109 protein-coding genes and 3 pseudogenes (2 of these 112 running past the window's edge) are annotated in these 110,439 nt (G+C 71.4%); 34 read left to right on the top strand and 78 right to left on the bottom strand.

The features are described from left to right. Positions 1-60: the end of a rhodanese-like domain-containing protein gene (locus tag ACZ5NH_RS01400; protein WP_468772311.1), read on the top strand. 522 nt of this gene lie to the left of the window's left edge; only the last 60 of its 582 coding nucleotides appear in the window; the start codon falls outside the window, past its left edge; it ends in the stop codon at positions 58-60. 44 nt (positions 61-104) lie between these two features. Here the strand turns inward: ACZ5NH_RS01400 and ACZ5NH_RS01395 are convergent, their stop codons facing one another. Together ACZ5NH_RS01395 and ACZ5NH_RS01390 are read right to left on the bottom strand one after the other, a co-directional pair. Further along, positions 105-398: a hypothetical protein gene (locus ACZ5NH_RS01395; protein WP_388629953.1), complete on the bottom strand. Its 294-nt coding sequence runs from the start codon at positions 396-398 to the stop codon at positions 105-107. Positions 399-517: 119 nt separating this feature from the next. Beyond that, a complete protein-coding gene (locus tag ACZ5NH_RS01390; RefSeq protein ID WP_388629951.1) occupies positions 518-706 on the bottom strand; it encodes a hypothetical protein in 189 nt (62 codons plus the stop codon). Between the two features lie 257 nt (positions 707-963). Between ACZ5NH_RS01390 and ACZ5NH_RS01385 the strand changes: the two genes are divergently transcribed. Then, on the top strand, positions 964-1,407 hold the full coding sequence (locus ACZ5NH_RS01385) for a universal stress protein (RefSeq protein ID WP_468772310.1): 444 nt from the start codon (positions 964-966) through the stop codon (positions 1,405-1,407). A gap of 123 nt (positions 1,408-1,530) precedes the next feature. Here ACZ5NH_RS01385 and ACZ5NH_RS01380 read toward each other — a convergent pair whose 3' ends face one another. Beyond that, positions 1,531-2,412 (bottom strand): universal stress protein, encoded by an 882-nt coding sequence (locus tag ACZ5NH_RS01380; protein ID WP_468772308.1) that lies wholly within the window; start codon positions 2,410-2,412, stop codon positions 1,531-1,533. Between the two features lie 261 nt (positions 2,413-2,673). Between ACZ5NH_RS01380 and ACZ5NH_RS01375 the strand changes: the two genes are divergently transcribed. Then, entirely contained in the window at positions 2,674-3,078 is a 405-nt protein-coding gene (locus ACZ5NH_RS01375) for an Hsp20/alpha crystallin family protein (protein WP_388629942.1), read from the top strand. 97 nt (positions 3,079-3,175) lie between these two features. Here the strand turns inward: ACZ5NH_RS01375 and ACZ5NH_RS01370 are convergent, their stop codons facing one another. Next, positions 3,176-3,877, bottom strand: coding sequence for a response regulator (locus ACZ5NH_RS01370; RefSeq protein ID WP_451556923.1), 702 nt, complete (start codon positions 3,875-3,877; stop codon positions 3,176-3,178). Between the two features lie 79 nt (positions 3,878-3,956). Further along, a complete protein-coding gene (locus ACZ5NH_RS01365) occupies positions 3,957-4,631 on the bottom strand; it encodes a CBS domain-containing protein (protein WP_468772663.1) in 675 nt (224 codons plus the stop codon). A gap of 249 nt (positions 4,632-4,880) precedes the next feature. Between ACZ5NH_RS01365 and ACZ5NH_RS01360 the strand changes: the two genes are divergently transcribed. After that, positions 4,881-5,786, top strand: coding sequence for a universal stress protein (locus tag ACZ5NH_RS01360; protein WP_468772306.1), 906 nt, complete (start codon positions 4,881-4,883; stop codon positions 5,784-5,786). Between the two features lie 24 nt (positions 5,787-5,810). Continuing rightward, positions 5,811-6,662, top strand: coding sequence for a universal stress protein (locus ACZ5NH_RS01355; RefSeq protein WP_468772661.1), 852 nt, complete (start codon positions 5,811-5,813; stop codon positions 6,660-6,662). A gap of 114 nt (positions 6,663-6,776) precedes the next feature. Here the strand turns inward: ACZ5NH_RS01355 and ACZ5NH_RS01350 are convergent, their stop codons facing one another. Together ACZ5NH_RS01350 and ACZ5NH_RS01345 are read right to left on the bottom strand one after the other, a co-directional pair. Beyond that, complete coding sequence (locus ACZ5NH_RS01350) at positions 6,777-7,349, bottom strand: Rv1733c family protein (RefSeq protein ID WP_468772305.1); 573 nt, start codon at positions 7,347-7,349, stop codon at positions 6,777-6,779. Positions 7,350-7,357: 8 nt separating this feature from the next. Further along, positions 7,358-7,747: an STAS domain-containing protein gene (locus tag ACZ5NH_RS01345; RefSeq protein ID WP_468772304.1), complete on the bottom strand. Its 390-nt coding sequence runs from the start codon at positions 7,745-7,747 to the stop codon at positions 7,358-7,360. Positions 7,748-7,999: 252 nt separating this feature from the next. On the opposite strand from ACZ5NH_RS01345, the gene ACZ5NH_RS01340 reads away from it, so the two are divergent. From ACZ5NH_RS01340 to ACZ5NH_RS01330, 3 genes are all read left to right on the top strand, one after another. Continuing rightward, the gene (locus ACZ5NH_RS01340) at positions 8,000-9,070 is read left to right on the top strand and encodes a zinc-dependent alcohol dehydrogenase family protein (protein WP_468772302.1); all 1,071 of its coding nucleotides are present in this window, start codon (positions 8,000-8,002) and stop codon (positions 9,068-9,070) included. Positions 9,071-9,217: 147 nt separating this feature from the next. After that, on the top strand, positions 9,218-10,936 hold the full coding sequence (locus ACZ5NH_RS01335; RefSeq protein WP_468772301.1) for a sensor histidine kinase: 1,719 nt from the start codon (positions 9,218-9,220) through the stop codon (positions 10,934-10,936). 147 nt (positions 10,937-11,083) lie between these two features. Then, the gene (locus ACZ5NH_RS01330) at positions 11,084-11,785 is read left to right on the top strand and encodes a CBS domain-containing protein (protein WP_468772299.1); all 702 of its coding nucleotides are present in this window, start codon (positions 11,084-11,086) and stop codon (positions 11,783-11,785) included. Positions 11,786-11,819: 34 nt separating this feature from the next. Here ACZ5NH_RS01330 and ACZ5NH_RS01325 read toward each other — a convergent pair whose 3' ends face one another. From ACZ5NH_RS01325 to ACZ5NH_RS01295, 7 genes and pseudogenes are all read right to left on the bottom strand, one after another. Continuing rightward, positions 11,820-12,473 carry a CBS domain-containing protein gene (locus ACZ5NH_RS01325; protein WP_468772297.1) on the bottom strand — a complete coding sequence of 218 codons (654 nt, stop codon included), beginning with the start codon at positions 12,471-12,473 and terminating at the stop codon, positions 11,820-11,822. Positions 12,474-12,497: 24 nt separating this feature from the next. Continuing rightward, positions 12,498-12,950: a Crp/Fnr family transcriptional regulator gene (locus ACZ5NH_RS01320; protein ID WP_468772295.1), complete on the bottom strand. Its 453-nt coding sequence runs from the start codon at positions 12,948-12,950 to the stop codon at positions 12,498-12,500. A gap of 133 nt (positions 12,951-13,083) precedes the next feature. Then, positions 13,084-13,596: a DUF2231 domain-containing protein gene (locus ACZ5NH_RS01315; protein WP_451555688.1), complete on the bottom strand. Its 513-nt coding sequence runs from the start codon at positions 13,594-13,596 to the stop codon at positions 13,084-13,086. A gap of 94 nt (positions 13,597-13,690) precedes the next feature. Then, complete coding sequence (locus ACZ5NH_RS01310; protein ID WP_468772660.1) at positions 13,691-14,176, bottom strand: glycosyltransferase; 486 nt, start codon at positions 14,174-14,176, stop codon at positions 13,691-13,693. Between the two features lie 22 nt (positions 14,177-14,198). After that, positions 14,199-15,581 (bottom strand): L-serine ammonia-lyase, encoded by a 1,383-nt coding sequence (locus tag ACZ5NH_RS01305; protein WP_468772293.1) that lies wholly within the window; start codon positions 15,579-15,581, stop codon positions 14,199-14,201. Between the two features lie 91 nt (positions 15,582-15,672). Continuing rightward, positions 15,673-16,854, bottom strand: a complete 1,182-nt coding sequence (locus ACZ5NH_RS01300; protein WP_468772291.1) for an NAD(P)/FAD-dependent oxidoreductase — start codon at positions 16,852-16,854, stop codon at positions 15,673-15,675. Positions 16,855-17,060: 206 nt separating this feature from the next. After that, positions 17,061-17,252 (bottom strand): annotated as a pseudogene (locus ACZ5NH_RS01295) (SRPBCC family protein); the annotation flags it as partial. Between the two features lie 282 nt (positions 17,253-17,534). Between ACZ5NH_RS01295 and ACZ5NH_RS01290 the strand changes: the two are divergent. The 3 genes from ACZ5NH_RS01290 (at position 17,535) to ACZ5NH_RS01280 (ending at position 19,904) form a co-directional block, all read left to right on the top strand. Then, positions 17,535-17,981 (top strand): IclR family transcriptional regulator domain-containing protein, encoded by a 447-nt coding sequence (locus tag ACZ5NH_RS01290; RefSeq protein WP_468772289.1) that lies wholly within the window; start codon positions 17,535-17,537, stop codon positions 17,979-17,981. A 128-nt stretch (positions 17,982-18,109) separates the two neighbouring features. Continuing rightward, entirely contained in the window at positions 18,110-18,982 is an 873-nt protein-coding gene (purU, locus tag ACZ5NH_RS01285; RefSeq protein ID WP_388629905.1) for a formyltetrahydrofolate deformylase, read from the top strand. 124 nt (positions 18,983-19,106) lie between these two features. Then, positions 19,107-19,904, top strand: a complete 798-nt coding sequence (locus ACZ5NH_RS01280) for an IclR family transcriptional regulator (protein ID WP_468772287.1) — start codon at positions 19,107-19,109, stop codon at positions 19,902-19,904. 31 nt (positions 19,905-19,935) lie between these two features. Here ACZ5NH_RS01280 and folP read toward each other — a convergent pair whose 3' ends face one another. From folP to betA, 14 genes are all read right to left on the bottom strand, one after another. Next, positions 19,936-20,775: a dihydropteroate synthase gene (gene folP / locus ACZ5NH_RS01275; protein ID WP_468772286.1), complete on the bottom strand. Its 840-nt coding sequence runs from the start codon at positions 20,773-20,775 to the stop codon at positions 19,936-19,938. A 154-nt stretch (positions 20,776-20,929) separates the two neighbouring features. Then, on the bottom strand, positions 20,930-21,307 hold the full coding sequence (locus ACZ5NH_RS01270) for a bifunctional 3-phenylpropionate/cinnamic acid dioxygenase ferredoxin subunit (protein WP_468772284.1): 378 nt from the start codon (positions 21,305-21,307) through the stop codon (positions 20,930-20,932). Positions 21,308-21,507: 200 nt separating this feature from the next. After that, positions 21,508-22,110, bottom strand: coding sequence for a sarcosine oxidase subunit gamma (locus ACZ5NH_RS01265; protein ID WP_468772282.1), 603 nt, complete (start codon positions 22,108-22,110; stop codon positions 21,508-21,510). Then, the gene (locus ACZ5NH_RS01260) at positions 22,103-25,339 is read right to left on the bottom strand and encodes a sarcosine oxidase subunit delta family protein (protein WP_468772281.1); all 3,237 of its coding nucleotides are present in this window, start codon (positions 25,337-25,339) and stop codon (positions 22,103-22,105) included. Before ACZ5NH_RS01260 ends, ACZ5NH_RS01265 begins: the two co-directional genes overlap by 8 nt. Before the next feature lie 11 nt (positions 25,340-25,350). Then, positions 25,351-26,583, bottom strand: coding sequence for a sarcosine oxidase subunit beta family protein (locus ACZ5NH_RS01255; protein ID WP_468772279.1), 1,233 nt, complete (start codon positions 26,581-26,583; stop codon positions 25,351-25,353). After that, positions 26,580-27,863 carry a serine hydroxymethyltransferase gene (glyA, locus tag ACZ5NH_RS01250; RefSeq protein WP_468772277.1) on the bottom strand — a complete coding sequence of 428 codons (1,284 nt, stop codon included), beginning with the start codon at positions 27,861-27,863 and terminating at the stop codon, positions 26,580-26,582. Before glyA ends, ACZ5NH_RS01255 begins: the two co-directional genes overlap by 4 nt. Next, positions 27,860-28,720, bottom strand: a complete 861-nt coding sequence (locus tag ACZ5NH_RS01245; RefSeq protein WP_468772276.1) for a bifunctional methylenetetrahydrofolate dehydrogenase/methenyltetrahydrofolate cyclohydrolase — start codon at positions 28,718-28,720, stop codon at positions 27,860-27,862. The genes glyA and ACZ5NH_RS01245 overlap by 4 nt, the downstream gene beginning before the upstream one ends. A gap of 22 nt (positions 28,721-28,742) precedes the next feature. Then, entirely contained in the window at positions 28,743-31,181 is a 2,439-nt protein-coding gene (locus ACZ5NH_RS01240) for a GcvT family protein (RefSeq protein ID WP_468772274.1), read from the bottom strand. A gap of 207 nt (positions 31,182-31,388) precedes the next feature. Continuing rightward, positions 31,389-32,354 (bottom strand): ABC transporter substrate-binding protein, encoded by a 966-nt coding sequence (locus tag ACZ5NH_RS01235; protein ID WP_388629879.1) that lies wholly within the window; start codon positions 32,352-32,354, stop codon positions 31,389-31,391. Between the two features lie 13 nt (positions 32,355-32,367). Then, on the bottom strand, positions 32,368-34,344 hold the full coding sequence (locus tag ACZ5NH_RS01230) for an ABC transporter permease (RefSeq protein ID WP_468772272.1): 1,977 nt from the start codon (positions 34,342-34,344) through the stop codon (positions 32,368-32,370). Then, entirely contained in the window at positions 34,344-35,447 is a 1,104-nt protein-coding gene (locus ACZ5NH_RS01225) for a quaternary amine ABC transporter ATP-binding protein (protein WP_388629873.1), read from the bottom strand. The genes ACZ5NH_RS01230 and ACZ5NH_RS01225 overlap by 1 nt, the downstream gene beginning before the upstream one ends. Positions 35,448-35,466: 19 nt before the next feature. Beyond that, the gene (locus ACZ5NH_RS01220) at positions 35,467-36,936 is read right to left on the bottom strand and encodes an aldehyde dehydrogenase family protein (protein ID WP_468772270.1); all 1,470 of its coding nucleotides are present in this window, start codon (positions 36,934-36,936) and stop codon (positions 35,467-35,469) included. A gap of 139 nt (positions 36,937-37,075) precedes the next feature. Continuing rightward, entirely contained in the window at positions 37,076-37,912 is an 837-nt protein-coding gene (locus ACZ5NH_RS01215; protein WP_468772268.1) for a methylenetetrahydrofolate reductase, read from the bottom strand. Between the two features lie 3 nt (positions 37,913-37,915). After that, a complete protein-coding gene (betA, locus tag ACZ5NH_RS01210; protein WP_468772266.1) occupies positions 37,916-39,586 on the bottom strand; it encodes a choline dehydrogenase in 1,671 nt (556 codons plus the stop codon). A gap of 150 nt (positions 39,587-39,736) precedes the next feature. Between betA and ACZ5NH_RS01205 the strand changes: the two genes are divergently transcribed. Beyond that, a complete protein-coding gene (locus ACZ5NH_RS01205) occupies positions 39,737-40,534 on the top strand; it encodes an IclR family transcriptional regulator (RefSeq protein WP_468772264.1) in 798 nt (265 codons plus the stop codon). A 62-nt stretch (positions 40,535-40,596) separates the two neighbouring features. On the opposite strand, the gene ACZ5NH_RS01200 is transcribed toward ACZ5NH_RS01205, so the two are convergent. From ACZ5NH_RS01200 to ACZ5NH_RS01165, 8 genes are all read right to left on the bottom strand, one after another. Next, positions 40,597-41,730 (bottom strand): aromatic ring-hydroxylating oxygenase subunit alpha, encoded by a 1,134-nt coding sequence (locus ACZ5NH_RS01200; RefSeq protein ID WP_388629862.1) that lies wholly within the window; start codon positions 41,728-41,730, stop codon positions 40,597-40,599. A gap of 129 nt (positions 41,731-41,859) precedes the next feature. Then, positions 41,860-43,062, bottom strand: a complete 1,203-nt coding sequence (locus ACZ5NH_RS01195) for an NAD(P)/FAD-dependent oxidoreductase (protein WP_468772262.1) — start codon at positions 43,060-43,062, stop codon at positions 41,860-41,862. Further along, complete coding sequence (locus tag ACZ5NH_RS01190; RefSeq protein WP_388629857.1) at positions 43,059-43,421, bottom strand: bifunctional 3-phenylpropionate/cinnamic acid dioxygenase ferredoxin subunit; 363 nt, start codon at positions 43,419-43,421, stop codon at positions 43,059-43,061. Before ACZ5NH_RS01190 ends, ACZ5NH_RS01195 begins: the two co-directional genes overlap by 4 nt. 257 nt (positions 43,422-43,678) lie before the next feature. After that, positions 43,679-44,311, bottom strand: a complete 633-nt coding sequence (locus ACZ5NH_RS01185) for an MBL fold metallo-hydrolase (RefSeq protein ID WP_468772261.1) — start codon at positions 44,309-44,311, stop codon at positions 43,679-43,681. Continuing rightward, complete coding sequence (locus ACZ5NH_RS01180) at positions 44,311-45,396, bottom strand: S-(hydroxymethyl)mycothiol dehydrogenase (protein ID WP_468772258.1); 1,086 nt, start codon at positions 45,394-45,396, stop codon at positions 44,311-44,313. The genes ACZ5NH_RS01185 and ACZ5NH_RS01180 overlap by 1 nt, the downstream gene beginning before the upstream one ends. A gap of 210 nt (positions 45,397-45,606) precedes the next feature. Next, entirely contained in the window at positions 45,607-46,032 is a 426-nt protein-coding gene (locus ACZ5NH_RS01175) for a CBS domain-containing protein (RefSeq protein WP_388629849.1), read from the bottom strand. 35 nt (positions 46,033-46,067) lie between these two features. Next, positions 46,068-46,370: a DUF5133 domain-containing protein gene (locus tag ACZ5NH_RS01170; RefSeq protein ID WP_468772256.1), complete on the bottom strand. Its 303-nt coding sequence runs from the start codon at positions 46,368-46,370 to the stop codon at positions 46,068-46,070. A 404-nt stretch (positions 46,371-46,774) separates the two neighbouring features. Further along, on the bottom strand, positions 46,775-47,896 hold the full coding sequence (locus ACZ5NH_RS01165; RefSeq protein ID WP_468772255.1) for a CapA family protein: 1,122 nt from the start codon (positions 47,894-47,896) through the stop codon (positions 46,775-46,777). 256 nt (positions 47,897-48,152) lie between these two features. Here ACZ5NH_RS01165 and ACZ5NH_RS01160 point away from each other — a divergent pair, with 256 nt between their 5' ends. The 3 genes from ACZ5NH_RS01160 to ACZ5NH_RS01150 all read left to right on the top strand — a co-directional run bounded on the left by ACZ5NH_RS01160 (position 48,153) and on the right by ACZ5NH_RS01150 (position 50,526). Then, positions 48,153-49,187, top strand: a complete 1,035-nt coding sequence (locus tag ACZ5NH_RS01160) for a sphingomyelin phosphodiesterase (protein WP_468772253.1) — start codon at positions 48,153-48,155, stop codon at positions 49,185-49,187. A gap of 292 nt (positions 49,188-49,479) precedes the next feature. After that, on the top strand, positions 49,480-49,614 hold the full coding sequence (locus ACZ5NH_RS01155) for a hypothetical protein (protein WP_468772252.1): 135 nt from the start codon (positions 49,480-49,482) through the stop codon (positions 49,612-49,614). A gap of 96 nt (positions 49,615-49,710) precedes the next feature. Continuing rightward, on the top strand, positions 49,711-50,526 hold the full coding sequence (locus tag ACZ5NH_RS01150; protein WP_468772250.1) for an SAM-dependent methyltransferase: 816 nt from the start codon (positions 49,711-49,713) through the stop codon (positions 50,524-50,526). A 123-nt stretch (positions 50,527-50,649) separates the two neighbouring features. Here ACZ5NH_RS01150 and ACZ5NH_RS01145 read toward each other — a convergent pair whose 3' ends face one another. Next, entirely contained in the window at positions 50,650-50,793 is a 144-nt protein-coding gene (locus ACZ5NH_RS01145) for a hypothetical protein (RefSeq protein WP_468772248.1), read from the bottom strand. Positions 50,794-50,887: 94 nt separating this feature from the next. Here ACZ5NH_RS01145 and ACZ5NH_RS01140 point away from each other — a divergent pair, with 94 nt between their 5' ends. Together ACZ5NH_RS01140 and ACZ5NH_RS01135 are read left to right on the top strand one after the other, a co-directional pair. After that, complete coding sequence (locus ACZ5NH_RS01140; protein WP_468772246.1) at positions 50,888-51,613, top strand: ankyrin repeat domain-containing protein; 726 nt, start codon at positions 50,888-50,890, stop codon at positions 51,611-51,613. A 157-nt stretch (positions 51,614-51,770) separates the two neighbouring features. Then, positions 51,771-52,121: a hypothetical protein gene (locus tag ACZ5NH_RS01135; protein WP_468772245.1), complete on the top strand. Its 351-nt coding sequence runs from the start codon at positions 51,771-51,773 to the stop codon at positions 52,119-52,121. Between the two features lie 4 nt (positions 52,122-52,125). Here ACZ5NH_RS01135 and ACZ5NH_RS01130 read toward each other — a convergent pair whose 3' ends face one another. The 4 genes from ACZ5NH_RS01130 to ACZ5NH_RS01115 form a co-directional block, all read right to left on the bottom strand. Next, positions 52,126-52,989, bottom strand: a complete 864-nt coding sequence (locus ACZ5NH_RS01130; protein ID WP_468772243.1) for an LLM class flavin-dependent oxidoreductase — start codon at positions 52,987-52,989, stop codon at positions 52,126-52,128. A 51-nt stretch (positions 52,990-53,040) separates the two neighbouring features. Then, entirely contained in the window at positions 53,041-53,316 is a 276-nt protein-coding gene (locus tag ACZ5NH_RS01125) for a hypothetical protein (RefSeq protein ID WP_388629824.1), read from the bottom strand. 46 nt (positions 53,317-53,362) lie between these two features. Further along, positions 53,363-53,857 (bottom strand): CBS domain-containing protein, encoded by a 495-nt coding sequence (locus ACZ5NH_RS01120; RefSeq protein WP_468772241.1) that lies wholly within the window; start codon positions 53,855-53,857, stop codon positions 53,363-53,365. 101 nt (positions 53,858-53,958) lie between these two features. Next, positions 53,959-54,633: an MBL fold metallo-hydrolase gene (locus tag ACZ5NH_RS01115; protein ID WP_388629820.1), complete on the bottom strand. Its 675-nt coding sequence runs from the start codon at positions 54,631-54,633 to the stop codon at positions 53,959-53,961. Between the two features lie 235 nt (positions 54,634-54,868). Between ACZ5NH_RS01115 and ACZ5NH_RS01110 the strand changes: the two genes are divergently transcribed. Next, positions 54,869-55,159, top strand: coding sequence for a DUF1876 domain-containing protein (locus ACZ5NH_RS01110; protein ID WP_468772239.1), 291 nt, complete (start codon positions 54,869-54,871; stop codon positions 55,157-55,159). A gap of 107 nt (positions 55,160-55,266) precedes the next feature. Next, positions 55,267-56,187, top strand: a complete 921-nt coding sequence (locus ACZ5NH_RS01105; RefSeq protein ID WP_468772237.1) for a DUF1918 domain-containing protein — start codon at positions 55,267-55,269, stop codon at positions 56,185-56,187. A gap of 72 nt (positions 56,188-56,259) precedes the next feature. Here ACZ5NH_RS01105 and ACZ5NH_RS01100 read toward each other — a convergent pair whose 3' ends face one another. Next, positions 56,260-56,937, bottom strand: a complete 678-nt coding sequence (locus tag ACZ5NH_RS01100) for an ArsR/SmtB family transcription factor (protein ID WP_468772235.1) — start codon at positions 56,935-56,937, stop codon at positions 56,260-56,262. Positions 56,938-57,014: 77 nt separating this feature from the next. Between ACZ5NH_RS01100 and ACZ5NH_RS01095 the strand changes: the two genes are divergently transcribed. Together ACZ5NH_RS01095 and ACZ5NH_RS01090 are read left to right on the top strand one after the other, a co-directional pair. Further along, positions 57,015-57,446: an MBL fold metallo-hydrolase gene (locus ACZ5NH_RS01095; RefSeq protein WP_468772234.1), complete on the top strand. Its 432-nt coding sequence runs from the start codon at positions 57,015-57,017 to the stop codon at positions 57,444-57,446. Beyond that, positions 57,443-58,705 (top strand): MFS transporter, encoded by a 1,263-nt coding sequence (locus ACZ5NH_RS01090; RefSeq protein WP_468772232.1) that lies wholly within the window; start codon positions 57,443-57,445, stop codon positions 58,703-58,705. The genes ACZ5NH_RS01095 and ACZ5NH_RS01090 overlap by 4 nt, the downstream gene beginning before the upstream one ends. A gap of 24 nt (positions 58,706-58,729) precedes the next feature. Here the strand turns inward: ACZ5NH_RS01090 and ACZ5NH_RS01085 are convergent, their stop codons facing one another. The 5 genes from ACZ5NH_RS01085 to ACZ5NH_RS01065 all read right to left on the bottom strand — a co-directional run bounded on the left by ACZ5NH_RS01085 (position 58,730) and on the right by ACZ5NH_RS01065 (position 66,618). Continuing rightward, entirely contained in the window at positions 58,730-60,127 is a 1,398-nt protein-coding gene (locus ACZ5NH_RS01085; RefSeq protein WP_468772231.1) for an FAD-binding oxidoreductase, read from the bottom strand. Between the two features lie 202 nt (positions 60,128-60,329). Further along, complete coding sequence (locus tag ACZ5NH_RS01080; protein ID WP_468772229.1) at positions 60,330-63,077, bottom strand: alkaline phosphatase family protein; 2,748 nt, start codon at positions 63,075-63,077, stop codon at positions 60,330-60,332. 6 nt (positions 63,078-63,083) lie between these two features. Beyond that, complete coding sequence (locus tag ACZ5NH_RS01075; RefSeq protein WP_468772228.1) at positions 63,084-64,448, bottom strand: ABC transporter permease; 1,365 nt, start codon at positions 64,446-64,448, stop codon at positions 63,084-63,086. Next, the gene (locus ACZ5NH_RS01070) at positions 64,445-65,470 is read right to left on the bottom strand and encodes an ABC transporter ATP-binding protein (RefSeq protein WP_468772226.1); all 1,026 of its coding nucleotides are present in this window, start codon (positions 65,468-65,470) and stop codon (positions 64,445-64,447) included. Before ACZ5NH_RS01070 ends, ACZ5NH_RS01075 begins: the two co-directional genes overlap by 4 nt. 167 nt (positions 65,471-65,637) lie before the next feature. Then, positions 65,638-66,618 carry an asparaginase gene (locus tag ACZ5NH_RS01065; RefSeq protein WP_468772224.1) on the bottom strand — a complete coding sequence of 327 codons (981 nt, stop codon included), beginning with the start codon at positions 66,616-66,618 and terminating at the stop codon, positions 65,638-65,640. A gap of 991 nt (positions 66,619-67,609) precedes the next feature. Here ACZ5NH_RS01065 and ACZ5NH_RS01060 point away from each other — a divergent pair. Further along, positions 67,610-68,089 (top strand): diadenosine tetraphosphate hydrolase, encoded by a 480-nt coding sequence (locus tag ACZ5NH_RS01060; RefSeq protein ID WP_468772222.1) that lies wholly within the window; start codon positions 67,610-67,612, stop codon positions 68,087-68,089. Positions 68,090-68,146: 57 nt separating this feature from the next. Here the strand turns inward: ACZ5NH_RS01060 and ACZ5NH_RS01055 are convergent, their stop codons facing one another. Then, a complete protein-coding gene (locus ACZ5NH_RS01055) occupies positions 68,147-69,556 on the bottom strand; it encodes a hypothetical protein (protein ID WP_468772221.1) in 1,410 nt (469 codons plus the stop codon). A 199-nt stretch (positions 69,557-69,755) separates the two neighbouring features. On the opposite strand from ACZ5NH_RS01055, the gene ACZ5NH_RS01050 reads away from it, so the two are divergent. After that, a complete protein-coding gene (locus tag ACZ5NH_RS01050) occupies positions 69,756-70,664 on the top strand; it encodes a TolB-like translocation protein (protein ID WP_468772219.1) in 909 nt (302 codons plus the stop codon). Between the two features lie 49 nt (positions 70,665-70,713). On the opposite strand, the gene ACZ5NH_RS01045 is transcribed toward ACZ5NH_RS01050, so the two are convergent. Continuing rightward, entirely contained in the window at positions 70,714-71,277 is a 564-nt protein-coding gene (locus ACZ5NH_RS01045; protein ID WP_388629782.1) for a hypothetical protein, read from the bottom strand. Positions 71,278-71,384: 107 nt separating this feature from the next. Here ACZ5NH_RS01045 and ACZ5NH_RS01040 point away from each other — a divergent pair, with 107 nt between their 5' ends. Both ACZ5NH_RS01040 and ACZ5NH_RS01035 read left to right on the top strand, forming a co-directional pair. Further along, positions 71,385-72,038: a M15 family metallopeptidase gene (locus ACZ5NH_RS01040; RefSeq protein ID WP_468772217.1), complete on the top strand. Its 654-nt coding sequence runs from the start codon at positions 71,385-71,387 to the stop codon at positions 72,036-72,038. Between the two features lie 47 nt (positions 72,039-72,085). Continuing rightward, the gene (locus tag ACZ5NH_RS01035; protein ID WP_468772216.1) at positions 72,086-73,120 is read left to right on the top strand and encodes an alpha/beta hydrolase; all 1,035 of its coding nucleotides are present in this window, start codon (positions 72,086-72,088) and stop codon (positions 73,118-73,120) included. Here ACZ5NH_RS01035 and ACZ5NH_RS01030 read toward each other — a convergent pair. The 8 genes and pseudogenes from ACZ5NH_RS01030 to ACZ5NH_RS00995 form a co-directional block, all read right to left on the bottom strand. Beyond that, positions 73,107-73,558: pseudogene (locus ACZ5NH_RS01030) on the bottom strand (hypothetical protein). The gene ACZ5NH_RS01035 and the pseudogene ACZ5NH_RS01030 overlap by 14 nt on opposite strands. A gap of 74 nt (positions 73,559-73,632) precedes the next feature. Further along, positions 73,633-75,807 (bottom strand): FUSC family protein, encoded by a 2,175-nt coding sequence (locus tag ACZ5NH_RS01025; RefSeq protein ID WP_468772214.1) that lies wholly within the window; start codon positions 75,805-75,807, stop codon positions 73,633-73,635. A 73-nt stretch (positions 75,808-75,880) separates the two neighbouring features. Beyond that, positions 75,881-76,738 (bottom strand): 5-oxoprolinase subunit C family protein, encoded by an 858-nt coding sequence (locus tag ACZ5NH_RS01020; protein WP_468772212.1) that lies wholly within the window; start codon positions 76,736-76,738, stop codon positions 75,881-75,883. Beyond that, positions 76,735-77,382 (bottom strand): 5-oxoprolinase subunit B family protein, encoded by a 648-nt coding sequence (locus tag ACZ5NH_RS01015; protein ID WP_468772210.1) that lies wholly within the window; start codon positions 77,380-77,382, stop codon positions 76,735-76,737. The genes ACZ5NH_RS01020 and ACZ5NH_RS01015 overlap by 4 nt, the downstream gene beginning before the upstream one ends. Further along, the gene (locus tag ACZ5NH_RS01010; protein WP_468772208.1) at positions 77,379-78,131 is read right to left on the bottom strand and encodes a LamB/YcsF family protein; all 753 of its coding nucleotides are present in this window, start codon (positions 78,129-78,131) and stop codon (positions 77,379-77,381) included. The genes ACZ5NH_RS01015 and ACZ5NH_RS01010 overlap by 4 nt, the downstream gene beginning before the upstream one ends. Before the next feature lie 207 nt (positions 78,132-78,338). Continuing rightward, on the bottom strand, positions 78,339-78,887 hold the full coding sequence (locus ACZ5NH_RS01005) for an HD domain-containing protein (RefSeq protein ID WP_468772206.1): 549 nt from the start codon (positions 78,885-78,887) through the stop codon (positions 78,339-78,341). A 110-nt stretch (positions 78,888-78,997) separates the two neighbouring features. Then, the gene (locus tag ACZ5NH_RS01000; protein ID WP_451555520.1) at positions 78,998-79,336 is read right to left on the bottom strand and encodes a GNAT family N-acetyltransferase; all 339 of its coding nucleotides are present in this window, start codon (positions 79,334-79,336) and stop codon (positions 78,998-79,000) included. A 691-nt stretch (positions 79,337-80,027) separates the two neighbouring features. Further along, positions 80,028-81,008 (bottom strand): pirin family protein, encoded by a 981-nt coding sequence (locus ACZ5NH_RS00995; protein ID WP_468772204.1) that lies wholly within the window; start codon positions 81,006-81,008, stop codon positions 80,028-80,030. A gap of 343 nt (positions 81,009-81,351) precedes the next feature. Here ACZ5NH_RS00995 and ACZ5NH_RS00990 point away from each other — a divergent pair, with 343 nt between their 5' ends. Both ACZ5NH_RS00990 and ACZ5NH_RS00985 read left to right on the top strand, forming a co-directional pair. Then, positions 81,352-82,596 carry an MFS transporter gene (locus ACZ5NH_RS00990; RefSeq protein WP_468772203.1) on the top strand — a complete coding sequence of 415 codons (1,245 nt, stop codon included), beginning with the start codon at positions 81,352-81,354 and terminating at the stop codon, positions 82,594-82,596. A 60-nt stretch (positions 82,597-82,656) separates the two neighbouring features. Then, the gene (locus tag ACZ5NH_RS00985) at positions 82,657-83,580 is read left to right on the top strand and encodes a LysR family transcriptional regulator (RefSeq protein ID WP_468772201.1); all 924 of its coding nucleotides are present in this window, start codon (positions 82,657-82,659) and stop codon (positions 83,578-83,580) included. Here the strand turns inward: ACZ5NH_RS00985 and ACZ5NH_RS00980 are convergent. Both ACZ5NH_RS00980 and ACZ5NH_RS00975 read right to left on the bottom strand, forming a co-directional pair. Next, positions 83,573-84,568 (bottom strand): NADPH:quinone reductase, encoded by a 996-nt coding sequence (locus ACZ5NH_RS00980; protein WP_468772199.1) that lies wholly within the window; start codon positions 84,566-84,568, stop codon positions 83,573-83,575. The genes ACZ5NH_RS00985 and ACZ5NH_RS00980 overlap by 8 nt on opposite strands. 115 nt (positions 84,569-84,683) lie before the next feature. Next, the gene (locus tag ACZ5NH_RS00975; protein ID WP_468772198.1) at positions 84,684-85,874 is read right to left on the bottom strand and encodes an acyl-CoA dehydrogenase family protein; all 1,191 of its coding nucleotides are present in this window, start codon (positions 85,872-85,874) and stop codon (positions 84,684-84,686) included. Positions 85,875-86,216: 342 nt separating this feature from the next. On the opposite strand from ACZ5NH_RS00975, the gene ACZ5NH_RS00970 reads away from it, so the two are divergent. Further along, positions 86,217-86,603 carry a DUF2267 domain-containing protein gene (locus tag ACZ5NH_RS00970; RefSeq protein WP_388629744.1) on the top strand — a complete coding sequence of 129 codons (387 nt, stop codon included), beginning with the start codon at positions 86,217-86,219 and terminating at the stop codon, positions 86,601-86,603. Between the two features lie 39 nt (positions 86,604-86,642). Here the strand turns inward: ACZ5NH_RS00970 and ACZ5NH_RS00965 are convergent, their stop codons facing one another. Further along, the gene (locus tag ACZ5NH_RS00965) at positions 86,643-87,299 is read right to left on the bottom strand and encodes a dienelactone hydrolase family protein (RefSeq protein ID WP_468772196.1); all 657 of its coding nucleotides are present in this window, start codon (positions 87,297-87,299) and stop codon (positions 86,643-86,645) included. Between the two features lie 168 nt (positions 87,300-87,467). On the opposite strand from ACZ5NH_RS00965, the gene ACZ5NH_RS00960 reads away from it, so the two are divergent. Both ACZ5NH_RS00960 and ACZ5NH_RS00955 read left to right on the top strand, forming a co-directional pair. Next, the gene (locus ACZ5NH_RS00960; protein ID WP_468772195.1) at positions 87,468-87,842 is read left to right on the top strand and encodes a hypothetical protein; all 375 of its coding nucleotides are present in this window, start codon (positions 87,468-87,470) and stop codon (positions 87,840-87,842) included. A 92-nt stretch (positions 87,843-87,934) separates the two neighbouring features. After that, complete coding sequence (locus tag ACZ5NH_RS00955; RefSeq protein ID WP_468772658.1) at positions 87,935-89,116, top strand: mannosyltransferase family protein; 1,182 nt, start codon at positions 87,935-87,937, stop codon at positions 89,114-89,116. Between the two features lie 50 nt (positions 89,117-89,166). Here the strand turns inward: ACZ5NH_RS00955 and ACZ5NH_RS00950 are convergent, their stop codons facing one another. The 11 genes from ACZ5NH_RS00950 to gap form a co-directional block, all read right to left on the bottom strand. After that, on the bottom strand, positions 89,167-89,511 hold the full coding sequence (locus ACZ5NH_RS00950; RefSeq protein ID WP_468772193.1) for a hypothetical protein: 345 nt from the start codon (positions 89,509-89,511) through the stop codon (positions 89,167-89,169). 64 nt (positions 89,512-89,575) lie between these two features. Continuing rightward, complete coding sequence (ptlI, locus tag ACZ5NH_RS00945; protein WP_468772192.1) at positions 89,576-90,961, bottom strand: pentalenene oxygenase; 1,386 nt, start codon at positions 90,959-90,961, stop codon at positions 89,576-89,578. 44 nt (positions 90,962-91,005) lie between these two features. Then, positions 91,006-92,019 (bottom strand): pentalenene synthase, encoded by a 1,014-nt coding sequence (ptlA, locus tag ACZ5NH_RS00940; protein WP_450985917.1) that lies wholly within the window; start codon positions 92,017-92,019, stop codon positions 91,006-91,008. A 123-nt stretch (positions 92,020-92,142) separates the two neighbouring features. Then, entirely contained in the window at positions 92,143-93,156 is a 1,014-nt protein-coding gene (locus ACZ5NH_RS00935) for a polyprenyl synthetase family protein (protein ID WP_468772189.1), read from the bottom strand. Next, complete coding sequence (gene ptlD / locus ACZ5NH_RS00930) at positions 93,153-94,049, bottom strand: neopentalenolactone/pentalenolactone F synthase (protein WP_468772188.1); 897 nt, start codon at positions 94,047-94,049, stop codon at positions 93,153-93,155. The genes ACZ5NH_RS00935 and ptlD overlap by 4 nt, the downstream gene beginning before the upstream one ends. Before the next feature lie 35 nt (positions 94,050-94,084). Continuing rightward, positions 94,085-95,860 (bottom strand): neopentalenolactone/pentalenolactone D synthase, encoded by a 1,776-nt coding sequence (gene ptlE, locus ACZ5NH_RS00925; RefSeq protein WP_468772656.1) that lies wholly within the window; start codon positions 95,858-95,860, stop codon positions 94,085-94,087. Beyond that, positions 95,857-96,681 carry a 1-deoxy-11-beta-hydroxypentalenate dehydrogenase gene (gene ptlF, locus ACZ5NH_RS00920; protein ID WP_468772187.1) on the bottom strand — a complete coding sequence of 275 codons (825 nt, stop codon included), beginning with the start codon at positions 96,679-96,681 and terminating at the stop codon, positions 95,857-95,859. Before ptlF ends, ptlE begins: the two co-directional genes overlap by 4 nt. 100 nt (positions 96,682-96,781) lie before the next feature. Beyond that, a complete protein-coding gene (locus tag ACZ5NH_RS00915; RefSeq protein WP_468772185.1) occupies positions 96,782-98,236 on the bottom strand; it encodes an MFS transporter in 1,455 nt (484 codons plus the stop codon). A gap of 58 nt (positions 98,237-98,294) precedes the next feature. Beyond that, a complete protein-coding gene (ptlH, locus tag ACZ5NH_RS00910) occupies positions 98,295-99,146 on the bottom strand; it encodes a 1-deoxypentalenic acid 11-beta-hydroxylase (RefSeq protein ID WP_468772184.1) in 852 nt (283 codons plus the stop codon). Between the two features lie 68 nt (positions 99,147-99,214). Further along, positions 99,215-100,411 (bottom strand): pentalenolactone synthase, encoded by a 1,197-nt coding sequence (gene penM / locus ACZ5NH_RS00905; protein ID WP_468772182.1) that lies wholly within the window; start codon positions 100,409-100,411, stop codon positions 99,215-99,217. A 175-nt stretch (positions 100,412-100,586) separates the two neighbouring features. Then, complete coding sequence (gene gap / locus ACZ5NH_RS00900; RefSeq protein WP_388629726.1) at positions 100,587-101,591, bottom strand: type I glyceraldehyde-3-phosphate dehydrogenase; 1,005 nt, start codon at positions 101,589-101,591, stop codon at positions 100,587-100,589. A gap of 138 nt (positions 101,592-101,729) precedes the next feature. Between gap and ACZ5NH_RS00895 the strand changes: the two genes are divergently transcribed. Then, positions 101,730-102,191 (top strand): MarR family winged helix-turn-helix transcriptional regulator, encoded by a 462-nt coding sequence (locus tag ACZ5NH_RS00895; RefSeq protein WP_468772181.1) that lies wholly within the window; start codon positions 101,730-101,732, stop codon positions 102,189-102,191. 66 nt (positions 102,192-102,257) lie between these two features. Here the strand turns inward: ACZ5NH_RS00895 and ACZ5NH_RS00890 are convergent, their stop codons facing one another. The 6 genes and pseudogenes from ACZ5NH_RS00890 to ACZ5NH_RS00865 form a co-directional block, all read right to left on the bottom strand. Then, positions 102,258-102,482 (bottom strand): hypothetical protein, encoded by a 225-nt coding sequence (locus tag ACZ5NH_RS00890; RefSeq protein ID WP_468772179.1) that lies wholly within the window; start codon positions 102,480-102,482, stop codon positions 102,258-102,260. Between the two features lie 82 nt (positions 102,483-102,564). Beyond that, entirely contained in the window at positions 102,565-102,783 is a 219-nt protein-coding gene (locus ACZ5NH_RS00885) for a hypothetical protein (RefSeq protein WP_468772177.1), read from the bottom strand. Between the two features lie 67 nt (positions 102,784-102,850). Beyond that, a pseudogene (locus tag ACZ5NH_RS00880) lies at positions 102,851-103,129 on the bottom strand (carbohydrate ABC transporter permease); the annotation flags it as partial. Positions 103,130-103,212: 83 nt separating this feature from the next. Beyond that, the gene (locus ACZ5NH_RS00875; RefSeq protein WP_468772175.1) at positions 103,213-103,578 is read right to left on the bottom strand and encodes a phosphodiester glycosidase family protein; all 366 of its coding nucleotides are present in this window, start codon (positions 103,576-103,578) and stop codon (positions 103,213-103,215) included. Positions 103,579-103,753: 175 nt separating this feature from the next. Beyond that, positions 103,754-105,946: an MMPL family transporter gene (locus ACZ5NH_RS00870; protein WP_468772174.1), complete on the bottom strand. Its 2,193-nt coding sequence runs from the start codon at positions 105,944-105,946 to the stop codon at positions 103,754-103,756. 245 nt (positions 105,947-106,191) lie between these two features. Next, positions 106,192-106,845: a maleylpyruvate isomerase N-terminal domain-containing protein gene (locus ACZ5NH_RS00865; RefSeq protein ID WP_468772173.1), complete on the bottom strand. Its 654-nt coding sequence runs from the start codon at positions 106,843-106,845 to the stop codon at positions 106,192-106,194. 372 nt (positions 106,846-107,217) lie between these two features. On the opposite strand from ACZ5NH_RS00865, the gene ACZ5NH_RS00860 reads away from it, so the two are divergent. The 3 genes from ACZ5NH_RS00860 to ACZ5NH_RS00850 all read left to right on the top strand — a co-directional run bounded on the left by ACZ5NH_RS00860 (position 107,218) and on the right by ACZ5NH_RS00850 (position 109,835). Continuing rightward, positions 107,218-107,652, top strand: a complete 435-nt coding sequence (locus ACZ5NH_RS00860) for a septal ring lytic transglycosylase RlpA family protein (RefSeq protein ID WP_468772172.1) — start codon at positions 107,218-107,220, stop codon at positions 107,650-107,652. 136 nt (positions 107,653-107,788) lie between these two features. Next, a complete protein-coding gene (locus tag ACZ5NH_RS00855; protein WP_468772171.1) occupies positions 107,789-108,895 on the top strand; it encodes a glycoside hydrolase family 19 protein in 1,107 nt (368 codons plus the stop codon). A gap of 157 nt (positions 108,896-109,052) precedes the next feature. Then, entirely contained in the window at positions 109,053-109,835 is a 783-nt protein-coding gene (locus tag ACZ5NH_RS00850) for a hypothetical protein (protein ID WP_468772169.1), read from the top strand. Between the two features lie 147 nt (positions 109,836-109,982). Here the strand turns inward: ACZ5NH_RS00850 and ACZ5NH_RS00845 are convergent, their stop codons facing one another. After that, positions 109,983-110,439: the 3' portion of a helix-turn-helix transcriptional regulator gene (locus ACZ5NH_RS00845; RefSeq protein ID WP_468772168.1), read on the bottom strand. The gene runs 395 nt beyond the window's last position; the window shows 457 of its 852 coding nt (coding positions 396-852); its start codon lies beyond the right edge, outside the window — the gene reads right to left on this strand; the stop codon is at positions 109,983-109,985.

Here is a 110,439-nt window from a genome sequence, read left to right as displayed (position 1 = left end):
CACAATCGCCCCCGCCCGGCGGACCTCGCGGCGACGCTCGCGGCACTGCGCCGCGGCTGAGCGCCGCCGCCCTCCGGGGAGTTGCGGCCCGGCCGACTGTCTCGTCAGGCAGTACCGTTGCGCGGCCGGGCGTCGGCGGGCTGCTCGGCCGCGCCGACCCGCTGAAGAAGCAGGCGGGCCAGACCGCGTGCCTCGTCCGGGGTGAGTGCCGCCCAGACTCCCGGTTCACCACCCCGGTCCTCCCCCACGTCCAGGGCGATCCGGCTGACGGGCCGGTCCGGGTGTCCGAGCAGCAGGCGGTGCACTTCGATCCTGCGTCCGCACCTGGTCACCAGAAGCGTCTCTTCGGCTCCGCTCTCGTCGTTCGAGCAGAGCCGGTCGTCCGCTGCCGTCGCCATCGGCCTCACGTCCCTCCGCCGTTCGGTTCCTCCCCCGGCGGCCTCTATACCCGCCGGGGTATCACCGACAGCGCTTCCCGAGGGCGAGTTGTTCCCTCTTGCCCCTCAGCGCGGCTCTGTCAGCCGAACAGACTGCGCACCCTGATCGTCTCGACGTGCCGCCACGAGCCGCCGGGCAGCAGCAGCCAGTCGCCCTTCGTCGACGAGGCCCTGCGTACGACGGCGGTCCGCTCCGCCCTGCGCGTCGGCAGCCGGGAGCCACAGCTCTGCGCCTTGGCCCGCGGCCGGGCCCGCGCCCCCTTGCTCATGGCTCCTCCCGCGACATCGGATGCGGTAGATCGTCCGCGTTCGTCTGCATGAGCACCCACTCCCCGAACATCATCGTCCTTTTCTCGGAGAACCGCCCTCGGACGGCACGCCGTGGTCAAGTCCCGTGACTGTCGACAACCCTCGTGATCGATGCTCCGGGGACACGTTGCCCTGGCGAGAACGCGGGACCACGTGCAGCGTGGAGACGAAGGTGGCCGATCGACGGGGCGGGAAAGCCGTAGGAGAGGTGGGACGCATGGAAAGGGATACCTCCGAGCCCCGGGTGGTCGTCGGTGTCGACGGATCGCCGTCCTCGTACGAGGCCCTGCGCTGGGCCGTCCGGTACGCGGGCCTCGTCGGCGCCACCGTGGACGCGGTCGCGGTGTGGGAGCTGCCGGGGCTCCACGGCTGGTCGGCGCCCGCCGTGGACACGGATGTCGACGAGGAGGAGACACGGCAGCAGATGCGGAAGGAACTGACCGACGTGCTCGGCGCGGACGCGGCCGGCTCGGTCCGCAGTCATGTGGTGCACGGCAACGCCGCCGACGTGCTGCTGCGGGCCGCCGAGGGAGCCGAACTCCTGGTCGTCGGCAGTCGCGGCCGGGGCGGGTTCGCCGCCGCCCTGCTCGGCTCGGTCAGCCAGCATGTGTCGCAGCACGCGAGCTGCCCGGTCGTGATCGTGCGCGCTCAGGACCAGTGACCGTCTCCGGATCGGCTCATGGCAGGGCGCGCGCCAGGTCGGCGTAGCGGTGCAGGACACAGGTACCGGGCTTCCCATGACGGCCCTGGAACTCTGCTCGGGTGCGCGGACACCTTCGGATGCTCAAGTCCGCGTCGGTGGAACGACGAGGACCGGGCAGCGGGCGTAGTGCAGCACTCCCTGGCTGACCGAGCCCAGCAGCATCCCCGTGAAGCCACCGTGCCCTCGTGTGCCCACGACCAGGCCCAGAGCGTCGGCGGAGGCGTCGGTGAGGGCCTGTACCGGATGCCCGACGGCCAGCTCGTGCCGCAGGTCCACGTCGGGATAGCGGGCTTGGCGGCCGGCCACGGTCTCCGAGAGCAGCCGCCGGGACTGCTGCTGGACTCCGTACTCGTCGAAGAACCGCAGCGGTCCGGGCTCCCAGACGTACAGTGCCCGCACCTGGGCACCGCGCAGCGAAGCCTCCTCGAACGCCAGGTCCAAGGCGGCGGTCGAGTGCTCGCTGCCGTCGACGCCGACGACGTAGAACCCGGGCTCCCCGGTGGCGTGCTCCGCTTCCGGGACGACCACCACGGGGCAGTGCGCCCGTGCCATCAGGGGCAGGGCGACCGCAGCGGAGCCGAACACCTCCTGCGCCCGGCTGAGGTGCTGCGAGCCCAGTACGACGGCCGTGGCGGTGCGGCTCTCCTCGCCCAGCACCCACACGGGGTCGCCTTCGGCGAGTACGGCGTCCACCTCGACCTCGGGATGCCGGTCCGCGACGAAGTCCACGGCCTCGGCGAGGACCTGTTTTCCGCTCCGGTGGAGCTCTTCGTTCCACCCCGCCCAGGACGGCGGGACCTCCGGCCTCCGTTGCCCCCTGGTCGGCACACCCTCGGCGCGGACCGGCCGCAGCGGCACTCGCCGGCGGGCCGCCTCGTCGGCCGCCCAGGCCAGCGCGGACTGTCGGGCGGGGTCCGTCTCCACACCGACCACGATCGGCCGGCGCTCGCTCGACCCGGACATGATCGCCTCCAGGCGGGAAGTCGCTTCGCCGCGGTGGCGCGGACCTGCTGCGGTTCTCGCCTCCGCCGTCCGATCCCATGCAAGGCGCGCGCCGTACCAGGTGCCAGGGGCCGTTGGTCCCTGCTTCGGGCAGGTCGGCCCGCCCGATCGCAGAGTCGGCAAAAGGGGCCTTGAGGACCCATGCCATGGGCTGTTCGGCCTCAGCACGGGAACCTCGGGCGCGGTGCACTGAAAGCAGGCGAAGACCGAGGAGGTACGGCCATGGGCGCACTCACCCGCAGGCAGCGGATCCCCTTCCCGGACATGCCGGAATGGTTCGAGACCATTCCGAGCAAGTTCGCGATGTCCTCCGTCCGGATCGAGGACTACACGGAGAACGACCGGTACGTCGTGCGTGCCGAGCTTCCGGGCATGTCCCCCGAGGACATCGACGTCGTCATCGGCGACGGGGTGCTCACGGTGAAGGCCGAGCGGACCGAGCGGGACGTGGACAAGAACCACAGCGAGATCCGGTACGGCGCGCTGAGCCGCAGCGTGACGCTGCCGACCGGCGCCGACGAGGACGACGTGACGGCCGACTACACCGACGGCATGCTGACCGTCAGCGTGGGCCTGGGCGCCGAGAAGGCGGAGGCCAAGCACGTCGAGATCCGGCACGGCAGCTGACGCACCGTTCACTCACCGGCGGGCTCGATGCGGGCACGCCGGTGCGTCGCGCTCCGCGGGCAGCCGGGCCGGCCCGCGCGTCTCAGCGGTGCGCCTCTCAGTGGTGCGGGCGTTCCCCGTTGCCCTGGGGCTCCAGGTGGGAGGCGAGGACAGCCGCCTGGACCCGGCGCTGGACTCCCAGCTTCGCCAGCATCCGCGAGATGTGGTTCTTGACGGTCTTCTCCGACAGGTACAGCCGCTTGCCGATCTCCCGGTTGGTGAGACCTTCGCCGATCAGGGCGAGGATGTCCCGTTCGCGGGGGGACAGGCTCGCCAGCTCGGACGGCAGCGCCGGGGTCTGCGCCGGGTCGGTGCGCAGGGAGCGCATCAGGCGGGCCGTGGTCGCCGGGTCGAGCATCGACTGTCCCGAGGCGACGGTACGCACGGCGGAGACCAGGTCCGAGCCCTTGATCTGTTTCAGCACATAGCCGGAGGCTCCGGCCATGATGGCGTCCAGCAGGGCGTCCTCGTCGTCGAATGAAGTCAGCATCAGACAGGCCAGCTCCGGCATCCGGCTGCGCAGCTCCCGGCAGACGGAGATGCCGTCGCCGTCCGGGAGCCGCACGTCGAGCACGGCGACATGCGGGTGGAGCGCGGGCCCGCGAGCGAGCGCGTGCGCGGCGGTGTCCGCGTCACCGACCACGGAGATGTCCGGTTCGGCGTCGAGCAGGTCGGCCAGGCCGCGTCGTACGACCTCATGGTCGTCCAGCAGGAACACCCGGATCGGGTTCTGCTCCGTGAAGGTGCGTGTCTCGGTCATGGCGACCTCTTGTTCCCCGGGTAGGACGGGCCGCGCGCTGCCCACGTGGCCGATCGTCCGTCCGGCGGTGCCGTACGGGCTAGGGCCGATCGGCCCTGGTCCCTCCCTGGTCGTCGCGCGCGAGGTCGAACTGCACGTCCACCACGCCTTCCACGGCCCGCACCAGGCGTGCGGCCACCGGGACCAGGGCGGTGTCGCGGATCCGGCCCGTCAGCGTGACGACTCCGTCGTGCACGTCCACCTGGATCGCCGAGGAGGGCGGCGGGAGGAGGTACGCGACGGTCTCGCGCCGGACCTCCTCGGCGATGGCGTCGTCGTCGCGCAGGAAGACCTTGAGCAGGTCGGCGCGGCTGACGATGCCCGCCAGCAGTCCGGCCTCGTCCACCACCGGCAGCCTCTTGACCCCCTCGCGCGCCATGGTGCGCGCGGCTTCGGCGAGGGTGGCGTTCGCCCGGACCGTGACGGCGGGCGACGACATGAGGTCCGCTGCGGTGAGGGCGCCCGCCTTCGCCATGTCGACCGGCCGGCGAAGCCGGAGGTAGCCGGTCTCCGGGTTGTCCCGCAGTTCCTCGGTGGGCAGCAGGTCGGCCTCGGAGACCACGCCGACCACCCGGCCCTCGCCCTCGATCACGGGCAGGGCGCTGACCTGCCAGTCCTGCATCAGCCGGACGATCTCCTTGAAGGGGGCGTGCCGCCCCACGGCGGCGACCGTGAGGGTCATGACATCGCTGACGATGTGCGGGGTGCCGTACATGGTGACCTCCGTGAGCCGTGCCGGCCGGTCCGTTCTCAGCATGTGCCGGTGCCCGGGACCCGGCCAGGGGCCACCCGTCCCCCAGGCGGGCCGTTCGGCTCCGCGGAAGTACTCAGGCAGGAAGTACACAGGGAGGTGTGCCGGTCCTCGGGGCCGGTCGGCCCCCTGCGGGGACGTGCGGCCTCTCACCCCGCCGGCGTGGCGGCGTCACGCTGGAAACCGGATCCTCGTCCCAGGAGGTGTTACGCGATGCCGGGAACGGTCACGGTAGGTCTCGACGGGTCGCCCGAGAGCAGGGCCGCTGCCGAATGGGCGGCGCGCGAAGCAGCGCTGCGCGGTCTGCCGCTGAAGATCGTCCATGTCTGGGAGCCGGCGCCCGAACCCGTGGCCCCGGCCCCGCTGCTCGGCGGCGAGACCCAGCAGCAGTGGACCGAGGAGGTTTCCCGTGAGGCCGCCGAGGGGCTGCGGCTGCGCCATCCGGGTGTCGAGGTGATCACCGACCGGTTCACCGCGAATCCGGCCCATGCCCTCACCGAGGCGGCGGATGCCGCCGAGCTGATGGTGCTGGGCTCGCGTGGCCTCGGCGGGCTCGCCGGTTTCATGGTCGGCTCGGTCAGCCTGGCCGTTCTCGCCCACGCCGAACGTCCTGTGGTGCTGGTCCGGGCCGGAGAGCAGGCCGCCGACGAACACAAGCCGGACCCCGTGGGCGTACCGTCCGCCGCGACCCCCTTCCGGCCCGTCGTCCTCGGCCTCGACATCGCCACCCCCGACGAGAGGCTGCTCGGGTTCGCCTTCGACGCCGCCGCCCGCCGAGGCGCGTCCCTCCGGGTCGTGCACGGCTGGAGCGAGCCGCCCACCTCCTTCTACCGCTTCTACGGTGACGCCGAGCTCTACGACGAGCTCGCCCGGGGGCAGGCCAAGGCCCTGACCGAGGTGCTGCGGTCCTGGCGGCAGAAGTTCCCGGACGTGGAAGTGATCGAGGCGAGCCGGTGCGGCGGCGCGGCGCAGGTTCTCGTCGACGCGTCCCGCGAGGCCTGCCTGGTCGTCGTGGGCCGGCGCGTCCGCACCAGCCCGCTGGGCGCCCATATCGGCCATGTCGCGCATGCCGTGCTGCATCACGTCGTGGCGCCGGTCGCCGTGGTTCCGCACGACTGATCCTCCGAGAGAGCGGTGAGCACGTTGGACCTTCCGATCGTCGTGGGCGTCGACGGTTCCGAGCCGAGCCTGCGGGCCGTCGACTGGGCGGCCGACGAGGCCGCCCTGCGCGGGGCCCCGCTCCGGCTGGTGTACGCCTCCCTGTGGGACCGCTACGAAGGCGCCCTGCTCGCGCAGGAACTCGACAAGCCGCTGGAGGAGGTGATGGCCCGGGATGTCGTCGGTGCCGCGGAGGAGCGCGCCCGACGCCGCGGGCCGCAGTTGAAGATCGCCACCGATGTGCTGCCCGAGGAGCCGGAGCACGGACTCGTACGGGAGAGCGACACCGCCCTCGCCATGGTGGTGGGGTGTCGTGGCCGCAGCGGCATGGCCGAGGCGCTGCTGGGTTCCGTCAGCCTCGCGGTCGCCGCGCACGCGCGGTGCCCGGTGATCGTCCTGCGCTGCAGCCCCGACGATCGGGCTCGCGCCGGCATCCGGGGACGGATCGCGCTCGGGGTGGGCGAGAGGGCGACCGGCTCGGCCGCCGTCCGGTTCGCCGTCGAGGAGGCGTCCATGCGCGGGGCTTCCCTGGAAGCCGTGCGGGCCTGGCGGCGCCCCGCGCACGCGAACACCGGCCCGGCGCACCTCACGGAGCAGCAGGCCGTCGAGTCGCTGAAGGAGGCCCTTCGCCACGCCCCCGCCGAGCTGCAGGTGGACCGCCGCACCGTCGAGGGCCATGCCCGCGACGCCCTGATCGCCGTCTCCCGTGAGGCCGACCTGCTCGTCGTCGGCGCCCGGCGCAGACACGGCCACTTCGGCCTCCAGCTCGGCCGCGTCGCCCACGGGGTCCTCCACCACGCGGCCTGCCCGGTGGCCGTCGTCCCGGAACCCGCCTGAGATTCCTGGGCCGTACACCGCCGCCGGTCCCGCTTTCGGCCGGTCACCGCCGCGATGGCGCAGGCGGGCCCTCAGCAGCCGTCCGACGTCCTCGCTTCCGGCCGTCGGTCCGGCTCACCCCGTCCTGTGCCCCCAGCGGGGCTCCACCAGATTCCACTCCCGGTCCCAGCGGGCCATGCGCCGCCGGTCGAGCCACGCCCGTCCGAGCGCTCCGGCCCCGTACACCGGGGCGGCGACGGCCAGGGCGGCCGCCGTGCCGAAGAGAGCGGCCTCGATCGCGCCCTCGGTGGGGTTCGCCGGCCTGGAGGGGGCGAGGCCGCCCTGGTCGTCCTCCCAGACCACCACTCCGGCACCGGCCTTCAGACCGCTGTCGACCAGCGTGTCACCGGTACGGGGAGTGCCGTCCGGGGCGGTCCAGCGCACCGGCGCCCGGACCAGGCCGCCTGCCGGCCAGGCGGCCGTGGCGCCGTACGGTGCGTCGGCGAGCAGCACGGCGCGAACGGGATGCCGGTGGGCGCGCTGTGCCGCGAACACATCCCCGGCAGCACGCGCCGTCACCACCCCGGCGACAGCCCCGCCGACCACGACCACGATCCAGACGGCCAGGACGAGCCAGGCCTCCACGACGTCCTCGCGTCGCCGCAGCGGACTGCTCCGCCAACGCCACAGCCCGGACTTCGCGTTCATCTCGCCGCTCAGCCCTGGGGCCCCGGCAGCGGCTGAGGGGGTCGTGCGTGCACCTCGAAGACGTCCCCCAGCCCGGTGACCCGCAGGATCCGGCGGAGGCTCGCGCTCTCGGTGATCAGCCGCAGTCGGCCCTGCCGGGCCAGCATCCGGTTGCGTGCGCGGCACAGAACCCCGAGTCCGGCGCAGTCGATGAACGTGACCGGTCGCAGGTCGAGCACCAGGTCGAGCTCGGGGCCGGTGGTGAGCGCGTCGAGCCGCAGCGAGAGCGCGGGGGCGGTCAGCGCATCGATCACGCCGTGCAGGGACACGACGGTTGCTCCGCCGGCCACGCGATGGGCCACGTGCACTTCATGTGCGGTGTGCTGCCCAGCGACGTGAGCCGTGTCGTTCTCGGACATGACACGAGCGAACCGGGCGGGCCGCACGGGGCGGTAGGGCCATCCGGCCCTGACTGCGGTCCGTACGGGACACTGCCGGGCCTCGTGGCGGCAGCGGACCGGTGGGCACCGTCCGGCCGCGCGGCGAGGGCCGGACGGCCCAAGCGGCACCGCTCCCCCACTCGCGAAGCTGAAGGTGCGGGCGGCCGTTCCGCCGTCGTGCCGGAACCACGATCCCGCGGCGGACGGACGAAGAGGCGACGAGGAGCTGTCATGAAGGGCTTCGTGTTCCACGGTCCGGGGCAGGCGACCTGGCAGGACGTCCCGGACCCCGCCATCAAGGAACCCACCGACGCCATCGTGCAGGTCGGCGCCGTGACCATCTGCGGGACGGACCTGCACATCCTCAAGGGCGACCTCCCCGAGGTCCGCTCCGGCACGGTGCTCGGGCACGAGGCGGTCGGCGAGATCGTCGAGGTCGGCAGCGACGTGCGCACGGTACGGCCGGGGGACCGGGTGCTGGTGTCCTGCATCACCTCGTGCGGCCGGTGCCGGTTCTGCCGGGACGGCTCCTACGGCCAGTGCCGGGGCGGCGGAGGATGGATCCTCGGCCATCTGGTCGACGGCACCCAGGCCGAGTACGTCCGCGTGCCCTGCGCCGACCTGTCCGTGCATGCGCTGCCCGCCACCGTGCCCAGCGAGGACGCCGTCCTGCTCGCGGACATCTTCCCGACCTCCTACGAGGTCGGTGTCCTCAACGGGCACGTGCGCCCGGGCGACACCGTCGCCATCGTCGGTGCCGGGCCCATCGGACTCGCGGCCGTCGCCACGGCGCGCCTGTTCTCCCCGGAACGGATCATCTCGGTCGACATGGCTCCGGCCCGGCTGGAGGCCGCCCGGCGGCTCGGTGCCGACGCCGTCGCCGACGCCCGCGAGGAACCCGGCCCACTGGTCGCCGATCTGACCGACGGGCTCGGCGCGGACGTGGTCATGGAGGCGGTGGGCGTCCCGGAGAGCTTCGAGCTGTGCACCCGCATGGTCCGTCCCGGCGGGCACGTGGCCAACATCGGGGTGCACGGCAGGCCCGCGACGCTGCACCTCGAAGACCTCTGGATCAAGAACGTGACCATCACGACCGGCCTGGTGGACACCTACTCCACACCCACTCTGCTGCGCATGGCCGCCGCGGGCCGGCTGCCGACCGGGCAACTGGTGACCCACACCTTCCCGCTGGACCACATGGAGGAGGCCTACGACGTCTTCGCCCAGGCTGCCGAGACCGGTGCGCTCAAGATCGTGCTCGGCGGGGAGCAGCACGCGGAAGTGGCCGTTCCGGCGGCATGACGGAGAAGGGACGTGACGGTCGCGTGCCGGCCCGTCCACGCGCGGCGATCGGTTGCCGGATCGCGCCTCCACCCCGGCCGAGAGGGGATACCGTGTGGAGAAACCCATCGGTTCATCGCCAGGTGCCGACGGGAACTGGAGGACCTGGTGGACGGTTCGGAGGAACCCCGCGTCAGACTGCCGCAGCTGAAGCTCGACGAGCTGCTCGAGGAGCTGCAGGCCCGGATCAACGCGGCGCGTGGCACGCAGAACCGGGTGCACAGTCTGCTGGAGGCCGTCCTCTCCGTCGGCCGGGAACTGGACGTGGAGCAGGTCCTGTACTCCATCGTGGAGGCGTCCGCGGCGCTCGTGGACGCCGAGTATGCCGCCCTCGGCGTCATCGGACCCGACGGCACCACGTTGTCCGCCTTCCACACGGTGGGCGTCACCGAGGAACAGATCGCCGCGATCGGCCCCTTTCCGGAGGGCCACGGCATCCTGGGCGAGCTGATCCGGCACCCGCATTCGCTGCGGATCCCGGAGATCTCCCGGCACCACGCCTCGTACGGCTTTCCGCCGGGCCATCCACCGATGAAGAGCTTCCTCGGTGTCCCGATCCGGGTCCGCGACCAGGTCTTCGGAAACCTGTACCTGACCGAGAAGCGCGGCGGCGTGGAGTTCGACGAGGAGGACGAGTCGGTGCTGTCCACGCTGGCCGTGGCCGCCGGGGTGGCCATCGACAACGCGCGCCTGTACGAGGACGCCCGGCTGCGCGAGCGATGGCAGCGGGCGAACGCGGAGATCGGCCACAGCCTGATGTCCGGCACCGACCGGGCCGAGTCGCTGGGGCTGATCGCCGAGCGTGCCCGGGAGATCTCGGGCTCGGCCCTGGCGGCGGTCGCCATGCCCATGGAGGGCACGAAGTCGCTCACCGTGGAGATCGCCGTCGGAGTGGACGCGGAGGCGCACCGGGGACTGGTGCTGCCCATGGACGCGAGCCTCATGGGGCTGGCGTACACCGCGACCGCCCCGGTCACCAGCAGCGACGTCATCCACGACGCCCGGATCACCCCCGAACCGCCGCGCTTCGAGGGGCTCGGTCCCGCCGTGGCCGTCCCGATCGGCACGGGTGAGCGCGGGGTACGTGGCGTGGTCCTGGTGGCCCGCGAAGCCGGCCGGCCTGTCTTCCTGCAGAAGGAGACCGAGTTGCTGCAGGGGTTCGCCGCCCAAGCCGCGATCGCGATGGAGCTGGCCGACCGCAGGCAGGACGCCCAGCAGATCGCGTTGCTGGAGGACCGCGACCGCATCGCCCGGGACCTGCACGACCTCGCCATCCAGCGGCTGTTCGCCACCGGGATGACCCTGCAGAGCGCGGGCCGTTTCATCGAACACCCCGAGGCCTCCGAACGGGTGCTGCGGGCCGTGGACGACCTCGACGAGACCATCAAGATCATCAGGTCCACGATCTTCGGGCTGCGGGCCCGCACGGGTACCGCCGGCAGCGGGCTGCGGGCGAGGGTCGTCCGCGCGGCCGGCGAGGCCGCCCCCGTCCTGGGCTTCGCCCCCAGTGTGCGCATGGAAGGCCTGGTCGACACCGATGTGCCGCCCGAGATCGCCGACCATATCGTGGCCGTGCTGACCGAGGCCCTCACCAACATCGCCCGGCACGCCCACGCCGACCGGGCCCAGGTGGCGCTGGCGGCCGACGGCCGCGAGGTGCGTCTGAGGGTCTCGGACAACGGCGTGGGCATCCCCTCCGGCGGCCGGCGCAGTGGGCTGCTGAACATGGCCGAACGGGCGGAGAACCTCGGCGGACGGCTCGACGTGACCAGCCCCGAGGAAGGCGGCACCGCACTCGACTGGCACGTCCCGCTGCCCGCCGATTAGGCCGCGACCGTCCTCGGTTCCCTCGCGGCGGAGCGCGCAGGGCCGACGGGGCCTGGGATCGGGACCACTCGGCCCATGCCGCGAGCGGATCCGCCGCCGCAGTCTGAAGGTGTCCGCGACGGCACCCACGCCTCTGGAGGACGCGCCATGAACGGCACTCCGGCCCTCGTGACCGACGTGATGACGCACCGGGTCGTCGCCCTGCGTGCGGGGGCGACCTTCAAGGACATCGTGAAGGTCATGCGGGAGTGGCAGGTCAGCGCACTGCCGGTGCTGGACGACGCCGGTCGTGTCGTCGGCGTCGTCTCCGAGGGCGATCTGCTGGCCAAGGAGGAGTACCGGGGCGGTGACATCGGCCGGTACGGGGAGGTTCGGTACCCCGCCGAGGTCCGTAAGGCGGACGCCGTGACCGCGGGCGAGCTGATGACCGCCCCGGCCGTCACCGTGGCGGCCGACGCGACACTCGCCCACGCCGCGCGCCTCATGGCGCGCACCAGGGTCAAGCGGCTGCCGGTCGTCGGCCCCGACGGCACTCTGCGTGGCATCGTCAGCCGCTCCGACCTGCTGAAGGTGTTTCTGCGGGACGACGAGGAGATCGCCGAGGAGGTCGGGCGCGAGGTCGTCGTACGCCTCTTCGGCCCGCGCGCCGCCACCGTCCGGGTGGAGGTGCGTGACGGTGTCGTCACGCTGGCCGGGCGGGTCCGTGAAACAGCCCTGGTGCCGGTCGCGGCGCGGCTCGCACGGGCGGTGGCGGGCGTGGTGGACGTGCACTGCGCACTGGCCGGACCGCCGCGCCGTCCGAACCTCGACCCCGACCTCCCCGAGACCGACAGGGTGCGCACGCCCTGACGGACCGGCCGCGCCACGCGGACGGCTGCATCTCTCAGTCGGCGCCGGCCGCGGTGAGCCTGCAGTCCACGCCCACGACTCCCTCCACGCCGCGCGCCAGACGTGCGGCGAGCGGAATCCGCGCGCCGTCCTGCACCCGTCCGGTCAGGGTCACGACGCCTTCGGTGACCATGACGTGGACCGGCTCGACCGGGGCGGGGAAGAGCGGGTCGACGACATCGCGCCGGATCTCGTCGGCCAGGTCGTTGTCCGGCCGCAGGAACACCTTCAGCAGGTCCCCTCGGCTGACCACGCCTTCCAGCACGCCCTCCGCGTTCACGACGGGCAGCCGCTTGACGTGCCGCAGCGCCATGATGCGTGCGGCCTCGGCCAGCGTGGCGTCGGCGTGCACGGTGACGGCCGGGGTGCTCATCACCTCGTCCGCGCACACTGCCCCCGCCTTGGCGAGGTCCGACAGCCGGCGCAGCTGTGTGAACCGGTCCGGATCGCTGTTCCGGAACTCCTCCTTGAGCAGCAGATCCGCCTCGGACACCACGCCGACCACCCGCCCGTCGCCCTCCAGCACCGGCAGGGCACTGACCTGCCACTGCTCCATGCGCTCGACGATCTCCTTGAACGGAGCCCTGCGGCCCACGGCGACGACGGCTCGCGTCATCACGTCGCTCACCCGGTGCGGGCTGCTGTCCATGGCGCTCTCCTCACAGGACCGGGGTCACGTCGGATCACCGCTGCCATAAGGGGCGTAGAGGTCGAGCAGCCGCACCCGGGAGGCATGCAGCCGTTGGGCGACCACCCGCCCCACCCAGACGGCGACCGCCCGGCCGAACTCGGGCTCCGCGGCGCAGGCCGCCCGCACGGTTCCGGCGTCGAACTCCCAGGCGCGCACCGGGCTCAGGGCCTCTGCGCCCAGGTGCCACAGGTACGGCGGGAAGTGCCAGGACCAGCCGACCAGTTCGCCCGGTCCGAGGGTCTCGATGAGGGCGGGCCGGCGGCCCGGTACATGCAGGTCGAGGGCGACGGTGCCGGTGCGCACGATCCAGAACCGGTCGGCGCGCCGGCCCTCCTCGAACAGGCGGGACCCGGCCTCGAAGGAGACCTCGTGCGGCAGGCGCATCAGCCGTTCGCGGTAGACGGGTTCCAGAGCCGCGCTCATGGTGGTGGTCATCGCACCGGCTCCCTTCGTGGCCTCTGCTCCCAGCGTGGTCGCGTCCGGCCGAGGCCGCCACGGGCCACTCGGGCCGGGCCTGGGGCCCTTCGGCCCCGAGCCGGACGTCTGCGCCGCGCGGGTGCGCGCTGGATCAGTCGCCGGACTTCGACCCCGCCGCCGTCTTCGAGTAGGCGTCGTGCCAGGCGGCCTTCGCTCCGGAGTCGCCGATCCGGTAGACGTCCACGACCGCTCCCACCGCGACGGCCAGCGAGAGCACGCCGACGACGATCCGTACCGGCAGGGCGGACCAGCGCGTGCCGCTGCCCCGTCCGGGCTCCGCGGAAGCACGCCGCCCCGCCCACCACACGGCCGCCGCCAGCACGAACAGGCCCAGGGCCCACGGCAGCAGTCCGTCGCCCAGCTCGGTGTGCCGGCGTACCAGGGCGTCGTCGTCCACGTGCCGTTCCAGCCACTCGCCGGCCTGCGTGGTCAACGGCACGCTGACCAGGGCCACGAAGGCGAGCACCGGGAGCAGGACGCCCAGCCGCCGGGCGGCGCGCGGCCAGAGCGCGGCCGTGACGAGGGCCAGCGCGGTGAGGGGTATCAGCACGACGACCACGTGCACGAAGAGGACATGGGCGGGCAGACCGTTTATCAGAGTCATCGAGGGGCTCCTGAGGGGGGTACGGGCGCGCGCCAGGCTGCCACAGCCACCTCTCAGCCAGCTCTCAGTCACCTGAGCCACTGAGTCGCTCGAGTCACCTGTGGAGGCGGTGCGCGTGCAGTGCCGCCGCGTACACGTCTGCCGTCGTCGCCGCGGCCGTGTCCCAGCCGAAGCGACGGGCATGCCGGGCCGCGCCCGCGCCCATCCGGGCGGAGAGGTGACCGGGGCGGTGGTCGGCCCAGGCCTGCGTCACGCCGTGGGTGAAGGCGCAGAGCTGGGCGGGAAGGTCCTCCTTGGCCAGACCTTCGTAGGGTCCGGCGGTCACGTGCCGTACGAGGACTCCGGGTGCCAGTTCGACGCTGGGCGGGAGTGCGGCGGAGGTGGCCCGCGTGAAGATCTCCACCTCGATGCCGACGGCGGCGAGGCGCTTGGCGAGCTCGACGATGTAGACGTTCATTCCGCCGGCGTCGCCGGTGCCCGGCTGGTGCAGCGGTGAAGTGTGCACGCTGAGCATCGCGATGCGCCGGGGTCGGCTGTGCGCGCCGGACCACCGCGGCCTCGGCGGGCGCCTGCGCGGCACGCTGCCTCGCTCGGTGACCACCTCAGCACTCGATGACGTTGACGGCGAGTCCGCCGCGGGCGGTCTCCTTGTACTTGACCTTCATGTCGGCGCCGGTCTCCTTCATGGTCTTGATGACCTTGTCGAGGGAGACGTGGTGGCGGCCGTCGCCACGCAGGGCCATCCGGGCGGCGGTCACGGCCTTGACCGCGGCCATGCCGTTGCGCTCGATGCACGGGATCTGCACCAGGCCGCCGACCGGGTCGCAGGTCAGGCCGAGGTTGTGCTCCATGCCGATCTCGGCGGCGTTCTCCACTTGTTCCGGGCTGCCGCCGAGCACCTCGGCGAGGCCGCCCGCCGCCATCGAGCAGGCGGAGCCGACCTCGCCCTGGCAGCCGACCTCGGCGCCGGAGATAGAGGCGTTCTCCTTGAAGAGCATGCCGATCGCGCCCGCGGCGAGGAGGAAGCGGACGATGCCGTCCTCGTCGGCGCCGGGGACGAAGTTGATGTAGTAGTGCAGGACCGCCGGGATGATGCCGGCCGCACCGTTCGTCGGGGCGGTCACCACCCGGCCGCCGGCGGCGTTCTCCTCGTTCACCGCCATCGCGTAGAGCGTCACCCACTCCATCGCCCGGCTCGCCGGGTCTCCCTCGCTGCGCAGCGCCCGGGCCGCGGCCGCGGCCCGCCGGCGGACCTTCAGACCGCCGGGGAGGATGCCCTCGCGGGACAGGCCGCGGGAGACGCAGCCGGCCATGACCCGCCAGATCTCCAGCAGTCCCGCGCGGATCTCGTCCTCGGTGCGCCAGGCCTTCTCGTTCTCCAGCATCAGCGCGGAGATGGACAGGCCGGTCTCGCGGGCGAGTCGCAGCAGTTCGTCGCCGGTGCGGAACGGGTGGGCCAAGTCGGTGTCGTCGGGCTTGATCCGGTCGGCCCCTACGGCGTCCTCGTCGACCACGAAGCCGCCGCCGACCGAGTAGTACGTCTTCTCCAGCAGCGGGAGACCGTCGGCGTCGTACGCGAAGAGGGTCATTCCGTTGGCGTGGTACGGCAGCGCGCGCCGGCGGTGCAGGATCAGCTGGGTCGAGGCGTCGAAGTCGATCTCGTGGGCGGTGCCGATCTCGGCACCGAGGAGGCGGATGCGCCCGGTGCCGCGGGTCCGCTCCACGTCCAGCTCGGCCTGGATGACGTCGACCGTCTGCGGTTCGTTGCCCTCCAGGCCGAGCAGGACGGCCTTGGGGGTGCCGTGGCCGTGGCCGGTGGCACCGAGGGAGCCGAACAGCTCCGCTCGTACCGCGGCGGTCTGGGCCAGTACGCCGTCCTTCTTCAGCCGGGCGGCGAACATCGCGGCGGCGCGCATCGGGCCGACGGTGTGCGAGCTGGACGGGCCGATGCCGATGGAGAACAGGTCGAAGACGCTGATTGCCACGCCATACTCCGTGGGATGGGCGGAGCGTGCCGGGCATGTGCTGGCACGCTCCTGGGGCGGGGTCATGGGTTGGGAAGTCGGCCCACGGAACTCATGAGGTGGCGGGCACGGCGGCGGGGGCGAGGGTGCGGCGGAGCCGGTTGAACAGTTTCGGCTGGTTCAGGGAGAGCACCGCGACCGGCGTGTCCTCGCGCCGGTAGACGGCGGTGAAGGAACGGCTGTCCAGGTCGCCGTCGACGACCTGGGGCTCTGCGCCGGGAGCGACGTGTCCGGCGAGCTGGATGCGCACCTGGTACTGGTCGGACCAGAAGTACGGCGCGGTGACCGGGGCGGGGGCCGACACGCCGGAGAGCAGCGTGCGGGCGGCGGTCGTGGCCTGCTCCGTGGCGTTGCTCCAGTGCTCGATGCGGGCGTGCCGCCCGGTGAACGGGTTGGGGCAGCGGGCGACGTCTCCGACGGCGACCACGCCCGGGACGCCGGTGGCGCAGCCGGCGTCGCACACCACGCCGTCGTCGACCTGGACGCCGGAACCGGCGAGCCAGTCGGTGGCGGGCCGTACGCCCACCCCGACCACGACGACGTCGGCGGGCAGCACGCGCCCGTCCGTCAGCCGGACGCCGGTCACCCGGCCGTTGCCGGTGAGTCCCGCCACACCGGTTCCGCACAGCAGACCGACCCCGTGGTCGCTGTGGAGCGAGGAGCACACGAGCCCCATCTCGCGGCCCAGTTGGCGTTCCAGCGGCACGTTCAGCGCCTCGACGACGGTGACGTGGAGCCCGAGCCGGTGGGCGGTGGAGGCCACCTCGGCGCCGATGAAGCCGGCGCCGATGACGACGACGCGGGGCAGACCGTTCAGCAGCTCGGTGCGCAGGGCCTGGGCGTCGTCCAGGGTGCGCAGCGTGTGGACGCCGGCCAGTCCCTCCGTGCCCGGGAGCGTCCGGGGAGCGGCGCCGGTGGCGATGACGACGCCTTCGGTGCGCACATGCCGCCCTCCGGCCAGAATGACGGTCCGGGCGGCGGGGTCGAGTCGCACGGCGCGCTCGCCGAGCAGCCACTGCACGTCGAGGTCCTCGTATTCGTCCGCGTCGCCGAGCGCGAGCGCGTCGGCGTCGAGATCGCCCTTGAGGAAGTCCTTTGACAGCGGCGGGCGGTCGTAGGGGGCGTGCCGCTCCTCCCCGACGACGACGATCTCGCCGTCGTAGCCCTGTGCGCGCAGCGCGCGGACCGTGCTCAGGCCTGCCAGCGACGCGCCGACGACGGTGATGCTCCTCATGCGGGCTCCCCGAGGAAAGTGTCAAGCGTCTCGAATGACACAACAACAATCGCTATACGCAACATGCTTTCTGCGCCTTCGGGCCACTGTCAAGGGGACGGGATGCACCAGTGGCCCATGGTGAAGAAAATTGCGCAATGCGCAACAGCGTTGCATGCCACAACGGGCGAGGGCCCGATGGACGGGCGGAACCCGGGTGGGCGGGGTCAGCGGGCGGGCCGGGCGAGCCTGTCCTGCAGCCAGGCGTGGAAGGCGCCGATGTGGTGCTCGCTGGGCACCAGGACGCCGCCCTTGGCATAGGCCCGCGAGCTCATGCCCGGCTGCGTTCGCTCACACGCGTCGAAGTCCTGCTGGTTGACGCGGTGGAACAGCTCCACCGAGCGGTCCACGTCCGTGCCGCGCCCTTGAGGAAGCGGCCGGGCAGGGTGGGGAGCCGCGGACGCAGGTACGCGGCCATGGCCGCGATCTCCTCCGCATGGATCTCCCGGTCGAGAGTGTCGGGGTCGCCTTCCACAGCGCCTTCTCGGCCGGGTGCAGCAGGACGGGGCCCCGGTCCGGGCGGCTGGCTCCGGAACGACGTTCACGTGGTCGTTGTGGGCACGGTGCAGACGACGGCGACCAGGCGCCGCCCTGCTCCCGCGTTCACCATTCTTGTTGCGTAATGTGCGATACGCTTCACCATGAGCAACAGTCACACTGTCATGCCTCTGGGTGACCAGTGTCAAGGGGTCGGCCCGGCCGACTTCGTCCGTGCGGGAGAGCGCGCGGCCGGCGCGGGGAACGCGTACAGCCGGCCGCCCCGAGGGGACGGCCGGCTGCAGGTCGGGCGGTTCGGCGCGCCTACGCCGTCAGGATCGCTCCAGGTCGCGGTCCCGGTCGGCCGTCGCAGGCCGGGCGCTGCCGGGCACGGCGCCGGTCGCTGCGCCTACAGCGGGGAGGAGCTCGAAAGGGGGCTGAACGCGGTGGCAGCGCCCGTCGTCGCGCTCGACGGGCAGCTGGTGGCCGTGCTCAGCGCGTCGAGGCCGCCCTTCCGGCTGAACGTGCGGCGACTGCGGGAGGTCGTCGCTCTGGTGCGGACCGCGGCCCAGGGCATCTCCGGCCGGCTCGGCCACCTCGACCGCCCCTGAGGCCGATTGTTGCGCATGGCGCATCTTCATGCACCTTTGAGAACACGCCTCTTGACCGGTCGCCTTCCACATCGGACGATGTTGCGCATCACTCTCATCGTTGCGTAATGCGCACTACGGAGGATGCCATGTCCCCTCGCCCGCAGCCCGGCCGCGAGTTCGTCCTCACCCTCTCGTGCCCCGACCGGGCCGGCCTCGTCCACGCGGTGACCAGCTTTCTCGTGAGCCACTCAGGCAACATCCTGGAAAGCCAGCAGTTCGACGACCGCCTGCAGGACCGCTTCTTCATGCGGATGCACTTCGAGGTCTCGCATCCGGCCACGTCCCTGGAGCAACTGCGCACCGACTTCGGCCCGGTCGCCGAGGCGTACCGGATCACCTGGCAACTGCACGACGCCTCGACGCCGACCCGCACGCTGATCATGGTGTCGAAGTTCGGCCACTGCCTGAACGACCTGCTCTTCCGCCAGTCCACGGGCTCGCTCAACATCGAGATCCCGGCGATCGTCTCCAACCACCGCGACTTCGAGCCGCTGGCCCACAACTACGGCATCCCCTTCCACCACATCCCGGTGACCCGGGAGACCAAGGCCGAGGCCGAGGCCCGGCTGCTGGAGCTCGTCGGCGAACTCGGCATCGACCTGGTGGTGCTCGCCCGCTACATGCAGATCCTCTCCGACGACCTGTGCAAGCGGCTCGACGGCCGGGCCATCAACATCCACCACTCCTTCCTGCCGAGCTTCAAGGGCGCCCGGCCGTACGTGCAGGCGCACCAGCGCGGGGTCAAGCTCGTCGGAGCCACCGCGCACTACGTCACCCCCGACCTCGACGAGGGCCCGATCATCGAGCAGGACGTCGTCCGGGTGAACCACTCCCACACCCCGGACGAGCTGGTCACCATGGGCCGCGATGTCGAGGCCCGGGTCCTGTCGCGCGCCGTGCAGTGGCACAGCGAGAGCCGGGTGCTGACCAACGGCAACTGCACGGTCGTCTTCCGCTGACACCGCCGGTCGCACGACCCGCCGGACCCACCGACGACGACGGCTCCCCGGCCCGGGGAGCCGTCGTATACCCTCCCTCTGCGAACCGCGGGACCCGGCGGCCGGCAATGCGTATAGTTGCGCTATGAGCAACTACACCGCAGATGGCGAAACGTCAGCTCCGGCGGTGAGCGGGGTGCAGTCCGTCGACCGCGCCGTCAGCGTCCTGGAGATCCTCGCCCAGCGCGGGGAGGCGGGGGTCAGCGAGGTCGCCGCCGAGATCGACGTCCACAAGTCGACCGCGTTCCGCCTGCTCGGGGCGCTGGAGGCGCGCGGTCTCGTGGAGCAGGCGGGCGAGCGCGGCAAGTACCGGCTCGGCTTCGGGATCGTGCGCCTGGCCGGCGCGGTCACGGGACGCCTCGACATCACCCAGCAGGGCCGGGAGGTGTGCGAGCGGCTCAGCGAGGAGATCGGCGAGACCGTCAACATCGCCGTCCTGCAGGAGCACTACGCCGTCAACCTGTACCAGGTGCGCGGCCCGGGCGCCGTCGGCACCCACAACTGGGTCGGGCAGCTCACCCCGGTGCACGCCACGTCCAGCGGCAAGATCCTGCTCGCACACCTGTCGGCGAACCAGCGTGCCGAGGTACTCGCCGCCTCAGGGCTGCAGAAGCTCACCCCCCACACCCTGACCGCCAGGACGAAGCTGGAGAAGAACCTCACCGAGGCCCGGGAACGCGGGTACGCGGTGACGCTGGAGGAGCTGGAGGTCGGGCTGCACGCCATGGCGGCCCCGATCCGTTCCCACCACGGCGAGGTCGTCGCCGCCCTCAGCGCCTCCGGTCCCGCGTACCGCTTCACCGAGGAACGCATGCACCAGCTGGCACCGCTGCTGCTCAAGGGCGCGGAGGAGATCAGCCACCGGATGGGGTACGTGGGCTGAGTCGCAACGTCGACGCGCCGAGGAACCGCCCTCACGCGCCCAGGCGTTGCAAGGGCGGCGGCGCAGCGGCCGGCGCCTCGGCGCCCCAGCGGGCCGTCACCCGCACCGCGTCGAGGGTGGCGCCCACGTCGTGCACACGCAGGCACCAGACGCCCTGCGCGGCGGCGAGCACGGACACCGCGGTGGTCGCGGCGTCCCGCAACGGCGCCGGGCGCGGCCGTCCCGTCGCCGGATCGGCCAGCACCTGCCCCAGGAACGACTTGCGGGAGGCGCCCACGAGCACGGGACGGCCCAGCGCGCGGACCTCCCCCAGCCGGGCCAGTAGCGCCCAGTTGTGCCCGGGCTCCTTGGCAAAGCCCAGCCCCGGATCGACGATCAGGCGGCCGGGCGGGACTCCCGCCTCCAGCGCGGCGTCGATCCTCAGGCGCAGCTCGTCGACCACGTCGGTGACGACGTCGTCGTAGCGTGCGTTCGCCTGCATGCCGGCGGAGTGGCCGCGCCAGTGCATCAGCACGTACGGCGTGTTCGCCCGGGCCATCAGCGGCAGCATCGCCGGGTCGGCGAGTCCGCCCGAGACGTCGTTGACCATCCGCGCACCGGCGTCGAGGGCGTGTGCGGCGACCTCGGCCCGCATGGTGTCGACGCTGACGACCGCGCCCGTGGCCGCGAGTTCCCGGACGACGGGCAGGACGCGCCGCAGCTCCTCCTCGACCGGTGGGCGAGCCGCGCCGGGGCGGGTCGACTCGCCGCCCACGTCCACGATGTCGGCTCCCTGGTCCAGCAGGGCGAGTCCGTGCGCGACGGCAGCCTCCGGGGCGAACGAGCGCCCGCCGTCCGAGAACGAGTCCGGCGTGACGTTCACGACGCCCATGACCAGCGTACGGCCGGGCCGTGGCAACCCGTACGGATGGACGTCCGGGCTGCCAGGACGGGTTGAGATGGCACAGGCCCCGGCGGCGGTCACGGGGACCCCCTCCTGCGCGCCGCCGCCCCGGCGAGCGCGGCGCCGTGGACCGCCACGTTGCTCACGCACCGCCTCCGCTGAGCGCGACGCCTCCGAGCCGGGCGGCGACGCAGGACGGCGGAAGGTTCGGCGGGGCGTCGGAGAGCTTGACGTAGATCATGCCGTCCTCGACGAGGACCTGGTGGGTGCGCACGGGGAGCCGGGCCGGCGGAGCGTCCACGCCGCCGGTGCGCAGGTCGAACTTCGAAGCGTGCAGCGGACATTCGACCTCGCACCCCTCCAGCCAGCCGTCTGCCAGCGAGGCGTCCTGGTGGGTGCAGGTGTCGTCGATCGCGTAGACCTCGCCGTCCTCGGTGTGGAACACGGCGACGGGCGGGTCGTTCTCGAGCCGGAACGCCTCGCCTCGGGGCAGATCGGCGATGGGGCACACGGGAATCATCGGGACCACCTCGGTGCGTATTACAAAACTTAATGCGCTTAGCGCAACGTCAGTCTGAGGTCGGCCCCCATCGTTGTCAAGAAGTCGCCCGGGCTTTCACGGGAGTTCGCCGTCAGGTCGCGACTGGAAAGGCGGTGCCGGGCCGACCGTCCGCGTCGGCCCGGCACCGCCGGGTCATCTCTGCCGCCCTGCCGGGCCGCTCACCGGTATTCGACGGCCGCGTCCAGCAGCCAGTCCGCCAGGTAGCCGGCGAACGAGGAGCGCACCAGCACCCAGAAGCCGGCCCGGGATTCGTCGCGGGCCACCAGGACGACCTGGGTGCGGGCCAGGGTCGTCTGGGCGCAGCGGCCGGGGCCGAAGGCGCGCGGGTGCAGGTCCAGCGAGCAGCCGTGGGCCAGCAGGTCGCGCGCGCGGGGTCCGCCGACCAGCAGGGTGGTGCGCTGGGCGGAGACGTCGGTGACGGAGACCGGTTCGTCTCCCGCCGCCGCGCGGATCCGGCTCTCCAGATGCCGCTCGGTTCCGCGCAGGCCCACCACGAGCCATTCGTCGGGGCCGAGCCACACCACGGTCACGTCCCCCGCGTGCACGACGGTGTTGGGTTCCAGGGGCAGTTGGAGTCCCAGGGCGAGTCCGACGGCGTCCGCGGCCGGGCCCTTGGCGTCGAGGCGGACGTTCACCTGGGCCAGGAAGGGGAGTTCGGCCAGCCGGATCGCGCCCCGGGAGGCGCGGGTCGCGGCGGCCAGGCGGTGGGCGGCGTCGGCCAGGGGGCTGCGCTGCCGTGCGGTCAGGGCGGTGTCAGCCATCGCGGCGGGCTCCCTCGGGGTCGTAGAGGACGGGGCTTGCGACGGTCACCGGGACCAGCCGGTCGCCGACGGGTGCGTAGAGACGTTCACCGATCCGGTCCCGGCCGCCCTTGATCAGAGCGAGCGCGAAGGTCCGGCCGAGCGCCGCGCTGCGGTAGCTGGAGGTGACATGGCCGAGCATCGGCACGGGCGGCGCGGGCAGTTCGCCGTCGGCGACCAGGTGCGTGCCCTCCGGCAGGAAGGCGGCCGGGTCCTCGGTGAGGAGCCCGACGAGGTGCTTGCGGTCGGGGCGGACGGTGTCCGCACGGGCGTAGGAGCGCTTGCCGATGAAGTCGGGCTTCTTCTTGGAGACCGCCCAGCCCATGCCGAGGTCCTGCGGGGTGACCGTGCCGTCGGTGTCCTGGCCGACGATCGGGTAGCCCTTCTCGGCACGCAGCACGTGCATGGTCTCGGTGCCGTACGGGGTGATGCCGTACGGGGCGCCGGCCTCGTAGAGCGCCTCCCACAGGGCGAGGGCGTCCCACGGCGAGACGTTGATCTCGTAGGCGAGTTCACCGGAGAAGCTGATCCGGCACACGCGCGCCTGGATGCCGGAGACGGTCGTCTCCCGCCACGTCATGAACGGGAAGTCGTCGTTGCCGACGGCGAGTCGGGGCGCGAGCGAGCCGAGGACCTCGCGGGACTTCGGACCGACCAGGGCCACCGTGGCCCACTGCTCGGTGACCGAGGTGCAGTGGACCCGCAGTTCGGGCCACTCGGTCTGCAGCCACTCCTCCATCCAGTCCAGGACGGCCGCCGCGTTGCCGGTCGTGGTGGTGACCAGGAAGCGGTCCTGGGCGAGCCGGATGACCGTGCCGTCGTCGAAGACCATCCCGTCCAGGCGGCACATCACGCCGTAGCGGATCATCCCGACCTTCAGGGTGCTCATCATGTTGGTGTAGAGCCGGTCGAGGAACAGCGCCGCGTCCGGGCCCTGCACATCGATCTTGCCTAGGGTGGAGGCGTCCATGAAGGCCACGCCGTCGCGGGCGGCACGGCACTCGCGCAGCACGGCGGTCTCCATGTCCTCGCCGTCCTGCGGGTAGTACCAGGGCCGCTTCCACTGGCCGACGTTCTCGAACAGCGCCCCGTGCGCCACATGCCACGTGTGCAGGGCCGTCGTGCGGACCGGGTCGCTGAGCGCGCCGCGGTCGCGCCCGGCGAGGGCGGCGAAGGAGACGGGGGTGTACGGGGGCCGGAAGGTGGGCAGGCCGAGCGCGGAGATGTCCACGCCGAGGAGTTCGGCCACGACCCCGCTGGCCAGGACGCCGGCCGTCCTGCCCTGGTCGCCCCCGGTGCCGGCGGTGGTGTAGCGCTTGGTGTGCTCCACCGAGCGCAGCCCCGCCCCCGTCGCCCGCGCCAGGTCGTCGACCGTGACGTCACGCTGGAGGTCGACGAACCGGGGGGCGCCGGTGCCGGTGGGGATGGTGAAGACCTGCATGGGCGGGGTGTACGGCTGTGCGGCCACGGCCGGGAGAGCGGGCGCCTCGGCGGTGTAGCCCTCCGCCTCGACCGCGCGGGCGCCGGCCGCCGCGCCCTGCGCGAGGACCGTGGCGAGATCGAAGGCGCCGTTCGCGCTGCCCACGACCTCCACCGCCTGGCGGCCGGTGTCGGGGACGAACGCGCCGAGTGCGTCGTCGTGGCGGAGCCTGCCGCCCGCCTGGCTGAACAGGTGCGCGACCGGGTTCCAGCCGCCGGAGACCAGGAGCAGGTCGACGGCGAACTCCCGCTGTCCGGCGGACTCCCCGTACGGGGCGACCGTCACTGCGGTGAGCCGGGCCCCGCCCTCGGTGCCGGTGACCGCGTATCCGGCGAGCACCTCGATCCCGGCGGACCGGGCGCGCTCGGCCCACTCCTGCGGCTCGGGCCGGGTGTCGACGATCGCCGCGATGTCCACGCCCGCGGCCGCCAGGTCGAGTGCGGCGGCGTAGGCGCTGTCGTTGGTGGTGAACACGGCCGCGTGCCGGCCGGGCAGCACGGCGTACCGGTGGAGGTACGTCCGCGCCGAGGCCGCCAGCATCACGCCGGGGCGGTCGTTGTCGCCGAACGCCAGCGAACGCTCGTGGGCGCCGGTGGCGAGTACGACGTGCCGGGCGCGGATCCGCCAGACCCGCTCGCGGGAGACGTTCGCCGGGGCCTCGGCGCCGAGGTGGTTGGTGCGGCGCTCGACGGCGAGGAGGTGGTTGTCGTCGTAGTGGCCGAAGACGGTGGTGCGGCGCAGGACGCGCACCTCGGGGGCCGCTTCGAGGCGCGCGCGTGTCGCTTCGACCCAGTCGAGGTGCCGGCCGGTGCCGAGCAGGCTGCCGCCGAGTTCGGGCTGGTCGTCGGCGAGGATGACGCGGGCGCCGGTGCTCGCCGCCGCCGCTGCCGCCGCGAGCCCGGCCGGGCCCGCGCCGACGACCAGCAGGTCGCAGTGGGCGTGTACGGCGTCGTAGCGGGCGGGGTCCGGTTCGGTGGCGAGGCGGCCCTGGCCGGGAAGGCTGCTCGCGACCAGGCCGTCGTAGAGTTCGACCGTGGTCGCGGGGAGCATCGGCTCCGGGAAGGGGGCCTCGATCTGGACGACCGCGTTGGGTTCCTCCACGCCGGCCGAGAAGATGCCTCGGGGGCGGCCCAGTTTGATGCTGGTGGCGGCCTGGATGACGCCGTTGGCGAGGAGGGCGGAGGCGAGGGTGTCGCCCCGGTAGCCCTCGTATTCGGTGCCGTCGAAGGTGAAGGTGAGGGGGGTGCCGCGGTCGATTCGGCCGCCGGTGGGGGTGCGGAAGGGATGGTCGCCCCCGCCGCCGCTACCCGTCCCATCCTCCAGGGCCTCTGCCCCTTCGACCCCGCCAGGAGGCTCCACCCCCTGGGCCCCCGTCGGCCCTGAACGGGCCTCGTCCTCAAACGCCGGACAGGCTGGTTGCTCCGGACGGGGCTCCAGCGTCTCCGGGGGCGTCTCCCCCACCCGGTACACCGCCAGGATCTCGTTCGTCGCCGTGTTCCGCACCGCGTTGAACCACTTGCGGCAGCCCGCCGCATGGCTCCACCGCTCGGCGAAGGGGCCCTTGGGATTGTCGCGGAAGAACAGGTACCGCGCCCACTCCTCGTCGGTGAGGGCGGCGGGGTCCTCGGGGTAGGGGACGTGGGCCTGGCCGCCGTAGTGGAACTCGGCCTCGTCGCGGGGCCCGCACCACGGGCAGGTGATGAGCAGCATGGTTCGGCTCCCTAGTGGGCCACCGCGGCCGCGCCGTGCTCGTCGACGAGCGCGCCGGTGGTGAAACGGTCGAGCGAGAAGGGGGCGTTCAGGGCGTGGGGAGTGTCGTGGGCGATGGTGTGGGCGTAGACCCAGCCGACACCCGGGGTGGCCTTGAAACCCCCCGTCCCCCAGCCGCAGTTGAGGTAGAGGTTGTCGACCGGGCTGAGGCCGACGATGGGCGAGGCATCCGGGCTGACGTCGACGATGCCGCCCCAGGTGCGCAGCACATGGGCCCGGGCGAAGACCGGGAAGAGTTCCAGGGCCGCCGACATCTGCTCCTCGATGATGTGGAACGCGCCGCGCTGGGTGTAGGAGTTGTAGGCGTCGATGCCCGCGCCCATCACCAGTTCGCCCTTGTGCGCCTGGCTGACGTACACATGGACCGCATTGGACATGACGACCGTCGGGTGCACCGGCTCCAGGAGTTCCGACACCAGCGCCTGCAACGGGTGGCTCTGGAGGGGCAGTTCGATGCCGGCCATGGCGGCGAGGACCGAGGTGTGGCCGGCCGAGCACAGGGCCACCTTGCCCGCGGCGATCGGCCCGAGCGTGGTCTGTACGCCGACCACCCGGCCGCCCACCACGTCCAGTCCGGTGACCTCGCAGTTCTGGATGATGTCGATGCCGGCGGCGTCCGCGGAGCGGGCGAAGCCCCAGGCCACGTAGTCGTGCTTGGCGATGCCGGCGCGCGGCTGGTAGGTGCCGCCGAGGACCGGGTAGCGCACGTCGGGTGAGGTGTTGACGATCGGGCAGACCTCTTTGACCTGCTCGGCGTCGAGCCATTCGGCGTCGACGCCGTTGAGCCGGTTGGCCTCGACCCGCCGGACGCTGTCGCGCACGTCCTGCAGGCTGTGGGCGAGGTTCAGCACGCCGCGCTGGGAGAAGAGGATCGGGTAGTCCAGCTCCTCCTCCAGGCCCTCCCAGAGCTTGAGGGCGTGCTCGTAGATGCCGGCGCTCTCGTCCCAGAGGTAGTTGGAGCGGATGATCGTGGTGTTGCGGGCCATGTTGCCGCCCGCGAGCCAGCCCTTCTCCAGGACCGCGACATCGGTGATGCCGTGGTTCTTCGCCAGGTAGTGGGCGGTGGCCAGGCCGTGGCCGCCGCCGCCCACGATCACCACGTCGTACGACCGCTTGGGCTCGGGGGTGCGCCAGAGCCAGTCCGGGTGGTCGGGCAGGTCGGCGCCGGGGGTGCGGGGGCTCATCGGGCGTCTCCGTCGTGCGAGAGGTGCGGATAGAGCGGGTGCCGGGCGGCCAGCGCCTCGGTGCGGGCACGCAGGGTGGCCACGTCCGGCCCGGGCTGGAGGGCCAGCGCGATCACGTCGGCGACCTCGGCGAAGTCCTCCTCGGTGAAGCCCCGGGTGGCAAGGGCCGGGGTGCCGATGCGCAGGCCGGAGGTGACCATGGGCGGGCGCGGGTCGAAGGGGACGGCGTTGCGGTTGACGGTGATGCCGATCTCGTGCAGCAGGTCCTCTGCGCGCTTTCCGTCGAGTTCGGAGTCCCGCAGGTCGACGAGGACCAGGTGGACGTCCGTGCCGCCCGTCAGCACCTTCACTCCGGCCGCGGCCGCGTCGGGCCGGGTGAGGCGTTCGGCGAGGATGCGGGCGCCGGCCAGGGTGCGGGCCTGGCGTTCGGCGAACTCGGGCGAGGCGGCGACCTTGAAGGAGACCGCCTTGGCCGCGATGACGTGCTCGAGCGGGCCGCCCTGCATGCCGGGGAAGACGGCCGAGTTGATCTTCTTGGCGACGTCGGCGTCATTGGTGAGGATCACGCCGCCGCGGGGACCGCCGAGGGTCTTGTGCGTGGTGGTGGTGACCACGTGTGCGTGCGGGACGGGGCTGGGGTGCAGTCCGGCGGCGACCAGGCCCGCGAAGTGCGCCATGTCGACCATGAGGAGGGCACCGACCTCGTCGGCGATCCGGCGGAAGGCCGCGAAGTCCAGCTGCCTGGGATACGCCGACCAGCCCGCGATGATCAACTTGGGCCGGTGCTCCTTGGCGAGCCGCTCCACCTCGTCCATGTCGACGAGGTTGTCCGTCTCCGAGACGTGGTACGGCACGACGTTGAGCATCTTGCCGCTGTAGTTGATGCGCATGCCGTGGGTGAGGTGGCCGCCGTGCGCGAGATCCAGGCCGAGGACGGTGTCGCCGGGCTGGAGCAGGGCGAAGAACACGGCGGTGTTCGCCTGGGCGCCCGAGTGCGGCTGGACATTGGCGTAGCCGGCGCCGAACAGGGACTTGACGCGTTCGATCGCCAGCCGCTCGGTGACGTCGACGTGTTCGCAGCCGCCGTAGTAGCGGCGGCCGGGATAGCCCTCGGCGTACTTGTTCGTCGCGACCGAGCCCTGCGCCTCCATCACGGCGGTGGGCGCGAAGTTCTCGGAGGCGATCATCTCCAGGGTGGACTGCTGTCGGTGCAGCTCGGCGCGGAGGGCCTCGTGGACCTCGGGGTCCAGCTCCGCCAAGGGCGTGTTCAGCGCGTTCATACGGTGGTCGCGTTCCTCTCGGCGGCCTCGACGACGTTGGCGAGCAGCATGGCTCGGGTCATGGGTCCCACTCCCCCGGGCATCGGCGCGAGCCATCCGGCGACCTCGGCGGCCTCCGGGTGGACATCGCCGACGAGCCCGTGCTCGGTGCGGGTGATGCCGACGTCCAGGACGGCCGCGCCGGGGCGCAGCATGTCCTTGGTGATTAGTCCGGGCGAGCCGGCCGCCGCGATGACGATGTCCGCCTCGCGTATGTGCCAGGCCAGGCCCCTGGTTCCGGTGTGGCACAGGGTGACGGTGGCGTTCTCGGACCTGCGGGTGAGCAGGAGTCCGATGGGCCGTCCGACCGTGATGCCCCGGCCGACGACGCACACCCGCGCTCCGGCGAGCGGCACGTCGTGGCGGCGGAGCAGTTCGACGATGCCGCGCGGGGTGCACGGCAGGGGCGCCTCGACGCCGAGGGTGAGCCGGCCGAGGTTGACCGGGTGCAGTCCGTCGGCGTCCTTGACGGGGTCCATGCGCTCCAGGACGGCGTTGGCGTCCAGGTGGCGGGGCAGCGGGAGCTGGACGATGTAGCCGGTGCAGGCGGGGTCCGCGTTGAGTTCGTCGATGACGTCCTCGACCTGCCGCTGGGTGGCGTCGGCGGGCAGCTCGCGGCGCAGGGAGGCGATGCCGGCCTGCGCGCAGTCGCGGTGCTTGCCGGAGACGTAGGCGTGGCTGCCCGGGTCGTCGCCGACGAGGACGGTACCGAGGCCGGGCGGGCGGCCGGTCAGGGCCGTCGACTTGGCGACGCGCTCGGCGAGTTCACGCCGGATGGCAGCGGCGGTGGCCTTGCCGTCGAGAAGTTGTGCGGTCACGTGCGGTACTCCCCTCGAACGCTCAGCCGCGAAGGCGGGACATGGCCGGGTCGAACAACGGCTCCTCGGCGACGACCGCCTCGATCCGCTGGTCGAAGTAGCCGATCTGCACGGTCCTGCCGGGCTCGGCCAGTTCCGCCGGGAGCCAGGCGTAGGCGATCCCCTTGCCGATCGTGTAGCCGTACGCGGCACTGGTGACATAGCCGACGGCGCGGTCGCCGTCGTACACCGGCTCCTTGCCCATGACGACCGCCCGCGGGTCGTCGATGGTGAGGCAGCTCAGCCTGCGCCGCACGTCGGTCTTGCGCCGCTCCAGCGCGGCCTTGCCGAGGAAGTCGCCCTTGTCGAGCTTGACGGCGAAGCCGACGCCGGCCTCGTAGGGGTCGTGCTCGTAGGTCATGTCGGTGCCGAAGGAGCGGTAGCCCTTCTCCAGTCGGAGGCTGTTGAAGGCGCCGCGGCCGGCGATGATGCCGCCCAGCGGCTCGGCCGCGGCCCACAGGGTGTCCCACAGCTTCAGGCCCTGGTCGGCGGTGGTGTACAGCTCCCAGCCCAGCTCGCCGACGTACGACAGCCGCATCGCGGTGACCGGGACGCTGCCGATGTAGGCGTGCTTGGCGCGGAAGTACTTCAGGCCGTCGTTGGAGAAGTCCTCGTCGGTGAGCGGCTGGAGGACTTCCCGGGCGAGCGGGCCCCACAGGCCGATGCAGCAGGTGCCGGCGGTGATGTCGCGGACCTGGACGCGGCCGTCGGCGGGCAGGTGGCGGGTGAACCAGTCGAGGTCCAGGTTGCCGTTGGCGCCGACCTGGAAGAGGTCACGGGCGAGGCGGGCGACGGTGATGTCACTGCGGATGCCGCCGTCGTGGTCCAGGAGCAGCGTGTACGTCACCGAGCCGGCGGACTTGGCGACCTTGCCGGTGACCAGGCCCTCCAGGAAGTCGCCGGCTCCGGGGCCGCTGACCTCCAGGCGCTTGAGGGCGGTCATGTCGTAGAGGGCGACCTTCTCGCGGGTGACCTGGGCCTCGGCACCGACGATGGGCGACCAGTAGCGGGCGGCCCAGTCGTTGGGGACGGGGATGTCGCGGCCTTCCACCAGCGCGGCGTTGGCCTCGTACCACTGGGGGCGCTCCCAGCCGTTCGCCTCCAGGAAGAACGCGCCGTGTTCCCGCTGGCGGACGTAGAAGGGGCTGGTGCGGATCGGGCGCGGCTTCCCGGCCGGCTGGAGGGGGTGGAGGATGTCGTAGACCTCGACGAAGTTCTGGCAGTCGCGCGCCAGGACGTACTCCGGGGAGAGCTGGTGCGGCTCGAAGCGGTTGACGTCGCACTCGTGCAGGTCGAAGGACGAGCAGTAGCCGTCGACCAGCCATTCGGCGACGGCCCGGCCGACGCCCGCGGAGTGGGTGACCCAGACGGCCTCGGCGACCCAGAAGCCCTTGACGTCCGCGGACTCGCCCAGCAGCGGGTAGCCGTCGGTGGTGAAGGAGAACAGGCCGTTGATGCCCTCCTCGACCTTCGCCTCCTTGGTCGCCGGGAGGAGGGACTGGGTCTCGGTCCAGGCGGGCTCGAAGTCCTCCTCGGTGAACTTCAGGACCGAGGGCATCTGTTCGGCCTCGTCCACGGAGAGGATGTCGTCGGCGGAGACCGGCATCGGGCGGTGGCCGTAGTAACCGATGCCGAGGCCGTCGAAGCGGTCGCGGTAGTAGAGGTCGGCGTCCTGGTGGCGCAGGATCGGGCGGACCGCCTCCTCGGTCTGGCCGGCCAGGGCGGGGACCGGGCCGGTCCAGGCGAGCTGGTGGCCGAGCGGGGTGAGCGGCAGGTTCATACCGACCATGCGGGCGATCTTCGGGCCCCAGATGCCGGCGCAGCACACGACGATGTCGGCGGGGATCTCGCCCTGGTCGGTCACCACCGCGGTGACGCGGCCCTCGCTCTGCGCCACGTCGAGGACCTCGTGGCGGGCGAGGAAGCGCACGCCGCGCTCGGTGGCCCGGCGGATCTGCGCCTCGACGGCCAGGACGGCCTTGGCGAGGCCGTCGGTGGGGACCAGGAGGCCGCCCAGGATCTTGTCGCGGTCGACCAGCGGGTGCTTCTCCACGCACTCGTCCGGGGTCAGCAGGCGCGCCTCGATGCCCCAGGCGGTGATCCAGCCGTGGCGCCGCCGGAGTTCGGCGAGCCGCTCGGGGCTGGTCGCGACCTCGAGGCCGCCGACCTGGAGGAAGCAGGGCTTGCCGTCCACCTCGAGGGAGCAGAACTTCTCGACCGTGTACCGGGCCAGCTCCGTCATGGTCTTCGAGGCGTTCGTCTGGAAGACCAGGCCCGGGGCGTGCGAGCTGGAGCCCCCGGTGGCCGGGAGGGGGCCCTGGTCGACCACGGTCACCTCGGTCCAGCCGCGCGCGGAGATCTCGTCCGCAAGGGCGGCTCCCACGACGCCCGCTCCGATGATGACCACTCGGGGTCCCGCCATCGCCCAACCTCCGAACTCGATACCGGTTCAGTTGCTTGTTGCGCAACGTGATTCAGGTTGCGCAACTCAATGTGCCTGTCGCCATGGAGGGTGTCAAGGGGTCGGTGACGTCGGAAAACGGCCTGGAACACGGCAATGCCCGGCGGGCGGTGCGCACTGGTGCACACCGCCCGCCGGGCGTCCTCAGCCGGCCTTTGCGACCCCCTGCTACTTCAGCCAGGCGTCGACCTTGTCGCGGTTGGCTTCGACCCACTTCTTGGCCGCCGCGTCGTCCGACATCTTGTCCACGGCGATGTACTTGGCCACGGTGTTCTGGTCGTCGTTCGTCCAGTGGAAGTTGTTCACCAGCTTGTACGCCGGGCTGCCCGACTTGGCGAACTGGGCACTGACGATCTTGTCCAGGTCGTACACGGGATAGTCACAGGCCACCTTCGCCGCGTCGGCGTCGCAGCCCTTCGTGTACGCGGGCAGGTTGACCTTCACCAGCGGCACTTCCGACATGAACCACTGCGGTTCGTAGAAGTAGCCGATCACCCATTGCTTGTTCTTCTCGGCGGTGCGGTAGGCCTGGATGAGCGCGGTCTCGCTGCCCGCGTACACCACCTTGAAGTTCAGCTTCAGGTTCTTGACCAGGGCGGCGTCGTTGGTGACGTACGACGGGTCCCCGTCGAGCAGCTGGCCCTTGCCGCCCGACTCGGAGGTCTTGAAGTTGGCGGCGTACTTGTTCAGGTTCTTCCAGTCGGTGATGTCCGGGTGGGCCTTGGCCAGCCACGGCGGCACGAACCAGCCGATGACGCCCTTGTTGCCGGTCGAACCCGCCTCCACGGCGGTCTTCTGCTCGGTGATGTACTTCTTCTTCAGATCGTCGTGGCCCCAGTTCTCCAGGACGGCGTCGACCTCGCCGGTGCCGAAGCCCTGCCAGGCGATCTCCTCCTTCAGGTCCTTCTTGTTGACCGTACAGCCGAGGTCGTGCTGCGCCACGTACGCGACAACCGCCGCGTCCGCCTCGTAGCCGACCCACGGGTTGACGGCCAGGTTGAAGGCGCCGCACTTGCCGCCCGAGGACTTCGCGCCGGCGGAGGTGCTGTCGCCGACCTTCGCTCCCGAGCAGGCCGTGAGGGTGAGGCCGAGGACGGCCAGGCCGGCCGCTCCGGCTCGCCAGTGTCTTGCCATGGTGTCGTGCTCCTTATGCCCTGGTGCGTCGCGCCGCAGCCTGCGTGATCCGGTCGAACATGACTCCCAGCAGTACGATGGCGAGCCCTGCCGCCAGCCCCTTGCCGTACAGCTGTCCCTGCGAGAATCCGGCCACGACGTCGTAGCCGAGGGCGCCTGCCCCTACCAGGCCGCCCACCACAACCATCGACAGCACATAGATCAGACCCTGGTTGGTCGCCAGGGTCAGGGCACTGCGTGCCATCGGCAGCTGGACCTTGGTGATGATCTGCCAGGTGTTGCACCCGGCGGAGGTGGCCGCCTCCACGGTGGACTCGGACACGTTCCGCACACCGTCCGCGATGATCTTGATCGCGACGGGCGCCGCGTAGACGACGGCCGCGACGATCGCGGTGAACCGGGTGGCGCCGAAGAGGGCCAGGAACGGCACGAGATAGACGAACGGCGGCATGACCTGTGCGGCGTCCAGGCTGGGCCGCACGATCCGGTCCACCAGTTGACTGCGCCCCATCCACACACCGAAGACGACGCCGGACAGCATCACCAGCACCGTGGCCACGGCGGTCGAGGCGAGGGTCGTCATGCTGTCCGACCACAGCCCGGTGCCGACGAGCAGCCCGACGCACACGGCGGCCGTCACCGCGGCGAGCCGGCCGCCGAGCACCGCGCCGAGCGCGACCAGGGTGATGCCGACGAGCCACCAGGGGGAGTCCGTGAGCAGTGTCTGGAACGGGTTCAGCAGACCGTTGGTGATGATGTCCCGGACGCCGTTGGTCAGTCCCGAGAGGTGGTCCTGCAGCCAGGTGGTCGTCGTGTCGGCCGCGCTCGCGATGTGACTGCCGGTGCTGCCGTTGCCGGGGAACTCCGCCGCCCAGACGTACGTGTGCGACAGGTAGACCAGGACGGCGGCCGCGATCCCGCCCGCCACCAGCAGCGGACGGCGCCACTTCCGCAGCCGGTCACCGCTGCGCCGGGCCGTGTCGGCGCGTGCGGCCGCGGCGGTGGTGACCCGGTCCAGCACGATGGCCATCACGACGATGGCGAGGCCCGCGTTGAAGGCCGTGCCGACGTCGAGCGACTGCAGGGCCTGTACGACGGTCTTGCCGAGGCCGGGCGCGTCGATCAGGGCGGCGATGGTCACCATGGCCAGGGCGGCCATGATGGTCTGGTTGACGCCCATGACCACGGTGCGCTTCGACATCGGCAGCAGCACTTTCAGCAGTTGCTGCGACCGTGTGGTGCCGAGCGAGTCCGCGGCCTCGACGGTGGTCTCGGGCACCGAGCGGATGGCGTGTGCGGTGATGCGGATGGCGGGCGGTGCCGCGTAGATCACCGTGGTGATCACGGCGGAGGCCCCGCCGATGAGGAAGATCAGGGTCAGCGGGGCGAGGTAGACGAAGGTCGGCATCGTCTGCATGAAGTCCAGGAAGGGCGTCATGATCCGGTTGAACCGGTCGGAGAGCCCGGCCCACACGCCCAGCGGGATGCCGATGAGCAGCGCCACGAGGACCGCCGACAGGGTCAGCGCCAGCGTGTCCATGCTCTCCTGCCACAGGCCCTGCAGCCCGAAGAAGGTGAAGCCCGCGACCGCCAGCAGGGCGACCCGCCAGTTGCCCACGGCCCAGGAGACATAGCCGGTGAGTCCCACGACGCCGAGCCAGCCGATCTGCGGGACCGGGCGGGTGCCGGTGGGCTGGGAGATCAGCGACTGGACGAAGGTCACCAGGTTGTCGATGGCCAGCCGGATCTCGTTGAAGAAGTACAGGAAGACCGGGTTGGAGTTGCGGTTGGCCCCGATGCTGTCGTTGACGTCGTTCAGCCAGCGGTGCAGGCCGGTGAGATCGGCCGCGGCGAGGGCCAGCGTCTGCCGGCCGCGCAGCACGGCGAAGAGCACCAGCCAGGCCAGCAGGATCGCCGCCACCACCATCGGGCGGCTGACCCTCTCACGCATCGTCGCGACCGGCGCGGTCGCGTCGGCGGCGACGGCCATCACGCACCGCCTTCCTGACCGGCTGCCTGTCCCGCGACGACGGAGAGGATCTCCTCGTCGCCGACGATGCCGAGCAGCTTGCCGTTCTCGACGACCTTGACCGGCTTGTGGGCGGCCAGCACGGTACGGGTGGCCTCGCGCACCACGACGTCCGGTCCCAACTCGGGTCCGTCCAGGGCGTCTTCGCTCTCCACCGGGCGCATGATCCAGCGCAGGGTGAGGACGTCGCCGCGCGGCACGTCCTTCACGAAGTCGCGTACGTAGTCGTCCGCCGGGGCGCCGACCAGTTCGTCGCCGGTGCCGCACTGGACGGTCTTGCCGTCGCGCATGATCAGGATGCGGTCGCCGAGCTTCAGGGCCTCGGAGAGGTCGTGGGTGATGAACACCATGGTCTTGCCGACCTCGTGGTGCAGGCGGATGACCTCGCTCTGCATGTCGCGGCGGATCAGCGGGTCGAGCGCGGAGAACGGCTCGTCGAAGAAGAGGACGTCGGGGTCGCCGGCCAGGGCGCGGGCGAGACCGACGCGCTGCTGCATACCGCCGGAGAGCTGGTCGGGGTAGGAGTTCTCGTATCCGGCCAGGCCCACCAGTTCGACGGTCTCCAGCGCGCGCTTGGTGCGCTGGGCCTTGCTCATGCCGCGTATCTCCAGCCCGAATGCCACGTTGTCGACGACCTTGCGGTGCGGCAGCAGGCCGAAGTGCTGGAAGACCATGGAGAACTTGCTGCGGCGCAGTTCGCGCAGCCGGCGGGCGTCGGCACCGCGGATGTCCTCGCCCTCGAAGACGACTTCCCCGGCGGTGGGTTCGATCAGCCGGGTCAGACATCGCACCAGGGTGGACTTTCCGGAGCCGGACAGGCCCATGACGACGAAGACCTCGCCGGGCGACACCTCGAAGTCGACGTCCCGTACGGCGGCGGTACAGCCGGTGCGGTCCATGAGCTCGCGGCGGGTGAGTCCGCACAACTCCGCGGAGCCCGGCACCTCGTCGGCCTTCGGCCCGAACACCTTCCACAGCCGGCGCACGGAGATGACCGGGGTGCGGTCCTTGGGATGCTGGGACGTGTCGCGCCGCTGCGACACCTCGGTCTGTGCTGGGGTCATGATCGACCTCTTTCGGCGTTCAGCCGCGGAACCAGTGCTGCGGCCGGGGTTGGATGTTCTGCCAGACGTGCTTGGGCTCTCGGTACTCGTCCAGGCCGGTCGGTCCCAGCTCACGGCCCACGCCCGAGTGCCCGAAGCCACCCCATTCCGCCTGCGGCACATAGGGGTGGTAGTCGTTGATCCACACGGTGCCGTGGCGCAGCCTGCGGGCGACCCGCTGGGCCCTGCCCGCGTCCTGCGTCCAGACGGCTCCGGCGAGGCCGTACTCCGTGTCGTTGGCGATGCGGACGGCGTCGTCCTCGTCGTGGAAGCGTTCGACGGTGAGCACGGGTCCGAAGGACTCCTCGTGCACCACGCGCATGTCCTGCCGGCACTCGTCGAGGACGGTGGGCGGGTAGTAGAAGCCGTCCGCGAGCGCGGGGTCGTCGGGGCGCGCGCCTCCGCAGCGCAGTACGGCGCCCTCGGCCAGGCCTGCGGCGACGTACGCCTCGACCTTCTCGCGGTGCTGTGCGGAGATCAGCGGCCCGGTCTCGGCCTCGGGGTCGAAGGGCCCGCCGAGGCGGATGAGCCGGGCGCGGCGTACGACCTCGTCGACGAAGGCGTCGTGGATCGAGTCCTCGACGATCAGACGGGCGCCGGCCGAGCAGACCTGCCCGGAGTGCAGGAAGACGGCGGTGAGCGCGAAGTCGACGGCGGTGGCGAAGTCGGCGTCGGCGAAGACCACGTTCGGGTTCTTGCCGCCGAGTTCCAGCGCGACCTTCTTCACCGTCGCGGCGGCCGTGGCCATGATGTGCCGTCCGGTCTGCAGGCCTCCGGTGAACGACACCATGTCGACGGCCGGGTGCTCGGCGAGCGGCGCGCCCGCCTCGGCTCCGGCACCCAGCACCAGGTTGGCGGCGCCGGCCGGGAGGCCCGCCTCCTCGAGCGCCTTCATCAGCAGGACGGAGGTGGAGGGCGTCAGCTCGCTGGGCTTGAGGACGACGGTGTTTCCCGCGAGAAGAGCGGGGGCGACCTTCCAACTGGCCTGCAGCAGCGGGTAGTTCCAGGGCGTGATCAGTCCGCACACGCCGACGGGCTCGTAGCTGACCCGGCTGAGGGCGTCGTCGCGTCCGGTGTCGACCACCCGTCCCGCGCTGGTGCCGGCGATGCCGCCGTAGTAGCGGAAGCAGGAGACGACGTCGGCGATGTCGTACTCGCTCTCGACCAGGCGCTTGCCGGTGTCGAGGGACTCGGCGCGGGCGAACTCCTTGGCGTCGCGCTCGATGATGTCGGCGGTGCGCAGCAGCAGCGCGCCGCGCTCCCGCTCGGGGGTACGGGGCCAGGGGCCCTCGTCGAAGGCGCGCCGGGCGGCGGCGATCGCCGCCTCGGTGTCGGGGCGGGTCGCCTCCTGGACCGTCGCGACCAGCGTGCCGTCCGCGGGGCAGCGGATCTCCCGGTGGCCGCCGGCCACCGCGGCGCGCCATTCTCCGTCCACGTACAGATCTGTCACGGCCGCGCCCTTCGAAGAATTCGTTGCGCATTGTGCATTGAATTGCTTGTGGTGGAACACCCTGGCCGAATCGGCCGAGACCCGTCAAGGGGTCGGTGTATCTCGATTTGGCCGCCGTCGCGTCGCCCGCCCGCGTACGTCAGCCGCCCAGCCGGTCCAGTGCCGCACGGCGCCAGTGCTCCGTCTCGGCGATCTGGTTGAAGGTGAAGAGGTGAAGGCCGGCCACGGCGGCCGCGGCCCCGGTGAACGCCTCGGCGCCGCGGCCGAGCAGCCGCTCGGGGGCGTATCCGCCGGGTGAAGCGAACCGCAGGAACCAGGAGGGGTGCCGGGTGAGGAAGCGGGTCGACTCCCCCACCCCGATCTTCGTCGCCATCGACAGCAGCTTCGCCCGCTGGACGGGCCCGGCGACGCCCACGTACACGGGCAGGGTGATGGCGCGGCGCCGGATCCGGGTGATCCAGTCGCCGAGCACACGCGGGTCGAAGCACAGGTTGCTGACGATGTACGTGGCGTGCGTCCGCTTGTCCCACATCGACTGGATGGTGATGTCGTCATGGATGACCGGATGGCTCTCCGGATAACCGGTGATGCCCAGCTCGGCGAAGGGTCTGCCCAGGTCGCTCAGGGCGCGCAGCACCGCCAGCGCTCCGTCGTACGGCCCAGCCGGCGGATCGGCGTCACCGGCCGGCACGAAGACGTCGTCGACGCCCGCCGCACGCAGCCGCTCGGCGACGTCCTTCAGATGTGCGTCGTCCCGCAGCAGCCGTGCGGGCACATGCGGGACCACGCGGTATCCGTGCGCCGCCAGCCGCTCGGTGAGGCCGAGCGTCGGCTCCAGCCCCTTGACCGGCGACGCCGTGACCGTGACCACGACGTCTCGCGGCACATGGGCGAGGACCTTCTCCTCGGTCGCCTTCGCCGGCAGCACCTCGTAGCGGACCCGGGTGAGCAGCTCTTGCAGGGCGTCGGCGCCCATGGCTCACCCGGCCTGCTTCTGGGCGTCGCGGCGGCGGTAGTACGCGGCCTTCGACGGCTCCAGCGGCTCCTTGCCGAGGATGAGGTCGGCCGCCTTCTCGGCGATCATCATCACCGGCGCGTAGATGTTGCCGTTGGTGACGTACGGCATCACCGAGGCGTCCACCACGCGCAGCCCGTCCAGTCCGTGCACACGCATGCTCAGCGGGTCGACGACGGACATCTCGTCGGTGCCCATCTTGCAGGTGCACGAGGGATGCAGCGCGGTCTCGCCCTCCTTGGCGACCCAGGCGAGGATCTCCTCGTCGGTCTCGACGGAGGTTCCGGGCGAGATCTCGCCGGCGTTGTAGGGGGCGAGGGCGGGCTGGTTGAGGATCCTGCGGGCGACGCGGATCGCCTCGACCCACTCCCGGCGGTCCTGCTCGGTGGAGAGGTAGTTGAAGCGCAGCGCCGGCTTGACCCGCGGGTCCCTGCTCTTGATCTTCACCGATCCGATGGCGTCCGAGTACATGGGCCCGACGTGCACCTGGTACCCGTGGCCGCCGGACGGCGAGGAGCCGTCGTAGCGGACGGCGACCGGCAGGAAGTGGAACATCAGGTTGGGGTAGTCCACGTCCTCGTTGCTGCGGGCGAAGCCGCCCGCCTCGAAGTGGTTGGTGGCCGCGGGACCCTTGCGGAACAGCCACTGCAGCCCGATGAAGGGGGCGCGCCACTTCGCCATGTACGGCTGCATGGAGACGGGCTGCTTGCAGCCGTACTGGACGTACACCTCCAGGTGGTCCTGCATGTTCTCGCCGACGCCCGGCAGGTCGTGGACGACGTCGATGCCGAGGGCGGACAGTTCGGCGGCGTTGCCGACACCGGAGAGCTGCAGCAGCTGCGGGGAGTTGATCGCGCCGCCGCACAGGATCACCTCGCCGGCGCGGACCTGCTGGGGAGCACCCTTGCCGCGCCGGTACTCGACGCCGACGGCCCGCTTGCCCTCGAAGAGCACCCGGGTGACGAGGGCACGCGTCTTCACCGTGAGGTTCGGCCGCTTCATGGCGGGCTTGAGGTAGGCCTTGGAGGCCGACAGCCGGCGCCCGCGGTGGACGTTGCGGTCGAACTTGGCGAAGCCTTCCTGCCGGTAGCCGTTGACGTCGTCCGTCGGGGCGTAGCCCGCCTCCTCGGTGGCCTTGAGGAAGGCGGTGAAGAGCGGGTTGGTGGCGGGGCCGCGCTCCAGGACGAGGGGTCCGTCATGGCCGCGGAACTCGTCGTCCGGGTCGGCCGCCAGACAGTTCTCCATCCGGCGGAAGTAGGGCAGACAGTGGGCGTAGTCCCAGGTCTCCATGCCGGCATCGGCCGCCCAGCGCTCGTAGTCCATGGGGTTGCCGCGCTGGAAGATCATGCCGTTGATGCTGCTGGAGCCTCCGAGCACCTTGCCGCGCGCGTGGTAGATGCGCCGGCCGCCCATGTGGGGCTCGGGCTCGGACTCGTACTTCCAGTCGTAGAAGCGGCTGCCTATGGGGTAGGTGAGCGCCGCGGGCATGTGGATGAAGACGTCCCAGGGGTAGTCGGAGCGGCCGGCCTCCAGGACCAGCACCCGGTTGCCGGGGTCGGCCGAGAGCCGGTTCGCCAGTGCGCTGCCGGCCGATCCACCGCCGACGATGACGAAGTCGTACTGCAGGGGAGCCATGGTGCCTCGTCTCGCTCGCGCCGTTGATGTGCGGGCATGCTAGTACGGGTATCGCTATACGCACTAGGTTGCGAACCACGCAACTTGTAAGATCTTTGTTCACAGCGCGTTACTTGCCTGCGTGTTGTTTACTGCGCGTATAGTTCCGCTATGAGCAACTACAGTCCGGATACCGAAACGAACGGTGCGCCGCCCGGTGGGGTGCAGTCCGTCGACCGCGCCATCAGCGTCCTGGAGATCCTGGCCCAGCGTGGCGAGGCAGGCGTGAGCGAGGTGGCCGCCGAGATCGATGTGCACAAGTCGACGGCGTTCCGGCTGCTCGGCGCCCTGGAGGCGCGCGGCCTCGTGGAGCAGTCGGGCGAGCGCGGCAAGTACCGGCTTGGCTTCGGCATCGTACGCCTGGCGGGCGCCGTCACGGGACGCATCGACATCACCCAGCAGGGCCGGCCGGTGTGCGAGCGCCTGGCCGAGGAGATCGGCGAGACGGTCAACATCGCCGTGATGCAGGAGCGCTACGCGATCAACCTCTACCAGGTGCGCGGCCAGTCCGCGGTCACCGCCCACAACTGGGTCGGCCAGCTGACCCCGCTGCACGCCACCTCCAGCGGCAAGATCATGCTGGCCCACCTGCCCGCCAAGGAACGCGCCGCCCTGCTGACCGAGACGGGCCTGAAGAAGTTGACCCCGCACACGATCTCCGCGAAGGCGAAGCTGGAGAAGAACCTCGCCGAGGCCCGGGAGCGCGGTTACGCCTGGACGCTGGAGGAGCTGGAGATCGGGCTGCACGCCATGGCCGCCCCGATCCGTGACCGGGAGGGCCGGGTCATCGCGTCGATCAGCGCCTCCGGGCCCTCCTACCGGTTCACCGAGGAGCGCATGCACGAGTTGGCTCCGGTGCTGGTCAAGGGTGCGGAGGAGATCAGCCACCGGATGGGATACCTCGGCTGAGCGCACGGAGCACCACCGCCGTACGGCCCGCGTACGCCCCCCGCGCGGGCCACGGGCGCTCCTCACTCCGGGTGGTGCGTGCCAAGACGCTCGTTCACCCAGTCGTGGAAGGCACCGATGTGGTGCTCACTGGGCACGAGCACGCCGCCCTTGGCGTACAGCCGTGAGCTCATTCCGGGCTGGGTGCGTTCGCAGGCGTCGAAGTCCTGGCGGTTGACCCGGTCGAAGAGCTCCACGGACCGGCTGACGTCCTTGCCGGTCTCCACCACGTGCGGGAGGTAGAGCCAGTCGCACTCGACGATCGTGCGGTCGACGGCCACCGGGTACATCCGGTGGAAGATCACATGGTCGGGCACGAGGTTGATGAACACCTGCGGCTTGACGGTGATCGCGTAGTACCGGCGGTCCTGCTCCTCGGACACCCCTGGAATGCGGTCCAGGCCCTCTGAGCCGTCGACGGTGAAGCCCTGGATCTCCGCGCCGAACTCGGCGCCGTGCCCGACGTAGTACTGGGCGGCGTAGCCGTCGGCGAACTCGGGCAGCACCTCGGTGAGTTCGGGGTGGATCGTGGCGCAGTGGTAGCACTCCATGAAGTTCTCGATGACGAGCTTCCAGTTCGCCTTGACGTCGTAGACGATCCGCTTGCCCACCGAGAGGTTCGCGATGTCGTAGCGGTCGATCGACGCGGTGTCGCCCAGCCGCTCGACCACGGCCCCCATCACGTCCTCCTCGAAGGAGGGCGGGTTCTCCGCCAGGCAGACCCAGACATAGCCGAGCCATTCGCGGACGGCCACGCTCACCAGCCCGTACTCGGTGCGGCCGACGTCGGGCATCTTGGTCAGGTTGGGCGCCGCGACGAGCTTGCCGTTCAGGTCGTAGGTCCAGGCGTGGTACGGGCACTGGAAGGCCCGCTTGACCTCGCCCGTCTCCTCGGTGCAGAGCTTGGCCCCGCGGTGCCGGCAGACGTTGAAGTAGGCGCGGATCGCGTTGTCCCGGGCCCGGGTGACGAGGATGCTCTCGCGACCCACGTCCACGGTGCGGAAGGCGCCGGGCTTGGCCAGATCGGACGAGCGCGCGACGCAGAACCACATCGTCTCGAAGATGTGCTCCTGTTCCTGGGCGAAGATGCCGGGGTCCGTGTAGGCGGAGCCGGGGAGAGTGGCGATCAGGCTGTCCGGCAGGCTGGTCGAGGTCACGGTGCACTCCTCGGGAAACGTCGTGGATCGATAGGTCACGCGCCGGGAAGAGCGACTTCGGTCGGCGTTGTGTATGAAGCAACACTGCGTTTCATGTGCAACGCAGAATGGGTTGCCGCAGGGGCGGTGTCAAGACGTGGCGGCGGCCAACTGCTTGCGCCATCGGGTGAACAGCCGCGGCTGGTTCATGCCGAGCACGGCGACCGGCCGATCGGCCCTGCGGTAGACGGCCAGGAAACTGCGGTCGTCGGTCGAGCCCTCCTCGACCGTCACACTGTCGGCCCCGGCGGCATGGCCGGCGAACTGGATCTTCACGCCGTACTGATCGGACCAGAAGTACGGCGGCCGGGGCACACCCGGCTCCGTCGCACCGTGGGCGAGCAGCACGGCGACGGCGGCGTCCGGCCGTTCCAGCGCGCCGGTCCAGTGCTCGACCCTGCGGTGGACCCCGGTGTGCGGGTCGTACCAGTTGGCGCAGTCGCCCACGGCGACCACCCCGGCGACACTCGTGCGGCCGTCGGCGCCGCACTTCACGCCGTTGTCGAGGGCGACGCCGGAGCCCTCCAGCCACTCGACACAGGGGCGCGCCCCCACACCGACGACGACGGTGTCGGCGGGGATGCTGCGGCCGTCCTCCAGCAGCACGGCGTCGACCCTCCCCCAGACTCCGCCCGGGGGGACCCTCGTCTCGCTTCGCTCGTCCCCGCTCAGGCCCTTGACCCCCACGCCGCACAGCAGCCGTACACCGTGATCGGCGTGGAGGGCGGAGACGACCTGGCCCATGGCCTCGCCGAGCGGTCCGGCCAGCGGTGTCGGAGCCGCCTCGACCACGGTCACGTCGAGACCGAGGGCGTACGCCGTGGAGGCGACCTCGGCGCCGATGAAGCCGCCGCCGATCACCACCAGCCGTCCGCCCCGGGCCAGGTCGTCCCGCAGGGCGCGGGCGTCGTCGAGCGTGCGCAGCACATGGACGCCGGCGAGACCTTCGGTGCCGGGCAGGGTGCGGGCGGCGGCGCCGGTCGCGATGACCACGCCGTCGGCGCGTATCTCCCGGCCGTCGGCGAGCCGGATCGCCCGCCCGGTGCGGTCGAGGCCGGTGGCGCGGGCGCCGAGCACCCATTCCGCCTGGAGCTCCTCGTCGTCCCTCTCCAGTGCCAGTTCCGCTTCGCCGATGGCACCGGCGAGGAACTCCTTGGACAACGGCGGCCTGTCGTACGGGCGGTGGAGCTCGTCGCCGACGACGACCAGCCGGCCGTCGTACCCCTGCTTCCGCAGCGAGCGCGCCGCCGACAGACCGGCCAGCGAGGCGCCCACCACGGCGACGGTCCTCACGCGGGGCCTCCGGCCAGGCGGGCGGCGACGCACGGCGGCAGGTTCGGCGCCTCGGTGGACAGCCGCACGTGGACCATGCCGTCCTCGACGACGACCTCATGAGTGCGGACCGGGAGCTTGGCCGGCGGTGCGTCCACGGCTCCGGTCCTCAGGTCGAACTTGGAGGCGTGCAGAGGACATTCCACCTCACAGCCCTCCAGCCAGCCGTCGGCGAGCGACGCGTCCTGGTGGGTGCAGGTGTCGTCGATGGCGAAGAGCTCGCCGTCGTCGGTGTGGAACACCGAGACCGGCGGGTCGATGTCGAGCCGGTGGGCCTCGCCTCGCGGTAGATCCGCGAGTCGGCACGCGGGAATCATCATGACACCTCGGTGCGTATAGCGAAACGGATTGCGATTAGCGCAACGCCAGTCTGCTGGCCGCCCTGAAGCGTTGTCAAGGCATCCACAGGGCCCTTTGCGCGGGGTCCGGCGACCGGTTTCCGGGCATGCAGCAGCGACCTCGAAAGCGCAGGTCGGCAAAGAGATCAGGGGTGGCGGCACAGGTGCGACGACGGCCCTGCCGCCGGTGCCGTCCACGTCGGTCCGTCACCGGGGCAGGGCCGCTTGTCGCCGGGCGGTCAGAAGCCGCGTTCGATCCACTCCTGAAGATGGGGCGCCTCGGCGCCGATGGTGGTGGTGTCGCCGTGGCCGGTGTGCACGACGGTGTCGTCCGGCAGGGCGAGGAGGCGTTCCCTGAGGGAACGGATGATGGTCGGGAAGTCGCTGTACGACCGTCCCGTGGCCCCGGGGCCGCCGGCGAACAGCGTGTCGCCGCTGAACAGCGCGCACAGGTGCGGGGCGTACAGACAGACGGCCCCCGGGGCATGTCCCGGGGTGTGCAGGACGGTCAGCTCCACTCCGGCGACGGTGAGGCGCTGCCCGTCGGTCAGCTCGCCGTCGGGCGCCCGGTCGGGATGGGTCTGTTTCCACAGCGGCAGATCGTCGGCGTGCAGCAGGACCGGGGCGCCGGTGCGGGCGGCGAGGTCGGGTGCGGCGTCGATGTGGTCGTTGTGCGCGTGGGTGCACAGGATGGCCCGCAGGGTGCGACCGCCGAGGGCCCGGGCGATGGCGTCGGCGTCATGGGCGGCGTCGATCACGACCGCCTCGGTGTCGTCGCCCACGATCCATACGTTGTTGTCGACGTCCCAGGTGCCACCGTCCAGCGAGAACGTCCCCGAAGTGACGAGCCGTTCGATGCGGGCGCCCGCCATCAGAGGACCACCACCGAGCGCAGCACGTCGCCCTGGTGCATCCGCTCGAAGGCCTTCTCCACCTCGTCCAGCGCGATGGTCTCGGTGACGAAGGCGTCCAGGTCGAGACGGCCCTGCAGATAGAGGTCGATGAGCATCGGGAAGTCACGGGAGGGCAGACAGTCGCCGTACCAGGACGACTTGAGGGCGCCGCCCCGGCCGAAGACGTCCAGCAGGGGCAGTTCGAGCTTCATCTCGGGGGTGGGGACGCCGACGAGGACGACGGTACCGGCGAGGTCGCGGGCGTAGAAGGCCTGCCGGTACGTCTCCGGGCGGCCGACGGCCTCGATGACGACGTCGGCGCCGAAGCCACCGGTCAGCTCGCGCACCGCGTCGACCGCGTCGGCCTGCTTGGAGTTGACGGTGTGGGTCGCGCCCAGCTTCTTCGCGGTGTCCAGCTTGCGGTCGTCGATGTCCACGGCGATGATCCTCGACGCACCCGCCAGCCTCGATCCGACGACCGCCGCGGCTCCCACCCCACCGCACCCGATCACGGCGACGGTGTCCCCGCGGCCGACGTTCCCGGTGTTGATCGCGGCGCCGAGGCCGGCCATCACTCCGCAGCCGAGCAGCCCGGCGGCAGCGGGCGAGGCGGCCCGGTCGACCTTGGTGCACTGGCCGGCCGCGACGAGCGTCTTCTCGGCGAAGGCACCGATGCCCAGCGCGGGCGAGAGCTCCGTACCGTCGGTCAGGGTCATCTTCTGCTTGGCGTTGTGCGTGTTGAAGCAGTACCAGGGCCGCCCGCGCAGACAGGCCCGGCACTGGCCGCAGACGGCACGCCAGTTGAGGATCACGAAGTCACCGGGCGCCACCTCGGTGACCCCCTCGCCGACCGCCTCGACCACACCCGCGGCCTCATGCCCCAGCAGGAAGGGGAAGTCGTCGCTGATACCGCCCTCGCGGTAGTGCAGATCGGTGTGGCAGACCCCGCAGGCCTCGATCTTGACCAGCGCCTCGCCCGGGCCGGGGTCGGGCACGATGATCGTTTCCAGACTGACAGGGGCGCCCTTGCTCCGCGCGACGACACCACGGACCTGCTGAGACATGGCCACTCCTCGGCTCACGGCGGGATCGAGACGTTGCCTATTACGGCACACCTCTCACGTTTCGCAACACAGCATCGCCGAGGCCGAAGCAGCGGTCAAGGATCGGTCAGCCGTCAAAGGTTTCGCCGACGACTCGGCCGGCCGACTCCGGTGACCGGAGTCGGCGTTCGGCCGAACCGTCGGCGACGGGGTGTCGCGTCTCTTACATGATCAGGCAGGGGCGTACACCCGATGGACGAACTCCACGAGCTGGTCGTCGCCGAGGTGCCGGGCGATGTCGGTCTCGCTGATCATCCCGATCATGCGCTTGTTCTCGACCACCGGAAGGCGCTTGATCTGGTGGCCCTCCATCTCCCGCAGGGCGTCCGAGATGTCGGCGGCGGCATCGATCCAGCGCGGCGTGCCCTCGCACAGGTCACCGCACGTCATCCGCGCCGGGTCACGACCCGAGGCGATGCACTTCACCACGATGTCGCGGTCGGTGATGATGCCGCACATGCGGTCACCGTTGTCGGGGTCGCTGACCGGAAGTGCGCCCACCTCGTGGTCCCGCATCATCTGCGCGGCCCGGTCCAGCGTCTCGTGCCGGGGTATCCACTGGGCGCCCGGGCTCATGATGTCCTTCGCAGTCGTCATCGCTCGTCCCTTCACGACTGTGCCGGTGCGAGCAGTCAGCCCGCCCGGGAATCCTGGGTCGTCGGAGCGGACCGACGCGAGCGCCGGCCGACGGAGGCCGCACGCACCCGCCTTGTCCGCTTCCTCAGATAAGTGACCAGGTCGGTGCGCAGATAGCGCCGGGCGGCGGCGGCCGCCTCCCGCGGGTTGCGCTCGCCCATCAGCACGCACAGCGTGTAGCCCGAGTCCTCGAAGGCGGCACGGGACGCGAGATCGGCGGGTGCCGCGACGGTGGCGCGTTCGCACACCCGATAGTGTCGCAGCAGGCGGCGGACTTCGGATTTCGCCGGTAGCAGCATGGTGAGTTCACCACCCCAGGTGACTCGGCGGACTTCCGGTGGTGGCGCCGATGCCGCGGCGCACGAACACATCCATCGGCCGAACAAGGCCTGCAGCCATGGTGCCCGAGGTGCGCGGCGCTGTCTTGTTGGCCTTTCAATCGGCGTTCAGGCCCGTGCTCCCGGCCCCGTGATCCCGCCGGGCCCGGTCGTGTCCCGCCTCCTGCGCCACCTGGAAACGCGGTGGTGGCGGTGACGGCGGCGGGTGCCGCCGACGGCCGTCATCGCCAGCCCGAGGCAGAAGACGAGTGCCGGCGTGAGGCCCGAGCCGAACAGCGCGAGGCCGTTCCGTCCGCCAACCGCGGGTACCCGCAACTCTCCGGCTCACCCCCGCTGCACCGCGTGACGTCCGGCGCCCCGTTGCATCACCGGTCCGCGCCCGCCGACCCCGCCATGACACTCAGCGTGCCGTCGGCCTCCATGCCGATGTGCAGGCCGTGGCAGATCCGGTCGAGGGTCGAGCGCAGCCACGCGCGGTCCGGCTCCCCGGCGGACTCCAGCCGCATCCGCCGCGCCTGCCAGGGGACCATCCGCATGCCGATCGGGCGTCCCGTGTCCGCCTCCACCGAGACGAGGTAGCCGAGCCGGAGGTCGTCGCGGTACTCCTCGTAGCCCGAGATGCCCTCGTAGTCGTCGATGAAGTCGCCGCAGCCGTAGAGGATGAACCGGTCCCGGTACACCTCGACGGGGCGGGGATGGTGCGAGGAGTGCCCGTGGACGATGTCGACGCCGCCGTCGACCAGGGCGCGCGCGAAACGCGTCTGCTCGCGGGGGACGAGATAGCCCCAGTTGGTGCCCCAGTGCACCGACACGACCACGATGTCGCCCGGCCGCTTGTCCCGCCGCACCCGCTGGACGGCCGCCTCGGCCGCCGACGCCGACAGTTCGCGGACGTAGGCGACACCGGAGCGGTCCGTGGTCGCGGCCCAGTCGGGCGGGATGCCGCTGGACAGGGCTCCGAGGGCGAAGACCAGGATGCGGTGGCCGGGACCGAGCGGGAGCGCCGCGGGCGCGTAGGCCTCGTCGGCGTCGCGTCCCGCGCCCACCGCTCGCAGTCCCGCGCCGGCGAGTGAGTCCAGGGTTTCCTCCAGGCCCGGCCGGCCGAAGTCCAGCACATGGTTGTTGGACAGGACGCACACGTCGGGCCGGGCCACCGCGAGGGCGGGCAGGTTGGCCGGGTGCATCCGGTAGTGCACCGCCTTGCCCGGCATGAAGGCGTCGCTGCGCGTGACGGCCGTCTCCAGATTGACGATCCGGGCATCCGGCGCGACCTCGTCCAGCAGCCCCAGCACGTCGCCCCACGGCCAGGCGGGGTGGACCGGCGCGGGGATCGGACCGCTGACCGCCTCGACCAGTTCCACGTACGTCCGGGCATCCGTGACGTAACCCTCGCGCAGCACCGGGCTTCCGGGGTGCGGAAGGATCTGGTCGACGCCGCGCCCGAGCATCACGTCCCCGCACAGGAACAGCGTCACCACGCCGCCCATACACCCACCCTAGGCGGCGTCTTCCCGGCCCGGTCCGGCTCAGGGAATGTGTGAACAGGCGTGACCCGAACAGAAGGCTCCGGCCGGTCGGATTCACTCCGCCACGGGACGAACTTGTCCAGACACCTTCTCTCCATGAGGCGATCGGGAGAAGTTCCCCCAGCCGTACCTGCGAGCACCCTAGAGTCGCAATGTCATGTACGCGACCGATCAATCGGTCGCGGCCCGGGGACTTCCCACCTCACCAGGAGAGCGCATGGTCTCGCGTCGTACAGCTACCGCCCTCACCTCCGCGGCGGCCGCCCTGCTGCTCGGCTTCAGCGGCTACGCGGCCCCCACCGCGAGCGCGGGCACCGGCACCGGCCTCTCGGTGTTCGCGTGGAACGTCGATCTCGGCACCGCGATCGTCGACAGCACCCAGAACGAGAAGGCGGCGCAGCGCACCCCGACCGTCGAGTCGATCATCCGTAAGCACGGCGCGGACGTGGTGGTTCTGGACGAGGACTTCAACAACAGCTCGACCGCCGACATCATCAGCAAGCTCGCCGACCTCTACCCGTACCACACCCCCGTCGTCGGCCAGACCTGTTCCGGTGGCGGCTGGACGGGCATCAGCGGTGACTGCTCCAACTCGTGGTTCGTCATCAACGGCGGCACCATGATCCTCTCCAAGTATCCGATCACCGCCCAGTACGCCCACGTCTTCAGCAACTCCACCTACGGCACCTGGGACTACCACGCCAACAAGGGCGCGGCGCTGGTGCAGATCGAGAAGGAGGGCGTGAAGAGCTGGGTGGTCGGCACCCATCTGCAGGCCGACGAGTCCGACGCCTCCACGGACACCACACAGTCCACCCGGCTCGCCCAGCTCGGTGAGATCCGCACCTGGGTGGACGGCATCGCCGGCTCGACCGCGCCGGTGCTGATCGGCGGAGACCTGAACGTGGAGTACTACGGCGGCCAGTCGCGCGGTGACTACGCCAACGCCCAGGCCGCGGTGAACGGTGTGCTCGGCACCCCGGCCACCGACTCCGGTCAGACCCCGAGGACCATGGACTGCCCGGTCTCCGTCTGGTGCCAGTACATGTCCGGCATCGAGTCCTTCCCCAAGGACTACCGGGACGACCTCGACTACCTCGGCTATCTCAACGCGCCGGGCCGCCCGACGCCGGCCGCGATGTCCACCGTCAAGGTGGACTTCGACCCCCAGTCCGGCTGGACGACGGGCCAGACCGACACCAACGCCCCCAGCGACCACTACCCGGTCGAGGCGACGTTCCAGCTCGGCTGACCCGCGCGAGCCCGACCGGCAGGACAGCGGAGAACCCCTGGGACACCATGCCCCGGGGGTCCCCTCCGGCACAGCCGAGCAGGAGGCCCAGGAACACGCGTACCCGGACCGGGGGATGCGTGACGCCCGCGACGGCGCCGGGCGGGGTGATGCTGCCTCTGGGCAGGGCGCGCTGGTCGAAGGAGGTCGCCGACAGCCTGGGCATCTCCCGCGAACTCGCCGCCTTCCACCTGGACAGGCTGGTGACAGCGGTATCCGCAAGGTGGGCCGACGGCCCAAGGTGTACGAACCGGTGGCCGAGGCGATCGCCGTGCACATCCCCGAGCGCCGACACGAGATGCCGGCGGAGGTCCTCGCGGAAGCCGTAGTGACCGTCCGTCTCCAGGAGCAGTCGGGCGACCCCACGCCACCGTCCGGCGGGGAGTAGGCCGAACTCATGGGCGAAAGCCGGTCGTTCGGACGTAGGTTGTGCGGTGAGTGATCCATGCCTTGACACGCCCTCACCGAAAGACGGACACGATTCATGACCGACCCCGCGACCACGCCCGAGACGGCGATGGGCCAGAAGATCGACACGTCGGTGCCGCACTCCGCCCGTATCTGGAACTACTGGCTCGGCGGCAAGGACAACTACCCCGTCGACGAGGAGGCCGGCGACGCGTACACCGCGGTCTTCCCCGGCATCGTCACCATCGCCCGCAGCAGCCGTGCGTTCCTGCGCCGCAACATCACCTATCTGGTCCGTGAGGCGGGCATCCGGCAGTTCCTGGACGTCGGCACCGGTCTGCCGACCGCCGAGAACACACATGAGGTCGCCCAACGGCTCGCCCCCGAGGCGCGGATCGTCTACGTCGACAACGACCCTATGGTCCTGGCGCACGCCCGCGCCCTGCTCTACTCCTCCCCCGAGGGCGCGACCGCCTACATCGACGCCGACGTGACTTCCCCGGAGGAGATCCTCAAGGCCGCCGCCGCGACACTGGACTTCGACCGTCCCGTCGCGCTGATCCTCAGCAACATCCTGGGACACGTCGCCGACCACGATCAGGCCCGCTCGATCGCCGGCCGCCTGATGGACGCCCTGCCGTCGGGCAGTTACCTCTCCATCAACGACGGCTCACGCGGCATCGACCCGGTCTTCGAGCAGGCCCAGGACGCCTACAACGACAGCGGCGCCGTCCCGTACAACCTGCGTACGGTCGACGAGATCACCGCCTTCTTCGACGGCCTGGAACTTGTCGAGCCCGGCGTCGTCTCGGTCACGCAGTGGCGTCCGGAGCCAGGTTCGGCCACCCCGGAGATCATCGCGGAGCACGGCGGGCTCGCCCGGAAGCCGTAACCGGCAACAGGCCGACGCCGCAGCCTTCTCGGACAGCCCGTGCCCTGCGCGGCCGCGGCTGTCCGAGGGGGCAAAGTGCCATGGACGTCGCGCACTTCGCCATGATCGCATGGCTTGATGACGTCATTCTGGACCGGCGAGCGGGTACGTCTGCGTGGTGTCGAGCGGGCCACCGCCGCGCCGGACGGCGACCGCTTCCAACTGGCCGTCGAGGCCGTCGACACCGGTGAACTGGTCGGTGCCGTCCGCTCGTACCACTCCGACCACGAGCGGGCTGGTTCGAGTACGGCATCACGATCGGCGGCGGCCACCGGTGCAAGGGCTACGCGGCAGGGGCGAGGGCGTGAGCGGTGGTGTGGGGATGAGCGGCGGGTCGGGCTCCGAGCCGCCCCTCGTGTCCGCGCTTCGGGCCGGGGACGTCGATGAGCTGGAGAGCTTGCTGTGGGCGGGCAGCGATCCCGACGTGCGCGACGGCCGCGGGGTACCCGTGCTGTGCCTGGCGATCGAGGAGTTCGCCGGACCCGCGGCCCATGCGCTGGTCCGGCACGGTGCCGACCCCGACCGGTGCGGACCCGACGGTGTGCCGCCGCTGCGCAAAGCCGTCGACTCGGGCTCGCCGACGCTGGTCGAGGCCGTACTGCACGATGCGCCCCACTGGCGGCAGCGGGAGTCCGAGCTGCTGGAGATGCGCGACCTCGCCCGGCGCCGGCACACGACCGGTGCCGAAGCGGAACTGCGGCGCCGGGCGGGCGCCCAGGGCACGGTCGTTCGTACCCGTGTCCAGGAGGACGAGTTCACCGGCATCGAGGAGTTCTCCCTCGGCGGGCTGACAGTGCGCGACGGGCACGCGGCGATCCTCACCCACGTGGAGGCGACGCTCGGTATCCTGACCTTCGTCGCCAGGCCGGCGCCGGTCGGCCTGCTCGCGGCCGTGAACCCCTGCGCGCCCGCGGGGGCGACCATGGCCCTGCTCCACGCCCAGGCCCCTCGCGGCGGCGTCCCGCGGAGCGGTATCAAGGGCCCCGGCTGCCTCGTCGTCCCCTGGCCGTCAGGTCGCTGGCGATGGCGATGGTCGCGATGGGAGTGATCTTCGGCGCCCGATCGGCAGGCCCGGCGCCTCGGGCCTCGTGTACGCCGAGTTTCGGCATCGGCAGTGCTCTGGCCGGCGCCGCCTGTGCCTGGCTCCCGCAGCGGTTCTCCCTGCGCGCCCGGTGTGTGTCATTCGCCGCGGTCTCTTCATCGGCATGCTCACACTGTTCGTCGATGCCCGGCTCGTGTCCCTGCCCGCAGGCATCGCGCCGGCGAGTTTCACGGTCGCGCCCTACATGATCAGCCTCTACGCCCTCACCGAGCGGCTAGCCCCCGCCGGACGCGCCGCGATCGCCATGACCGTCCTGTCCGGCGGCGGCCCCCTGGGGACCGCCGCCGGACAGGCCGCGTCGGGAAGCCTCGCTGAGGGGCACGGCGTCGCAGGACCCCTCATGGTGACTCTCTTCGTCGCGTCCTGCGCGCTGCTGCTGGCGCACTCGGCCGCGCTGACCGATTTAGGGACGCAACGTCTGGATCATCGACCTCGTCCTCGGGCGCCGCGGTAGCTGTTCAGATCGGCGGCGGGCCCGCCTCGATGCGGCGCAGGACCGGTGCCAGCCGGTCCAGGTCGGGGCCGGTCTGGACCTGTCGCTCGTCCCACCAGGTCGCGCCGGCGTCGTACATCGGACCGATCACGTCCCTGGCCTTGGCCGGATCGAGGGGCGTGGCACCGCCGAGCACGAACTCGAAGGGGCGCTCGGCTGTGGCCGTACGCTGCTTGCGCACATAGCCGATCAGCTCCCGTACCTCCGCCGCGTCCGGCACATGCCCGTGCCGGGCCGTCTCGAAGAGCGGCACCGCGCCGTCCCACCGCGCCGCTCGGCGCATGGGCGGACGGCGCGGCCAGAACCCGCCGATCCACACCGGCGGACCGGGCCGCTGCACCGTGGCGGGCAGCAGCGTGACGTCCCGCACCTCGTAGTGCCGGCCGTGGTGGTTCACCGGCTCGCCGGACCAGAACCGCCGCAGCAGCTCCAGTCCCTCGTCCAGCCGCTCGGCGAGGAGGCGCGGATCGGTGGCGTCGCCGAAGCTGCCGTACTCGTCCTCGATCGGGCCTCCCAGGCCCGCGGCGAAGATCACCCGGCCGCCGCTGAGCTGGTCCAAGGTGGCCACTTGGCGGGCGAGTTGCTGCGGACGGTAACGCGGGACCGGCGTCAGCAGGGTGCCCAGCCGGATCCGGGACGTCGCCGACGCGGCGGCGGTCAGCAGCATCCAGGGGTCCCCGAAGGGACGGCCCTGGTGCTGTCGGTGCAGGACGTGATCCCAGACGAACAGCCCGTCCCAGCCCGCCTCTTCGGCGGCGGCCGCCACGGTGGCGACGTTACGGGGATCGGCGAAGTCGCCGAAGTTGGGGATGTTGATGGAAAACCGCATCCCAGCAGCATGCGCACCCGGCGGCGCAGGGGCAATCGGATATGCGATTCCTCAGAGTTCGGGAACGGTGGAGCCACCGCCTGCCTTGACCGCTTCCACGGCTGCCTGGTGCAGTTGCCGGCTGTGCACCTCGGAACGGCAGGGCACGGGGCTGCCCGTGAGGGTGAACCATTCGGACGTGCCCGTGTACTGGACCGCCACGTCGGCCTCTTTGCCGTCCCAGGTGGTGTGGACGGTCAGGTCGCCGGCGACGATCCCCGCTTCGACGGTTCGTGCGCCACCCTGGCCGGTGAAGACCCCGGGGGTCGTCCATGATGCCCAGACCATGACGTCAGCCTTCCTCTCCGGGTGAAGGGACGAATGAACTGATCCACTACGGGATGGGGATTCCGTGTTCCTGTGGTGCGCGGTGCGGCGGCAAGCCGTCGAGGGTGGCCCGTGCGGGACTCCGGCTGACAGCCTCGGCGCGGGTGTGCAGGCCCGCGGCGGCGGCCACGTAGTCCCGGGCCGTGAGCAGACCGACCAGCCGTCCGCGCGGATCCGTGACCGGCAGGGCGTCGAGGTGTTCCTCGGTCATCACGGCTGCGGCGCGCAGAGCCGATTCCTCGGGGTGGACCGTGACGGTCCGGCGGGCGTGCACGAGCTCGCGCACCTTGCGGCGGGACAGCGTCACCGCCGCGGCGGCGCAGGCCACGGCGAGTTCGGCGCGGTCCAGAACTCCGGCGCAGCAGCCGTCCCCACGGACCACCGGGAGCTGACACTGCTCGGACCTCTCCATGACCTCCCAGGCCATCAGCACGCTCTCGTCCTCACCGATCGCGTACGGGGCGGCATCCATCAGACTCCGCACCACGAGTCGCTCGTTCACGGTTGCCTCCTCGCGCCGGGCGTCCGGTCGCGGTGTTCCCCTCGGACGGCACCAGTGTCGCGCCCCACGCGCTTTCACGCTCGCCGGGCAGACGGCGCCTGTCATGGGGCCGTACGGCCCCTCCGCGGGCCGTTGGCCCCACGGTCGGCGCCGGGGTGCGGGGCGGACCGGAGGACGTACGTACGGCCCTCTCGGCCCCACTCCCCGTACTCGGGGATCAGACCGGCGTCCATCGCCCGGAGGCAGGGGCGGCCGATGTGCGCGTAGACCAGCCGTCCGACCCGGTTCCGGGCCGCTTCCGGGCCGACGTCCCGCACGGGTGCGTGCCCGCCCACTCCGCCGCGGAAGCGGATGGGGCGGTCCCAGCACGAGGCTTCCGCGAACATCAGGTCCGCGTCCGCCGCCCAGGCCGGGAAGGTCCAGAACTCCGGCGCCCACACCACCGCCCCCGGCTCTCCCTCGATGCGGTAACCGCAGGTGGGATGGGAGGTGTGGGCGACCGGCAGCGCGCGGATGCGGAGCTCGCCGAGGTCCAGGTCCGTCATGCGCGGCACCAGCCCGCGCTCGGCGGCGAGACGCCGCAGGGCCGAGCGCAGTTCGGCGTGCTCGTCGGTCACGAGCCAGGCGTCCAGCGGGCCTTCCGGCGGCTGTGCGCCGGGCCCGCCGTCGAACGCGACGCGCCGGCGGCCGTAGGCGACCAGCAGGCCGGCCGGGGCGAAACGCGGGGACGCCATGGCGCCCACGCCCAGCAGCGTGAGCCGGAACCGAGGCGGCATACCCGTCACCTCCCGGGAACGTCGCCCGTCCATCGTCTCAGGCGGGCGGCAGCCGTGAACCCGAGCGGTCCTGCGACGTACGGGGCCGGACGTCGGACCTCTCGGGGACGTTCGGCCCTGTGCCCGAAGGCCTTCGCCGTTCGATGGTGGGGTGGAGGGGGAACCGACCAGCGGCTCGCCGGAGGCCGGGCGATGTGACGGTCGTCGGACCGGGACGAGGGCGAGGAGGAACATCATGTCGCACACGGCGCAGTGGAACGTCCGCCTCCATCTCTTCGAGGACGACGACGGAACGACGAAGGCACATGTCGTGCTGGACACCGGCACCTCCGCGCTCTCCGCCCAGGGATGCGCACGCTGCCATCCCGCGGACGCGAACGTGCCGGAGATCGGCGACGAACTGGCGGCAGGCCGGGCCATGATCGACCTCGCCCATCAGCTGCTGAGCACCGCCGAACGGGACATCCGGGGAGTGCAGGCGCCGGGGCGGAGTGTCCGCCGCCAACCCTCTGCACGGCCCGTGTGAGTACGTGGCAGCGCCTCCCCGTCGATCTCCCGCTCGTGCCCCGGTGCGGTGATGTGTCCCGCGTGGCAGGTTGGAAACAGCACGACTCTGCGGAGAGGGCAGCGATCATGCGAGCTCACCTCGGCGACCAGCTCATCGTGGAGAGTCCGGCGACCGGTGCCGGCAAGCGCGACGGCGAGATCGTCGGACTCCACCATGAGGACGGAACACCGCCCTACGACGTGCGCTGGTCGGACACCGACGAAGTGACCCTTGTGTTCCCCGGACCCGACGCACACGTCCGTCCTCTGCACCACGAGCGGACCGTGGGCACCCACGAGCCACGACAGGACCCGGGTGACGCGGCCACCGTGTCCCCCGCCGCCTCACCGCGCTGGGCGGCCGACCCCGGCGACATCGGCCGACGCGTGGCCGTAGAACGCAGGAGGCAGGGCCTCAGCCGCGAGGAGACCGCCGGCCGCGCCCGGATGTCGCCCGACTATCTGGCCTACCTCGAGGAACGGCCCGCCGACCCGACCCTGGCGACGCTCGTCAGACTGGCCGACGCACTGGGCACCACGGTCGCCACCCTGCGCGGCGGAGGCATCGATCTCCCACCCGGCCAGGGCCACGCACTGCTCCATCCCGAGCTGCGCGACCTCGCCCCGGAGGAATGCCGCACGCTGCTCTCCACACACGGTGTGGGACGCGTCTCGGTGTCGACGTCCGACGGCCGCCCGGCAGTCGTCCCGGTCAACTACGACGTGGTCGACGACGCCATCGTCTTCCGGACCGTGCCTGATTCCGTGGCCGTGGCGGCCGCGGAACGGGAGGTCGCCTTCGAGGTCGATCACCTGGACGAGGCCCTGAGCCAGGGCTGGAGCGTCCTCGCCGTCGGCCCGGCAAGCGTCGTGACGGACCCGGACACCGTACGGCGGCTCACCCGGCAGGCCCACAGCACGCCGTGGGCGGGTGGTCACCGGGAGATGTGGGTGTCCATCCGGCCCGTGACCCTCACGGGCCGGCGGATCGGCCCGGCCGAGGGGTAGACGGGTTCATCGGCGGCTCGCGGTGGCGGCGATGGGGGGCGGGACGGCCAGGATGCGACGGCGGTTCCCCGCTCACATCAGCTCCGCCGCGGCCACGGGCAGCTCGGCCAGCCGCCATTCGAGCATGCCGTCGTTGAGGCGGACGGCGTGTCGCCCGCGGTCGGTCAGGAGACGGACCGCGTCGTAGGCGAGTACGCAGTACTCGCCCCGGCAGTAGACGACGATCTCGGTGTCCTCGGGCAACTCGTGGATGCGGTCGGCCAGTTCGTGGACCGGGATGGAGATCGCGCCGGGGATGTGCCCGGCCCGGTGCTCCTCCACCGGCCGCACATCGAGCACCGTCACGCTCCCTGCCGCGACGCGGGCCTGGAGTTCCTCGCGGCTGACCTCCACGGCGCCGTCGTCGCCGAGGTAGGCGTCGCGGGCGGCGGGCACGGCGGCCTGGTGGCTCTCGGCGACCTTGCGCAGCAGCGCGAACAGCCGGGCCACGTCGTCGCCGGCGAGCCGGTAGTGGATGCGCACGCCGTCCCGGCGGGTGGCGACGAATCCGGCCTGCTTGAGCGTCTGGAGATGCGCCGACGCGGTCGTCAGGTTCAGCCCGGCCGCCTTCGCGAGGGCGTCGACCGTCCGCTCGCCCTGGGCCAGCAGATCGAGCAGTTCCAGGCGTTTTCCGCTGGCCAGCGCCTTGCCGCTGGCCGCGAACGCGTCGTACAGCTCCGCCTTCGAGCCGGTTGCCGTGGTCTCCGCCATGCGCTTCCTCCATAAATCCATGGAATATTGTAGAGGATTCGGGGGCGGCACGAGTACCGGATGTTGGAGGCACGGCCATGGGCTTCGCGGAGGAGCATCTGATTCCGCTGGTGGACGAAGGACTGGGCAACAGCGCCTACCTCGTCGACCTGGGCGAGGGCCGTGCCCTGGCCGTCGACGCGAGCCGCGATCTGCGCGCCCTGCACGCCGCCGCCGACCGGCGCGGGCTGCGCGTCGCGTTCGCGGCCGACACCCATCTGCACGCCGACTTCCTCTCCGGTGCCGTCCAGCTCGGCCACGACCACGGCGCCACCGTGCTGGCCTCCGCCGCCGGCCGCCGCGCCTTCCCCCACCAGGCCCTCGCGGACGGCGACGAGGTCGACCTGGGCGGGCTGACGCTGCTGGCCCTGGCGACCCCCGGGCATGCCGACCTGACCGTGCTGAACGGCAGCGCTGGCGACTGCGCCGCCGCCCACGGCCACCGGCTCACCGCGGGCGCCGCCCGGTGAGCGCGACCACCGAGTCCGCGGCCGGGCCTGTTCGGCTGGGACTTCGCGAGAACCGGCTGCAGTTCACGCTGCTCGTCATCGTGAACGTCTGCGTCGGCGGCCTCGTCGGGCTGGAACGCACGACCGTACCGCTCATCGGCGCCCGCACCTTCGGCCTGACCAATGACCTGGCCGTCTTCTGCTTCATCATCGCCTTCGGCCTGACGAAGGCCCTCACCAACCTCGCCGCGGGCGCGCTGACCGCCCGCTTCCGCCGCAAGCAGCTCCTGGTGACCGGCTGGCTCATCGGCATCCCCGTGCCGTTCGCCCTCGCCTGGGCGCCGTCCTGGGGCTGGATCGTCGCCGCGAACGTACTGCTCGGCCTCAACCAGGGCCTGACCTGGTCGATGACGGTCAACATGAAGATCGATCTGGTCGGACCCGCCCGGCGAGGACTGGCCACCGGCCTGAACGAGGCGGCCGGTTACACCGCCGTCGGCACCACCGCCCTGGTCACCGGCTATCTCGCCACGGCGTACGGCCTGCGCCCGGTCCCGGAACTCATCGGTGTGGTCTTCGTCGCAGCGGGGCTCGGCCTCGCCCTGATCGTGCGGGACACCGCCGCGCACGTCGCCCTCGAACTCTCCCGGCACACCAAGCCCCTGGCCTCCGGCGAGAGCACCGCCCTGGCCGCCACCTTCGCCCGGACCTCCTGGCACCACCGGTCCCTGCGCGGCGCCAGCCAGGCCGGCCTGGTCAACAACCTCAACGACGGCCTGACCTGGGGCGTCTTCCCCCTGCTCTTCACCGACCACGGTCTCGGTCTCGCCGCCGTCGGGCTCGTCAAGGGCCTGTACCCCATCCTCTGGGGCCTCGGCCAGATCCCCACCGGCCACCTCTCCGACCGGGTCGGCCGCAAACCGCTCATCGTCGCGGGCATGCTGACCCAGGCCGTCGGATTCGTCCTCGCCCTCGTCCTGTTGGACACCCCGCTCCTCGCGGGCGTCCTCTCCGCCGTCGCGCTCGGACTCGGCACCGCCATGGTCTACCCCGCCCTGATCGCCTCCGTCTCCGACCACGCGCACCCCGCCTGGCGGACGGGCGCGCTGGGCACCTACCGCTTCTGGCGCGACATCGGCTACGCCGTGGGCGCCCTCGTCGCGGGCGTCCTCGCCGACACCCTCGGTCTGAACGCCACCGTCGTCGCCGCCGCCGCGCTCACCGCCGGCTCCGGCCTGCTCGCCACCCGCTGGATCAGCGAGCACGACGGCGGCCGCTGACGCGGCTCACGGTGTGCGCGCCGGTCAGTCCGGCGCCGGTGGGATGTTCTGGTTGGCGCGGAACAGGTTGTCCGGGTCGTAGGCGCGCTTGACCGCGGCCAGGCGGTCGTAGTGGCCGCGGTAGGTGGTGCGGACGCGCTCCTGGCTCTCCCCGGGGCCGATGAAGTTGACGTAGGAGCCGCCCATGGAGTGCGGGTGCAGATCGGTCCAGTAGTCGACGCACCACTGCCGGATCACCTCGGCGTTGGCGGGGTCCGGGTCGATGCCGGCGACGATGCCGGACCAGACGGCGTCCCGGTAGGCCCAGGCCGTGCCGTCCGCGTCGGGCTGGTGCGCTGTGCCGTCCACCGGGTACAGGTGAGCGGTCGACAGACCGGTCGGAATGTTCTGGCCGTATTTGTGGTGGACGTCGATCGCGGCGTCGGAGATGGTCTGGAAGAAGTCGCCGCGCCAGTACCACTGCAGTCCCTCGGGAAGCAGCCCGTCGAACATGGTCTGCAAGGCGGGGTAGGGCATCGGGGTGGCGAAGTGGAAGGCCGGCGGCGCCGGCTCGTTCACCACGGCGAACATCTCCGCGAGGCGCTCGTCGGAGAGGTCTCCCGTATAGCACCAGATCACAGCGCACATCTTCTGCCCGTGGATCGACTCGGGGAAGGGCGGCCCGGGCGGCACGACGAGGAGGGCGAAGAACCCGTAGAGCTCGTCGGGCGCGGCAGGCAGGAACTCCCGGTACCAGCGCAGCACTTCGGGCGTGCGGTCGACGGGCCACACCGTCACTCCGGCCCCGACCGTGGACGCCGGGTGCAGCCCGAAGGTGAACGACGTCACCACGCCGAAGTTGCCGCCGCCACCGCGCAGCGCCCAGAACAGGTCCGGGTGGCTGTCCGCCGACGCGGTGACATAGCTGCCGTCGGCGAGGACGACATCGGCGGACGACAGGCTGTCGATCGTCAGGCCGTACCTGCGGGTGAGATAACCGTGGCCGCCGCCCAGGGTGAGACCGCTGACGCCGGTGGTCGACACGATCCCGGCCGGCACGGCGCGCCCGACGGCGTGTGTCGCATGGTCCAGGTCACCGAGCAGGCTGCCTCCGCCCACCTGAGCGGTGTCCGTCTCCGGGTCCACCCTGACCCAGCGCATCGGCGTCAGGTCGAGGACGAGTCCGTCGTCGACCAGGCACAGACCGGGGCCGCTGTGGCCGCCGCCGCGTACGGCGAGCTCGACTCCGGTGTCCCGGGCGAAGGAGATCACCGCCTGCACGTCCGCCACGTCAACGCACTGGGCGAAGGCGGCCGGCCGCCGGTCGATCATGGCGTTGTAGATGCTGCGGGCCGCGTCGTAGCCGGGGTCCTGCGGTGTGATCAGGGGTCCCCGCAGTGCCTCGCGCAGGCCGCCGACAGTCGTTTCGTCGATGGTGTTCATGACGGAGTGCCTTCTGAGAGGTACGAGTCCTGCCCATTGCCAGGCTATGCCCGAATGGGATCTCCGCACCTCACGAACCGGGATCGCCGGCCGACGCCACGGGAACGAACTGACGGCCCGCCCCGGCACCGAACGCGCCGGAACGCCGAGGACCCCCGGCAGGCGTGTGGCCGGCCAGGGGTCCTCGACGGGTCGGCCTGTATCAGCCGTCGGACTCCGACGACGGGATGTAGGCACCCGGCACGTCGTTCGGTGCGTAGATCTTCTTCTCACCGGGGTACGGCGTGCTCCAGTTGTGCGTCTGGTACCACGTGAAGTGGTTCATCTGGGCCGGGTTGGCGAAGTCGGCCGTCGCGTGGGAGCCGGTCAGGTGCTGCTTCGACTTCCAGCTGTTCCACTCGGCGGCGAGCTGCTGCATGTCCGCCGGGACCTTGGCCGCAGGGACGGCCGCCGCCTTCGGGTCCTGCGCCGCCGGGGTGTCGACGCCGCAGGAAGGCGGGGTCTTCAGGCCGTCGGTCAGCGAGGTCCGGTTGGGCAGCGCCTTGAACGGCGTGTAGTCCGGGCGCTGGGTGAACGCCCCGCGCATCGGGCTGGCCGCACTGTCCTTCTGGTTCATCGGGTGGATCCCGAGGATCTCCTCGATGGTGCGGACCATCGTGATCTGCGAGTAGTAGTGGTTGTCGACGGTGCCGTGCTGAGACCAGGGGCTGATGATCTGGATCGGGGCACGGTGGCCGTCGACGTGGTCGAGACCGGCCTGGGAGTCGTCCTCGACGACGAAGATCGCCGAGTCCTTCCAGTACTTGCTGTGGGAGATCTCGTCGACCATCTTGCCGACCGCGAGGTCGTTGTCCGCCACCGCGGCCGCCGGGCTCGCCGGACCACCGGTGTGGTCGTTGGAGAGCCAGAACATGTTCAGGTTGGCCGGACCGTTCTTCTCGAAGTCCTGCTTCCAGATCTGGTACTTGTAGACGTCCGGGACGTCGAGGTCGAACATCGGGAAGCCGGGCACCGAGACGGAGTTGAGCGAGGGGATCGCCGAACCGGTCTGGATGGGGTAAGCGGTGGGCCGGCCGGTCGCGTCCATGTTCTTGGCGTCGCAGTACAGGTTCTGCCAGGTCGCGCCGGACGGCTTGTTCTCGATCGACTGGAACTCGCCGAAGTCCCGCACGGTCTTCCCGGCCGCCTGCGCACCGGTCCAGATGAAGCCGGACTTCTGGTGGCCGAGCGCGTCGTTCTCGGTGTCGTAGCTGCGCTGGTACTCACCGGCCGAGGACTCGGTGTACTCCGGGTCGTCCGCCTGCATCAGCCAGTTGTGGCCCTCGGCGGAGTTCGTACCGACGTCGTACGTGTTGTCGTACAGGCCGAACTGCTTGGCCAGCGCGTGCTGGTTCGGCGTCACGTTCTCGCCGAACTGCGTCACCGACGGGTCGCCGTTGCCCTGCGGCATGTCGCCGAAGACCTGGTCGTAGGTCCGGTTCTCCTTGACGATCATGAAGACGTGCTTGATCGTCGAGGGGTCGCCGAGCCGCTGCGGGACCGGCACCGGACGCGCCTTGCTCCCGCCCCTGGCCATCGAGACCGAGCCGGGGGTCCAGCCGTTCTGCTGGAAGACCTTGGCCGTCTCGGACCTGATGACGCTGTCGTCCGGCAGAGTGAACCGCTGCACGCTGGACGTCGTGTCGTGGGTGCCGTGCCCGGCGGGGTTGTTCGGGCGACGGGCGTCGATGCCACGGGTGTTGGAGACCAGCACCTGGTTGCCGACGGTCGTGATCTCCGCGGGGAAGTAGTCCGTCGGGAGCAGACCGACGTAACTCACCGGCTCCAGCGGGCTCTTGTACCGGTAGACGGCGACCGCGTTGGCGCGGCCGAGGGTCACCAGCAGCCGGCCGTCGTCGGTGAGCGTCACCGCGTTGGGCTCGTAGCCCACCGACGCCTCCGGCCACGGCTGGGTGTCGATGGTCTGGACGACCTTGTTCTTGTCGGTGTCGATGACCGACACGTTGTTGCTGGCCGTGTTGGTGACGAACAGCGCCTTGCCCTTGGCGTACAGGGCGGTCGGGTGCAGACCGACGTCGATGCTCGACGGGTCCGCGGCCGGGTTCGCCAGGTCGATGACGCTGACGGTGCCGGTGGTGGTGGCCCCGGTCCTCGGGTTGGCCGGCACCTGGGTGCCGTACGAGTTCATGGTGGTGTCGCCGGCCCTGGCCGGACGGCCGCCCTCGTTGCCGACGTAGAGCTTGTTGCCGACCTGGACCATGTCACGCGGGGCGTTGCCCACGTTCCAGCTCTGTTTGATGGCGCCGGTCGCCGCGTCGATGGCGACCACCCGGTTCTGGCCGTTGACCGCGGAGTACACGGTGGAGCCGTCGGCGGAGAACACCGCCTGGCCGACCAGGGCGTGCTTGGATCCGTCCGCCGGGATCTTGATGCTGGTCGGGTTGTCGACGGTGCCGTCCGGGTTGACCGTGAACTTGGTGTAGCCGTCGGTCTGGCCCAGCCACAGCTGCTTGCCGTCGGGCGAGTACGTGGGGCCTTCCTGGCCCACGGAGTTGCTGCCGAGGCGCGGAGTCGACGTGGCGGCGGTGCCGACGACCTGCTGCACCTTCCAGTTCTTCACGTCGACGATGGCCAGCGCGCTGCCACCGTCGGTGACCGCGGCCGCTATGTGGGTGCCGTCCGGGCTGGGCGAGGACGACATGATCTTGCCGTTGCTGATGACGAGGCGGTCGCCGTACGGGGCGAGGTACTGGTCGCTGGAGACGACCTGGCCTCGATCGGTCGTCTGGCCGACCTGGTCGGTGCCGAACTGGTGGGTCTGGGCGTAACCGACGCCTGCGGTGACGGCGAGGACGACCGCTGTGGCGCCTGCCGTGAGGGCGCTCCGGCGCCCGATTCGTCTACCGCGAAACTCCGTCTCCACAGGCCTGCGATGACGTGTTACCTGCATGGAGAGTCATCCTTTCGAGGTGCTGAGAAGTTCGACGTTGCCGTCGAACTGCCAAAGGGGGTTCGGTGCGTCGCCGGTCGGGGTCCGCACCAGGAAGTAGCCGTTCACTTCCTTCGGTCCGTCGCCGTCGGCGACGAACCGCCCGTCTGAGGTGACGTCGAGTTGGTAGACGGCCGTCCCGGTGGCCTCGACGCCAGGCAGATGCCAGGACACGACACAGCGCCAGTCGTTGCCGGGGCCCTCGGCGGCGACCCTGACGCTGCCCTTGTCACACGTCGCCGCGGCCTTCAGCTGCGCTTCGGTGACGTGCGGGCGGTTGAGCTGCTCGGTCTGCATGCGATAGAGGTGGGCGAACTCCGTGGCGAGGGAGCGCTGCACCTTGTCCTGCGAGATCCCGGAGCCCGTGACCCCGGTCGCCGAGGCGACGAGGGCGACGGTCGCGCCGGCCAGTGCGACGAGCGGCAGGAGACCGACGGTGACCGCGCGGCGCCCCGAGCCGTCGGCGGTGGGATTCGTGAAGTCGCGCCGCAGGAACAGCAGATACGCCGACGTTGTCGCCAGCAGGGCCCACACCAGGCTGACCCTGATGCCGATCAGGAGCGGGCCGAGCTGTGCCGGGCTGGTGAACAGTCCGTTCCAGGAGATGAACGCGTAGCCGGGCAGGGCGAGGCGTACGGCGACCGGGAGCGGCAGCATCTGCGCGACCTGCATCGCGAGCGCGACCACCGCGGGCAGCAGCAGCCCCATCGGGGACCGCCCCAGCGCGACGGACCCGAGGAGTCCGATCGCGGCGAGGGCCAGGGTCGGGGCGAGTACGCACACCCAGGCGAGGGCGACCTTGCCCGCGGCGTCCGACGGCGTCAACTGGTGGCCGTCGAGACCGACCAGCGCCCGGTTGCCGACGGTCACCAGACCGCCGGCCGCGCTGGAGCAGGCCAGCCCGGCCACCAGCAACAGGATGACCGTGAGGCTGGCCAGCGCCTTGGCCGCGAAGATCCGCCGGGGCGAGCGGACCGCCACGAGCAGGTGGCGCCAGGTGCCGACCCGGTCCTCGGATGCGAACACGTCACCGGCGACCACCGAGGTCAGCAGCGGCAGCGCCCAGGTGCCCGCGAAACCGAGCATCACCAGCGGTCCGGCCCAGCCCGTGGCGAGCATCCAGCGGCCGAAGAGGGTGTCGGAGGGGAGTGTGCTCTGCTGGCTCACCGCCGCGACGAAGAGCGCCGGGGCGATCCAGCAGGCGAGCACCAGCAGGCGGATCCGCCATTGCGAGACGAGCTTGACCAGTTCGAATCGGTAGCCGCGGGCCACCGAGACACGGCCGGCACCGGTGAACCGGTCGGGGGCGGGAGCGGTCACGGTGGCGGTCATCGGCCGGCCTCCTGCTGCTGGGCGTGGGTGTCCTGCGGCTGGGCGCCGGCTTCCTGTCGCTGTTCGGCGTCGGGCCCCGTCCCTTCCGTGGCGGCCTCCTGATGCTCGGTCAGGGCCAGGAAGGCGGCCTCCAGCGGGGACACCACGGGGGCGAGCTCCCGCAAGGCGGTGCCCGACCGGACGAGCCGCACCACGAGTTCGTCGAGGGCCGGCACCAGGGCGCGTACGACGAGCACCTCGTCGCTGCCGGGGCGTCCGTCGTCGACGAGGTGGATCCCGGGCGTGTCGGCAGCGAGCCGGCGGGCGGCCCGCGGATCGGAGGCGATCAGCCGGTAGTCGAGTTCACGGTTCTCGGCGGCCAGCTTGCGCAACGGGCCGGAGAACGCGACGCGTCCGGTGGCGAGGATGGTGACCTCGGAGCACAGTGCCTCCACGTCGTCCATGCGGTGGCTCGACAGCACGACGCTGGTTCCCTCCGCCGCGAGCCGGGCGAGGACGCCGTGGACGTGCTTCTTTCCGACCGGGTCGAGGCCGTTGGACGGCTCGTCGAGCACGAGCAGCCGGGGCTTGGTGAGCAAGGCGGCGGCGAGCCCGAGCCGTTGCCGCATGCCCAGGGAGAAGCCCCGGATCCGGTCGCCGGCGACGTCGGTGAGTCCGACTTGGGCAATGACGTCGTCGATGCCGGCCGTGCGGGGGTCCTGTCCGCGCAGAGCCGCGAGCGCGGCGAGGTTCTGCCTGGCGGTGAGCGACGGATAGAGGCCAGGGCCGTCCACGAACCCGGCGACACCGTCGGGAGCGGCGAACGTCCTGCCCACCGGCGTACCGAGGATCTCCAGACGGCCGCTGTCGGCCACGGCCAGCCCGAGCAGGAGCCCGAGAAGCGTCGTCTTGCCGGCGCCGTTCGGGCCGACCAGCCCGTGGATCTGTCCCCGCGCCACATCGAGGTCGATGCCGTCGAGTGCGACGACATCACCGAAGCACTTGGTGATCCCGCGAGCCCGGATCGCGAGCAGTGAGTCCATGAGCCCCTTCTTTCGAAAGCCTCATGGACCCTAGGGAGAGCACACCGTCCGCACAGGAATCGCCAGTCGAACGCTCAAGGAACGGAAGACAACAGCCGTCCGCAGCCGCGAGGCCGCACCAGCGCCCCCGCCGTCCAGCGCGGCTGACATGCCCTCAGTGACACGTGTCAGAACACGGCTCGCACCTCCCCCACCTCCCGCCCCCGACCCAGCACCGGCGTACGACCGACGCGGTCCACGACGGGTGCCGTGACGCCCATCAGGCGCAGCGCGCGGGCCAGGACGGGCCCGAGGGCTCGCACTCCACCGTCCTCGATCTTGAGGGCCAGGGCGCGGCCGTCGGGCAGGGCGAGGGCCTGTACGGCTTCCGCGCCCACCTTCGACAGGACGCCCGGTATCTCCTTCATGAGCCAGGTGTCGTGGCGGTGGGTGCCGGCGACGTACTCGGGGTGGGCGCGCATGGCGTCGGCGACCCGCCGCTCGGGGGTGCCGGGTGCGGCAAGGACGAAGGAGCGGAAGGCACGGGCGAGGCCGGTCAGGCCGATCGCCATCAGCGGCGCCCCGCAGCCGTCCACACCGACGGCGGCCACCGGTTCACCGGCCGCCTCCTCCACGACCGTACGGATGACGCGTTGCAGCGGATGGTCCGGGTCGAGGTAGGACTCCAGCGGCCAGTCGCGCAGCGCGGCGGCGGCCAGCATCGCCGTGTGTTTGCCGGAGCAGTTCATGGCCACGCGGTCGCGCCGGCCGCCGGCCGCCAGATAGGCCTCCTGCTCCTGCTGGTCCAGCGGGAGGGCGGGCGGGCACTGAAGGTGCTCCGGGGTCAGCCCGTGCTCGTCGAGCATCGCTCGCACCAGGTCGCGGTGGAACGGCTCGCCGGAGTGGCTCGCGGCAGCCAGGGCCAGCCGTTCTCCCTGGAGGCCGAGGCCGGCCCGCAGCACGCCCGCCGCCTGCATCGGCTTGTTGGCGGAACGCGGGAAGACGGGGGACGTCACATCGCCGATCGCACACTCCACCGAGCCGTCCGCGGCGAGGAGCACCACGCCGCCCCGGTGCCGCCCTTCGACGAATCCGGAGCGTACGACCTCGGCGAGGACCGGGGTACTCGGCGCGTCGGCGATAGGGGTGGGCATGGCGGACTGGGACATCGGCGGTCACCTTCCGGGTGGGAATCGGTCCGGCCCACCCGGCCGTCCCCGGGATCGCCGGACACGTCGGCCGGATGAGCGGGTCGCTCCGCACCGTACCGGCACCCGAGTTGTGCGCCACAGGCAGGCCTCACCGGCGCACCGTGCTCGCCGTGGCAGCCGGAGCCACGGCCAACCGCGTCTCCCCCGCCGACGCCGCGGAGGCGTCCGGGGACCAGAGCCCGGCATCCGCCGCGCGAACGCTCCGCGCGGCGGCCGACCACACGGTGGAGAAGCTGCACGCCGTCGCGCCCGGGCTGACCGGACCACAGTTGGCGCGCGGGCGCGATCGAGGCGGCCGAGTCGCTCATCCAGCGCTACAACCCGCGCGGCCGCTTCATCCGGGCTTGGGGAGCGCTGAACGACCCGAACAACGCGGGACAGACAGATGATGACAAGTGCCTCTAGATCGCCGTAGAGCACGCGAATACGGCGCAACGCGTCTTTCCCCGCCCGGACGGCTCAACGCCACATGTTTTCGACTTCGACCCGGACACCGGCGCCCCGATCGGCCCGAACACCGTCCATGGACAACAGTGGCTTCTCTCCACGGCGGGCCGTCTCGCCGACTTCGCGGTGGGAGCGCTGAGTCCGGATCACATACCGGTGCGGAACTACCGTGCGCCGCAAGCGCCTTACGACATCAAGGACGCGTCGGCCGGCGCGATTACCGGCAGGTCGCCCTGCGCATCCTCACCGCGCTGTCGGAGACCTGCCCGACGCGGAACTCCACCCGCGCGGAGGCGATAGTCGCCCGCTGCACCCGCAACCGGCCGGCCGGCCGAGGGGCGGAATCGAGGTCTCTCTCCCCTACGCCGACTACTACCTGCTCGAAGGCATCCTGCGCGTGCCGCGGCCGCAGGACGTCGACCGGGCCGTCGAGCCGTCGACACTCTGAAGCAATTGTGCAGGTCACACCCCTGCTTGTCCGGGCAGGCCATAGGTTGGGAGCATGAGTGACGACTGGCGCACGGACCGGATCGGGGCTGCTCTGCGGGGTGAGAACCCGACGGTGCTACGACGGCTTCGGGCCGGGTTCGCGGTGATCGGCGACGTGCAGTTCCTGCCGGGCTACTCGGTCCTGCTGGTGGACGAGCCGGGTGTGCAGCGGCTGTCGGACCTGCCCCGGGGCAAACGGCTGGCGTTCCTGTCCGACATGGACCGGCTCGGAGAGGCGGTGGAACGGGCCTGCCGACGGCTGGATCCCGGCTTCCGCCGGGTGAACCTGGAGATCCTCGGCAACACCGACCCGTTCCTGCACGCCCACATCTGGCCCCGGTTCGAGTGGGAGTCGCCCGAGGTGGTGGGCAAGCCCGTATGGCTGTATCCGCCGGACCGGTGGCGGGACGCTCGGTTCGGGCTCGGTCCGCAGCACGACGCACTGCGGGATGCGATCGGGAGTGAGCTGGACTTGCTGGCGTCCATGTCCTGAGCGGGTGCGCGCCGATGCCGAGCGGAAGGTGCTCGGCATCGGCGCACAGTTCGCGGCTCAGTTCAGCGTGAGCGTCGCGGAGTCGTTCCGGCTGTCAGGGTCGAATGCCGGCCGGTGGGAGTTGGCGGGATCCGGGCCCCATACCAGCTGAACGCCGCCCTTGGCATGCGTGGTCACCTCGTCGACCCGGAGGGTCAGGCTGAAGTCGGTGACCTGTCCCTTGGGCAGGACGATGCCCGACGGGCGGCAGACGTACGGGCCGTGGGCCTGTGCCGTCGGGTTGTGGTCCTGCCAGGGAGCACAGTTGGCCGAGTGGCCGACGGCAGTGGTACCGGGCGGGAACGTCACCCAGACGGTGGGCACTCCCTCACCGCCGCTGCGGTCGTACAGCGTGGCCGGACCGCCCGCGGACAGGTGGAAGGCGAGGGTCGCGTTCTTGCCCTGCCCGGCCTGCGCGCTCGCGCCGGAGACTCCGAAGTCGGCCGTGTTGTGCGCCTGGAGGGAGGTGATCCGGTAGTCGGTGACGTCACCCGTCTGCGGCAGGGAGACGGACCCGGCCGGGACCGAGGACTTTCGGCCCGCCTTGATCACCTTCAGCCTGAGCGTGGACCCCTTGCCCCAGGTCCACCTGATGCCCTGCCCGTCCGGCCATCCCGGCTGGCCCAGCGGCACGGTCATCGTGTCGAGGTACGTGTACAACGCGGCCGAGTTCACCCGCAGGCGCACCGGAGCGGCCAGGGCGGCCGTCTCTCCGAGGTTGATCGCGCCCTTGGGGTAGCACTCCGCGAAGTGGATCGTGCCGTTGTACCCGTACTTGCAGTTGGCGTAGTGGTCGGCGAAGTCGAGGCCCGGTGAGGCGGCCAGGACCGCCTGGACGCCCTTGGCGGGACGGTTGCCCACATTGGTGAACCGGACCGGTTCGCTGACGGTGCTGCCGACCTTCAGGCCGGTGTGGTCGGTGAGCTTGTCGAGGCCGAAGGAGGGGCCTCCCACCTCGACTCTGCCGGTGCCGCCCACGATCTGTGCGTGCGCGGAGTGGCCGCTGACCTTGTACGTGCCCACGGCACCGAGCGCGGCACCCTTCAGCGGGGTCAGCGTCAGGCTCGTCTCGGCACCCATGTGGGTGGTGGGAGAGGAATCGGACTGGAACATCTCCGAGCACGTGGCGACCAGGCCCTTGGCCGTGCAGTTGTCCGAGAACGTCACCTTGGCGATCTTCGACAGGCCCCGGGCGTCCACGGTCAGCGTGGCATCGTACGCCTGCAGGTTCTTGGCCTTGGTCTGGAAATCGAAGGACACGTCAGCGGTGGCGGGCGCGGCCGGCAGCGCCACCGGTTCCGGCGCGTCGAGGGTGATCACCGGCTGTCCGGTGGCGGCGCCGGCCGGGGCGGCGCCCAGCAGTGCCGCGGTCAGGCCCGCGGCGGACATGAAGACCGCGGCCGTACCGGCGAGGGATCTTCGTCTCATCAACATCCTCTGGTCAGAAGGAGATTCACACACGTTGTTCCGAACGATCGGATGGACCTTAGCCCCTGGGCGCTTCCCGCCCGTCACCGGGCTGTGTTACGCCCCTGTGACACCGAACTGACAGTTCCAAGATCAGGCCCTGCCAAGCTCGGCTTCACCGCACGACCTGACCAGTCCATGTTCCTGGGGGAATCGACTCATGACCTCACGCACCCGCACCACGGCGGCCGCCATCGCCGTGGCCGCAGCCGTCACCGGCACCGCGCTGCTGGGCGTCTCCGGCGCCGCGTCGGCCGCGACCACCGCCTCGCACGGCACCCTGACCGTCAGCAACGGCACCAACTACGTGCTGATCGGCGGCCACAAGGTGAACTTCGGGGTGCCCGTCCGGGACCTCGCCTGGTCCCCGGACGGCAAGAGGGCCGCCTTCGTGGACGGCTCCGGCAACCTGGACATCGCCAACCCGGACGGCAGCGGGCGCGTGGTCGTCGCGAGGAATCCCGGCAACCAGAACTGGTCCCACCCGACCTGGCAGGTGACCGCGAAGGACACCCAGAACGGCATCCCCGCCAAGGACAACCTCATCTTCGCGGCGCGCGCCGACGGTGTGTCCCGGCTGAAGTACATCTCCGCCAAGGCCGTCCACGGCACGCCCAAGACGCTGTCCCTGAACGGCGAGGCGGGTCCGGGCGGTGCGTTGCCGCAGACCGGCAATCTCTGGCCGAACGCGGCCGGCCACTACGGCAGTTCGGTCTACGCCAACGACCACACCGGTGCCGTCTACATCCGTGACGACTACCTGCGCCAGCAGGGCGGCAAGCTCACCCAGGGCTCCCAGCCGGCGCTGTCCCCGAACGAGGAGGAGGTCGTCTTCGTGCGCTCGGTCGCCGGTCACGACCACGTGCTCGTGGAGGACTTCATGCACGGCAACCACATCAAGGACCTCACCCCGCACGCCACGACCGACTACACCGAGCCGGCCTGGTCCCCCGACGGCAAGACCCTCGCGGTGCACACCCCGTCCGGCACGGTGACCCTGCCGGCCGACGGCTCGGGCCGTCCGGCCAAGGTCACCTCGACGGTCGGGCTGGCGGCGTACCGCCCCTGACGTCGTACGAGTGAACGGGCCGGGCGCGTCCGGGGCCGCGGAGTGTGGGTCACTTCGCGGTCCGGGCGAGCTCGGCCCGCAGTTCGTCCAGGTGCGCGTCGGCGGTGTCGTGCGGCAGGAACTCGACGACGTCCAGGAACCGGAAGAGCACCCGGCTGCCGGTGACGGCGTACTCGTACTCGCCGAAGCCCACCACCGCACCCATCGTGCCCCGGACGGCGCCCCGCACCACATGCGAGGTCATGTCGTCCGGTTCCGTCGCCGACATGCCGCGCCGGGCGTTGGGCCGGGCCAGATAGGGGCACACCATCGAGGCGTACAGCATGCAGGCACGGTGGCCCGGTCCTTCGAGGGTCGGCGCGAGATTGCGGTAGGGCCGTCCGGCGGCCAGCGCCTCCCCGATCGCAGCGCTCTCCGCGGCCCCCACCACACGCCACACGGGCCCCTGCGGCATGGCCTGGTTGCACACCGAGCACAGACGACTCCGCGCGCATGCGGCGCTGCGTTCGTAGTCGGTCAGCGCGAACTGCGGCTCCTCCCCTTCCCAGGGGGTGATCGCCGGGACCGGATACCCACGGGCGTCACGGGGCCGTGCCTCGACCGACGCCGGCATGGGGACACTCTCGAATCGCACAGGCCATGACTACCAGGACCCATGGCTTTTGGCCAAGGCGGCACAGGCGGCCACCTGTTGCGGAGACGATCGGTGAGGATCGGCGCATGAACAAGATCGTGCTGATGTCGGATCCGAGGGTCGCGGCCGTCCCCGTGACCGACTGCGGAGAACCGCTCGTCGACGTCCGGCTGCGGGATGCCCTCGCCGTGGACGCGCGCAGGGCCGAACCGTCAGGGGCGTTCGCACAGCTGCGAGAAGGCGTCCTGATCCGCCTTCTCAGGGCCCGGCAACTCCTCCCGGCCGGGCTGCGTCTGCTGTTCGTCGAGGGTTACCGGCCGCCCGCGCTGCAGCGCGAGTACTTCGAGCGGTACGCCGGCACGCTGCGGGCCGCTCATCCTGACTGGTCGCCGGCGCGGGTGCGCGAGGCCGCGAGCCGATATGTGTCGCCGCCGGAGATCGCGCCGCACAGCGCCGGCGCCGCGGTGGACCTCACGCTCGTCGACGCCGAGGGCCGGGAACTCGACATGGGGACACCCGTGAACGCCAGTCCGGAGGAGAGCGACGGCGCTTGTTACACGGACGCCGCCACGATCGGCCCCGAGGCGCGGGCCAACCGGCGGGTGCTCGGCGCGGCCCTGAGTGCCGTCGGCCTGGTCAACTACCCCACAGAATGGTGGCATTGGTCCTACGGCGACCGTTACTGGGCTCTCGCCACCGAAGCCGGCAGTGCGCTGTACGGGCCACGGGAACTCGGATGAGCCCTGATCCGGCCCGCCCCGATGACCCGTGCCCGGCGGGTGAACGAGTGGACCGCACGCACCTCGCCGACGACCTGCCCTCCGAGCCCGGCCCTGTCCCGGCGGCTTGGGACGCGCCCCCGCTCGACCCCGAACTGGCGGTCGCGCTCGTGGGTTTGGGGCGTGATGTGAGGGAGCCGGTCACCCCGGAGAACCTCGTGGCCCGGCAGAAGCGGGATGCCGCGGCGCGCCCCAGGCCGACCCTCGAGGACCTCCGGGCCGGTGGCCGCTTCGAGGTGGCGGAGCTGCGGGTGCCGGGGCCGCCGGGCGGACCGGACGTCACCCTCGTCAGCGCACGGCCCGCCGGGTTCACCGGGCCGCTGCCCCTGCTGTACTACATGCACGGCGGCGGAATGGTCACGGGCAATGCGTGGTCCGTGCTGCCGCGGCTCCTTCGCGAGTGGGCCGCCACCCTGGAACTGGCGGTCGTCTCCGTCGAGTACCGGCTGGCACCCGCGGCACGGTATCCCGCGGCGGTGGAGGACTGTTACGCGGGGCTGATCTGGACGACCGCGCGCGCGGCGCAGCTGGGCATCGACGCCGGCCGTGTCGTCGTCGGGGGAAAGAGCGCCGGCGGCGGACTCGCCGCGGCACTCGCCCTGCTCGCCCGTGACCGGCGCGGGCCCGGCACGATCGGACAACTGCTCCTCTGCCCGATGCTCGACGACCGCGGCAACACCTGCTCCAGCCGTCAGATGGCCGGCATCGACACCTGGGACCGGATCTCCAACGCGACCGCCTGGCAGGCGGTGCTGGGCGACCGGTACGGCGCCGCGGACCTGCCGCCGTACGCGGCGCCCGCCCGCGCGACCGATCTGTCCGCACTGCCCCCGGCCTATGTCGAGGTCGGGTCGGCGGAGACCCTGCGGGACGAGGCCGTGGCCTACGCGCAGGCGCTCTGGCGGGCCGGAGGCCAGGCGGAACTGCACGTCTGGCCCGGCGCCTGCCACGGCTTCGACACCTTTGCACCACGGGCGGCACTCAGCCAGGACGCCCGCGAGGCCCGTACCCGCTGGCTGCGGCGCATCCTCAGGCAGCCGTGATGACCCCGTAGGTGACCAGGCCGTAGGCGAGGTGCGGGAGCGCGTCCGAGGTCCAGTCGGCGGGCGACCAGGTGCGCGGGTCGCTGATGTCCAGGCCGGCTATGGGCGCGTCGGCCAGCGTCATCGCCAGGGCTCCGGTCAGCACGGCGCCCAGCCAGGCGTGCGGCCGTAGCCCGGCGCGGTGGAGCAGTGGCACGAGGGCGCCCGTGCCGACTCCCACGGCGATGCCCGACAGCGCCCCAGACCGGAGAGCCGGTTGTCCCGTCCCTCCCCGTCGGGGACCGTGTGTCCCGCCCGGGTGGTGATCTTCCCCACCACGGCCTCGGGGGTGCTGCTCGAAGGCCGGCCGCGCACCGCCATGTCCAGGCAGCTCACGGCGTTCAACGCGGTGGTGCCGGCGGCCCCGGCGGCACAGCCACGGGCGATGGTTCGGAACATGTCGCTCCGGGTCCCCCGCCGTGACGTGGGCCAAACGGCGCCGCCGTCGGCCGCGGCCGGATCCGGCGGCACCTTCACGGCGTGGGCGGGCCCTGCCCTGGCTCCGGGCCGCCGCGTGCGATCCGGGTCAGGTCGGTCATCAGCGAGTCCAGCCACGACACGGTCGCGTAGTACCGGCGGGGTGCACCGGGCGGCTCGGCGACGGGCCCGACAACCCCCGGATCGACCAGCGGAATCGGCCCGGTCGGAGTGTCCGCTCCGGGGTCCAGCGCCGCCGAGATCAGCAGCATCCGCCCGGCCACCCGGTCCCCCAGCCCGCTGAGGGCCTCGGCCGCCACGGGGCCGAGGCCGGTGACCGGCGGCGCCAACAGCCGTTCGGAGCCCCACAGGGTGTGGTGTCCGGCCATCAGCGCGGCCTGCCAGTCCACGGTGCGCGGAGCGGGCCTGCGCGGCGCGCCGCCGAACGGTGTCGGCTCGCTCTGGAACTGCGCGAACGCGGACTCGGCGAGGATGACCGCGCGCTGCAACGACCGGTGTCCGAACACCCCGGACGGCGGGGCCACGGCGCCGCCGCCCGCCACCGAGGCGCCGGTCGCCACCACGATCTCGGCCGCCCTGCGCAGGAGTTCCGCCGACGCGTAGCGCAGTTCGTCATGGGCACCGCGCGGCCAGGCCAGCAGTCCGAAGACGGCGCCGACGGCGCTGCCGACCAGCACGTCCAGCATCCTGACCTCCGCCAGCCGCCAGGTCGGCGGGGCCAGCTGGGCGAAGACCAGGGCCACGAGCACGGTGAACAGGCCCTGTGCCCAGCCGACGCCCTTGACCGGCCCCACCGTGAAGGCGAACAGCATCCACACCGGCAGTACGACGGCGTAGACGGCGGTGTCGGTGCCGGCCAGGCTCAGTGCCCCGGCGGTGACGAGAGCTCCGGCCAGGGTGCCGGCGAGCGCCAGGCGGATGGTGTGCCAGGTCTCGTCCATGGTGGTCCGGGTCAGGGTGAGCGTCGCCAGCATCGCCCAGAATCCATGGGGCAGCGTGTCCACCCCGGCCACGAGCCGGGCCGCGGTCAACGCCAGGGCGATACGGACCGCGTTCTGGAAGAACACCGAGCGGCGACCTGCGTGGCCGCGGAGCCGGTGCCACCACAGGATCGGCGCCCGCGTGCCGGCGTACCAGAAGCGGCCTCGCGAGATCTGTACCGCGGCATGCCTTCCGCGTACGGCGAGATCGGCCGCGGTGGCCATGGCGAGTGCGGCGTCGGCGATCTCCAGCACTGCGGCGTGCCGGCGCAGTACGGCGGGCGGGAAGTCCGGCGCGCGAGCGGTTCCGGGGGCCGGACCCGCGGACACGGCCGACAGGTGCGCGCGTGCCCTGACCAGGTCCTCGTAGGGGGCCACCGGCGACGGCCCGGTCCCCAGGCAGTCCACGGTCGCCGTGGCCAGCCGGGCGACGGCCCGCAGTACGGCGGTCACCTCGGGGCCCGGCTGCCCGCCGGGCGGGACGGGCAGTTGTGCCAGGCGGCTGAGGAGGGTGCGGGTGGCGAGGCCGGTGTGGGCGAGGGCGCGATCGTGCAGGCCTGGCCCGGCCGGGCGTTCCGCCTCCGGCACGGTCAGGGACCGCAGGCTCCGACTGGCCTCCCCGGCCGCCCGGACGTCGGGACCGGTCAGGGCGTACGGCGGTGCGGCGAGGAGGGCCGCGCCGTGTCCGGCGGTCCGTACGGCGTGGGCGGCCCGTTCCCGGTACGTCGGCGGGCTGGGCTCGGGGAACATCAGGGCTTCGGCGACGATGAAGAGGACCAGTCCGGTGCTGGTCCCGATCAGGCGCTCGCCGAGAGTGCCGGGGGCGTACGGAGGGAACGACGGGAGGATGTAGAGGAGTTGCAGGCCCGGCGCCGCCCCTGCCGGCCGAGGACCGCCCACGGCGGCGAAGGCCAGCCCGAAGCCGACCGCCAGCATGCCGACGACGGCGCACCAGGTCCGTACGGACAGATATGTGCCGACGACGACCAGCAGCCAGCACACCGGAAGCAGGCGGAACACGGTCGCGGCCCGCTGCCGGCCGGTGCCCGGGATCTTGGCGAGTCCGCCCAGGGCCACGGCGGCGAACAGGGCGTAGGTGGCCGCCACAGGACGGTCGAGGCCGTAGCGGAAGAGGTAGAAACCGGCCGCGGCGACCAGCGTCACGCGTACCGCCCGGCGGCCCGAGTCGGCGTAGTCCGCCGGGCTCCGGCGGGCTGGGACACCACCCACCCCTACAGAATCACCCACCTCCGAAGGCCCGGCACCCCGCCGGCCGGCGCGGCGGAGAGCCGCCACGGGCGGGTCATCCCAGGGTGAAGCGGATCGGCGTACCGGCGGCGGCCTGCGCGGCAGCCGCGAGGGCGGCCTCGCCGACGACGCCGATCACCGGATAGCCGCCCGTGGTCGGGTGATCGTGCAGGAAGACCACCGGGCGCCCGTCCGGGGGCACCTGCACGGCGCCGAGGACCATGCCCTCACTCGGCAGCTCGCCGGTCGACACGCGCTCCAGCGCCGGCCCTTCGGTGCGCAGGCCGATCCGGTTGCTGTGCTGCGACACGCGGTACGTCGAAGATGTGAGGGTGCGCAGTGCGCCGGGGGTGAACCAGTCGGCGCGGGGGCCGAGCCGCAGCGGCAGGGTCAGTGCGGTCGGCGGCGCCGGCCAGGGAGCGCTGTCGGGAGACACCGGCTGCCGGGCGGGAGCGCCCAGCGGGAGGACGTCCCCGTCGCGCACCGGCGCCGGGCCGAGCCCGGAGAGCAGGTCCGTCGAACGGCTGCCGAGGACCGGCTCGACGGCGATGCCGCCGGCGACGGCGATGTACGAGCGCACGCCCGCCGTCACCGCGCCCGCGTTCAGTAGGGCGCCCACGGGCAGCCGTACGGGCACGCCCCAGGGCGCCGGCCTGCCGTCCACGGTCACCGGGCAGGGCGCGCCGCCGACCACGACGGTCACGCCGCGGTCGGGGCGCAGGGCGCAGCCGGTCAGGGTGGTCTCCAGGACGGCGGCACCGGGGGCGTTGCCGAGCAGCAGATTGGCCAGTCTCAGGGCGGCGGCGTCGAGGGCGCCGGAGCGCGGCACCCCCAGGTGGGCATGGCCACGACGGCCGCCGTCCTGGACCGTGGTGAGGGCGCCGGAGCGCACGACGGTGAGCTTGGCAGTCATGGCGTGCCTTCCTCCGCCACGAACCGGACGCGCGTTCCCGGCGTGAGCAGGGCCGGTTCCGCCCGGCCGAGGTCCCACAGCGGGGTCGGGTCCGGCATGGTCCCGATCAGCTGCCAGCCGCCGGGGGTGGGGCGCGGGTACACCGCGCTGTAGGGGCCGGCGAGCGCGACCGCACCGGCCGGGACCCGGGTGCGGGGTGTGTCACGGCGCGGCACGTGCAGTTCCGCCGGCAGACCGGTGAGGTAGCCGAAGCCGGGGGCGAAGCCGCAGAAGGCGACGCGAAAGGTGCAGGAGGAGTGCCGGGCGGCGACCTCGTGCACGGCGACGCCCCACAGGGCGGCCACCTGGGCCAGGTCGGGTCCGTCGTAGCGTACGGGGATCTCCACGACTCCCCGGTCGTCGGCGGCCCGGGTCGGCACGTCCCAGTGGGAGAGGTGGCGCGCCAGCTCCTCCGGGTCGGTGACGCCGTCCAGGAGCACGGTCCGCGCGCCCGGCACGATTTCCGCGACGGGCGGCAGGGTGCCCGCCGCGCGCCGCCGCAGGAGTTCGGCGTGGAAGGCTCCGGTGTGCTCGGCGTCCGGCAGCTCGACGAGCACCGCGTGCCGCCCGGCGAGGCGCACCTGCAGAGACCGGCTCTCCGTCATGCGAACGCCCCGACCTCGATCCCGGCCGCCTCCAGAGCCGTGCGCACCCGCGCCGCGATCCGGGCGGCGCCCGGGGTGTCGCCGTGGACGCACAGGGAGCGGGCGGTCACCACGACCGTCGTACCGTCCACGGCCTCGACCGCGCCGTCCATGGCGAACGCCAGCGCGCGCCGGACCACCGTCTCCTCGTCGGTCACCAGGGCGTTCGTCTCGCGCCGCGACACGAGCGTGCCGGCAGGGGTGTAAGCGCGGTCCGCGAAGGCCTCCGGTACGGCGGCGAGGCCCGCCTGCTCGGCCGCGGCCAGCAGTTCGGAGCCCGGCAGGCCGAGCACCGACAGGGCGCCGCCCGCGAGTTTCACCCCCTCGACGACGGCCGCGGCCTGCTCGGCGTCGTGCACGGTGCGGTTGTAGAGCGCGCCGTGCGGCTTGACGTAGGCCACCTCGGCCCCGGCGGCCTGGGCGAAGACCCGCAGTGCCCCGATCTGGTAGGCCGTCTCGGCCGCCAGCTCGTCGGCCGGTACGTCCATGGCCCGGCGGCCGAAGCCGGCCAGATCGCGGTAGGACACCTGCGCGCCGATCCGGACACCGCGTTCGGCGGCGAGGTCACAGACGCGGCGCATCACCGCGGGGTCGCCCGCGTGGAAGCTGCAGGCGACGTTGGCGCTGGTCACGACGGAGAGCAGGGCGTCGTCGTCGGTGAGGGTCCAGCGGCCGAAGCCTTCACCGAGGTCTGCGTTGAGGTCGATCACGTCCCGAAACGTAATCGATTGTTGAACAATCCCACAAGGGAGCCGGCACGGCACCCTTGCGGAGCGGGCCGACCCGCAGATCGGCCATCTGCCGGGTCACAGCCTCAGCAGGGCCGCCGCGCTGCGTTCCATCGCTGTCACGCCGCAACCTTCGCGGCACTGGCCCTCGACGCGGGATCCGCTGCCGCCCCCGGCGGGCGTGTCCTTCTAACGGCGGGCGGCGACTCGTTCCACGACCGTTCGCCACGACGCGAGCGGAGCCACCGCAAGGCCCACGACCTTGCCCGCGTCGTCGGCACGGCGCAGTGCGATCGCGGCCGGGAATTCGGGGTCCGCCGCGAAGGCCGCCGCCTCCGCCGGGACCATGGGACCGCCCTGGCAGCCGAGTGTGCGGGCGCTCTCCGGCGACAGCGCCAACTGCGGGTCGGCAGCCGCGAGGTAGCGTTTGGCCGGGATGTGCGCGGCGACCGGGCGGGCGACCCGCGGCCCCAGCAGCCCCTCGACCGCGGCCGCGGCGTGCCTGCCGTGGCCCGCTTCGTCGGCGGGCACGAGGTAGTGGCCGATGTCGGGGACGAGCCCGGCCACCTGCAGTTCCTCGTCGTCCGGGTGGCTCACGGCGAGCAGGGCGGCGACCTGGAGGCCGTGGTCCAGGATGTCCACCGGGTCGCCCGGCCGGTCCGGCGTGTCCCAGACGTCCGCACAGTCGGCCAGCAGGGCCATCAGCTCGTCCACGGACCGCAGGGGGGCGTACGTCATGCGCCCAAGCTGCCGCGCCGAGGCGTACGGCAGGTGTCGGCAGGGTGTACGGCCGAAATGGCGCGCTGTCGAGAGGCCGGCCGCCGAGATCGACAGCCGGCCGGGGTGGGTCAGCCCAGTTCGGTGTCCAGCCAGTGCAGGACATCGGGGGTCACGGGGTCGGTGATGTCGGCGAACTCCTCGTGCGTGTTCAGGAACTTGGCCACGTACGGGCAGACGGGCACGATCCGCTTGCCGGCCCCGCGCACGTCGGTGAGCGCCTCCTGGACCAGCCGGGAGGCCAGGCCCTGTCCGGCGAACGCCTCGTCGACCTCGGTGTGGAAGAAGACGCGCTGTTCACCGCGGTCACGGTAGGCGGTCAGTCCGGCGCGCTTGCCGTCGACCAGGATTTCGTACCGGTGCTTGGCCTCATTGTGCTCGACGGTCGGAGCGGCGGCGGGCTGGCTCATGAGATGCCTTTCCTCGAACCTCATCATCGTTACCGCAGGTCAGCAGCGTGTGGCGCGGCTGTCGGCCGGCAGACCGTCAGCATGGGTCTCCGGGGTTGATCGTCTGGGCCAGGATACGTCCACCATCTGGGGCGGTGCCTCGCCCTGGCAACGGATCTTCGACCTGGGCGCCGACACCACGAGGTACCTCTCCACCATCCCGTCCAACAACGGCGGAGTGCTGCGCACCGCCGTCACCACCGGCGGAGGCGGCGCGGAGGCCCAGGTGAGCGGTTACGCCGCGCTGCCCGCGAACCAGTATCGACAGCGCGGCCAGTCGGGACTTGGCCGCTCTGCTGCCGTTGCCACTCCGGGCACGCCGACGTCCGGTCAGGCTCGGGGAGTTGTCGAAGGGGGCTCGCGCTCACGGAGCGCGAAGAGTCAGGCGCCGCGTCGAGCGGTGTCCATGCGGGTGGCCGCGAGTGCCGCGACGAGCGTCACGGCGGCGGCCAGGGCGAGACTGACGCGCAGTCCGTGCTCAAAGTCTGCGGGAAGGTCACCGGGGCCAGCGGACAGTGGTGCCGCAGGTCTGCCCATTCGTCCGGCGGCACGAGCGCCTCACCAACGACAGGTGAAGTCGACTGATCGACTTAAATCGATGGGCCGGACGGACGGCCGTAAACGCTCCGGCCCGTCAGTTCCGCCCGGCAGGTCAACTGGGGTTCCGTCGCGGCTTCAACGGGACCCTGGGAAGCTCGGGCGCCGGCAGCGGGGCACCGTCGTACCCCTGCACCGAACCGAACCGGTCCCCCGACATCCACTCATCGCGGGCCTCTACGATCTCTTCATGTGACCGGCAGATGAAGTTCCACCACATGATGATCTCCTCCCCGAAGGGGGTTCCGCCGAGCAGCACCGTCCGCGCGATGTCGTCCGACTCGTTCGTCAGCGTCAACACGGCGGCGCCCGGCGGGACATAGCCCAGCTCCGAAGGTCCGACCAGGGTGTCCGCCAGGCGCACCTGCCCCTGGTCGACCAGGAGGCCGTGTTCGAAGGCGGGGTCCACGGCGACTGTGAGGGTCGCGCGGGGCCGGAGGACGATCTCGGCGCCGAGCAGGGGCGTGAAGGTCGGCACCGGGGAGACCCGGCCGGCGAGGGAGCCCAGGAAGACCCTGATCTCGGCCTCACCGGTCAGCAGCGGCTCGGGTGCGTAGTGCTGGAAGTCCCGTTCGGTGTGGCGGTGTTCCTCCGGCAGCGCCACCCACAGCTGCACGCCGTGCAGGATCGTGGTCCGCGGGGTGGAGACCTCCGAGTGGCTGATGCCGTACCCGCCCGTCATCAGGTTCAGCTCGCCGGGCCGTACGAGCGCGTGGTTGCCCATGCTGTCCCGGTGCTCGATCTCCCCGGTGAACAGCCAGCTCACCGTCTGCAGCCCGGTATGGGGGTGCGGGGCGACGTCCATGCCGCCCGTCACCGAGACGTCGTCGGGGCCGTAGTGGTCGGCGAAGCACCACGCGCCGATCAGGGTCCGGGCGCGCTGGGGCAGTGTGCGGCGTACGGTCATCGCCCGAGGACCGCCGAGGGGCACATCGCGCGGGGTCAGTACGTCGACCCCTGCCACCTCGGTCGACCGCTCGGCGTCCACCGCGCGACCGCACCGCAGTTCCATGGGTTTCGTCTCGACGTTGCTCACCGTGGACCGCCTCCTGGAAGGGTGGTTCTATATTCAACTATCATGCCATGACCCCGGGCGGTCGCCACCAGATCTCCATGCATGCCGGCCGCCGGCTCGACCGGATGCTCGTCATGCTGACCAAATTACGCGTTCTGTTCGAAATCGGCCGATAAATCCTCGGAGTACGGGGCTGGTCATCTCCATCAGAGATGACCGGCATCACGGATCATCGCGACCAGGAGGGAAGCAGAGGGAGCGGCCCAGCGCTGGTGCTGGTGAGAGCAGCGACGAAGCTGCTCGGTCGTCGCCAGGCATCCCGCCGAGCCGGCCTCACCGGCTCCCGCCCCCGCAGAAGGTCAACGTGCCCCAGCCCCTCGAACTCCGGATCTCGCGTCAGGGTGCGGCCGGCGCCGAGCCCGCACACGGTGTGCCTGGCCTGCTGATCGCGCTGCTGGCCGTCGCCGCCGGCATGACGGTCGCCAACCTGTACTACGCCCAGCCCCTGCTCTCCTCGCTGCGCGAGGTCTTCCACACCAGCACGGCGGCGGCCGGCTGGCTGATCACGCTCACCCAGGTCGGTTATGTGATCGGCATGCTGTTCCTGGTCCCGCTCGGCGACCGGCTGGAGAAGCGGAGCCTGATCACGGCCCTGCTGACGGTCACCACGGCCGCCCTGGTCGCGGCCGGGCTGGCCCCGAACTTCCCCGTTCTGCTGATCGCGTCCCTGGTCAGCGGCGCCACCTCGGTCGTCGCCCAGATCCTGGTCCCGTTCGCCGCGAGTCTCGCACCCGACCACGCCCGCGGCCGGATCGTGGGCCGGGTGATGAGCGGCCTGCTCACCGGGATCCTGCTCTCGCGCACCCTCAGCAGCCTGGTCTCGGTCATCGCCGGCTGGCGCGTGGTCTACCTGGGCTCCGCCGTCCTGATGGCCGTCCTCGCCCTCGCCCTGCGCTCCGCGCTGCCCCGGCACGCCCCCACCACGAGCATCCCGTACGTCCGTGTGCTGCACTCCACCCTCCAACTGGCCCGCACCCACCCCGCACTGCTGCGCCGCGGCCTGTACCAGGCCGCGATGTTCGGCGCCTTCAGTGCCTTCTGGACCACCGTCTCCTATGTCCTGACCGGCCCCGGGTTCCACTACTCCCCCATCGGCGTCGGTGTCTTCGCCCTGGTCGGAGCCGCCGGCGCGGCCGTGGCTCCGCTGGCGGGACGGTGGGCCGACCGCAAGCTGACCCGGCCCATGACGGGCGCCGCGTTCGTCCTCGCCGCGCTGGCCTTCGGTGCCGCCGGGTTCGGCCGGCACCACATCGTCCTGATGGCCCTCGCCGCCATCCTGCTCGACATGGCCGTCCAGACCACCCTGATCCTCGGCCAGCACACCATCTACCAGCTCGACCCCCACGCCCGGGCCCGCCTCAACAGCGCGTTCATCGCCACGTTCTTCCTCGGCGGCGCCCTCGGCTCCCAGCTCGGCTCGCTGACCTACCACTCCGGCGGCTGGACGGCGGTGACGGCCCTCGGCGCCGGGCTCCCCGTCCTGGGGCTCCTGTACTGGCTCACCGAGCACCGGCGGGGAGGCCGGAACCGTGCCCGGGACGCCGCGTAAGGGCTTCGGTCAAGGCCCAGGCCCGGCGAACGGCGTCGGTTCACCGGCCGCGCACATACGATGCAGCGAAGATCCGAGCCCGTCGTACGGGCACTGCCTCACCGGGAGCGGATGATGGACCTGCGGCAGATGGAAGCCGTCGTCGCGGTGGCGGACGCGGGCGGGTTCACGGCCGCGGCGAGGCGGCTGCACGTGGTGCAGTCCGCCGTCTCCGGCACGGTCCGCGCCCTCGAACGCGAGCTGGGCACCCCGCTGTTCACCCGGAACACCCACCGGGTGGCGCTCACCCCGGCCGGGGAGGCCTTCGTACCCGCGGCACGAGCGGCCCTGCGCGCCGCCGAGCTGGCGCGCGAGGCGGTCGACGCGGCCAAGGGCGAACTGCGCGGGCGGGTGACCGTCGGCATCATGCAGGGCGTCTGGGCGGGACTGCACCACGCGCTGGCCGCGCTGCGGTCGGAGCACCCAGGGGTGGTGGTCCGGTTGCGGCAGGAGGCGGTGACCGACATCCGGCAGGCCCTGCGCGAGGGCACGGTGGATCTGGCGGTGGTGGCGCTGGACCGCCAGCAGCAGCGGGGGCTCGTGACCCGGTTGCTGTCCCGCGAGGAGATGGTCCTGGTCGTCTCACCGCGAAGGGACCTCGCCGCGAGCGCCCCGGAGGGCACCGTCGAACCGGACACGGTGGCGCAGCTGCCCCTGGTGGACTTCACCCCGGGCTGGGCGATCCGCCATGCCGTCGATCGCGCCTTCCGGGCCGCCGGCGTCGACCGCACCACGACCTTCGAGGTGAACGACATCGTCGCCGCGTCCGAACTGGTCCGCAACGACCTGGGCGTCTGCATCATGCCCGAGTCCATCGCCGACCGCTTCCCCGACCTGACGACGTATCGGTTCACCCGCCATGCGCCGAGCTGGAAGGTGATGGTGGTACGGCCGCACGGTGAGCCGCCCGCGGCGGTCGCGGCGCTGCTGCGGCACATCACCTGACGCCGGAGCCGAGGTCAGTACGCAGGACGGCCCGCCGTCCGTGCAGCTCACCCTTCTCCATCCGGGCGTGCACATCGGCGGCCGCGGCGAGGGGGAAGACCTCGATGCTGCGCGGGCGCAGCGCACCGCGGCCGAGGAGGTCGTTGATGTACGCGGCGGCTTCCGCGAGTTCGTCGGATGTCGCGTGGGAGATCACGAACCCCACGATGGAACGGTCGTTCATGTACAGCGCCCCGGCGGGCAGCACGGGGCGGGTCCGGGCGCCCGCCAGCAGTACCACGCGGCCCCTGCGGGCGAGGAGGTCGACCGTGGTCTCCAGGTCGTTGACGCCGGCCGTGTCCAGGTACAGGTCGAGCCCCGACGGCGCCGCGCGGCGGATCTTCTCGGTCAGTTCCGGATCCCGGTAGTCGAACACCTCGGCCGCGCCCAGCTCCGCGCAGTACCGCGTGTCCCGCGCGCCGGCCGTGGCGAGGACGTGGGCGCCGGCCCGCACCGCCATCGTCACCAGGGCACCGCCGACATTGCCCGCGGCGCCGCCGACCAGCACGGTCTCGCCCACGCGGAGCCGCCCGTGGGCGAACAGCGCCAGATAGGCGGTCGCCGCCGGATGGAACGCCGCCACCGCCGCGTACGGATCGACTCCGTCGGGCAGGCGGTACAGCCGGTCCGCCGCCACCACCGCCTGCTCCGCTGCCGCGCCCTGCCTTCCTCCGTGCCCGAGGCTGTTGCACCACACCCGGTCACCTGCACGGAAGCCGGTGACTCCGGCGCCCGCCCCGGCGACCGTGCCGACCAGATCACGGCCCACGACGAAGGGGAAGTCGACCTGCGTGGCGAAGAGCCCCGACCGCACGAACGTGTCCACCGGGTTGACCGCGGTGGCCAGGACGTCCACCAGTACGTCGGTGGGGCCGGGCCGGGGCGCGGCGATCTCGCCGTACCGGATGACGTCGGCGGGACCCAGTTCCTCGATGTACGCAGCACGCATGGCACCACATGGTCCCACCGCCCCGCTGCAAACCCCGGGTGCGCCGGGCCGTCACCGGCGCACCGCGCTGAAGCCGATGCGCCGGGGCCGCAGTTCGCGGGTCCAGGCGGTCGTGTCAACGCCTCGGCTCGGCGCTCTCCACGCCAAGTGCCCAGGCCCCGTAGGCCGTCCCGGTGGTCTCGAAGGAGAAGATCACATGGGAGGCGGCGGTGTTGACGTCACGCCAGAACCGCTGGACCGGGTCGGACTCGAAATGGCCCGTCGTCCCGGTGCCGCGGAAGAGCCGTTCGACGGCCGACACCGACAACTCGACCGCCAGCGCGAGGTCCCGCGGTCCGCGGACCGCCGTCTCGCCCTCCTTGGTCTCCTCGATGCCGTCGGCGACCCGAGCAGCCCGCTGGACGAGGAGCTCCGCGGCGTCCACCTCCGCGGCCGAGCGCGCCAGGTCGATCTGCACCGAAGCCTTCTCGCGCAGCGGGGCGCCCCGCCGGTCGACCCGGCGCAGATTCTGCTCGGCCGCGGCCCGCACCGCGCCCCGCGCGGCGCCCACCACGGGCACGGCGAGCGGCAGCCCGTTCACCGCGTTCACCGGGACCGTGTGACAGCGGGCTTCCGAGGCCGTCGCCCGCCCCGCGTTGATGTCCAGCCGCGACAGGGTCAGGTGGTCGGGCACGAACACGTCGTCCAGGACCATGGTGTCGCTGCCGGTCCCGCGCATGCCCAGGGTGAACCAGGTGTCCTTCACGGTGATGTCCGCCTGCGGCACCGCGAAGAACCGCACCTCGCCGCGCCCGTCGGGGCCCACCTTGCCGGGCACGGCGGAGCAGGCGAAGACCCAGTCGGCGAAGCGCACCCCGCTGATGTACTTCCACTCACCGTTGAGCCGCCAGCCGCCGGAGACGGGCTCCGCCTTGCCGGCCGGCATGAGCGCACCCGCCATGAGGGCGTCCGGCCCGTCGCCCCAGAGCACCGCCTGTCCTTCGACGGGCAGGTACGCGCCGTACCGGGCCGCGTAGGCGGACAGCGAGGCTGCCCAGGCGGCCGAGGCGCAGCCCTCGCCGACCAGGGCCACCGCCGAGGTCATGTCCACGAAACGGCCTTCCGTGCCGCCGAAGGCCGAGGGGACGAAGTGCCGGGCGAACCCGGCCTCCCGCACCGCCTCGACCACCTCGGGCGCAAGACGCCGGGCGGCCTCCGTCTGGTCGCTGCACCCCGCCGCGATCTGCGCCACGCGCGGAGCACCGGCGACGACCGCAGCCACGCTCGGCCTCTCGGCAAGGATCGTCGCTGTGCTGTCGCTGAGCATATGTTCGCCACCTCCGTTGGGATGGCCGCAGTCTCTCCGGCCGAGCCCGCGACAGGCCGCACCCGAGCCGGGACCGGCCCGTCAATCACCCGACCGGCTTCGCTCCGCCCCACCGGTGAGCGGGAACGGCCCCTCCCCTCCGCACTGGGCTCGCCGACGCCCGGGTCAGGCTTCGCGCCGGGTGGCACCGAGCAGCCGATGGAGGCCGGCGCGGCACTCCGCTGGTGGGAGTCGAGGCGTTCCTCCGGTTACTCCCGGCCGGAAACCACCCGAAAACCTACAATGACGAGACGGGAAGGGTGCGCTCGCCGTGATGGCCTGCGACAACCGTGGGAGGCCGCCGTGCAATTGGAAGAATTCCTGGCCCAGGTCCGCGACCGGGGTGAGTACCGCAGCCGCGAGGAGACCGAGCACGTCTGTGAGGCGGTCCTGTGGGTGCTCGCGACCCGGATCGCCCCGGAAGAGGCCGACGAACTGGCGGCCCGGTTGCCCGCTCCACTCGACGAGGCCCTGCATCTGGACCGCGGGCGTCCCGAGACGTTCGACTGTGACGAGTTCCTCCGGCGGGTCTCCATGCAGACCGGCGCCCGGCCCCGTACGGCCGAGTGGGACGCGGACGCCGTACTGTCCACGGTGGCCGACGCCGTGCCCGACCGACAGATCGACCACCTCCTGTCCGGCCTGCCGGGCCGCTACGCCGAGTTCTTCGGCAGGCCGAATCCGAGCTGACAGACCATCAGTGCCGCCGGGAAATGCGCCTTCTCCCGGTCAGCCGGCCTTCCCGGTCAGTCGCTCGTCGCACCACTGCCTGGCCACCTCGGCGACCTGTTCCAGCGCTCCGGGTTCTCCGAACAGGTGCGTCGCACCCGGAACGACGTGCACGGCGTGCGGGACCCGCAAGTACCGGGCCGCTTCCTCGTTCAGCTCCTGGACCTGCTGGTCCTGGCCGCCGACGATGAGCAGCACCGGGGCCTGTACCTGTCCCAGGGCGTCACCCGCCAGATCGGGCCGGCCGCCTCGCGAGACCACGGTCAGCACCCGGTCGGGGCGCTCGGCCGCGGCCACCAGCGCAGCCGCGGCGCCCGTGCTGGCGCCGAACAGGACGACCGGGAGGCCACGGGTGTCGGGCTGTGTGTCCATCCAGTCGATCGCGGCCACGAGCCGTCGGCCGAGGAGCGGGATGTCGAAGCGGTGCTCGCCGGTCAGCGCGTCGTGCCGCTCCTCCCGTTCGCTGAGCAGGTCCATCAGCAGGGTGCCGAACCCGGCGGTGCGCAGTTCGGCGGCCACCATCCGGTTGCGCGGACTGTGCCGGGAACTGCCGCTGCCGTGGGCGAAGAGCACCACGGCCCGCGCCGCCGTGGGGACCACAAGGTCACCGGAGAGTGTGGCGTCGCTGGTGGGCACCAGAACCATGTCGGAGATCATCGGCATCACTTCTTCCACGCCTGCCGACCCAGCGGATTGGTGTACCCCGCGTACCCACCATATCCGCGCGAAAGGCGCCATGCCGGGTCGGCCGGCCCGCTCTGGTGTCAGGGGGTCGAGGTACCTTCGGCGCATGCGGCACTTCACGGCATCGGTCCTGGTGAGGCGATGAGCGTCTGGTGGTCGTCCCTGGACGAACGGACCCGTCGGGAGATCGACATGGAGGTGCTGCACCACCGTCCGATGATGGCGCTCAAGGCCGCCTGGGATGCGCTGCGCCCTCTCGGGGCCAGCCTGCGCGAGGCGGAGGAGGTCGTCCACGCCCGTCACGACGCCCTCGGCGACCGCGTGCGACGCAGGCAGCCCGCGGGGAATCCGTCCACGGGGAGCGGTTCAGCCGGCTTCTCGCTGGTGACGGACGGTCCGATCGCCCAGGCTCCGGGTCGGCCGCAGCACGTCGAGGGCGAACCCGGACCGGAGGACGCCGAGCGGCTGGGGCTGCTGTTGGTGCTGGGAACCCAGGAGATCCAGCCCGCGCCATGAGCCCGGGACGGGCAGGATGCCGGGGGGACTCCCTTCCGGGTGTGTTCCGGATTGCGCTCGGGTTTGCGGCCGCTCATGGTCGGAGGGTGAGCATGTCACCCGCGCTGCGGCCGCCCGACAGCCCTCGTGAGACCGGTCGCGGTCGGGTGGAGGGTGCCCCGGGCGTTGTCCGGGCCCTTACCGTCTTCGCGTCCGTCCGGCTCGTCGGAGTCGTCCTGCTGATCGTGGTCGACGCGGTGGCCGGCCGCCCGTTCGGGAAGAGCCTGGTCCATGCGTGGGACTCGGTCTGGTATCTGCACATCGCCGAGCACGGCTACGGGACCCAGCTGCGCATCACCAGCACGGGCGCGGTCCAGACCGACTGGGCGTTCTTTCCGCTGTATCCGGGGCTCATCCGGGCCCTGCGCGGCTTACTCCCCTTGACCGCCGGGCAGGCCGGAATGCTGATCGCCTGGAGTTCCGCCTTGCTCGCCGTGTACGGCATCTACATGATCGGCCATCACCTCTACGGGCGGGCGGTCGCCACCGCTGTCGTCGTCCTGTGGGCCGTACTGCCGCCGTCGGTCACCCTCACCCTCGCCTACACCGAACCTCTGTTCACCGCATGTGCCGCCTGGTCGCTGTACGCCGTGCTGCGCCAGCGCTGGCTCGCCGCGGGCTCGCTGGCGCTGCTGGCGGGCCTCGCACGGCCGAACGGGATCGCGGTCGCCGCGGCCGTCGCCGCCGCGGCCGCGCACGAGGTCGTACGGCAGCGTGGGCGCGCCTCCCCGGGTCTCCTTCTCGGCACGGTCCTGGGCCCACTGGGCTGGGCGGGTTATGTGCTGTGGGTGGGACGGCAGACCGGTGACCTGTGGCACGGCTACCTGCACGTGCAGAGTGCCTGGAACTCCCGTCTGGACCTCTCGGTCGGGCCCCTGCGGTTTCTGGAGTCGATGCCGTTGCAGGGCAGCTTGGTGGCCTATCCGGTGTCCGTGGTCCTCGTCGTGGCCGGCATCGTGTCGTTCTGCGTGCTGTGTCTGGAGCGCGCCCCGCTGCCGCTGGTGGTCTTCGCGGGCGTGCTGCTGCTGTTGGTGGTCGCGGTGTCCGGCCCCTTCTCCTCCAAGCCGCGCTTCCTCCTTCCGGCGTTCCCCCTGCTCATCCCGCCGGCTCGCGCCCTGGTGCGGGCATGGCGCGGGGGCCCGTCCTCCCGGGCCCTCCTGGTGGGCGGCGGACTCACGGCCGTGTCCCTGCTCTACGGCGTCTACCTGGCTGCGCTCGCCACCCAGCCGCTGTGAGGCGCCACCCGAGCCGACGCTGCGCCCGGGCGAGCAGGCCGCGGCCGTGATCACCCATGCCACGGCGCGCGGAGCGGTGCTCGCCTGGCCGTGCCTGCCGGAGGACGGCCGGTCGGCGAGAGCCCCCGTGCGGGACGAAGGCCTGGTCGGCGCTGCCCGGACCCTGCGCACCGAGCTGCCCTCCGGGTGGACGTACAGGGACCGCCGGCCTTGGACACCAGCGGGCAGGTGGCGTCGATGACTTCGAGCTGCCGGCCGGTGGCGGCGGAGCACACTCCGCGGGAGACGCCGTGCGCGGAGAACGCGCAGACCGCGCCGTGCGGGACCTCCTCCTCGCTGTCGACGATGACCGTGCCGCGCCTTTGCAGCTCCGGGACGATGCAGTGGTTGTGCACGATCTACGCCCGCGCAGAAGCCGCGCGGCTGGGCCAGGACGGCCTTTGCCTCGCTCGCGTCACGTCACCCCCCGGCCGCTGCGGGGAGGGCGGAGGCCGTCCGGCGTGGGGTGCGTGCGTCCAGCCTCAGGCGCAGCCGGCGCGGGTGGTAGACGGTGGCCAGCGGGACCGGGCGGATGTCCATGCCGGGCTCGCAGGTGACCCGCCAGCGGCCGAGGATGGTGGCGAGCCCCAGGGTGGCCTCGGTGCGTGCGTAGAGGTCGCCGATGCACTTGCGGGCGCCGGTGCCGAACGGCACGTACGCGTGGCGGGAGGCCGGCGAGATACGGTCCGGGAGCCAGCGGTCGGGGTCGAACTTCTCGGGGTCGTCGAAGGCGTCCTCGTACTGGGCGACCGCGGCGGGGCTGAAGACGACGGTGGAGCCGGTGGGCAGCTGACGGCCCGCGAGTTCGGTCGGGGCTGTGGTGAGCCGGGTGAACAGCCAGGCCGGCGGGTGCAGTCGCAGCGTCTCGGAAATGATCCGGTCGGCCAGGGAGAGGTTCGGCAGGTCGTCCCACTGCGGCGCGCGGCCGTCGAGGACGGTGTCGATCTCGTCGTAGAGCGCGGCCTCGATGTCCGGGTGCTGGGAGAGGAGGTAGAAGACCCAGGTGAGGGTGCCGGCGACGGTCTCGGTGCCGGCCGCCATCACGGTGATGACCTGGTCGTGGATCTCCTTGTCGCCGAGCCGGCCGCCGTCGTCGTCGCGGGAGGCGATCAGGGCGGCGAGCAGGTCGTCGCGCTCGGTGTCGGAGCTGCGGTAGTCGTCGATGAGCTGCTGGGTGGTCTCGTGCAGGAAGTCCAGGTTGCTCCTGTACCGGCGTTGGGACGGCAGGGGCAGCCGGCGGATCGAGGCCGGCAGGAACATCTGCCGGAACAGGCCGTTGAGCACGACGTCGAAGGAACGTTCCACCTTCTCCGCCATCTGGGGGCTGACGGGTGTGGAGTACAGGGTGCGGCCGACCGTGCGCAGGGCCATGCCGTACATCTCCTGGAAGGCGTCGACGACCATGCCGTCCTGCCAGCGCGACGCCGTGTCCTCGATCTCGGCGTGCATGGCCTCGGCGTACCGCTTGAGCCGGCCGCGGGTGAAGGCCGACTGCATCAGCCGGCGCTGGCGGCGGTGGTCGGCGAACGGGCAGGTGACCAGGCCGTTGCCGGCGATGTCCCGGGCGCGGTCGTAGAAGACGCCGCCCTTGTCGAAGATGCGGTCGTTGGTCAGGACGTGCCGCAGCAGTTCGGGGTGGGTCGGGACATAGGCCTTGGTGGGGCCGATCCTGATCTCGACCAGGTCGCCGTGGGCCGACAGCGAGGTCATGAAGTTCACGGGGTGACGCATCATCTGGAGGGCGTGTCCCACGGCGGGGAGCGCCCCGGGCGCCGCTCCCGCCGAGAAGGTGGTCTGCTCGGTCATTCGTTTCCCAACTTCCTGTCTGCTGAGCCTGGTGTGCGGGTCTGCTAGCGGGCGGTGCTGCCGAGCTCCTCCAGGTAGCCCTGGGCACCGGCGGCGAGCGCGAACTCGGCGTCGTAGCGGCCCGAGGAGCGGTGCCAGTCGTAGGACCCGCGGATCACGGTGCGCACGGCGTCGTTGCGGTAGCGCTCCAGGGCTTCGCGCTCGGCGGCGTCCAGCCGGTAGATGTCGCCGACCTGCGGCAGGCAGGACTCCAGCAGGAGGTACTGCTCCAGGCGGACGCGCACCTCGCTCTGGATGTGGGCGACGCTGCGGTCCTTGGACCAGCCGTGCTCCCGGCGCAGGATCATGACCATGTTGTTCTGCTCGCCGCGGGCCTCTTCCTTCTCCAGCGAGGCGATGTCGTTGAGCAGCAGGTTGACGTCGACGGCGATCTGGAGCATCGCGGAGAGCACGGCGCTGTCGAAGACCCGGTGCGGCACCTCGAAGCGGCCGGCGCGCTCGGCGAGGTCGACCGTCGGCTGCACCCCGATGGTCTGCCGGCGCACGGCCAGGTACTGGGCGGCGGAGTTGTACGGCATGTCCCAGAAGCGGCTCTCCGCCTCGTCGACGTAGCCGTCGAAGTAGCTGCGCCAGTGCCGGGCGCTGCGCGCGCACCAGGCGGGTGTCATGCCCTCGCAGGTGCGCCGCCAGATGTCGGCGAAGCCGTGGGCTATGGGGGGCGCGGTGTCGGGGAGCGGGCCGTCCAGCGCCGCCGCGACCGCGTCGGTGAGCTGTTTGGTCTCCTCCGGGTTCTCGCCGCGCGGCCCGTCGAAGAGGTCGTCGAAGAGGAAGAACCACGACATGAGGTCGACGCCCAGGTCCAGGTCGGCGCCGGTGGCGTGGGGGTAGAAGCGGGAGGCCAGGTCGGCGTAGCCACCGCGCAGATGGCGCTCGGCCGCCGCCTCGGACTTGATCAGCCCGAGCGACCGCGGCCAGGCGAGCTGCTCGGCCTCCGCCCGCGCGTGGTCCGGGCTCTGCCGGCCCGGCAGGGGTATGTGGAAGTCGACGTCCTGGGGCATCAGGGAATCCTTGGGAGTGGGAGGCGGAGAAGGGGCGGGCATGGTGGTGCCCTGGCGGGAACTGCTCTGATCGGAGAGTCATAAGGCGGAAAGGGGCATACGGGTACGGGGGCCGGTCCGGTCTCAGACCTCGCGGTTGACGACGAACCGCCCGAGCGCGAGGAGTTCGTCCCGCGCGCCGGCGTCCAGCTCGACACCGCGCAGCGCGTCCTCGGCCAGCATCATCCGCCGGGCGGCCTCGGCCAGCGCCCAGTCCCGGCCGCCGGCACCCTCGATCAGGCCGGCCACGCGCCGCAGTTCCTCCTCGTCGGGTTCGCCGGCGGTGCTGAGCCAGGCGGCCAGCTCGTCGCTGAGCGGGCCGTCCTGGTTCAGTGCGTGGCTCACCGGCAGTGACTTCTTGCGGGAGCGCAGATCGGAGTGGACCGGCTTGCCGGTGACGGCCGGGTCGCCCCAGATGCCGAGAACGTCGTCGACGAGCTGGAAGGCGACGCCGACGTGGTCGCCGTAGAGCGCCAGCGCGTCCACCGTCGCCTCCGGTGCCCCGGCGAGGACGGCACCGATCGCGGCGCTCGCCGACAGCAGCGCGCCGGTCTTGCCGGTGGCCATGTCGACGCACTCCTCGACCGTGACGTGCGAGCGCTGTTCGAAGGACAGGTCCTGGACCTGGCCGCGGATCAGATGCCGGGTGGTGCGCGCCAGCAGCCGGGCGGCGGGCGCCGCCGTGGGCAGCCCGGTGTCCAGCAGCACCTCCTGGGCGAGCGCCAGCATCGCGTCACCGGTCAGGATGGCGCTGGAGGGACCCCACAGCTTCCACACCGTGCGCCGGTGGCGGCGCTCCTCGTCGCCGTCCATCAGATCGTCGTGCACCAGGGAGAAGTTGTGCACGAGTTCCACGGCGACGGCGCCGGGCAGGGCGACCTCCGGCGGTGCGCCGACCGCCTCGGCCGACAGCAGCGCGAGCGCCGGCCGTACGGCCTTGCCGGCGTCGGCGCTGGTGGGCGCGCCGCCGGCGGTGATCCAGCCGAAGTGGTAGGCCGCCTGGTGACGTGAGCGGTGGTCGAGCCGGTCGACGGCGGCGCGCAGCGCGGGTGTGATCGTGACCCGGCTGTGGCTGAGGCAGGCGGGGGCGGTGCTCATGCGGCGACCTTCGCGCGCCAGGGGTCGGTCGGGTCGTCGAAGATGCTGACGACCTGGCGCATGATGCGCCGTTCGGCCGGGTCGAAGGCCTGCTTGGCGTGGACGGTGCCGAGCTGGTCCCACATGACGATGTCCCCGGGCTGCCAGGTGTGGGCGTAGGTGTACTGGGGCTTGCCCGCGTGCGACAGCAGTTCGTCGAGCAGCTTGCGACTGTCGTCGGGGGCGAGGTCCACGATCCGCTGGGTGTTCAGGGTGCTGATGTAGACCGACTGGCGGCCGGTACGCGGATTGCGGGCGATGAGGGGGTGGATGGTGGAGGTGCCGTCCTCGGGCTGGATCTGCCCGGTGCTCTCGCCGAGGGACACCTCGCCCTGGAGCTCCTCCTCGATGGTCTCCTCGTACCCGGTGCGCAGGGCGTGGCGGACCCGATAGGAGTGCAGACGTCTGCGCTCCTCGGGCGACAGCGACTCGTACAGGGCGTACATGTCGGTGAAGAGGGTCTCGCCGCCGGAGGACGGCACTTCCACGGCCTCCAGGAAGCCGACCTGGGAGACGCGGGGGCGGAAGGAGTAGTCGGTGTGCCAGCCCATCCACTCGGCGTCGCCGACGCCGATCTTGCGGCCGTCCTCCACCAGGTTGGAGACGATCAGGATCTCGTTGTGGTCGGGGTGGGCGCCGCTGGTCAGACCGGTCTTCGGGATGTGCCCGAAGCGACGGCCGAAGGCCAGGAACTCCTCGTGGGAGGGGGTCTCGTGGCCGCGGAAGACGAGGACGAGATGCGCGTCGAGCGCCGCCCAGATCTCCTCCAGCTGGGTCTTGTCCATGTCGCCGGTGACCTGGGCGCCGTGCACGACGGCGCCGAGAGCGGCGCCGGGTATCGGCGTTACGTCCATGGGCGTTGCCGCCTTTCGCAGAGGGGACGGGGTGCTCAGCGCAGTTCGAGGCCGGCGAGGTCGCCCGCCTCGCGCCAGCGCCTGAGGATGTTCACGAACTCCACCGAGCCGCCGCCGTAGCTGGAGTTCAGCAGGGGCAGTCCGCTCGGGTCGCCCTCGTTGTTGTAGAGGCCGGGCGTGCAGTTCTCGAGGAAGTCGATGTCGTTGGTGGCGAGCCGGAGGATCTCCTCGACCCATTCCTTCTCGCCGGCCTCGGAGGCCTCCACGACCCGGTGGCCGCCCTCCTCGACGCGACTGACGATGTGCGCGAGGTGCCGGGTCTGCTCGCCCAGCATGTAGGCGATGTTGACGTGCCGGCCGGCCTGGACCTTGGACAGGATGAAGCAGTTGGGGAAGCCGTTCACCTGGAGTCCGTGTAGGGTGTGCGCCCCGTGCGCCCACTTCTCCGACAGCCTCACACCGTCGCGGCCGACGATGTCGTAGCCGGCGCGGTCGGTGTACGGGACGGCGAACTCGTGCTCGTAGCCGGTGGCGAAGACCAGGCAGTCGACCGGGTACTCCCGGCCGTTCGCGACCACGCCGGCCGGGGTGAGCCGCTCCACGCCCTGCCCCTGGGTGTCGACCAGGGTCACATTGGACCGGTTGAAGGTCTGGAGGTAGCCGTCGTGGAAGCAGGGCCGCTTGCAGTACACGCGGTAGTACGGCTTGAGGGCGGCGGCGGTCTCCGGGTCGGTGACAACGCTGTCGATGCGGGCGCGCAGCTCCTCCATCTTGAGGAAGTCCGCCCGCTCGGCCGCGAGTGCCCGCTCCTTCGGGTCGCCCCCGGTGTCGCCGGTGGGCAGGATCGCGGCGGCCAGCTTGGCCGTGGTCTGGGTCCAGCGGTCCTGGACCAGGTCCTCGTCCTGCGGGATGCCGGAGGTCAGCGCGTGGAAGTTCTCCATCCGGCGCTGCTGCCAGCCCGGTTCGAGGCTGTCCGCCCAGTCGGGCGGGGTGGGCCGGTTCCCGCGGACGTCTACCGCGGCCGGGGTGCGCTGGAAGATGACGAGCTGCTCGGCCCACTCGGCGAGGTGCGGGGCGAGCTGGACGGTCGTCGAGCCGGTGCCGATGACGCCGACCTTCTTGTCCTTCAGCTTGGTCAGGCCGCCGGTGCTGTCGCCGCCGGTGTAGTCGAAGTCCCAGCGGCTGGTGTGGAAGGAGTGCCCGGTGAACGTCTCCAGGCCCGGCAGTGCGGGGAGTTTGGGGCGGTGCATCAGACCGATCGACATGGCCACGTACCGGGCCCGGATCAGATCGCCGCGGTCGGTGCTCACCAGCCAAATCCCGGCGGCCTCGTCCCAGCGCAGCTCGGTGACGGTGGTCTGGAAGAGGGCGTCGCGGTAGAGGTCGTACTTGCGGGCGATCTTCTGGAGGTGGGCGAAGATCTCGGGCCCCGTGGAGTACTTCTCGGTGGGTATCGTGCCGATCTCTTCGAGCAGCGGCATGTAGATGTAGCTCTCGACGTCGCACCGGACGCCGGGGAAGCGGTTCCAGTACCAGGTGCCGCCGACGTCGCCGGCCTCGTCGATCAGCCGGATGCGCGCCAGGCCGGTCTCCTTGCGCAGATGGGCGCCGGTCAGCAGGCCGCCGATGCCGGCGCCGACGACGGCGACGTCCACCTCGTCGGTGAGCGGCTCGCGCTCCTGCCGCTCGGTGTAGGGGTCGCGCGCGTAGCGGCTGAAGTCACCGCGCGCGAACTGGTAGGTGCGACCGACGCTGCGCTTGTCGCGTTCCCGCCGGTATTTCTCCCTCACCGCTTCCAGGTCGATGGTCATTTCGTCGCTGCGGTCGTCGCTTGCGGCGCGGGCCACGGCTCCTCCTCGGGGGAAGGGGGCGGAAGGGAAACATGACGCCATACGTCGTCGAACTGATCGCGCAGCCGCAGCGGGGCGTCGGAGTTGCTGAAGAGATAGAAGCGGTCGGAGCCGAGGGCCTCCCACACGAGTTCGGCGACGTCCTCGGCGCTCACCGAGGTGTCGCCGCCCGCCCCGCGCGGGGCCGTCAGGCCTTGGACCATGGGGGTGTCGACCCGGCCGGGACACAGCACCGACACCCGGACCCCGGTGCCCCGCAGATCGGCGCGCAGACTGCGGGCGACCGCGAGGTCGGCGTGCTTGGAGGCGGCGTAGGCGGCGCTGCCCGCGCCGACGACGAAGGCGGACATCGAGGCGGTGTGGATCAGATGGGCGGGCCGGCCGCGCTGCAGCAGCCGGGGGACGAAGGCGCGGGCCACCAGGACGTGCGCCCAGTGGTTCACCTCGAAGACCTGCCGCATCCGCTCCAGCGGCAGCTCCCACAGGGGTTGTCCCACGGGGCCGAGGACCCCGGCGTTGTTGCACACCACGTCGATGTCGCCGAGCAGGTCGAACGCCGTGTCCGCGAGCCGTTCGACGGCGTCCGGGGCGGTCAGGTCGGCGGTCACGGCGGTGACCTGAGCACCCTGTGCGGTGAGTTCGGCGGCCCGGCGGCGCAGTGCGTCGCCTTCGACGTCCGCCATGACCACGCCGGCGCCGGCGCGCGCGAAGCGGGCGCTGAGGGCGAGGCCGATGCCGCTGGCCGCGCCGGTCACCACGGCGGCCCTTGTCTGTAAGTGCACTTGGCTGTCTCCGCTTCTGCGCGCGGGTACGCCGAAGGACGGCGCGCCGTTGCCCACGAGAAGGTCTGGATCAGATCGCGCCGTTCGAGAGGCGCGGGTGTCAGCGGGGGTCGGGGAGCTTCAGGCTGATCACGAGAACGGTCACCGAGAAACACCCCAACAGGGCGAGGACGAGCACGGCCGCCGACGCCGTCGACAGCCAACCGGCCAGGGAGACATAGAGGGTTCCGCCGACGGTCGCGCCCAGCGCGGTCGCCATCTGCTGGCTGGTCACCAGCACACCGCTGCCCATGCCGGCCTGCGCGGGGGGTACGTCGGCGAGGATCAGCCGGAACAGCGTCGGACCGGTCAGCGCCGCGCCCACGCCGAAGAAGCCGATCCCGACGAGCACGAGCGCCAGGGAGGGATGCGGCCAGCCCAGCCAGATCACCAGCGCCAGCAACAGCAGGCCCGCGCCCTGGACGAGGGCGCCCAGGGTGACGATCCGGCTGCCCAGGGCCGCCGCGATCCTCGGGGTGAACAGCGTCACCACGAAGAACGCCGCGGCGAACGGCGTCAGTACCCCGCCGGAGGCGAGCCCGTCGAAGCCGAAGTGACCCTGCGCGATCAGCGCGTAGACGAACAGGAAGGCACCGAAGCCGGCCGAGAACGGCACCACCGCCGCCAGCCCTCTGCGCATCCCCGGATGGGAAAGCACCGACGGGGACAGCAGCGGTGCCCCGCCCCGCGCCTCCAGTCCGCGTTCGGCCCGCACCAGCGCCAGCGCCCCCACCGCGGCGACCGCGAGCAGCGACCACAGCCACAGCGGCCAGCCCAGGTCGGGGCCCGCCACGACCACGGCCAGGACACAGACCATGGTGACACCGAACAGCGCGGTGCCCAGCGGATCGAAGCCCGGCTTCGTGTCGGCCCTGGTCGCGGGGACGCGCCGGACGGCCAGCAGCGCGGCCACTCCGATCGGCACATTGATCGCGAAGACCGACCGCCAGCCGATCCCGGCGACGTCCAGCGAGACCAGCAGCCCGCCCAGGATCTGCCCGGTGACCATGCCGAGGGCCGCGGTCGCGCCGTACATGCCGATCGCACGGGCGCGCGCCTGGCCCTCGGTGGCCGCCTGGATCGTCGCCAGCACCTGCGGTACGAGCATGGCGGCGGCAGCGCCCTGCAGCAGCCGGGCCGCGACGAGGAACTCGATGGTCGGGGCGAGTCCGCACAGCGCCGAGGTGACGGTGAACGCCGCGAGCCCGTAGGCGTACAGGCGCCGTCTGCCGAAGGCGTCGCCCAGCCGTCCGCCCAGCACCAGGCCGAGCGCGTAGGTGAGGCCGTAGCCGGACACCACCAGTTCCAGTGCGGCGGCGCCACCGTGGAGGTCGTCACTGATCGAGGTCAGCGCCACATTGACGATGGAGGCGTCCACGATGGACAGGGCGTATCCGGTGAGCACCACCACGAGGGCGATGCCACTGAGCCCGGCGGCGGCCGGTTCCGGGCCGGCCGAGGGCTCCGGTGTTGCGTTGGGCCCCTTCAGAGGGGGGAGGCCCTCGGGTTTCGTCATGCGCTGCCTACCAGGCGTTCGTGGGGGGACGGTTGAGGCGGGTGCGGGGGTGACAACGTCACTCGATGGTGGTGGGAGTGCCGGTGATCTTCGACAGGATTCCCTTGGAGGGGTCCTTCGCGGACTCCGTCCAGGGGGTCAGGGCGTTGAACCCGCGGTGCGAGGAGGCGGGCTGGATGCGGGTGTCCATCGACATCCGCATGCCGGCCGGGTTCGCCGAGACGTTCGGGATGGACTTGTGACACATGAAGGCGTGGAAGATGATCACGTCGCCGGGTTCCATGGGCGAGAACAGCAGCTGCTCGTCCGCGCCGAACTCTGCCGCCGGGATACCGCGCACGGCGTGGCCGAAGCGGCGGAAGTTCTCGGTGACGACGTGCTCGCGCGGGCCCTTCTTGTGGCTGCCGTCGGCGACGGCGACGCCGCCTATGTCGCGGGTCGTCGGGAGCAGCGGTATCCAGGCGGTGCGGAAGTCCTTGTTCGGGCCGATGTAGAAGCCGTCCTGGTGCAGCGGCGTCAGGAAGCTCGGCTCCGCGGAGCCCGCGGCGGAGGGGTAGTAGCGGATCGTCGTCGACTTGAAGACGAACACGGGCTCGCCGAAGACCTTCTCCCAGACCTTGAGGGACGAGGGGTGGTTCCACAGGTCGTCGTACTTGACGTAGTCGTGCATCGCCACCTCGTCGACCGCCTCGAAGGACTCGATGGTGAGGGTGTCGAGCGTGGCGCCGGGGGCGGCGTGGCCGAGTGCGATCAGGCCCTCCAGCATCTGCTCGGCGGCGGTCCGTACGAGTTCACGGTCCAGAGCGCCGCGCAGACAGACGTAGCCGTGCTCGTCGTAGAACCGGTCGAGGGCCTCACGGTCGTCGAGGAGAGGCGTGCAGTCGGCGTAGTCGCTGAAAGTGTCCGTCATGGTTCCTTGTCCTCGTGACGTCTGTGCGTCGGGGAAGGAGCGTCAAACATGCGCTCGTGCAACGCCACTCAGAAGGTGACGGGGAGTTCGTCGAACCCGCCGGTGATCCGGTGCTCCTGCCAGCGCAGCGACTCCTCGGGTACCGCGAGCCGCAGGTCGGGCAGTCTGCGGAACAGCCGCTCGAACACCGCGGTGAGCTCGATCCGGGCCAGCACGCGGCCGATGCAGTGCCGGGTGCCGTGCCCGAATGCCATATGCGACTTGGGCTTGTGCCGGGTCAGGTCGAGCACGTCGCTGTCGGGGAACGCCCGGTCGTCGATGTTGGCCGCGCCGATGGCCAGCATCACCGCGTCCCCGGTCCGGATCACTGTCTCGCCGACGGTGATGTCGCTGTGCGCGTAGCGGGGTATCAGCGCGTTGGATCCTTTGCCGCCAACGGCCAGGCGCAGGATCTCCTCGACCGCGGCCGGCGCGAGTCCGGGATTCTCGGCCAGCAGGGCACGCTGGGCCGGATTGCGCAGCATCAGCAGGACGCCCATGTCGATGCGCACGATGGTGGTCTCGTAGCCGAACAACAGTACGGCGCAACCCAATTGGGCGATGTACTCAGTGGACAGCGTGCCGTCCTTCTCGGCGATCAACTCGGACAGGATGTCGTCGCCCGGCTCGGTTCGCTTGCGCACCACCAGTTCCGTCATGTAGTCGACAACCTGTTGAAAGGTGTTCATCGAGTGCCGGCTGTCGCTCTGGTCGAATGTGCCTCTCGCCCACTGCCCGATCCGCTCCCGGTCGGCCAACGGCACACCGAGCAGATCGCAGACCACCATGGTCGGCAACGGAAACGACAGCGCGCGGTGCAGGTCGACCGGCACGGTGCTGGTGGCCAACTGGTCGAGCAGTTCGTCCACGTGGTGCTCGATCCGGGTCTTCATCAGGCGCATCCGGCGCGTGGAGAACCGGGGCACAAGCAACTCGCGCATCCGCGGATGCTCGGTGGCCTCGGTGTCGTAGTCGTCCCCGGCCATGAGTGCCATCATGGTGCTCCTGGCTGTGTTCTTGGCCGCCGGCTGCGGCTTGGGATCACTGAGACCGAGTCGACGGTCGGAGAGCAGTGCCTTCACCTCGTCGTAACGGGTGACCAGCCAGGCCTCTTCACCGACGGTCCGCACCCTGGTGATCGGCCCCTCCCGCTGCAGTGCGCGCATCCGGGGTGCGACGCCGAGGATGGACGGGTTGTCGAACGGTAACGCAGGAAGTTCGTTCATGTGGGCCGTCCTCGTGGCGTGCGGGGGATTCGCCGGGCATCCGGGCACGCCGACGGCATCGGTGGCGTCGGGTGCGCTGCGCGCGGGTTCACGGGCGCGCCGAAGCGACGGCCCCCGCTTCGGCGGACGACCGTTGCTGACGTGCGGGTGGTGCAGACGCCGGGTCGGCGAGGAACTACAAGGACGACCCGATGACCAGTGCCAGATCGATGAGGCGGTTCGAGTAGCCCCACTCGTTGTCGTACCAGCCGACGACCTTGACCTGCGGGCCGGACACCCGGGTGAGCCCGGCGTCGAAGACACAGGAGGCCGGGTCGCCCACGATGTCGGTGCTGACCAACGGCGCGTCCACGTAGGACAGCAAGCCCTTGTACGGTCCCGAGGCCGCCGCTGCGTACGCCTCCTTCACCTCGTCCACAGTGGTGCCGCGGCGGGTGGTGACCGTGAGGTCGGTGACCGAGCCGGTGGGGACGGGCACCCGCAGGGCGAAGGCGTCCAGCCGGCCGGCGAGCTCCGGCAGGACGAGGCCGATGGCCTTGGCGGCGCCGCTGGAGGTGGGCACGATGTTCAGGGCCGCGGCCCGGGCCCGGCGCAGGTCCTTGTGCGGGGCGTCCTGCAGGTTCTGGTCCTGCGTGTAGGCGTGGACCGTGGTCATCATGCCGGTGTCGATGCCGACGGAGTCGTGCAGCACCTTGGCAAGTACGGCGAGGCAGTTGGTGGTGCAGGAGGCATTGGAGATGATGGTGTGACGGTCGGGATCGTAGTCACCGTCGTTGACGCCCATCACCAGCGTGATGTCCTCGCCGCTGGCCGGAGCGGCGATGATGACCTTCTTCGCTCCGCCTTCGACGTGTGAGCGCGCCTTCGCGGCGTCGGTGAAGATGCCGGTGGACTCGATCACGATGTCCACTCCCAGGTCGCCCCAGGGCAGGGCGCCGGGGTCGCGCTCGGCGAGGACCTTGATCGTCCGGTCGCCCACGCGGATCGCGCCCGGCTCGGCGGTGATCTCCTCGGGGAAGCGGCCCAGGATCGAGTCGTAAGCGAGCAGGTGGGCCATCGTGGGCACGTCGCCCAGGTCGTTGACGGCGACGATCTCCAGCTCCGAAGTCCGCGCGGCCGCCGCACGGAAGACGTTACGACCGATGCGCCCGAAGCCGTTGATGCCGATTCGCACAGTCATTGGTGTGTTCCTCACCTAGCGCTCTACAAGTCCATTGACGCGCCGTTGCGCCGAGGTGCAATGCGAACCGTGCGCCTGGACGAGGCACCGGCACGCAATCGATCAGGAGCTTATATAAGTCTGCGATACATTTCCAGGGTGACTTCTACTCAGCGTGCCGACAGCAACACGGACTTGGATGTCCGTGACCTCACCAGGGCGATCGAGAACTTCAACCGCTACTACATCCGGCTTCCCGCGGTGCAGAAGCTGTCGTTCACGACACTGTCCGTGCTGGACACACTGGCCTGCAGCGGTCCGAAGCGGCTGACCGAACTCACCAGGACGGAGCAGATGAGCCAGCCAGGGCTCACTCAGCTGGTCACCCGGCTCGAGCGCGACGGTCTCGTGGAACGCCGCCCCGACCCGACGGATGGACGCGCCGTCCTCGTCCACATCACCGACAGCGGCCGAAAGATCGGCCAGGTCCGGCGCGAGGACCGGGGCCGTCACCTGACCCCGCTGATCGCCCAGCTGACACCCGCCGAACGACAGGCGATCGCCGCGGCGCTGCCCGCCCTGACCCGCCTGGCGGAACTGGGGGCCGAAGCCGGACGGTAGGGACCAGCCATTCCTCCAGTGGCCGGCGCCGTCGATGCGGGCCGCCTCCTCCAGATCGTGGGGCAGTCAGTCGAAGTGTTTCTTCAGGATGAAGACCATCACGGGGGCCACGGTCTGCGGCAGGATCACCGCCGCGTAGGTGTCGAGCAGGTGCAGGCTCAGCATCTGCTGGAACCAGGGGACGCTGAGCCGTTGGAGCGGGACGACCACGGCGGCCACGGCGGCCACGGTGAGCGCGAAGAGGCCGCGACGGCCGGCGAACAGGGTGCGGGAGAAGGCGTATCCGGCCACACGGAGACCGGACCGTGATCAGGGTGACGGCCGCCGCGATGAGGAAGCTGTTGAGCATCCACAGCGGCAGGTCGCCGCGTCCTCAGACGGTGCTGAAGCCGTGGAGGGTGAGCCCGTGCCGGGGCCGGAACCAGTGGACGGGATCGCTCGCGCCCGACTCGGACTTGAAGGCGGTCAGCAGCGCCCAGGCCACCGGCAGCAGCCACACCAGCGCCATGACCGAGCGGACGGCGAGGGCGAGCAGGCGTGCGGTGCGGCTCTCGCCCAGGGAGAGGTGGGCGGGGCCGCGTCGCAGCGCCACCTCCCGGACGGCCGGCGGTGCGCGCGGCGCGCGGGCGTTGCGGACGGGCAGGCCGGTGGAGGCCTTGTCACTTCTCCCGGCGCCGGAGGGCGGCGTACTGGGCGGCGGAGGCGAGGATGACGAGGGCGAAGAAGATGTAGCTGATCGCCGAGGCGTAGCCGGGCCGGTAGCCGGTGAAGCCGACGTCGTAGACGTACTCGACGACCGGACGCGTGGAGCTGTCCCGGCCGCCCTTCGTCAGCAGGTACACCTGGTCGAAGACCTTCAGCGAGGCCAGGATCTGCAGCACCGTGATGACGGTGGTGATCCGGCGGAGCTGGGGCAGGGTGATCGACCACATCCGCCGCCCCGGACGCCGCCCCCGTGCTGAACCATGTGGCCGGGCACCGGATCATCGTGCGGGAGAGAACGGGCGGCTGAGCGGAAAGCTCAGCCCTCGGTGGGACGGTACGGGCCGGGGACGAAGACCAGCGCGTCGCCCACGGACCGCTCGGTGGGGCCGCTGGGGTGGTTCACCAGTGTCCCCTCGACGGACATGGTGGTCGAGCCGCCGCCGTCCAGGTTGACCGCGTCAGTCATCCCCAGGGCGTTGGCGACCGCCGCCGTCTCGTCCATCGTGGTGCCGACGCTGGTCGTCATGCGGCCGTCGATGGTCGCCAGGACGACCTTGCCCTCGCGGGTCGTGCCGGCGACCGTGCGCGGGTTGCGGTGGGTCAGTGGCCTGGGTGCGCAGGGACGCGCCCAACTGCCGCCGACTGCCCGCTCCGCAACGCGAACGCGGCCAAGGCTTGTCATGGCGGGAGGCGACCGTACCGGGGACCACGCTCCAGGGCCGGTGCCGGCCTTCGGGAAGGTGCGGTGGTGGCGGTCGGATGCGGATGTCGGCCGTACATCGCCGGTCATGCGGGCGGGGAGTCCGGCCGGGCCCCATGGGACCTGGCCGGACTCCCCGTCGCGCTGCCCGCTGCCGCTAGTTGCGGCGCCCCGCGGGGTCGTGGGCGATGGAACCCCGGTCGGCGCCGGGCGCCGGACCGGAACCGCTGACACCGGTGCCCGCGTCGGCCGTCGCGGCCTCGGCCCGGTCGCCGTGCCCCGGCCACCACGCCGCATGGCCGATCAGCGCGGTGAGGCTCGGGGTGAAGAACATCGCCATGACGAAGGCGGCGACGGCGATGCCGAAGGAGACGGCGAAACCCATCTCCATGAGCAGCGAGTTGCCCGCCAGCATCATCGTGGCGAAGGTCGCCGCCAGGATGAAGCCGGCCGCGGCGACCGTCGGACCGGCGTGCCGCAGCGCCATGCCGGCCGCCTCACGCGGCTCGCGGCCCTCGCGGGCCTCCTCGCGCAGCCGCGCGATCATGAGGATGTTGTAGTCGGTACCGATGGCGACCACGAAGAGATACATGATCACCGGGAGCATGAACATCAGACCCGGGTTTCCCTGCCCCTTCTGGAAGATCCACACGGTGGCGCCGAGGGTGGCGCCGAAGCCGAGGCCCACCGATGCCATCAGGTACCAGGGGGCGACGAAGCTGCGCAGCAACAGACCCAGGATCACCATGATGAGGAGGGCGGCCACTGGGAAGACCGTCTTGTAGTCATGGTTCACCGCGGTGTTGATGTCCTTGAAGATCGAGGACATGCCGCCGACGATCGCCTCGGTGCCGTCAGGGGCGTCGGCGTGTGCCACATCCCGCACCCGGCCCACGGTGTCGATCGCCTTGTCCGTCGACGCCTCGTACTTGAGCGTGACGGTGAAGTCCGCGGTGCTGCCGTCCTTGTTCACCTGCGTCATACGGGCGCTCGCGACCCCGTCCACGGCGCCGAGCTTGCGCGCGTACGCGTCGAAGGCGGTCTTGTCCAGCGGCTTGCCGTCGGTGCTGGACAGGTAGACATCGGTGGGGGCCGCGGCGCCCGCCGAGTACGCCTTCTGCATCTGGTCCTGGACGACCATGGACTCCTTGGTCTTCGGCATGGCGCCCGACGCCAGGTCGAACGTGGCGTGGTAGCCGAGGATACCGAGCGACAGCGCGACCAGGATGAGACCGGACACCCCGGCGGTCAGCGCGGGGCGGCGCTGCACACCGCGGCCGAGGGCGGCGAACCGGGCGTTCTCCGGCTCCTTCTGCCAGGACTTGGAGGGCCAGAAGACCTTCGGTCCGATCAGCGAGACCACGGCGGGGATGAGGGTCAGGCCCGCCACCAGGGTGGCGGCCACCGCGATGGCGAGCGCCGGGCCCATCTGCTTGAGGAAGCCCAGGGTGGACAGCACCAGTGCGAGGAACGCGATGATGACGGCGCCGGCCGCCGAGGCGATGGCCTCACCGACCCGGTCGACCGCGTTGACCATGGCCTGCTTCGGTTCGTCTCCGGCGCGCAGGCGTTCGCGGTACCGGAACATCAGGAAGAGGAAGTAGTCCGTACCCACGCCGAAGAGCACGACGATCAGGATGGACGAGATGGAGCTGTTGGCCTGCAGGTCGAACAGCTTGGTGGCGTACGCGATCAGGCCGTTGGCGATGGCCGAGACCAGGCCGATCAGCACCAGGGGCAGCACGGCCAGAATCGGCGCCCGGAAGATGATCAGCAGGGTCACCAGGATGATCACGAAGGTGCCGATACCGATCAGCGCCTGGCCACGCTTGGACGAGTCCTGCTGGTCGAGCGCCTCCGCGGCGGAACCGCCGAGCTTGACGTCGAGATGCGTGCCCTTGGCCAGCTGCTTGACGTCGTCACGTAACGCCTTGGCCGCATCCGCCTGTTTGGGCTGGCCGGCGTTCTTGCTGTCCATCTGCACCAGGGTCAGGTCATACCTGCCGTCCTTGGACGGCAGGCCGGGGACGACCTTCTGCACCTGGTCGATGTGCTTGTTGCCCAGTTCGGTGGTGATCCGGGCGACGTCCTGCTTGTCGGCGGCGGTCAGTGTGCCGCCGTCCGTGCGCTGGTACAGCGCGATCGCGGACGGGGTGAAGGCGCTGGGGAACGCCTTCTGCTGGAGATCCGCGGCTTTGATGGACTCGTAACTCTTGGGCAGAAAGCTGCTCTCGTCACTGTTCGAGGGCAGACTTGGAGCGGTGGCGACGATCGCCACCGCGGCAATCAGCCATGCCACGATCGTCCACACGGGATGTCGGACGACAGTGCTGCCAATACGTCGGAACATGCGGAAGGTCCTCCTGGACAGGAAGATCACCGCAGCCCGGGGAGCGGTCCCTGGCATCGGCGACCCCGATCGGCACGTATGGAACGGGCCGGTCGAACGGTTGTCTTGCGGCCATATGGTAGTGACCGCACGCGAAGATAATCTTGTCATCTGGTCTCGGTTTCCGGCCATGTCCGAGTGCCCGGGGGACGTTTGAGCACTCGTCCGGAGAACGACGACAGGGCCGGTCAGGCCGGTCGGGCCGGTCAGCCGAGAACGAACGGCAGCCTGTCGGCCAAGTCGCCCAGCGCGGCCTGCTCCTCCTCGGCCGGCGTACGTCGTCCGGTGCCGATCAGCAACGCGTCCTTGTCGGAGAACGAGGCGGGGAACGGAGCCCCGGCGATCTTCTCCAGCGACACGCGTGCCGCCGCGAGCGTCTCGGCGGGCGGCTCGGCGGCCGACGGCAGATGGGCGATCAGGTCGAGGTGGTGCAAGGTCCACTCGACCACGTAAGCGGACAGGTAGTCCCCGACGGTGAGCACCTCGTCGCGGGTGCCGACACGGGCGGCGGGATCGGCGAGCTCGGCGGCGCGGCCCGCCGCGGAACCGACGTCCGCCAAGTGGAACTTCAGCCACCGCGGCTCGCCGTAGGCGGCAGCCAGCCGAGGGATCAACGCGTCGAGCGGATCCTCGCCGGTCGGGGGTTCGACCAGGTTCCAGTAGGTGACCGCGTCCACGGTCGGTTCGGTGTCGGCGGGTGTCACCAGGGTGATCAGGACGTCCTGGGCGTCGATGACCAGGTGGCACACCAGGTCCCGTACCAGCCAGCCGGTGCAGCCGGACGGCCGCTCGAAGTCGTCGTCCGGGAGTTCCGCGACGGCTGTGCGCAGTGCGGTCCATGAGCGTAAGAAGAGATCCACTGGCCGCACGCTAGTGCGGGGCCGACACGGTGGACAACCGAATTCGGTGAGCCGTGTCCGGCCCCCGGCCGACTGCTCACCGCACCGACGGCGAAAGCCGGTAGGAGGCGGCGAGGTCGCGCACCTCCACCGAGAGGAACAGCCGATTCCGCCCCGCGCTCGCCGTGTCCCCGTACCTCACCCTCGACTACTCCTCCAGCGAGCCGCAACTCCCTTTTCTCATGGCTTACTTCAGACCTTGACCCTCAATGGTCTGTACCTCTAGCTTCACAGCTCAGCCACGCATCGCGCGCCGTGCTCACCGTCGGCCCTCCCTTCCGGAGGCGCACGCCGCCCGATGCCCACCCCCCACCCGAAAGGCCGCCTCCCTCCATGGCCAGGTCCGTTTCCGTCGCCGTTCTCACAGCTGCGCTGGGCCTCTCCGCATGCCTGCTCACCCCTTCCCCGGCCCAGGCAGGCGCGGACGCGCCGGCAGCGCAGGCATCCGACACCTGCTGGGCGACCCACTACGGTCCGCAGCCGCCCGGCGCCCTGACGGCCAGCGGCGAACTGTTCGACAACAACGCCGACACCGCGGCGACCTCGCTCAGCCGTCAGCCCCAACTGCCCTTCGGCACACGGGTCCAGGTGACGAACACCGCCAACGGCAGGTCGCTGGTGGTCCGCATCAACGACCGGGGCACGTTCGCCTGGACTCCGCAGGTGCCCAAGTGCCTGGACCTGACCGACGGCGCCTTCGGCCGGCTCGGCGGAAGCCTCGATCCCGACGCCGGTCACATCGTCGTCACGGAGACCGTACTCGGCTGACGGCCCCGTGCCCACACCACCGTCCGGCAGCACGGCACATCCGCCGGCACCGGCGCCGAACCCCGTCCCCCGACCAGGACAGGAGCACCTGTCGATGCGCCTCCGCCTCGCCGAACTCCCGTACAGACCCATACGCTTGGGGCGTCTCGGACGCTCGCTGACCGGCGGCGTCGTCGCCGCCCTGCTCGCCGCGCTGTTCGTCGCCATTCCCGCCCGGGCCGCGGACGGCCAGATCACCGGGCTGGCCGGCGAGTGCGTGGACGTGGCAGGAGCCAACAGCGCCAACGGCACCGCCGTACAGCTCTACGACTGCAACGGAACCAGCGCCCAGAACTGGTCGAACCCGGGTGACGGCACCCTTCGGGCGCTCGGCAAGTGCCTGGACGTCGTCGACCGGAGCACCGCCGACGGCGCGGCGGTCCAGCTGTGGGACTGCTCCGGCGGCGCCAACCAGCAGTGGGTGGTCACCTCGGCCCACGACATCGTCAACCCGGCCGCGAACAAGTGCCTGGACGTACGGGACAACAACGGCGCCAACGGTACGCGGCTGCAGATCTGGACCTGTACGGGTGGGGCGAACCAGAAGTGGAACGCTCCGGCCGGCGGCGGAACCGGCACTCCCGCCGGATTCGTCGTCTCCGAAGCCCAGTTCAACCAGATGTTCCCGAGCCGGAACAGCTTCTACACCTACGGCGGCCTCGTCCAGGCCCTGAGCGCCTACCCCGGCTTCGCGAACACCGGTAGCGACACGGTCAGGAAGCAGGAGGCCGTCGCCTTCCTCGCCAACGTCAGCCACGAGACCGGCGGGCTGGTGTACGTCGTCGAGCAGAACACCGCCAACTACCCCACCTACTGCGACTGGAGCCGGCCGTACGGCTGCCCCGCCGGACAGGCCGCGTACTACGGGCGCGGCCCGCTCCAGCTCAGCTGGAACTTCAACTACAAGGCCGCCGGTGACGCACTCGGCATCGACCTGCTGAACAACCCCTGGCAGGTGGAGAACAACGCCGCCGTCGCCTGGAAGACCGGCCTGTGGTACTGGAACACCCAGTCGGGACCGGGCACGATGACCCCGCACAACGCCATGGTCAACGGCGCCGGATTCGGCCAGACCATCCGGTCCATCAACGGCTCCCTGGAGTGCGACGGCAGGAACCCGGCCCAGGTGCAGAGCCGCGTCGACGCCTACCAGCGCTTCACCCAGATCCTCGGCGTCCCGCCGGGGAACAACCTGTACTGCTGATCACGTCTCCCAGCCTGGGGGCGCATGCCCCCAGGCGCTTGGGCGCCCGACAAGATCAAGACGCGTTTCATCACAGGTTCACCGGCGTGTACGGCTTCGGACCGAGCATCCCAAGGGTTCGGCATCCCAGCCCGTTGACGACGGAAGGCCCGGCCTCATGGAACGACGTGCACTCGCCGCCTACCTTGCAGCCGCTCTCGCCGCACCGGCGGTCCTCGACATGCCTCCGGCCGAGGCCGCCGAGGAGGCTGCTTCCGGCGCGGCCACGAGGCTCACCGAGCACATGGAGACGGTGCTGGGCCGGGAGATCGACGACCGGGACACGGCTCACGCGCTGGTGCCGGATCTGTACGACGCCGGTTTCGAGTGGCACCCGGAGACGGCGGAGCTGGACCGGTTCGACTTCATCGTCGGCTACTCCTTCGGCAACCGGCCCGCGCAGTCGGGTCGCCCGGAGGAGGTGCTCCCCGAACCCGGCCCCGTCAACGAGGAGTTGGCGGACACGATCGCCCGGATCCGCGAGCGGCGGAACGTGCCCGTCTACGCGCAGTGGGAGATCGCCCGGTTCCTGCGGTCCGCGCACGGCATGGACGACGTGACGTCGATCGAGCCCGTCGTCGCGGAGGACGGCACGATCACCCACCTGAGCACGGACGGGGTCGCCGGACAGGTGCTGGAGCACCGCAAGAAGGCGTCCGGCGGCATCGGCACCGCCTGTGTGGTCGGGTTCCGTGATCACCACAAGCGGTGTGTTCGGACCACGCGGGACCGGGGGATGTCCGCGTACGCGCCGCGCGGCTTCACCATGCCGCACGCCTACGACCCGCACTCGGGGCAGCCGTGGACGCGACGCCGGGATCTGTACCTGGTGCACGACATGGCGGCCCAGTGGCAGGTGCTGCGAGCCAAGCTCGTCGCGCAGGCCTACCCCAACGGGTGAGGCGGCCGGAGTCCGGGCGCGCCGGTCGGTCCGCCCAGGGTGGGCGCGGGCGCGGTCCGGATCGGGTGGGCCTGAATCAGCTCGGCGCCGGCCGAACGCTTCGCCGAGGCCGACCCGGAAGAGCCGGCACCGTACGGTGGGTTCGGCTCAGTGGACGGTGTCCATGCGCTGGGTGCCGATGACCGACAGCAGGCGCAGCGCCTCCTCGGACGGGGTGTCGGGGACGGCGGTGTAGATCACGACCTGCTGGTCCCGGTCGGTGAGGTCGAGGGCGTCGCAGTTGACGGTGACCGGCCCGACCAGCGGATGCCGGAACGTCTTGCGGAGCGTGCGTTCCCCGTCCACGTCGTGGGAGTCCCACAGCCGGGCGAACTCCTCGCTTCCGGCGCGCAGTTCGCGGATCAGCCCGGTCACCTCGGGATCGTCGGGGTAGCGGGCGGCGGCCGTGCGCAGCCGGCGTACCGCGTGCCGGGCGAACGCGTCCGCGTCGGACACGCCGTACAGCCGCTGTCCCTCGGAGCGCGGCCCGAGAAAGACGCGCCGCGCGAGGTTGCGCTCGCGGCGCGGCAGGGCCGAGAAGTCCTCCATCAGGGCGGCGGCCAAC

It is taken from the genome of Streptomyces sp. NPDC031426, from assembly GCF_055581585.1.
This window is presented reverse-complemented; position numbering and strand designations above follow the sequence as displayed.

Excerpts from the sequence above, each read along its gene's own strand:
- ACZ5NH_RS01040 (WP_468772217.1), top strand. The coding sequence starts at position 71,385 with ATGAACAAGATCGTGCTGATGTCGGATCCGAGGGTCGCGGCCGTCCCC.
- ACZ5NH_RS00915 (WP_468772185.1), bottom strand. The coding sequence starts at position 98,236 with ATGACGAAACCCGAGGGCCTCCCCCCTCTGAAGGGGCCCAACGCAACA.
- ACZ5NH_RS01230 (WP_468772272.1), bottom strand. The coding sequence starts at position 34,344 with ATGGCCGTCGCCGCCGACGCGACCGCGCCGGTCGCGACGATGCGTGAG.
- ACZ5NH_RS01380 (WP_468772308.1), bottom strand. The coding sequence starts at position 2,412 with ATGTCCGGGTCGAGCGAGCGCCGGCCGATCGTGGTCGGTGTGGAGACG.
- ptlE (WP_468772656.1), bottom strand. The coding sequence starts at position 95,860 with ATGACCATCGACCTGGAAGCGGTGAGGGAGAAATACCGGCGGGAACGC.
- ACZ5NH_RS01050 (WP_468772219.1), top strand. The coding sequence starts at position 69,756 with ATGACCTCACGCACCCGCACCACGGCGGCCGCCATCGCCGTGGCCGCA.
- ACZ5NH_RS01205 (WP_468772264.1), top strand. The coding sequence starts at position 39,737 with ATGAGCAACTACAGTCCGGATACCGAAACGAACGGTGCGCCGCCCGGT.
- ACZ5NH_RS01270 (WP_468772284.1), bottom strand. The coding sequence starts at position 21,307 with ATGATTCCCGTGTGCCCCATCGCCGATCTGCCCCGAGGCGAGGCGTTC.
- ACZ5NH_RS00875 (WP_468772175.1), bottom strand. The coding sequence starts at position 103,578 with ATGACAAGCCTTGGCCGCGTTCGCGTTGCGGAGCGGGCAGTCGGCGGC.
- ACZ5NH_RS00985 (WP_468772201.1), top strand. The coding sequence starts at position 82,657 with ATGCAGCGAAGATCCGAGCCCGTCGTACGGGCACTGCCTCACCGGGAG.
- ACZ5NH_RS01390 (WP_388629951.1), bottom strand. The coding sequence starts at position 706 with ATGAGCAAGGGGGCGCGGGCCCGGCCGCGGGCCAAGGCGCAGAGCTGT.
- ACZ5NH_RS01175 (WP_388629849.1), bottom strand. The coding sequence starts at position 46,032 with ATGACGACTGCGAAGGACATCATGAGCCCGGGCGCCCAGTGGATACCC.
- ACZ5NH_RS00965 (WP_468772196.1), bottom strand. The coding sequence starts at position 87,299 with ATGATCTCCGACATGGTTCTGGTGCCCACCAGCGACGCCACACTCTCC.
- ACZ5NH_RS01215 (WP_468772268.1), bottom strand. The coding sequence starts at position 37,912 with ATGGGCGCCGACGCCCTGCAAGAGCTGCTCACCCGGGTCCGCTACGAG.
- ACZ5NH_RS01160 (WP_468772253.1), top strand. The coding sequence starts at position 48,153 with ATGGTCTCGCGTCGTACAGCTACCGCCCTCACCTCCGCGGCGGCCGCC.
- ACZ5NH_RS01330 (WP_468772299.1), top strand. The coding sequence starts at position 11,084 with ATGAACGGCACTCCGGCCCTCGTGACCGACGTGATGACGCACCGGGTC.
- gap (WP_388629726.1), bottom strand. The coding sequence starts at position 101,591 with ATGACTGTGCGAATCGGCATCAACGGCTTCGGGCGCATCGGTCGTAAC.
- ACZ5NH_RS01280 (WP_468772287.1), top strand. The coding sequence starts at position 19,107 with ATGAGCAACTACACCGCAGATGGCGAAACGTCAGCTCCGGCGGTGAGC.
- ACZ5NH_RS01185 (WP_468772261.1), bottom strand. The coding sequence starts at position 44,311 with ATGGCGGGCGCCCGCATCGAACGGCTCGTCACTTCGGGGACGTTCTCG.
- ACZ5NH_RS01375 (WP_388629942.1), top strand. The coding sequence starts at position 2,674 with ATGGGCGCACTCACCCGCAGGCAGCGGATCCCCTTCCCGGACATGCCG.
- ACZ5NH_RS01000 (WP_451555520.1), bottom strand. The coding sequence starts at position 79,336 with ATGAGCCAGCCCGCCGCCGCTCCGACCGTCGAGCACAATGAGGCCAAG.
- folP (WP_468772286.1), bottom strand. The coding sequence starts at position 20,775 with ATGGGCGTCGTGAACGTCACGCCGGACTCGTTCTCGGACGGCGGGCGC.
- ACZ5NH_RS01105 (WP_468772237.1), top strand. The coding sequence starts at position 55,267 with ATGCGAGCTCACCTCGGCGACCAGCTCATCGTGGAGAGTCCGGCGACC.
- ACZ5NH_RS00980 (WP_468772199.1), bottom strand. The coding sequence starts at position 84,568 with ATGCGTGCTGCGTACATCGAGGAACTGGGTCCCGCCGACGTCATCCGG.
- ACZ5NH_RS01100 (WP_468772235.1), bottom strand. The coding sequence starts at position 56,937 with ATGGCGGAGACCACGGCAACCGGCTCGAAGGCGGAGCTGTACGACGCG.
- ACZ5NH_RS01365 (WP_468772663.1), bottom strand. The coding sequence starts at position 4,631 with ATGTACGGCACCCCGCACATCGTCAGCGATGTCATGACCCTCACGGTC.
- glyA (WP_468772277.1), bottom strand. The coding sequence starts at position 27,863 with ATGAACGCGCTGAACACGCCCTTGGCGGAGCTGGACCCCGAGGTCCAC.
- ptlH (WP_468772184.1), bottom strand. The coding sequence starts at position 99,146 with ATGACGGACACTTTCAGCGACTACGCCGACTGCACGCCTCTCCTCGAC.
- ACZ5NH_RS01065 (WP_468772224.1), bottom strand. The coding sequence starts at position 66,618 with ATGTCCCAGTCCGCCATGCCCACCCCTATCGCCGACGCGCCGAGTACC.
- ACZ5NH_RS01125 (WP_388629824.1), bottom strand. The coding sequence starts at position 53,316 with ATGGTCTGGGCATCATGGACGACCCCCGGGGTCTTCACCGGCCAGGGT.
- ptlD (WP_468772188.1), bottom strand. The coding sequence starts at position 94,049 with ATGGACGTAACGCCGATACCCGGCGCCGCTCTCGGCGCCGTCGTGCAC.
- ACZ5NH_RS01325 (WP_468772297.1), bottom strand. The coding sequence starts at position 12,473 with ATGGACAGCAGCCCGCACCGGGTGAGCGACGTGATGACGCGAGCCGTC.
- ACZ5NH_RS00975 (WP_468772198.1), bottom strand. The coding sequence starts at position 85,874 with ATGCTCAGCGACAGCACAGCGACGATCCTTGCCGAGAGGCCGAGCGTG.
- ACZ5NH_RS01300 (WP_468772291.1), bottom strand. The coding sequence starts at position 16,854 with ATGAGGAGCATCACCGTCGTCGGCGCGTCGCTGGCAGGCCTGAGCACG.
- ACZ5NH_RS01255 (WP_468772279.1), bottom strand. The coding sequence starts at position 26,583 with ATGAGCCCCCGCACCCCCGGCGCCGACCTGCCCGACCACCCGGACTGG.
- penM (WP_468772182.1), bottom strand. The coding sequence starts at position 100,411 with ATGAACGAACTTCCTGCGTTACCGTTCGACAACCCGTCCATCCTCGGC.
- ACZ5NH_RS01315 (WP_451555688.1), bottom strand. The coding sequence starts at position 13,596 with ATGACTCTGATAAACGGTCTGCCCGCCCATGTCCTCTTCGTGCACGTG.
- ACZ5NH_RS01260 (WP_468772281.1), bottom strand. The coding sequence starts at position 25,339 with ATGCTGCTCATCACCTGCCCGTGGTGCGGGCCCCGCGACGAGGCCGAG.
- ACZ5NH_RS00870 (WP_468772174.1), bottom strand. The coding sequence starts at position 105,946 with ATGTTCCGACGTATTGGCAGCACTGTCGTCCGACATCCCGTGTGGACG.
- ACZ5NH_RS01345 (WP_468772304.1), bottom strand. The coding sequence starts at position 7,747 with ATGTCCGAGAACGACACGGCTCACGTCGCTGGGCAGCACACCGCACAT.
- ACZ5NH_RS01240 (WP_468772274.1), bottom strand. The coding sequence starts at position 31,181 with ATGGCGGGACCCCGAGTGGTCATCATCGGAGCGGGCGTCGTGGGAGCC.
- ACZ5NH_RS01385 (WP_468772310.1), top strand. The coding sequence starts at position 964 with ATGGAAAGGGATACCTCCGAGCCCCGGGTGGTCGTCGGTGTCGACGGA.
- ACZ5NH_RS01165 (WP_468772255.1), bottom strand. The coding sequence starts at position 47,896 with ATGGGCGGCGTGGTGACGCTGTTCCTGTGCGGGGACGTGATGCTCGGG.
- ACZ5NH_RS01085 (WP_468772231.1), bottom strand. The coding sequence starts at position 60,127 with ATGAACACCATCGACGAAACGACTGTCGGCGGCCTGCGCGAGGCACTG.
- ACZ5NH_RS01395 (WP_388629953.1), bottom strand. The coding sequence starts at position 398 with ATGGCGACGGCAGCGGACGACCGGCTCTGCTCGAACGACGAGAGCGGA.
- ACZ5NH_RS01070 (WP_468772226.1), bottom strand. The coding sequence starts at position 65,470 with ATGGACTCACTGCTCGCGATCCGGGCTCGCGGGATCACCAAGTGCTTC.
- ACZ5NH_RS01020 (WP_468772212.1), bottom strand. The coding sequence starts at position 76,738 with ATGACTGCCAAGCTCACCGTCGTGCGCTCCGGCGCCCTCACCACGGTC.
- ptlI (WP_468772192.1), bottom strand. The coding sequence starts at position 90,961 with ATGACCGAGCAGACCACCTTCTCGGCGGGAGCGGCGCCCGGGGCGCTC.
- ACZ5NH_RS01110 (WP_468772239.1), top strand. The coding sequence starts at position 54,869 with ATGTCGCACACGGCGCAGTGGAACGTCCGCCTCCATCTCTTCGAGGAC.
- ACZ5NH_RS01135 (WP_468772245.1), top strand. The coding sequence starts at position 51,771 with ATGCTCACACTGTTCGTCGATGCCCGGCTCGTGTCCCTGCCCGCAGGC.
- ACZ5NH_RS00860 (WP_468772172.1), top strand. The coding sequence starts at position 107,218 with ATGGCCAGGTCCGTTTCCGTCGCCGTTCTCACAGCTGCGCTGGGCCTC.
- ACZ5NH_RS00935 (WP_468772189.1), bottom strand. The coding sequence starts at position 93,156 with ATGAGCACCGCCCCCGCCTGCCTCAGCCACAGCCGGGTCACGATCACA.
- ACZ5NH_RS01360 (WP_468772306.1), top strand. The coding sequence starts at position 4,881 with ATGCCGGGAACGGTCACGGTAGGTCTCGACGGGTCGCCCGAGAGCAGG.
- ACZ5NH_RS01055 (WP_468772221.1), bottom strand. The coding sequence starts at position 69,556 with ATGAGACGAAGATCCCTCGCCGGTACGGCCGCGGTCTTCATGTCCGCC.
- ACZ5NH_RS01150 (WP_468772250.1), top strand. The coding sequence starts at position 49,711 with ATGACCGACCCCGCGACCACGCCCGAGACGGCGATGGGCCAGAAGATC.
- ACZ5NH_RS01130 (WP_468772243.1), bottom strand. The coding sequence starts at position 52,989 with ATGCGGTTTTCCATCAACATCCCCAACTTCGGCGACTTCGCCGATCCC.
- ACZ5NH_RS00850 (WP_468772169.1), top strand. The coding sequence starts at position 109,053 with ATGGAACGACGTGCACTCGCCGCCTACCTTGCAGCCGCTCTCGCCGCA.
- betA (WP_468772266.1), bottom strand. The coding sequence starts at position 39,586 with ATGGCTCCCCTGCAGTACGACTTCGTCATCGTCGGCGGTGGATCGGCC.
- ACZ5NH_RS01060 (WP_468772222.1), top strand. The coding sequence starts at position 67,610 with ATGAGTGACGACTGGCGCACGGACCGGATCGGGGCTGCTCTGCGGGGT.
- ACZ5NH_RS01005 (WP_468772206.1), bottom strand. The coding sequence starts at position 78,887 with ATGACGTACGCCCCCCTGCGGTCCGTGGACGAGCTGATGGCCCTGCTG.
- ACZ5NH_RS01075 (WP_468772228.1), bottom strand. The coding sequence starts at position 64,448 with ATGACCGCCACCGTGACCGCTCCCGCCCCCGACCGGTTCACCGGTGCC.
- ptlA (WP_450985917.1), bottom strand. The coding sequence starts at position 92,019 with ATGCCCCAGGACGTCGACTTCCACATACCCCTGCCGGGCCGGCAGAGC.
- ACZ5NH_RS01190 (WP_388629857.1), bottom strand. The coding sequence starts at position 43,421 with ATGATGATTCCCGCGTGCCGACTCGCGGATCTACCGCGAGGCGAGGCC.
- ACZ5NH_RS01235 (WP_388629879.1), bottom strand. The coding sequence starts at position 32,354 with ATGGCAAGACACTGGCGAGCCGGAGCGGCCGGCCTGGCCGTCCTCGGC.
- purU (WP_388629905.1), top strand. The coding sequence starts at position 18,110 with ATGTCCCCTCGCCCGCAGCCCGGCCGCGAGTTCGTCCTCACCCTCTCG.
- ACZ5NH_RS01350 (WP_468772305.1), bottom strand. The coding sequence starts at position 7,349 with ATGAACGCGAAGTCCGGGCTGTGGCGTTGGCGGAGCAGTCCGCTGCGG.
- ACZ5NH_RS01290 (WP_468772289.1), top strand. The coding sequence starts at position 17,535 with ATGAGCAACAGTCACACTGTCATGCCTCTGGGTGACCAGTGTCAAGGG.
- ACZ5NH_RS01225 (WP_388629873.1), bottom strand. The coding sequence starts at position 35,447 with ATGACCCCAGCACAGACCGAGGTGTCGCAGCGGCGCGACACGTCCCAG.
- ACZ5NH_RS00955 (WP_468772658.1), top strand. The coding sequence starts at position 87,935 with ATGTCACCCGCGCTGCGGCCGCCCGACAGCCCTCGTGAGACCGGTCGC.
- ACZ5NH_RS01180 (WP_468772258.1), bottom strand. The coding sequence starts at position 45,396 with ATGTCTCAGCAGGTCCGTGGTGTCGTCGCGCGGAGCAAGGGCGCCCCT.
- ACZ5NH_RS01045 (WP_388629782.1), bottom strand. The coding sequence starts at position 71,277 with ATGCCGGCGTCGGTCGAGGCACGGCCCCGTGACGCCCGTGGGTATCCG.
- ACZ5NH_RS01015 (WP_468772210.1), bottom strand. The coding sequence starts at position 77,382 with ATGACGGAGAGCCGGTCTCTGCAGGTGCGCCTCGCCGGGCGGCACGCG.
- ACZ5NH_RS01320 (WP_468772295.1), bottom strand. The coding sequence starts at position 12,950 with ATGACCACCACCATGAGCGCGGCTCTGGAACCCGTCTACCGCGAACGG.
- ACZ5NH_RS01370 (WP_451556923.1), bottom strand. The coding sequence starts at position 3,877 with ATGACCGAGACACGCACCTTCACGGAGCAGAACCCGATCCGGGTGTTC.
- ACZ5NH_RS01140 (WP_468772246.1), top strand. The coding sequence starts at position 50,888 with ATGAGCGGCGGGTCGGGCTCCGAGCCGCCCCTCGTGTCCGCGCTTCGG.
- ACZ5NH_RS01095 (WP_468772234.1), top strand. The coding sequence starts at position 57,015 with ATGGGCTTCGCGGAGGAGCATCTGATTCCGCTGGTGGACGAAGGACTG.
- ACZ5NH_RS01340 (WP_468772302.1), top strand. The coding sequence starts at position 8,000 with ATGAAGGGCTTCGTGTTCCACGGTCCGGGGCAGGCGACCTGGCAGGAC.
- ACZ5NH_RS01265 (WP_468772282.1), bottom strand. The coding sequence starts at position 22,110 with ATGGCTGACACCGCCCTGACCGCACGGCAGCGCAGCCCCCTGGCCGAC.
- ACZ5NH_RS01080 (WP_468772229.1), bottom strand. The coding sequence starts at position 63,077 with ATGCAGGTAACACGTCATCGCAGGCCTGTGGAGACGGAGTTTCGCGGT.
- ACZ5NH_RS00960 (WP_468772195.1), top strand. The coding sequence starts at position 87,468 with ATGAGCGTCTGGTGGTCGTCCCTGGACGAACGGACCCGTCGGGAGATC.
- ACZ5NH_RS01115 (WP_388629820.1), bottom strand. The coding sequence starts at position 54,633 with ATGCCGCCTCGGTTCCGGCTCACGCTGCTGGGCGTGGGCGCCATGGCG.
- ACZ5NH_RS01170 (WP_468772256.1), bottom strand. The coding sequence starts at position 46,370 with ATGCTGCTACCGGCGAAATCCGAAGTCCGCCGCCTGCTGCGACACTAT.